The organism is Panacagrimonas perspica (assembly GCF_004364935.1).
Taxonomy (GTDB): domain Bacteria; phylum Pseudomonadota; class Gammaproteobacteria; order Nevskiales; family Nevskiaceae; genus Panacagrimonas; species Panacagrimonas perspica.
In genome coordinates, this window is record NZ_SOBT01000011.1 from 230687 (window position 1) to 346029 (window position 115343).

Annotated in this window: 105 protein-coding genes (2 of these 105 running past the window's edge); 77 read left to right on the forward strand and 28 right to left on the reverse strand. The window is 66.5% G+C overall.

Annotated elements, in window-relative coordinates; genetic code table 11:
- From DFR24_RS20560 to DFR24_RS20570, 3 genes are all read left to right on the forward strand, one after another.
- On the forward strand, positions 1-385 hold the end of the coding sequence (locus tag DFR24_RS20560; RefSeq protein WP_211346638.1) for an NADH:flavin oxidoreductase/NADH oxidase family protein. Its footprint begins 848 nt before the window's first position; only the last 385 of its 1233 coding nucleotides appear in the window; its start codon lies beyond the left edge, outside the window; the stop codon is at positions 383-385.
- A gap of 241 nt (positions 386-626) precedes the next feature.
- On the forward strand, positions 627-2261 hold the full coding sequence (locus tag DFR24_RS20565; protein WP_133883323.1) for a flavin-containing monooxygenase: 1635 nt from the start codon (positions 627-629) through the stop codon (positions 2259-2261).
- A gap of 165 nt (positions 2262-2426) precedes the next feature.
- The gene (locus DFR24_RS20570) at positions 2427-4052 is read left to right on the forward strand and encodes a flavin-containing monooxygenase (RefSeq protein WP_133883324.1); all 1626 of its coding nucleotides are present in this window, start codon (positions 2427-2429) and stop codon (positions 4050-4052) included.
- 150 nt (positions 4053-4202) lie between these two features.
- On the opposite strand, the gene DFR24_RS20575 is transcribed toward DFR24_RS20570, so the two are convergent.
- On the reverse strand, positions 4203-4499 hold the full coding sequence (locus tag DFR24_RS20575) for a hypothetical protein (protein ID WP_210772484.1): 297 nt from the start codon (positions 4497-4499) through the stop codon (positions 4203-4205).
- A 340-nt stretch (positions 4500-4839) separates the two neighbouring features.
- Between DFR24_RS20575 and DFR24_RS20580 the strand changes: the two genes are divergently transcribed.
- The gene (locus tag DFR24_RS20580; RefSeq protein WP_133883326.1) at positions 4840-6297 is read left to right on the forward strand and encodes a flavin-containing monooxygenase; all 1458 of its coding nucleotides are present in this window, start codon (positions 4840-4842) and stop codon (positions 6295-6297) included.
- Between the two features lie 81 nt (positions 6298-6378).
- On the opposite strand, the gene DFR24_RS20585 is transcribed toward DFR24_RS20580, so the two are convergent.
- The 3 genes from DFR24_RS20585 to DFR24_RS20595 all read right to left on the reverse strand — a co-directional run bounded on the left by DFR24_RS20585 (position 6379) and on the right by DFR24_RS20595 (position 11138).
- Positions 6379-6621, reverse strand: coding sequence for a hypothetical protein (locus DFR24_RS20585; RefSeq protein ID WP_133883327.1), 243 nt, complete (start codon positions 6619-6621; stop codon positions 6379-6381).
- Between the two features lie 67 nt (positions 6622-6688).
- Positions 6689-9436 carry a LuxR C-terminal-related transcriptional regulator gene (locus DFR24_RS20590; protein WP_133883328.1) on the reverse strand — a complete coding sequence of 916 codons (2748 nt, stop codon included), beginning with the start codon at positions 9434-9436 and terminating at the stop codon, positions 6689-6691.
- An 82-nt stretch (positions 9437-9518) separates the two neighbouring features.
- Positions 9519-11138, reverse strand: coding sequence for a phytoene desaturase family protein (locus DFR24_RS20595; RefSeq protein WP_133883329.1), 1620 nt, complete (start codon positions 11136-11138; stop codon positions 9519-9521).
- Between the two features lie 46 nt (positions 11139-11184).
- Between DFR24_RS20595 and DFR24_RS20600 the strand changes: the two genes are divergently transcribed.
- Positions 11185-11625, forward strand: a complete 441-nt coding sequence (locus DFR24_RS20600) for a DUF3293 domain-containing protein (protein ID WP_133883330.1) — start codon at positions 11185-11187, stop codon at positions 11623-11625.
- A gap of 86 nt (positions 11626-11711) precedes the next feature.
- Here the strand turns inward: DFR24_RS20600 and ppa are convergent, their stop codons facing one another.
- Complete coding sequence (gene ppa, locus DFR24_RS20605) at positions 11712-12260, reverse strand: inorganic diphosphatase (RefSeq protein ID WP_133883331.1); 549 nt, start codon at positions 12258-12260, stop codon at positions 11712-11714.
- Between the two features lie 263 nt (positions 12261-12523).
- On the reverse strand, positions 12524-14569 hold the full coding sequence (locus DFR24_RS20610; RefSeq protein WP_133883332.1) for a sodium-translocating pyrophosphatase: 2046 nt from the start codon (positions 14567-14569) through the stop codon (positions 12524-12526).
- 287 nt (positions 14570-14856) lie between these two features.
- Between DFR24_RS20610 and DFR24_RS20615 the strand changes: the two genes are divergently transcribed.
- The 5 genes from DFR24_RS20615 to DFR24_RS20635 all read left to right on the forward strand — a co-directional run bounded on the left by DFR24_RS20615 (position 14857) and on the right by DFR24_RS20635 (position 19442).
- Entirely contained in the window at positions 14857-15420 is a 564-nt protein-coding gene (locus DFR24_RS20615) for an adenylate kinase (RefSeq protein WP_133883333.1), read from the forward strand.
- 133 nt (positions 15421-15553) lie between these two features.
- Positions 15554-16042: an SRPBCC family protein gene (locus DFR24_RS20620; protein ID WP_133883334.1), complete on the forward strand. Its 489-nt coding sequence runs from the start codon at positions 15554-15556 to the stop codon at positions 16040-16042.
- Between the two features lie 46 nt (positions 16043-16088).
- A complete protein-coding gene (locus DFR24_RS20625) occupies positions 16089-17384 on the forward strand; it encodes an acyl-CoA dehydrogenase family protein (RefSeq protein ID WP_133883524.1) in 1296 nt (431 codons plus the stop codon).
- A gap of 3 nt (positions 17385-17387) precedes the next feature.
- The gene (locus DFR24_RS20630; RefSeq protein WP_133883335.1) at positions 17388-18179 is read left to right on the forward strand and encodes an SDR family NAD(P)-dependent oxidoreductase; all 792 of its coding nucleotides are present in this window, start codon (positions 17388-17390) and stop codon (positions 18177-18179) included.
- A gap of 42 nt (positions 18180-18221) precedes the next feature.
- Positions 18222-19442, forward strand: a complete 1221-nt coding sequence (locus tag DFR24_RS20635; RefSeq protein WP_133883336.1) for an acyl-CoA dehydrogenase family protein — start codon at positions 18222-18224, stop codon at positions 19440-19442.
- On the opposite strand, the gene DFR24_RS20640 is transcribed toward DFR24_RS20635, so the two are convergent.
- Genes DFR24_RS20640 through DFR24_RS20650 form a run of 3 tightly spaced genes read right to left on the reverse strand, consistent with a single transcriptional unit; the run spans position 19435 to position 23167 of the window.
- Complete coding sequence (locus DFR24_RS20640; protein WP_133883337.1) at positions 19435-20613, reverse strand: DUF1513 domain-containing protein; 1179 nt, start codon at positions 20611-20613, stop codon at positions 19435-19437. The genes DFR24_RS20635 and DFR24_RS20640 overlap by 8 nt on opposite strands.
- 48 nt (positions 20614-20661) lie before the next feature.
- Positions 20662-22482 carry a hypothetical protein gene (locus DFR24_RS20645; protein ID WP_162851349.1) on the reverse strand — a complete coding sequence of 607 codons (1821 nt, stop codon included), beginning with the start codon at positions 22480-22482 and terminating at the stop codon, positions 20662-20664.
- Positions 22472-23167, reverse strand: coding sequence for a ComF family protein (locus tag DFR24_RS20650; RefSeq protein ID WP_162851350.1), 696 nt, complete (start codon positions 23165-23167; stop codon positions 22472-22474). Before DFR24_RS20650 ends, DFR24_RS20645 begins: the two co-directional genes overlap by 11 nt.
- Positions 23168-23268: 101 nt before the next feature.
- Between DFR24_RS20650 and bioB the strand changes: the two genes are divergently transcribed.
- From bioB to DFR24_RS20705, 12 genes are all read left to right on the forward strand, one after another.
- A complete protein-coding gene (bioB, locus tag DFR24_RS20655; protein ID WP_133883340.1) occupies positions 23269-24318 on the forward strand; it encodes a biotin synthase BioB in 1050 nt (349 codons plus the stop codon).
- Positions 24305-26158 carry an adenylate/guanylate cyclase domain-containing protein gene (locus tag DFR24_RS20660; protein WP_211346639.1) on the forward strand — a complete coding sequence of 618 codons (1854 nt, stop codon included), beginning with the start codon at positions 24305-24307 and terminating at the stop codon, positions 26156-26158. The genes bioB and DFR24_RS20660 overlap by 14 nt, the downstream gene beginning before the upstream one ends.
- Entirely contained in the window at positions 26155-26682 is a 528-nt protein-coding gene (locus tag DFR24_RS20665) for an SH3 domain-containing protein (RefSeq protein ID WP_133883341.1), read from the forward strand. Before DFR24_RS20660 ends, DFR24_RS20665 begins: the two co-directional genes overlap by 4 nt.
- The gene (locus tag DFR24_RS20670) at positions 26679-27518 is read left to right on the forward strand and encodes a M48 family metalloprotease (protein ID WP_133883342.1); all 840 of its coding nucleotides are present in this window, start codon (positions 26679-26681) and stop codon (positions 27516-27518) included. Before DFR24_RS20665 ends, DFR24_RS20670 begins: the two co-directional genes overlap by 4 nt.
- Positions 27515-28756 (forward strand): aminotransferase class I/II-fold pyridoxal phosphate-dependent enzyme, encoded by a 1242-nt coding sequence (locus tag DFR24_RS20675; protein WP_246051735.1) that lies wholly within the window; start codon positions 27515-27517, stop codon positions 28754-28756. Before DFR24_RS20670 ends, DFR24_RS20675 begins: the two co-directional genes overlap by 4 nt.
- Positions 28757-28794: 38 nt before the next feature.
- On the forward strand, positions 28795-29472 hold the full coding sequence (gene bioD, locus DFR24_RS20680; protein WP_133883527.1) for a dethiobiotin synthase: 678 nt from the start codon (positions 28795-28797) through the stop codon (positions 29470-29472).
- Between the two features lie 76 nt (positions 29473-29548).
- Positions 29549-30097, forward strand: coding sequence for a DUF2244 domain-containing protein (locus DFR24_RS20685; protein ID WP_133883343.1), 549 nt, complete (start codon positions 29549-29551; stop codon positions 30095-30097).
- Between the two features lie 6 nt (positions 30098-30103).
- Entirely contained in the window at positions 30104-31363 is a 1260-nt protein-coding gene (gene coxB / locus DFR24_RS20690; RefSeq protein ID WP_133883344.1) for a cytochrome c oxidase subunit II, read from the forward strand.
- Between the two features lie 137 nt (positions 31364-31500).
- Positions 31501-33159, forward strand: a complete 1659-nt coding sequence (ctaD, locus tag DFR24_RS20695) for a cytochrome c oxidase subunit I (RefSeq protein ID WP_133883345.1) — start codon at positions 31501-31503, stop codon at positions 33157-33159.
- Between the two features lie 22 nt (positions 33160-33181).
- The gene (locus DFR24_RS24545) at positions 33182-33322 is read left to right on the forward strand and encodes a hypothetical protein (RefSeq protein ID WP_162851351.1); all 141 of its coding nucleotides are present in this window, start codon (positions 33182-33184) and stop codon (positions 33320-33322) included.
- Positions 33323-33327: 5 nt separating this feature from the next.
- Positions 33328-33915 carry a cytochrome c oxidase assembly protein gene (locus tag DFR24_RS20700; RefSeq protein WP_133883346.1) on the forward strand — a complete coding sequence of 196 codons (588 nt, stop codon included), beginning with the start codon at positions 33328-33330 and terminating at the stop codon, positions 33913-33915.
- A 25-nt stretch (positions 33916-33940) separates the two neighbouring features.
- Positions 33941-34837 carry a cytochrome c oxidase subunit 3 gene (locus DFR24_RS20705; RefSeq protein WP_133883347.1) on the forward strand — a complete coding sequence of 299 codons (897 nt, stop codon included), beginning with the start codon at positions 33941-33943 and terminating at the stop codon, positions 34835-34837.
- Between the two features lie 87 nt (positions 34838-34924).
- Here the strand turns inward: DFR24_RS20705 and DFR24_RS20710 are convergent, their stop codons facing one another.
- Positions 34925-35137, reverse strand: a complete 213-nt coding sequence (locus DFR24_RS20710) for a twin transmembrane helix small protein (RefSeq protein ID WP_133883348.1) — start codon at positions 35135-35137, stop codon at positions 34925-34927.
- An 81-nt stretch (positions 35138-35218) separates the two neighbouring features.
- Here DFR24_RS20710 and DFR24_RS20715 point away from each other — a divergent pair, with 81 nt between their 5' ends.
- The 6 genes from DFR24_RS20715 to DFR24_RS20735 all read left to right on the forward strand — a co-directional run bounded on the left by DFR24_RS20715 (position 35219) and on the right by DFR24_RS20735 (position 40573).
- Positions 35219-35932: an SURF1 family protein gene (locus DFR24_RS20715; protein ID WP_162851352.1), complete on the forward strand. Its 714-nt coding sequence runs from the start codon at positions 35219-35221 to the stop codon at positions 35930-35932.
- Positions 35929-36549 (forward strand): hypothetical protein, encoded by a 621-nt coding sequence (locus tag DFR24_RS24755; protein WP_210772482.1) that lies wholly within the window; start codon positions 35929-35931, stop codon positions 36547-36549. Before DFR24_RS20715 ends, DFR24_RS24755 begins: the two co-directional genes overlap by 4 nt.
- A 31-nt stretch (positions 36550-36580) precedes the next feature.
- The gene (locus tag DFR24_RS20720; RefSeq protein ID WP_210772481.1) at positions 36581-37678 is read left to right on the forward strand and encodes a COX15/CtaA family protein; all 1098 of its coding nucleotides are present in this window, start codon (positions 36581-36583) and stop codon (positions 37676-37678) included.
- Entirely contained in the window at positions 37675-38598 is a 924-nt protein-coding gene (cyoE, locus tag DFR24_RS20725; protein WP_133883351.1) for a heme o synthase, read from the forward strand. Before DFR24_RS20720 ends, cyoE begins: the two co-directional genes overlap by 4 nt.
- A gap of 44 nt (positions 38599-38642) precedes the next feature.
- On the forward strand, positions 38643-39773 hold the full coding sequence (locus DFR24_RS20730) for a DUF1615 domain-containing protein (protein WP_210772488.1): 1131 nt from the start codon (positions 38643-38645) through the stop codon (positions 39771-39773).
- Positions 39774-39841: 68 nt separating this feature from the next.
- Positions 39842-40573 carry an oxygen-binding di-iron domain-containing protein gene (locus tag DFR24_RS20735; RefSeq protein ID WP_133883352.1) on the forward strand — a complete coding sequence of 244 codons (732 nt, stop codon included), beginning with the start codon at positions 39842-39844 and terminating at the stop codon, positions 40571-40573.
- 59 nt (positions 40574-40632) lie between these two features.
- On the opposite strand, the gene DFR24_RS20740 is transcribed toward DFR24_RS20735, so the two are convergent.
- The 6 genes from DFR24_RS20740 to DFR24_RS20765 all read right to left on the reverse strand — a co-directional run bounded on the left by DFR24_RS20740 (position 40633) and on the right by DFR24_RS20765 (position 45440).
- Positions 40633-41277, reverse strand: coding sequence for a glutathione S-transferase family protein (locus DFR24_RS20740; RefSeq protein WP_133883353.1), 645 nt, complete (start codon positions 41275-41277; stop codon positions 40633-40635).
- A complete protein-coding gene (locus DFR24_RS20745) occupies positions 41274-41927 on the reverse strand; it encodes a glutathione S-transferase family protein (RefSeq protein WP_133883354.1) in 654 nt (217 codons plus the stop codon). The genes DFR24_RS20740 and DFR24_RS20745 overlap by 4 nt, the downstream gene beginning before the upstream one ends.
- 42 nt (positions 41928-41969) lie before the next feature.
- Positions 41970-42431, reverse strand: a complete 462-nt coding sequence (locus DFR24_RS20750; RefSeq protein ID WP_133883355.1) for an SRPBCC family protein — start codon at positions 42429-42431, stop codon at positions 41970-41972.
- Positions 42428-42826: an ArsR/SmtB family transcription factor gene (locus DFR24_RS20755; protein ID WP_210772480.1), complete on the reverse strand. Its 399-nt coding sequence runs from the start codon at positions 42824-42826 to the stop codon at positions 42428-42430. The genes DFR24_RS20750 and DFR24_RS20755 overlap by 4 nt, the downstream gene beginning before the upstream one ends.
- Positions 42827-42979: 153 nt before the next feature.
- The gene (locus DFR24_RS20760; RefSeq protein ID WP_133883356.1) at positions 42980-44626 is read right to left on the reverse strand and encodes an isovaleryl-CoA dehydrogenase; all 1647 of its coding nucleotides are present in this window, start codon (positions 44624-44626) and stop codon (positions 42980-42982) included.
- 25 nt (positions 44627-44651) lie between these two features.
- Positions 44652-45440: a crotonase/enoyl-CoA hydratase family protein gene (locus tag DFR24_RS20765; RefSeq protein WP_133883357.1), complete on the reverse strand. Its 789-nt coding sequence runs from the start codon at positions 45438-45440 to the stop codon at positions 44652-44654.
- Positions 45441-45564: 124 nt separating this feature from the next.
- Here DFR24_RS20765 and DFR24_RS20770 point away from each other — a divergent pair, with 124 nt between their 5' ends.
- The 5 genes from DFR24_RS20770 to DFR24_RS20790 all read left to right on the forward strand — a co-directional run bounded on the left by DFR24_RS20770 (position 45565) and on the right by DFR24_RS20790 (position 51053).
- Positions 45565-46719, forward strand: coding sequence for an acyl-CoA dehydrogenase family protein (locus DFR24_RS20770; RefSeq protein ID WP_133883358.1), 1155 nt, complete (start codon positions 45565-45567; stop codon positions 46717-46719).
- Positions 46720-46732: 13 nt separating this feature from the next.
- Entirely contained in the window at positions 46733-47842 is a 1110-nt protein-coding gene (locus tag DFR24_RS20775; protein ID WP_133883359.1) for an acyl-CoA dehydrogenase family protein, read from the forward strand.
- Positions 47839-48981 carry an aromatic ring-hydroxylating oxygenase subunit alpha gene (locus DFR24_RS20780; protein WP_133883360.1) on the forward strand — a complete coding sequence of 381 codons (1143 nt, stop codon included), beginning with the start codon at positions 47839-47841 and terminating at the stop codon, positions 48979-48981. The genes DFR24_RS20775 and DFR24_RS20780 overlap by 4 nt, the downstream gene beginning before the upstream one ends.
- Positions 48978-49817, forward strand: a complete 840-nt coding sequence (locus tag DFR24_RS20785) for a PaaX family transcriptional regulator C-terminal domain-containing protein (protein ID WP_133883361.1) — start codon at positions 48978-48980, stop codon at positions 49815-49817. The genes DFR24_RS20780 and DFR24_RS20785 overlap by 4 nt, the downstream gene beginning before the upstream one ends.
- Before the next feature lie 78 nt (positions 49818-49895).
- A complete protein-coding gene (locus DFR24_RS20790) occupies positions 49896-51053 on the forward strand; it encodes a DUF3047 domain-containing protein (protein WP_133883362.1) in 1158 nt (385 codons plus the stop codon).
- 132 nt (positions 51054-51185) lie between these two features.
- Here DFR24_RS20790 and DFR24_RS20795 read toward each other — a convergent pair whose 3' ends face one another.
- Positions 51186-52265 (reverse strand): PA0069 family radical SAM protein, encoded by a 1080-nt coding sequence (locus DFR24_RS20795; RefSeq protein ID WP_133883363.1) that lies wholly within the window; start codon positions 52263-52265, stop codon positions 51186-51188.
- Between the two features lie 166 nt (positions 52266-52431).
- The gene (locus DFR24_RS20800; protein WP_133883364.1) at positions 52432-54591 is read right to left on the reverse strand and encodes a glycoside hydrolase family 3 N-terminal domain-containing protein; all 2160 of its coding nucleotides are present in this window, start codon (positions 54589-54591) and stop codon (positions 52432-52434) included.
- A 147-nt stretch (positions 54592-54738) separates the two neighbouring features.
- Here DFR24_RS20800 and DFR24_RS20805 point away from each other — a divergent pair, with 147 nt between their 5' ends.
- From DFR24_RS20805 to DFR24_RS20835, 7 genes are all read left to right on the forward strand, one after another.
- The gene (locus tag DFR24_RS20805) at positions 54739-56016 is read left to right on the forward strand and encodes a glucoamylase family protein (RefSeq protein WP_246051736.1); all 1278 of its coding nucleotides are present in this window, start codon (positions 54739-54741) and stop codon (positions 56014-56016) included.
- Positions 56013-57344, forward strand: coding sequence for a glycoside hydrolase family 15 protein (locus tag DFR24_RS20810; protein ID WP_246051737.1), 1332 nt, complete (start codon positions 56013-56015; stop codon positions 57342-57344). Before DFR24_RS20805 ends, DFR24_RS20810 begins: the two co-directional genes overlap by 4 nt.
- A 4-nt stretch (positions 57345-57348) precedes the next feature.
- On the forward strand, positions 57349-59148 hold the full coding sequence (locus DFR24_RS20815; protein ID WP_133883365.1) for an ABC transporter ATP-binding protein/permease: 1800 nt from the start codon (positions 57349-57351) through the stop codon (positions 59146-59148).
- On the forward strand, positions 59145-61406 hold the full coding sequence (locus tag DFR24_RS20820) for a CocE/NonD family hydrolase (protein ID WP_133883366.1): 2262 nt from the start codon (positions 59145-59147) through the stop codon (positions 61404-61406). The genes DFR24_RS20815 and DFR24_RS20820 overlap by 4 nt, the downstream gene beginning before the upstream one ends.
- Positions 61407-61429: 23 nt before the next feature.
- Positions 61430-62125, forward strand: a complete 696-nt coding sequence (locus DFR24_RS20825; RefSeq protein WP_133883367.1) for a 6-phosphogluconolactonase — start codon at positions 61430-61432, stop codon at positions 62123-62125.
- Positions 62126-62396: 271 nt separating this feature from the next.
- The gene (locus DFR24_RS20830) at positions 62397-64076 is read left to right on the forward strand and encodes a PAS domain S-box protein (RefSeq protein WP_162851353.1); all 1680 of its coding nucleotides are present in this window, start codon (positions 62397-62399) and stop codon (positions 64074-64076) included.
- Positions 64063-64704: a response regulator transcription factor gene (locus DFR24_RS20835; protein WP_133883369.1), complete on the forward strand. Its 642-nt coding sequence runs from the start codon at positions 64063-64065 to the stop codon at positions 64702-64704. The genes DFR24_RS20830 and DFR24_RS20835 overlap by 14 nt, the downstream gene beginning before the upstream one ends.
- A gap of 69 nt (positions 64705-64773) precedes the next feature.
- Here DFR24_RS20835 and rpoH read toward each other — a convergent pair whose 3' ends face one another.
- Positions 64774-65649: an RNA polymerase sigma factor RpoH gene (gene rpoH / locus DFR24_RS20840; protein WP_133883370.1), complete on the reverse strand. Its 876-nt coding sequence runs from the start codon at positions 65647-65649 to the stop codon at positions 64774-64776.
- A 630-nt stretch (positions 65650-66279) separates the two neighbouring features.
- On the opposite strand from rpoH, the gene DFR24_RS20845 reads away from it, so the two are divergent.
- The gene (locus DFR24_RS20845) at positions 66280-66933 is read left to right on the forward strand and encodes an esterase/lipase family protein (RefSeq protein ID WP_246051738.1); all 654 of its coding nucleotides are present in this window, start codon (positions 66280-66282) and stop codon (positions 66931-66933) included.
- A gap of 305 nt (positions 66934-67238) precedes the next feature.
- On the opposite strand, the gene dusB is transcribed toward DFR24_RS20845, so the two are convergent.
- The gene (gene dusB, locus DFR24_RS20850) at positions 67239-68225 is read right to left on the reverse strand and encodes a tRNA dihydrouridine synthase DusB (RefSeq protein ID WP_133883372.1); all 987 of its coding nucleotides are present in this window, start codon (positions 68223-68225) and stop codon (positions 67239-67241) included.
- A gap of 117 nt (positions 68226-68342) precedes the next feature.
- Here dusB and DFR24_RS20855 point away from each other — a divergent pair, with 117 nt between their 5' ends.
- The gene (locus DFR24_RS20855; protein ID WP_133883373.1) at positions 68343-69332 is read left to right on the forward strand and encodes a response regulator; all 990 of its coding nucleotides are present in this window, start codon (positions 68343-68345) and stop codon (positions 69330-69332) included.
- Positions 69333-69345: 13 nt separating this feature from the next.
- On the opposite strand, the gene DFR24_RS20860 is transcribed toward DFR24_RS20855, so the two are convergent.
- From DFR24_RS20860 to DFR24_RS20870, 3 genes are all read right to left on the reverse strand, one after another.
- Positions 69346-69723 carry a DUF423 domain-containing protein gene (locus tag DFR24_RS20860; protein ID WP_133883374.1) on the reverse strand — a complete coding sequence of 126 codons (378 nt, stop codon included), beginning with the start codon at positions 69721-69723 and terminating at the stop codon, positions 69346-69348.
- Positions 69720-70901, reverse strand: a complete 1182-nt coding sequence (locus DFR24_RS20865) for a saccharopine dehydrogenase family protein (protein ID WP_133883375.1) — start codon at positions 70899-70901, stop codon at positions 69720-69722. Before DFR24_RS20865 ends, DFR24_RS20860 begins: the two co-directional genes overlap by 4 nt.
- 134 nt (positions 70902-71035) lie before the next feature.
- Complete coding sequence (locus DFR24_RS20870) at positions 71036-71698, reverse strand: TetR/AcrR family transcriptional regulator (RefSeq protein ID WP_133883376.1); 663 nt, start codon at positions 71696-71698, stop codon at positions 71036-71038.
- A gap of 115 nt (positions 71699-71813) precedes the next feature.
- On the opposite strand from DFR24_RS20870, the gene DFR24_RS20875 reads away from it, so the two are divergent.
- From DFR24_RS20875 to DFR24_RS20885, 3 genes are read left to right on the forward strand one after another with little or no spacing between them, the layout of a single operon-like run.
- The gene (locus DFR24_RS20875; protein WP_133883377.1) at positions 71814-72974 is read left to right on the forward strand and encodes an isovaleryl-CoA dehydrogenase; all 1161 of its coding nucleotides are present in this window, start codon (positions 71814-71816) and stop codon (positions 72972-72974) included.
- Positions 72974-74581 (forward strand): carboxyl transferase domain-containing protein, encoded by a 1608-nt coding sequence (locus tag DFR24_RS20880; RefSeq protein WP_133883378.1) that lies wholly within the window; start codon positions 72974-72976, stop codon positions 74579-74581. Before DFR24_RS20875 ends, DFR24_RS20880 begins: the two co-directional genes overlap by 1 nt.
- 20 nt (positions 74582-74601) lie before the next feature.
- The gene (locus DFR24_RS20885) at positions 74602-76587 is read left to right on the forward strand and encodes an acetyl/propionyl/methylcrotonyl-CoA carboxylase subunit alpha (RefSeq protein ID WP_133883379.1); all 1986 of its coding nucleotides are present in this window, start codon (positions 74602-74604) and stop codon (positions 76585-76587) included.
- An 83-nt stretch (positions 76588-76670) separates the two neighbouring features.
- On the opposite strand, the gene DFR24_RS20890 is transcribed toward DFR24_RS20885, so the two are convergent.
- Positions 76671-77312, reverse strand: a complete 642-nt coding sequence (locus tag DFR24_RS20890; RefSeq protein WP_133883380.1) for a 3-oxoacid CoA-transferase subunit B — start codon at positions 77310-77312, stop codon at positions 76671-76673.
- A complete protein-coding gene (locus DFR24_RS20895; RefSeq protein ID WP_133883381.1) occupies positions 77312-78022 on the reverse strand; it encodes a CoA transferase subunit A in 711 nt (236 codons plus the stop codon). Before DFR24_RS20895 ends, DFR24_RS20890 begins: the two co-directional genes overlap by 1 nt.
- Positions 78023-78169: 147 nt before the next feature.
- On the opposite strand from DFR24_RS20895, the gene DFR24_RS20900 reads away from it, so the two are divergent.
- The 32 genes from DFR24_RS20900 (at position 78170) to DFR24_RS21045 (ending at position 110636) form a co-directional block, all read left to right on the forward strand.
- Positions 78170-78367 carry a hypothetical protein gene (locus DFR24_RS20900; protein WP_133883382.1) on the forward strand — a complete coding sequence of 66 codons (198 nt, stop codon included), beginning with the start codon at positions 78170-78172 and terminating at the stop codon, positions 78365-78367.
- 43 nt (positions 78368-78410) lie between these two features.
- Positions 78411-79064 (forward strand): energy transducer TonB, encoded by a 654-nt coding sequence (locus DFR24_RS25205; protein ID WP_133883383.1) that lies wholly within the window; start codon positions 78411-78413, stop codon positions 79062-79064.
- Positions 79065-79147: 83 nt separating this feature from the next.
- The gene (locus DFR24_RS20910; RefSeq protein ID WP_246051740.1) at positions 79148-80020 is read left to right on the forward strand and encodes a MotA/TolQ/ExbB proton channel family protein; all 873 of its coding nucleotides are present in this window, start codon (positions 79148-79150) and stop codon (positions 80018-80020) included.
- Between the two features lie 24 nt (positions 80021-80044).
- Positions 80045-80473: an ExbD/TolR family protein gene (locus tag DFR24_RS20915; protein ID WP_133883384.1), complete on the forward strand. Its 429-nt coding sequence runs from the start codon at positions 80045-80047 to the stop codon at positions 80471-80473.
- 18 nt (positions 80474-80491) lie between these two features.
- Positions 80492-80920, forward strand: coding sequence for an ExbD/TolR family protein (locus DFR24_RS20920; protein ID WP_210772477.1), 429 nt, complete (start codon positions 80492-80494; stop codon positions 80918-80920).
- Positions 80921-80946: 26 nt separating this feature from the next.
- Positions 80947-82176 (forward strand): tetratricopeptide repeat protein, encoded by a 1230-nt coding sequence (locus tag DFR24_RS20925; protein WP_133883385.1) that lies wholly within the window; start codon positions 80947-80949, stop codon positions 82174-82176.
- A gap of 72 nt (positions 82177-82248) precedes the next feature.
- Positions 82249-84123: a signal peptide peptidase SppA gene (gene sppA / locus DFR24_RS20930; RefSeq protein WP_133883386.1), complete on the forward strand. Its 1875-nt coding sequence runs from the start codon at positions 82249-82251 to the stop codon at positions 84121-84123.
- Positions 84124-84126: 3 nt separating this feature from the next.
- Positions 84127-84891 carry a glutamate racemase gene (gene murI, locus DFR24_RS20935; protein WP_133883387.1) on the forward strand — a complete coding sequence of 255 codons (765 nt, stop codon included), beginning with the start codon at positions 84127-84129 and terminating at the stop codon, positions 84889-84891.
- Positions 84892-85182: 291 nt separating this feature from the next.
- Positions 85183-85701 (forward strand): flagellar basal body-associated FliL family protein, encoded by a 519-nt coding sequence (locus tag DFR24_RS20940; RefSeq protein WP_210772476.1) that lies wholly within the window; start codon positions 85183-85185, stop codon positions 85699-85701.
- A gap of 37 nt (positions 85702-85738) precedes the next feature.
- Entirely contained in the window at positions 85739-86752 is a 1014-nt protein-coding gene (gene fliM, locus DFR24_RS20945) for a flagellar motor switch protein FliM (RefSeq protein WP_133883388.1), read from the forward strand.
- Entirely contained in the window at positions 86749-87090 is a 342-nt protein-coding gene (fliN, locus tag DFR24_RS20950; RefSeq protein ID WP_133883389.1) for a flagellar motor switch protein FliN, read from the forward strand. The genes fliM and fliN overlap by 4 nt, the downstream gene beginning before the upstream one ends.
- Before the next feature lie 15 nt (positions 87091-87105).
- Complete coding sequence (gene fliO, locus DFR24_RS20955) at positions 87106-87507, forward strand: flagellar biosynthetic protein FliO (protein WP_133883390.1); 402 nt, start codon at positions 87106-87108, stop codon at positions 87505-87507.
- Positions 87504-88259 (forward strand): flagellar type III secretion system pore protein FliP, encoded by a 756-nt coding sequence (fliP, locus tag DFR24_RS20960; RefSeq protein ID WP_168710432.1) that lies wholly within the window; start codon positions 87504-87506, stop codon positions 88257-88259. Before fliO ends, fliP begins: the two co-directional genes overlap by 4 nt.
- Positions 88256-88525 carry a flagellar biosynthesis protein FliQ gene (gene fliQ, locus DFR24_RS20965; protein WP_133883391.1) on the forward strand — a complete coding sequence of 90 codons (270 nt, stop codon included), beginning with the start codon at positions 88256-88258 and terminating at the stop codon, positions 88523-88525. The genes fliP and fliQ overlap by 4 nt, the downstream gene beginning before the upstream one ends.
- A gap of 110 nt (positions 88526-88635) precedes the next feature.
- Positions 88636-89415, forward strand: coding sequence for a flagellar biosynthetic protein FliR (gene fliR / locus DFR24_RS20970; protein ID WP_133883392.1), 780 nt, complete (start codon positions 88636-88638; stop codon positions 89413-89415).
- Positions 89416-89418: 3 nt separating this feature from the next.
- Positions 89419-90552, forward strand: coding sequence for a flagellar biosynthesis protein FlhB (gene flhB / locus DFR24_RS20975; RefSeq protein WP_133883393.1), 1134 nt, complete (start codon positions 89419-89421; stop codon positions 90550-90552).
- A gap of 78 nt (positions 90553-90630) precedes the next feature.
- Positions 90631-93555: a PAS domain S-box protein gene (locus DFR24_RS20980; RefSeq protein ID WP_133883394.1), complete on the forward strand. Its 2925-nt coding sequence runs from the start codon at positions 90631-90633 to the stop codon at positions 93553-93555.
- A 131-nt stretch (positions 93556-93686) separates the two neighbouring features.
- Entirely contained in the window at positions 93687-95753 is a 2067-nt protein-coding gene (flhA, locus tag DFR24_RS20985; protein ID WP_133883395.1) for a flagellar biosynthesis protein FlhA, read from the forward strand.
- Positions 95754-95762: 9 nt separating this feature from the next.
- Positions 95763-97031: a flagellar biosynthesis protein FlhF gene (flhF, locus tag DFR24_RS20990; RefSeq protein WP_133883396.1), complete on the forward strand. Its 1269-nt coding sequence runs from the start codon at positions 95763-95765 to the stop codon at positions 97029-97031.
- On the forward strand, positions 97024-97902 hold the full coding sequence (locus DFR24_RS20995; protein WP_210772475.1) for a MinD/ParA family protein: 879 nt from the start codon (positions 97024-97026) through the stop codon (positions 97900-97902). The genes flhF and DFR24_RS20995 overlap by 8 nt, the downstream gene beginning before the upstream one ends.
- 46 nt (positions 97903-97948) lie before the next feature.
- Positions 97949-98692: an RNA polymerase sigma factor FliA gene (locus DFR24_RS21000; RefSeq protein ID WP_407075128.1), complete on the forward strand. Its 744-nt coding sequence runs from the start codon at positions 97949-97951 to the stop codon at positions 98690-98692.
- 147 nt (positions 98693-98839) lie between these two features.
- Entirely contained in the window at positions 98840-99232 is a 393-nt protein-coding gene (locus tag DFR24_RS21005; RefSeq protein WP_133883399.1) for a chemotaxis response regulator CheY, read from the forward strand.
- Positions 99233-99255: 23 nt separating this feature from the next.
- The gene (locus tag DFR24_RS21010; protein WP_133883400.1) at positions 99256-99993 is read left to right on the forward strand and encodes a protein phosphatase CheZ; all 738 of its coding nucleotides are present in this window, start codon (positions 99256-99258) and stop codon (positions 99991-99993) included.
- A gap of 13 nt (positions 99994-100006) precedes the next feature.
- Complete coding sequence (locus tag DFR24_RS21015; protein WP_133883401.1) at positions 100007-101902, forward strand: chemotaxis protein CheA; 1896 nt, start codon at positions 100007-100009, stop codon at positions 101900-101902.
- 172 nt (positions 101903-102074) lie between these two features.
- The gene (locus DFR24_RS21020) at positions 102075-102815 is read left to right on the forward strand and encodes a flagellar motor protein (RefSeq protein ID WP_133883402.1); all 741 of its coding nucleotides are present in this window, start codon (positions 102075-102077) and stop codon (positions 102813-102815) included.
- A 124-nt stretch (positions 102816-102939) separates the two neighbouring features.
- On the forward strand, positions 102940-103899 hold the full coding sequence (motD, locus tag DFR24_RS21025) for a flagellar motor protein MotD (RefSeq protein ID WP_133883403.1): 960 nt from the start codon (positions 102940-102942) through the stop codon (positions 103897-103899).
- Positions 103896-104378 carry a chemotaxis protein CheW gene (locus tag DFR24_RS21030; RefSeq protein WP_133883404.1) on the forward strand — a complete coding sequence of 161 codons (483 nt, stop codon included), beginning with the start codon at positions 103896-103898 and terminating at the stop codon, positions 104376-104378. Before motD ends, DFR24_RS21030 begins: the two co-directional genes overlap by 4 nt.
- Before the next feature lie 339 nt (positions 104379-104717).
- Complete coding sequence (locus DFR24_RS24550; protein WP_211346640.1) at positions 104718-105428, forward strand: hypothetical protein; 711 nt, start codon at positions 104718-104720, stop codon at positions 105426-105428.
- An 11-nt stretch (positions 105429-105439) separates the two neighbouring features.
- Entirely contained in the window at positions 105440-106132 is a 693-nt protein-coding gene (locus tag DFR24_RS24555) for a MalM family protein (protein ID WP_162851356.1), read from the forward strand.
- 443 nt (positions 106133-106575) lie between these two features.
- The gene (locus tag DFR24_RS21040; RefSeq protein ID WP_133883405.1) at positions 106576-107079 is read left to right on the forward strand and encodes a nuclear transport factor 2 family protein; all 504 of its coding nucleotides are present in this window, start codon (positions 106576-106578) and stop codon (positions 107077-107079) included.
- Between the two features lie 48 nt (positions 107080-107127).
- Positions 107128-109641 (forward strand): hypothetical protein, encoded by a 2514-nt coding sequence (locus DFR24_RS24560; RefSeq protein ID WP_162851357.1) that lies wholly within the window; start codon positions 107128-107130, stop codon positions 109639-109641.
- Positions 109608-110636, forward strand: coding sequence for an NAD(P)/FAD-dependent oxidoreductase (locus tag DFR24_RS21045; protein WP_162851358.1), 1029 nt, complete (start codon positions 109608-109610; stop codon positions 110634-110636). Before DFR24_RS24560 ends, DFR24_RS21045 begins: the two co-directional genes overlap by 34 nt.
- A gap of 224 nt (positions 110637-110860) precedes the next feature.
- Here DFR24_RS21045 and DFR24_RS21050 read toward each other — a convergent pair whose 3' ends face one another.
- The 3 genes in view from DFR24_RS21050 to DFR24_RS21060 are tightly spaced (at most 5 nt apart) and all read right to left on the reverse strand, a layout consistent with a single transcriptional unit that may run on beyond the window.
- Positions 110861-113737, reverse strand: a complete 2877-nt coding sequence (locus tag DFR24_RS21050; RefSeq protein WP_133883406.1) for a TonB-dependent receptor domain-containing protein — start codon at positions 113735-113737, stop codon at positions 110861-110863.
- A complete protein-coding gene (locus tag DFR24_RS21055; protein WP_133883538.1) occupies positions 113734-114471 on the reverse strand; it encodes a sensor histidine kinase in 738 nt (245 codons plus the stop codon). The genes DFR24_RS21050 and DFR24_RS21055 overlap by 4 nt, the downstream gene beginning before the upstream one ends.
- Positions 114472-114476: 5 nt before the next feature.
- A protein-coding gene (locus DFR24_RS21060) for a serine/threonine-protein kinase (RefSeq protein WP_133883407.1) crosses the window boundary here: on the reverse strand, positions 114477-115343 show its end. The gene runs 1566 nt beyond the window's last position; 867 of the gene's 2433 nt are visible here — the last part of the coding sequence; the start codon falls outside the window, past its right edge — the gene reads right to left on this strand; it ends in the stop codon at positions 114477-114479.

A 115343-nucleotide genomic window follows, 5' to 3' on the forward strand; every position in this document is an offset into this window, starting at 1 on the left:
CGAATTCGCCGAGAAGGTGCGCGCACAGGTGAAGGTGCCGCTGATGGTGACCGGAGGGTTTCGCAGCCTGGCCGGCATGGAAGCGCCGCTGCGTGCCGACGCGCTGGATCTGGTCGGACTGGGCCGCATCCTCGCGATCGAGCCGGATGCGCCGGCGCGGCTGCTGCGCGGCCAGGAGACCCGCCATCGCGTGCAGCCGCTGAGCACCGGGTTCAAGTTGCTGGATGGCTTCGGATCGCTCGAGGTGACCTGGTACACGCGCCAGTTGCATCGCATGGGCCGCGGTCGCGAGCCGGTGCCGGATGAGAGCGCGCTGAAGTCCTTCGTGCTGGATCTGCGCAGCAAGGGCGTCGGCATCCTCAAGGCGCGCCGGCTGCGCGCCTGAGTCGACGGCACCAGCGAGGGGCCGTTCGCGGCTCGTCGCCATGCTGCAGTGCGATGCCCGGCAGCAGGCCGGCATACCGCACGATGGCCCCCCCGATGTTGCGGCCCGCCCCCCCCATCGCGAGGGAAGCGGCGGGAGCGTGCACCCGATAACTTCTCCCTACGGTCGCAGGCGTGGACTTCGCACCGGCCGGCCCCGCGCAAAGCGGTGGACCCACTACAGAATCAGAGGAGAATTTCAGATGTCCGCTAACCCTACCGCCGCCAAGGCGACCCAGACGTGTGACGCCGTCGTCGTCGGCGCCGGCGTTGCCGGCCTCGCCGAGACCTACCAGCTGCGAAAGAAAGGCCTGAAGGTGCAGGGCATCGAAGCCGGATCGGATGTGGGCGGCACGTGGTACTGGAACCGGTATCCCGGATGCCGCTTCGACTCGCAGACCGAGATCTACCAGTTCTGGTTCTCGCAGGAACTGCACGATGCGTGGGAAGGACCGCGCGAGCGCTTCGGCGCCCAGCCCGACAACGAGCGCTGGTTGCAGTTCGCCGCCAACTTTCTCGACCTGAAGCCCAACTACAAGTTCGACACGCGCGTCGAATCCGCGCACTACGACGAGTCGACCGGCCGCTGGCTGGTGACGACCGACAAGGGCGACAAGATCGACACGCAGTTCTTCGTGAGCTGCACCGGCATGCTGTCCGCGCCGATGACGGACCTCTTCAAGGGCCAGAAGACCTTCAAGGGCCAGTTGCTCACCACGGCGCGCTGGCCGCGTGAAAAGGTGGACCTCGCCGGCAAGAAAGTCGGTGTCGTCGGCGTGGGCGCCACCGGCATCCAGGTGATCCAGACCATCGCGCCGGTGGTCGGCAGCATGGAAGTGTTCGTGCTCAATCCGAACTACATCACGCCGATGCGCAACCCGAAGTACAACGACGCGGATCGCGCGGAATTCAAGAAGCGCTTCGCGGAGACCCAGAAGCAGGTCAACAGCACGTACGCCGGCTTCGACTACGACTTCACCAACGGCAAGTGGCACGACCAGACGCCCGAGGAGCGCCACAAGGTGTACGAGCGCCTGTGGGCCGACGGATCGCTGTCGCTTTGGCTGGCGGCGTACACGGAGATCTTCTTCTTCAAGGAAGCCAGCGAAGAAATCTCCGCGTTCGTGCGCGGCAAGATGCAGGAGCGTCTCAAGTCCCGTCCGGACCTGTGGGAGACGCTGATTCCGTCCAACCACGGCTTCGGCATCCACCGCGTACCGCTCGAGAGCGGCTACCTCGAAGCGTTCCTGCAGCCCAACGTCACGGCGGTGAACTGCCACAAGACGGGAATCACGGAGATCGTGCCCGAGGGCGTGAAGACCTCCGATGGCAAGGTGCACGAGTTCGACGTGCTGATCCTGGCCACGGGCTTCGATGCCGGCAGCGGCGCGCTCACGCGCATGGACATCCGCGGTCGTGACGGGCGCTCGCTGAAGGAAGAGTGGGGCAAGGACATCCGCACCACGCTGGGCCTGCAGGTGCATGGCTATCCGAACCTGTTCACCACCGGCGCGCCGCTCGCACCCGCGGCCGCGCTGTGCAACATGACCACCTGCCTGCAGCAGCAGGCGGGCTGGATCGCGGACACGATCGGCTATATGCGCGACAAGGGTCTCAAGGTCATCGAACCGACCAAGGAGACCGAAGACGCTTGGGTGGAGCACCACGACGGCATCTCCAATTCCTCGCTGTTCGCCAAGTCCAACTCCTGGTACATGGGCTCGAACGTGCCGGGCAAGCCGCGTCGCTTGCTGTCGTACCCGGGCGGCGTTCACACGTACAAGAAGGCCTGCGAAGACATCAAGGAAAGCGGGTACAAGGGTTTTGCGCTGAGCTGATGCGGTAAGTCCGCAGCCGCGAGGGCGGGCCACGTCGTGGCCCTGTTCTCTCGGCGGCCGAGGTGTCGCCGGAAGGAGGCGACCCTTGGTGGAAATCGGAGCGGTGGTGCACGGGCGGCGGCAGACCGCGCGGCCCACCGCAGGGTCCGCTCGAGGAGATACTCAATGGCCTTCACCGCACAGGTCCCGCAGCCAGCCAAGACTTACGACGCGATCGTCGTCGGCGCCGGCATTTCGGGCATGTACATGCTGTACCGCCTGCGGGAGCAGGGGCTCCGGGTGAAGGTGCTCGAAGCCGGCACCAGCGTCGGCGGTACCTGGTACTGGAACCGCTATCCGGGCGCCCGCGTCGACTCGCAGGCCTACGTCTACCAGTACTGGTTCTCCGACGAACTGCTCGACGAGTGGAGCTGGCCCGAACGTTTTCCGGACCAGACCGTGATGGAGAAATATCTCAATCACGTGGCGGATCGTTTCGATCTGCGCGAAAACATCCAGTTCAACACGCGCGTCAAGGCCGCCCGATACGACGAGAAGAGCGGCCGCTGGACCATCACGACGATGATGGGCGAAGTGTTCGACACGCAGTACGCCGCATTCTGCACCGGTGGTATCTCGGCACCGCTGGTGCCGTCGTTTCCGGGCCATGAGAAGTTCAGGGGGCAGATCATCCACACCGCCCGCTGGCCCAAGGAGGAGGTCGATTTCTCCGGCCTGCGCGTGGGCATCGTGGGCACCGGCGCCACCGGCATCCAGGTGATCCAGACCGTCGGGCCGCAGTGCGCGCACCTGACGGTGTTCCAGCGCACGCCGAACTACGCGGTGCCGATGCGCAATCCGAAGTACGGGCCCGGTGACATGCAGGCCTTCCGCGAGCGCTACGGCGATCTCAAGAAGCGCGTACATCGCACGTTCGCGGGCTTCGATTACGACTTCCAGGACAAGACGTTCCGCCAGACCGATCCCGAGGAGCGCGAGGCGATCCTCGAACGCCTGTGGGCCGACGGCTCGCTGGCGATGTGGATCGGTGGCTTCAGCGATCTGTTCACGGACGCGGAGGTCAACGAGGAAATCTCGAAGTTCGTACGCGGCAAGATCCGCGAACGCATTCGCGATCCGAAAGTCGCCGACAAGCTGGTGCCGACGACGTACGGATTCGGAACGCGACGGGTTCCGCTGGAGACGCAGTATTACGAGACCTTCAACCGCGACAACGTGGAGCTGGTCGACATCAGCGACGAGAAGATCGAGGCGATCACCGCGAACGGGGTGCGCACGTCGAAGCAGGAATATCCGCTCGACCTGCTGATCTTCGCGACCGGGTTCGACGCGGGAACCGGTGCGCTGTCGGCCATCGATGTCCGCGGCCGCGATAACATCTCGCTCAAGGAGAGCTGGAAACAGGGCATCCGCACGACGATGGGCCTGTCGGTGCACGGGTATCCCAACTTGTTCACGACGATGGCGCCGTTCGCGCCCGCGGCGGCGTTCTGCAACGTGCCGACCTGCCTGCAGCAGCAGGTCGACTGGATCAGCGACTGCATCCAGCACTCGCGCTCGAAGGGCGCGATGCGCGTCGAGCCGACGCGCGACATGGAAGACCGCTGGATCGCGCACCACGACGAAGTCGCCAACATGACGCTGATCACCAAGACCCGGTCCTGGTACATGGGCAGCAACGTGGAGGGCAAGCCGCCGCGCCTGCTGTCGTACATGGGCGGTGTCGGTGCGTACCGGCAGCAGTGCGAGGATGTGAAGGCGAGTGGCTACGAAGGATTCTCGATGTCCTGAAGCCAACGTGATGCATGAAAAAAGGGCCGCATCAGCGGCCCTTTCTGTTTTCCATGATCGTCCTGTGACGCAATGATCTCGACGATCGGTCCAAGCTACGCGGACGCCGCTGGCAATGACGCGCGCCGAGCGGACCCTGCGATCGTCATGCTATCGCCCGGCCTGTTTGTCGCCCTGCTTCTGATCCGGTTCGATCTGGTGGCGGCCCTGCTGGTCGCGCTTCGGATCCTGGTTGTTGCCCTGCTGCTGATCGCGATTGGACTCGTTGCCCTGCTGTCCCTGCTGGCGCGACTGGCCGCCGTCAGACGGGTTGTCGCCCTGCTGACGGCTGCGGTTCGGGTCGTCCTGCTGACCCTGCTGCCGCGCTTGATCCGCCTGCTGCTGGGCGTCGGTCTTCTGGCCTTGCTGGCCCTGCTGATTGCGACTCTGGTCGTTCTTCTGATTCATCAGATTCTCCAGTGGTGGCCGGCAGAAATGCCGGACCCTGGAGAGGTCGCAGGGAGCATACCCAGGTGGCCGATCCGCGCAGAAATCGGCGACTTATTCGGATAAATACTAGCGCGCGCCCGTGTGCACTCGAACGCGTGATCAAGGCTCGGGCGCTCTGCCTTGCTCCGGTCGATTCCATTCGTTTTGCCGTGAAGCCGGATGCGCTGCGGTGTGCAGGCTGCGAGGCCTGGAACGGGCCTTCATGCGGCGCAGGGTTGTAAGCTGCGATCAGCGATGGGTGAATCGCACAGATCGATCGACGACCCGCAACGAGGTCATCAACGGGAGGAGCTTTGCCATGCGCAACACGCATTTCGATGTCCTGATCCTCGGTGCGGGTCTCTCCGGCATCGGCGCTGCCTGCCACCTGACGCGCAAGCTCAAGAACAAGACCTACGCGATCCTCGAGCGGCGCAGCGCCATCGGCGGAACCTGGGACCTGTTTCGTTATCCGGGCATCCGGTCGGACTCGGACATGTCGACCTTCGGATACAACTTCCGTCCCTGGCGCGAACCCAAGGTGCTGGCCGACGGCGCGTCGATCAAGCGCTACGTCAACGACGCGGCCGGGCAGTACGGGGTCACGCCGCACATCCACTTCGGCCGCAAGGTATTGCGCGCGGACTGGTCGTCCGCGAAGACGCTGTGGTCGGTGACGGTGCTCAACGAGCAGACCGGCGTCGAAGAGATCTACACCGCGCCGTTCGTCATCGCGGCCACCGGCTACTACAGCTATGACGGTGGCTTCACGCCGGAATTCCCGGGCAGCAAGGAGTTCAAGGGGCAGATCGTCCACCCGCAGCACTGGCCCGAGCAGCTCGACTACGCGGGCAAGAAGGTCGTCGTCATCGGTAGCGGTGCCACCGCCATCACGCTGGTGCCCTCGATGGCCGCAGGCGGCGCGAAGGTGACGATGCTGCAGCGCTCGCCGACCTACGTGCTGTCAGTGCCCGCGGTCGATCCGCTGTGGTCCAAGCTGTCGCGCTTCATGCCGTCCAAGGCCGTGTACCTGGCCACGCGCATCCGCAACATCGGCTTGCAGCGTGCGCTGTTCGTCGCGTCGCGTGAACGGCCCAAGGTCGTCAAGCGGCTGCTGCACAAGCTCACCGCGCACCAGCTCGGCGGCGAAGTCGACATCAAGCACTTCTCGCCGCGCTACAACCCCTGGGACGAGCGCCTGTGCGTCGTGCCCGATGGCGATCTGTTCCGCGCGCTGCGCAAGGGCGCGGCGCATATCGTCACCGACAAGATCAAGGCCTTCGATGCGACCGGCATCCAGCTGGAATCCGGCGGACATCTCGACGCCGACATCATCGTCACCGCGACCGGACTGAACCTTCAGCTCTTCGGCGGCGCGAAGATGAACATCGACGGTGAGCCCGTCGTCATCAAGGAGCGGCTGGTCTACAAGGGGATGATGATCGACCGAGTGCCGAACCTGCTCGCGATCTTCGGCTACACCAATGCGTCTTGGACGCTGAAGGCCGACATCGTCACCGAGCACTTCATCCGCATGATCGCGCACATGGACAAGAAGAAGTTCAAGACCGTCACGCCGCGTGCGAAGGGCATCAAGCTCACGCAGGACACGGTGATGGGAAGCCTGGCGTCGGGTTATGTGCGACGTGGCGCCGACAACCTGCCGCGGCAGGGCGACAAGGCGCCGTGGACGGTGCTCAACGATTACCTGCGCGATGCGGCGGCGCTGAAGCTGGGGTCGGTGACGAACAAGGCGCTGGAGTACGAGGCGCGCTGAGCGTTGATGCAGCCGGGACGAGATCGCGGTATCGGCACGTTGGGGATTCCCGGACTTCGTCCGGGCTACGGGGGCCTTTCTTCAGGTCTTGAACAGCAAGGCTGGTCCGTTGCGCAGGCGGGCTTCATCGGCGTCGAGGTCCTCGCGCACGTCGGCAGCCTGATCGACCGTTGGGGCCGACACGGCTCGGGAAGCCGCACGCTCGTCGCGTTCTTCCGAATGCTGGGAAGACTCGTCGATCAGTGCATGCAGCTGCACGGAACCGAGCAGGAAGATCGAGACCAGAACGATCTTGAGTCCGTCGCCGAAATCGAATTCGTCCATGACACGCTCCATCTGGATTCGCTGAGGACAAGCCAGCAATCGGCGGACCCGGGTGCCTCCGGCGCGATCAGGCGGGTGCGGAGAACAGGTTCTGCCGGCGCGATTCGGTCACGGCCTGGGCGCGCGTGGAGACGCCGAGCTTCACGAAGATGTTCTTCAGGTACCACTTCACCGTCTCGACGCCGATGGCGAGCGCGCGCGCGATCTCCTTGTTCGAGCGCCCCTGCTCGAGCAGGCGCAGCACCTCGGTTTCGCGCGCGGTGAGTTCCGCGACGCGTGTGCGCGAACCCGACTGGCCGCGCACACCGTGTGCCGGATGCCGGCTGATCATCAGCAGGCGTTGGGCCGTGGCGCTGAAGCGCACGCCCTCGCCGGCGTCGGCACCGTGCTTGCGGCAATGGTCGCGCGCGCGTTCCAGGATCGTGATCAGCGGCGGCCCCTCGTCGAGCAGCGAGCGGATCAGACCCAGCGGAACGGCCTCGTCGACGGTATCGAGCAGCGCGCGTTCGGCTTCCGCGGCCTCACCATCGAGGTCCAGCGCCACCGACAGCAGGATGCGCATGACCAGTTCCTGCAGCTTCTGTCCGCGGCGCGTGGCGGCGGCGATCTGTGCACGCAGGATGCCCACCGCCAGCCCCGCGGTGCCGCGCGCGCACAGCAGGCGCGCCTTGGCGGTCGCGATATAGACGCGCACCTCGTCGCTGTCGGTGGGCTGCTGGCGGGTGTCGACCTCGGCCAGGATCTGCTCGGCGCCGCGCACGTCCCCCCCGGTCAGCTTCACGCGCACGCGTTCGCAGGCCACCGCGACGCGCAGCCGGTCGAGCGACAGCGCGCGTCCCGTGTCCTCGCCTTCCTGGAGGATCGCCAGCGCTTCCTCGGCGTCGCCCTTGAGCAGCATCAGGCGGCTGCTCGACAGGTAGGTCGCGGTGTAGAAATCCACGACGCCGCCTTCGAAGCCGAGCACGCGGCTGTCGCTGAGCAGGCGCTCGGCCCGGGCCAGATCATTCTCTTCGTACAAGAGCTGGCCGAGCAGCGCGCCGGCGAGCCGCGCTGCGTGGGACTGGCGTCCGGCCGTACGGATCGCCACGTCCATCGCGCCCGAGAACATCTCGCGCGCCGCACCCAGGCGCCCTGCGCTCTGCGCGGCGATGCCGTCGAAACAGCGGCCGTAGACCGCCGCGAAGACACCCTCGACCCGATCCTGATAGGCGCGCGCCGACAGCATCAGCGGCGCGACCTTGCCGTAGTCCGAGGCCCGGATGTAGCAGTACGCCCGGATGTTGGCGGCCACCGCGACGGCCCAGGGCGAGAACTTGTCGACCTGCGAGAGGACCGGCTTCACGAGTTGCTCGACGCCGGTGATCTGGTCCGCGTAGACGCTGTTGCACGCGCGCACGCACTTGGCCTCGTCGAGCAGCAGCGCCTTCTGCTGCGGCGGCGCGGCCTCGGCGAGGCGCTCGACGTGCCACAGCGCTTCCATCGATTCCTGGCGGCGATGCGTCAGGCAGGTGGCCCAGGCGATGGCCATCTGCAGGCGTGGGCGGTCGAACAGCGCGGTGCGCGGCAACTGGCTGACCAGGTTCAGCAAGGTCGACATGTGACTGTGTTCGACCAGGTTCATCGCATCGCGCTCGACCAGCGCGACGGCCTCGGAGGTCTCTTCGGCGAGCAGAGCGTGCTTCACCGCATCGGCGGTGTGGCCGCGCGACGAAAACCACTCGGCGGCCGCCAGATGCAGATCCTTGATCTTGTCCGGCATCTGCTTCTGCAGGCGCCGGTGCAGGAAGCGCGCGAACAGGTGGTGGTAGCGGAACCACTGCCGCTCCTCGTCCATCGGCAGCAGGAACATCTCCTGCTTTTCCAGCGCCTCGAGCCGTGCCGTGCTGTCCTTCTTGCCGGTCACCGCGGCACAGAGATCGCCGCAGAGGCGGTCCAGCACCGAGGTCTTGAGCATGAAGCTGACCTGGTCCGCCGGCAGGTTGTCGACGACGTTCTCGGCCAGGTATTCGCCGATGTCGTTGGATGCGCCCGAGGTCCATTGCAGGATGCGCTCGTGATCGCCGGACTCGCGCAGCGACAGCGAGGCAAGCTGCAGCGCGGCCGCCCAGCCTTCGGTACTGCGCCACAGCGCGACCAGGTCTTCGGGCCGAAGATCCAGCGATTTCACCGAGGTCAGGTAGGTGCGCGATTCCTCGAAATCGAAGCGCAGCCGCGCGGCGTCAATTTCGACCAGCTCGTTCTGCACGCGCAGGCGGGCCAGCGGAATGCCGGTTCGCGTGCGGCTGGCGACGACGACGTGCAGGTTGGGCGGGCTGCGCGACAGCAGCATCTGCAGCGTCTCGTGCACGCGCGACTCGGTGACCAGGTGCCAGTCGTCGAGGAACAGCACAAAGTCGGCGTCGTGCAGCGAAAGATCATTGACCAGCGTGTCGATGACGAAGTCGACGGCGCTGCCCGGGCTGGCCTCGATCACGTCGCGCAAGCCTTCGCCCATGTCGGGCTCGGCGCTGCGCACGGCCTCGACCAGGTATCCGAGGAAGCGGTTGAGATCGTTGTCGGATGAATCGACGGCGAGCCAGGCCACCGAGGTGCCGGCCTCGCGAAGCTGGGCATGCCACTGCGTCGCCAGCGTCGTCTTGCCGAAGCCCGCAGGCCCGTAGACCAGCGCCAGCTTGCGCGACAAGGTCTCGCGCAAGGTTTCGATGAGCTGCGGCCGCTCGATCAGCGTCCCGCGGTTGGACGGAGGCCGCAGCTTGGTACTGACCAGGGGCTTGGGCCGCGTGCCGGTATTGTTCTTGTTCGCTGCGCGCTTCATTTCCGTTCGAGCATCACCGATACAGGGTTTTATCGGAGTGCCGGGCGCAAGTCCACGCGCGCAGGGAAGAACGGCAGCCGTGTCAGCCGCGCAGCATCGCCTGCGCAGCGTTGCGCCCACAGGCGCCCATCACGCCGCCGCCCGGGTGGGCCGCGGCGCCGCACAGGAACAGGCCCGGCACGGGTGTCGCGTAGTCACCCCAGCCCGGTACCGGACGGAAGCTGAAGAGCTGATGCAGCGGCATGGCGCCCTGGAAGATGTTGCCGCCGGTGAGATTGAAACGGCGCTCCAGGTCGGGCGGCGCCAGCACTTCGCGATGCAGCACACTGGCCGCGAAGTTGGGCGCATGCTCGTTGATCTGCGAGATGCAGCGGTCGGCGAACACGTCGCGCAGGCTGTCCCAGCCCGCTTCGGTCGGGGTATACGGCGCGTACTGCACGAACAGGTTCACGATGTGGTGACCGGCCGGCGCGAGCGTCGTGTCCACGCTGCTCGGGATCACCATCTCGATCACCGGCCGTTGGCTTGGCATGCCGCGCCGCGCATCCTCGTAGGCGCGCTCGAGGTCTTCTGGCATCGAGTTGATGTGGATCGTGCCGCGATGCTCCGGGCCGACCGCGCCGCCGCGATCCGGCATGCAGCGGAAGCGCGGCAATTCGGAGACGGCGAGATTGATCTTCACCGCGGCGCTCGAGTAGTCGATCCGGCGCACGGCGCGCCGGAAGTCTGCGGGCAGCGCATCGGCGCGGACCAGATGCTCGAACGTGACCTGGGCGGTGGCGTTGGAAGCCACTTGCCGGGCGCGGATCATCTCGCCGTTGCCTAGCCGCACGCCGCAGGCGCGGCCGTTCTCGACCAGGATCTCGGCCACCGGCGCATCACAACGGATCTCGACGCCCGACGCCTGTGCCGAGCGTGCCATCGCCTGCGTCAGCGCTCCCATGCCGCCTTCCACATAGCCCCAGACACCACGCGCACCGCCGGCCATGCCCATGACGTGGTGCAGCAGCACATAGCCGGAACCGGCAGCGGAGGGCGGGGCGAAGCTGCCGATGATCGCGTCGGTGGCGAGCGTGCCCTTCAGCTCCGGCGATTCGAACCAGCGATCGAGCACCGGCGTCGCGGCGCCCGTCAGGATCTCGATGGCCTCCGGCAGATCGGGGCCCAGCTTCTTCATCGCCCGATACAGCGCGCTGCCGCGGCGCAGGTTGCGCAGGCGGTCCATGAAGCCGCGACGGCGCCACTCGGCGGGCAGCGGCAGCAGGTCGGGCGGCGTGTCCATCAGCGCCGGCTCGAGGTGCTCGGCGATACGCGTCAGCAGCGCTTCGTACTTCGGGTAGGCCTCGGCATCGCGCGCCGAGAATTTCGCGATCTCGCTGCGATTGAGTTCCGCGTCCGGCCCCATCAGCAGCGAACGGCCGTCCGCGAACGGCGTGAACGACGAAGGGCTGCGCGGCAGAACCTTGTAGCCGAATTGCGTGAGCCGCAGATCGCGTTCGATCTCCGGCAGCAGCAGGCTGACCACGTACGAGGCGGTGGACGTGCGATAGCCCGGCGCGATCTCCTCGGTGACGCAGGCGCCGCCGACGAGGCCGCGCCGTTCGAGAACCAGCACCTTGCGGCCGGCTTTTGCGAGATAGGCGGCGCAGACCAGGCCGTTGTGGCCGGCGCCGATGATCAGGGTGTCGTAGGTCGCGTTCACGGAGTCGGGCCTGTTGCGCGGTTGCGCGCGCGGCTACTGTGCGTCAATGGACGTTCCGGAGCATCTGTCGGCCCTCGACCCCGGCCTGGTCGCTGCCTATCGCGCGACGCATTACCGCGTCGATCTCGCGCCGCCGTTCACGATGAAGGTAGACGTGCACGGCCCCGGCCTCGGGCGTCTGATGCAGGCCGGGGGCCACACTGGCGCGATGTTCATCACGGCCTGGAATCCGCTCGGCGAGTCGCTGTCGCGCGATCGGAACGAGCAGCGGCAGCAGCGGTTGATCGATGAACTGCGCGCCGCCGGCCTGGCCTGGGTGCCCGGCGTCGGGTCGGATCCCAGCGGTGCCTGGCCGGACGAGGAGGTCAGCGTCCTGGTACCGGACGTGGATCGAGCGGCGGCCTGCGATTGGGGGCGCCGGCATGGTCAGAACGCGGTGCTGTGGGCGGATACCGATGCGGTGCCGAAGTTGCTGCTGCTGCGTTGAGCGCGGTAGCCCGGGTGAAACCCGGGGCTTTGCGCTCCGATCGCGCCGAAAATTCCGGGTTTCACCCGGGCTACGGTGCGGAGAAATCAGAAGTTCGGGGCAACCGGCTCGGCCTTGTAGCGCTGGACGCTGTCGAGGATCGCCTTCTTGGCGTCCTGGGGGCCGTGCCAGCCCCTGATCTTCACCCACTTCCCTTTTTCGAGATCCTTGTAGTGCTCGAAGAAATGGGAGATCTGGTCGCGGATCAGGTCGGGCAGCTCGCGGACCGAGGTGATGTCGCTGTACAAGCGGCTGATCTTGTCGCTGGGGACCACCACCAGCTTCTCGTCGATGCCGCTCTCGTCTTCCATCTCGAGCATGCCGATCGGACGGCAGTTGATGATGCAGCCCGGCGTCAGCTGCATCGGCATCATCACCAGGGCGTCGATCGGATCGCCGTCGCCGCTCAGCGTGTGCGGCACATACCCGTAGTTGCAGGGGTAGCGCATCGGCGTCGTCAGCAGGCGATCCACGAAGATCTGCCCGGATGCCTTGTCCACCTCGTACTTCACGGGCTCGCTGTTCATCGCGATTTCGATGACGACGTTGATGTCGTCGGGAACGTTCTTGCCAGTGGGGACGAGTTCGAGGGACATCAGGAGGGACCTTGCCGGAGCGGGGAATCGGGGGGCGGGAATTATATCGGCGGTGCCGTCCGGAATGATGCGTCGCACCAAATCAGGACGCAAAAAAAGCCCCGGACGAGCCGGGGCTTTTTCTTGATGCAGACCGATCAGAGCAGGGGCACCAGCAGCAGGGCCACGATGTTGATGAGTCCCGCGCCGCGTTTACGAACTGCCAGTGACAGTTCGTGCGGCGCGGGACGGGCGACGGGTCCCCCGTCGCCCCATCTCTCAAATCAGAGCAAGGGCACCAGCAACAACGCCACGATGTTGATGATCTTGATCAGCGGATTGATGGCCGGGCCGGCGGTGTCCTTGTACGGATCGCCCACGGTGTCGCCGGTGACGGCTGCCTTGTGCGCTTCCGAACCCTTGCCGCCGTGATGGCCTTCTTCGATGTACTTCTTGGCGTTATCCCAGGCGCCGCCACCCGTGCACATCGAGATCGCCACGAACAGGCCGGTCACGATGGTGCCCATCAGCAGGCCGCCCAGCGCATCCGCACCCAGCGTCATGCCGACGATGATCGGGATGAACAGCGGGAGCATCGAGGGGATGATCATCTCGCGGATGGCGGCCTTGGTCAGCAGGTCGACGCTCTTGGCGTAGTCCGGCTTGCCCGTGCCTTCCATGATGCCGGCGATCTCGCGGAACTGGCGGCGAACTTCCACCACCACCGCACCGGCCGCGCGACCCACCGCCTGCATGGCGAACGCGCCGAACAGGTAGGGAATCATGCCGCCGATGAGCAGGCCGATGACGACGTCGACGTTGTTGATCGAGAAGTCGACCGCCGTGCCCTTCTCGCTGAGCTTGTGCGCGTAGTCCGCGAACAGCACCAGCGCCGCCAGGCCCGCCGAACCGATGGCATAGCCCTTGGTCACGGCCTTGGTCGTGTTGCCGACCGCATCGAGCGCGTCCGTGGTCTTGCGGATGGACTTGTCCATGCCGCTCATCTCCGCGATGCCGCCCGCGTTGTCGGTGATCGGACCGTAGGCGTCGAGCGCCACGACCATGCCGGCCATCGACAGCATGGCCGTCGCCGCGATCGCGATGCCGTACAGGCCCGCGATCTCGTAGGTGCCCCACATCGCGGCCGCCACCACCAGCACCGGTGCAGCGGTCGACTTCATCGACACGGCGAGGCCGGCGATGACATTGGTGCCGTGACCCGTCTCCGAAGCCAGCGCGACCTGTTGAACCGGGCCGTACTCGGTTGCGGTGTAGTACTCGGTGATGACCACCAGCAGCGCGGTCAGGGCCAGGCCGATCAGCGTGCAGTAGAACAGCGGCATGCCGCCGTGGGGTAGGGCGTCGCTGACGGGGAACAGCGTCGTCGTCACGAAGTAGAACGCCACCGCCGCCAGGCCGCCGGAAACCGCGAGGCCGCGATACAGCGCGTTCATGATCTTGCCGCCTTCACGCGCCTTCACGAAGAACGTGCCGACGATCGAGGCGGGGATGCTGACCGCGCCGAGCAGCAGCGGGTACATCGCACCGGCCCAGCCGTAGGTCGCGTAGGAGATGCCCGCAACGAGCATCGCCGCGATCACGGTGACCGCGTAGGTCTCGAACAGATCCGCGGCCATGCCGGCGCAGTCGCCGACGTTGTCGCCCACGTTGTCGGCGATGACGGCCGGGTTGCGTGGGTCATCCTCGGGGATGCCCGCTTCGACCTTGCCCACCAGGTCGGCGCCGACGTCGGCACCCTTGGTGAAGATGCCGCCGCCGAGGCGCGCGAAGATCGAGATCAGCGACGAGCCGAAGGCCAGGCCGATCATGGGCTGCAGCGTCGCGTTGAGCGCTTCGGCGCTCGGCTCACCCTTCATGACCACCATGAAGTAGCCGGCCACGCCGAGCAGGCCCAGACCGACGACCAGCATGCCGGTGATGGCGCCGCCCTTGAAGCTGACGTTGAGCGCGTTGTTGAGGCTGACGGTGGCGGCCTGCGCGGTACGCACGTTGGCGCGAACCGACACGAACATGCCGATGAATCCGGCGAGGCCCGAGAGCACGGCACCGATGGCGAAGCCGATGGCGGTAGGCCAGCCGAGCTGCGGCACGAAGCCGATCACCAGGAACAGGATCACGCCGACGACGGCGATGCTCGTGTACTGGCGCCGCAGGTAGGCGCCGGCGCCTTCCTGAATCGCCGCGGCGATCGACTGCATCTTCTCGTTGCCCGCCGGCATGCCGACGATCCATTTGGCGACGACGCCGCCGTACACGATTGCCGCGGCCGCACAGGCCAGCGCAATCAACAACCCGTTTTCCAACAACATCGTATTGGCTCCCCTCTAATAGGTTTTGGGACGTCCGGTGCTGCGACGCGCTAGCCCGACCGTACATCCGGCCGATGGCCTTATAAGGCGACAAAAAACGCGCGCGAGTCTACCACGGGGTTTTTGGGCTCCGACCATGCCGAGGGTGCTCCCGTAACTCGCCCAAGAGGGGGCCCTTCGGGCACAATCCGTGCAGTTAGAAAGGGGCCAGAGCACGCGCGCCGCACGGCGGGCGTTGAACCATCACAAGCCCGGTACAGGGCTGACACTCAAGCGATAGACACACCATGAGACTAGTGCTGCTAGGTGCGCCCGGCTCGGGCAAGGGAACCCAGGGCGAGAAGTTGGTCGCCCACTTCGGTATTCCCAAGATTTCGACTGGCGACGCGCTGCGTGCCGCGGTCAAGGCCAAGACGCCGCTGGGCATGACCGCCAAGGCGGCCATGGACGCGGGCGACCTGGTCGCCAACGAGGTCGTGTACGGCATCGTCGAGGACCGGCTGGCCGAGGACGACGCCAAGAAGGGCTTCATCCTCGACGGCTTCCCGCGCAATCTCGCGCAGGCGCAGGTGCTCGACGACATGCTCAAGCGCCAGGGCGCCGCGGGCATCGGCAAGGCCCTGCACCTGCACGTGACCGACGAGGAGATCGTCAAGCGTCTGCTCGACCGCGCGCAGAAGGAAGGCCGCGCGGACGACACCGAGCCGGTCATCCGTCATCGCATCGAGGTCTACAACGCCGAGACCAGCCCGCTGCTCGACTTCTACGGCAAGCAGGGCAAGCTGGTGAAGGTCGAAGGCGTTGGCACGCTCGACGAGATCTTCCAGCGCATCGTCGCGGTGCTGAAGTAACCATTCGGGTCCGCACGTCGCGGACCCGTTTCGAAAGCTTGGCTGGATCGACCGCTGATCTGACGCGCCGGCCAAGGTTCGGTTCCGACGCCGCGTGCGACGCTCCTCGAACGATGACGAGGAGAGTCCCGAAGTGAACATCAAGATCGACCTGGAGCGGCACAAGACCGTGCCGCTGTCGCAAGTCCAGCTCGCAAGCCTGCTGACGGATGTCGAAGGCACGCTGAAGAAATTTCCCAAGCTGAAGAAGCTGAACGTGCTCGGCGCGCAGGACTTCCGCCTGGACATGCACACCATCGGGTCTTCGATCGCCAAGATCGCGCATGACGTCAGCTTCGGCGCGCGCTGCACGCTCGACCTGCCCAAGTCCGAGCTGAGCTGGAAGCCGATTCCCAAGGTCGGCAACGCGCAGCTCGAAGGGCAGCTCCGGCTGGCCGGCGAGGGTAAGTCCACGCGCATCACGCTGCGCGTGCGCGGCGAACTCAACGATGTGCCGGTGCCGCTGATGTATCGCCTCGTGGCGCCGGCCTTCATCCAGGGCAAGTTCACGGCCCTGATCGACAGCTTCCTCGACAAGCTCACCGCCGCCTCCGGCAGTCACAAGGCCCAGGTTTCGGCCTGAGCCTTCACCTTCAGGGGTTCGACGAATGAATGTCGCCAAGGACGCGATGGGCCTGGGCCTGCGTGTGCTCAATCGTTTCGCAGGACTCAAGGCGGTGGACAAGCTCGGCCTGCGCAAGCCCGCCGAGAAGGCGATCTTCGGCGCTTCGCGCGCGGGCTTCGCCACGGTCGGCGCCGCCAGCCGCGTCTTCAAGTCGACGCAGAAACTCGTGCAGCCTGCACGGTTGACGCAGCGTTCCGGCGACGGCCTCTTCGATCTGACTCCCAGCGAAGAGCAGGAGATGCTGCGTGACTCGTGCCGCAGCTTCGCGGACGAGCAGCTGCGTCCTGCGGCCCTTGCCGCCGACACGGCCTGTGCAGCGACGCCCGAACTGCTCGCCTCGGCAAGTGAGCTCGGCATCCACCTGCTGGGCCTGCCGGAGTCGCTCGGCGGAGCAGGGCAGGAACGTTCGGCGATGACCAGCGTGCTGGTGGCCGAGGCGCTCGCGCATGGCGATCTGTCGCTTGCCGTGGCCTGCCTCGCACCCTCGGCGGTCAGCAATGCGCTGGTGCTGTGGGGGGACAGCGAGCAGCAGTCGGCCTATCTGCCCGCTTTCGCCGGAGAGAAATCGCCGGCGGCGGCGCTTGCGATCCAGGAACCTTCGGCGCTGTTCGATCCGTTCAAGTTGTCGGTCAAGGCGCGCCGCACGCCGGACGGTTATGTGCTCGACGGCGTGAAGTCGCTGGTCCCGCGCGCGGCGCAGGCCGAGCTGTTCATCGTCGCGGCTCATCTCGAAGGTCGTGGTCCGGCCTTGTTCATCGTCGAATCGTCGACGGCCGGTCTGAGCATCCAGGCAGAGCCGGCCATGGGCCTGCGCGCCGCGGCCACCGGCCGTGTCGTGCTCGACAACGTCGTGCTCGCGAATCGCGCGCTGCTCGGCAACGGGTCGGCCGACATCTACGCCACCTGCATCAGTCTTGCGCGCGTGGGCTGGTGCGCGGTGGCGGTCGGCACAGCGCAGGCCGCGCTCGATTACCTCGTGCCCTACGTCAACGAGCGTGTCGCGTTCGGCGAGCCGATCAGTCATCGCCAGGCGGTCGCGTTCACGGTGGCCAATGCGGCGATCGAGATCGAGGGAATGCGCCTGTTGACGTATCGCGCCGCGAGCCGCGCGGAGCAGTCGAAATCCTTCTTCGAGGAGACGGCGCTCGCGCGCCGGCTGTGCGCCGACAAGGGCATGCAGATCGGCTCCGACGCCGTGCAGCTGCTCGGCGGACACGGCTTCGTGAAGGAGCATCCGGCGGAACGCTGGTATCGCGATCTTCGCGCCGTCGGTTTCATCGAAGGCGTGCTGCTGGTCTGAACCATGAAGCCGACGAATCGCTGCGCATTGGTCACCGGCGCCTCCGCCGGCATCGGAACCTCGTTCGCGCGGCTGCTCGCCGCCGAAGGCTATGACCTGTTGCTGGTCGCGCGGCGCGAAGACCGCCTGCGAGAGCTGGCAAACGAACTGTCGAGCGCCCACGGCGTGCGTTGCGAGATCGCGCCGGCCGACCTGACCGATCGTTCCGCGCCGCTCGACGTCATGGCGCGAGCCGACGCGCTGCGCATGCCGATCGACGTGCTGATCAACAACGCGGGGCTCTCCGGCAAGGGCAAGTTCGCGGAGACGCCATGGAAGGATCTGGCCGGCGAACTGCAGATCATGGTCACCGCGGTGACCGAACTGGCGCATCGTGCGGCGCCCGGCATGAAGGAACGAGGCTGGGGCCGCATCGTGAACCTGTCCTCGATCGCCGCGTTCGCCCCGCCGGGTGCGAGCCTGCTGTACACCGGCATCAAGAGCTACGTGCTCAACATGTCGCAGGCGCTGGACATGGAGCTCAAGCCGCACGGGGTTTTCGTCACGGCGCTCTGTCCCGGGTTCACGCGCAGCGAGTTCCACGACGTGATGGGCACGCGCGACACGATGAACAAGTTTCCCGACTTCGTCTGGCAGACGGCGGACGAAGTCGCGAAGGCCGGTTACGAGGCCGTCATGAAGGGCCGGCCGGTATGCGTGCCGGGCCTCGTGAACAAGCTGACCGTGGGTGCCCTGCGTCCGCTGCCCGAAACGCTGCGCTATCACCTCGGCCGGCTCGCCAATCCGTTCAAGTAAATTCATGAGCGCCCGCCGCGGCGGACGCTCGAGGATCGCTCGATGATGAATCTCGAAACGCCCCGCAAGTTCGCCGGCCTCGTGCAGCAGGCGCAGCAGGTAGCGACGGAAATCTTCCGGCCCAATTCGCGCAAGTACGATCGCGCCGAGCACCGCTATCCGAAGGAACTCGACGTGCTCGCCGCGCTGCTCGACGGCATGACCGCGGCGGGCGGCAACTCCGGCGCGGGTGCGGCAGGTGTGCGCCGCGACGCGGTGATGGAAGCCGGCAATCGCAACGGCTCCAACCTGTCGACCGTGCTCGGTGCGATGGAACTGTGCTGGGGCGATGTCGGCTTGCTGCTGTCGATGCCGCGCCAGGGCCTTGGCAACTCGGCGATCGCCAGCGTGGCCAACGAGGAACAACTCGCGCGCTTCAAGGGACGCTGGGCGGCGATGGCCATCACCGAGCCGGGTTGCGGTTCCGATTCCGCGGCGATCCGCGCGACCGCCGTGCTCGATGGCGACGACTACGTCCTCAACGGCGAGAAGATCTACGTCACCGCGGGCGAGCGCGCGGAACTCGTCGTGGTCTGGGCCACGCTCGACAAGAGCAAGGGCCGCGCAGCGATCAAGAGCTTCGTCGTCGAGAAAGGCACGCCCGGGTTCGAACTCGTGCGCCTGGAACACAAGCTCGGCATTCGCGCTTCCGATACCGCGGCGTTCCTGTTGAAGGACTGCCGCGTGCCGAAAGCGAATCTGCTCGGCGATCCGGAGATCAACGTCGAGAAGGGTTTCGCTGGCGTCATGCAGACCTTCGACAACACGCGTCCGCTGGTGGCCGCGATGGCCGTCGGCCTGACGCGCGCCTGTCTCGAAGAGACGCGCAAGCTGCTGACCAAGGCTGGCGTGACCGTCGACTACCTGAAGTCGACGCACACGCAGACGGCCGCCGCCTCCGAGTTCCTGCGCATGCAGGCTGATTACGAGGCCGCGCGCCTGCTGACCTTGCAGGCCGCGTGGATGGCCGACAACCGCAAGCCCAACTCGCTGCAGGCGAGCATGGCCAAGGCGAAAGCCGGACGCGTCGCCACCGAGGTGGCGCTCAAGTGCGTGGAGCTCGCGGGCAGTCTCGGTTACGTCGAAGGCGAGAGCGGCTTTGGCCTGCTCGAGAAGTGGGCGCGCGACGCCAAGATCCTCGACATCTTCGAGGGCACGCAGCAGATCCAGCTCCTGATCGTGGCGCGTCGTCTGCTCGGCAAGACCTCGGCCGAACTCAAGTAACGGCGGATGCATCGTCCCTGCGCCGAGGGACAGCCGCCATCGGGCCAGGCGACAAAATCTCGCTCATCCCGCTCGACCAGTTGTAGATGTGCGACCCGGTCATGTACGACAGCGCGATCATCGGCTGCGCATCCGGGACGAGCGTGGCGACCGGCACCTTGATCAGGCTGGCCTGCTCGCCGCCACTGATCACGAAGGCATTGCGATCGTGCGTGAGCGTGACGCCGCGCGGCTTGTGCACGGACAGCGTCTTGATCAGCACGCGTTCGCGCAGCGACCAGAACGTGACGAGATTGCTGTCCGGATGCGTCACGGCCGCGACGCCCGTTTCGTCGTGGATCGCCACGCTCAGGGCTTCTCCGCGCAGATCGCGCGGAAGCTGCGCGGGCTCGGTCAGCGTTTCCATCTCGCCGCCGGGATTGCGGATGCTCACGCCGCCGCGTTCCACGGTGCCCAGGCCCGCGCGCGGAGCCGATACCACGACCAGGCTTCGATCCCGCGCGATGCCCAGGTGGCCGGTGTTGAGGCGCGCGTCGGTGAGCAGCACGCGGTCGAGCAGCTTCTGCGACGCCACGTCGATGTAGGTCACGCTCGGTGGATCGCCGCCAAGTTCGCCACCGCCGTTGGTGACGACCAGCGTGCGGCCGTCGTCGATCAGGCGGCACTCGTGCGGCGCCTTGCCGTAGGACGGGAACGCGCCCAGGTAGTCGAGGCTGGTACTGTCGCGGATGCCGATGGCGCCGTCGAGGCTGTCCACATCGGCCTCGGTCGACATCAGCACCTTGCCGTCCGCGCTGTAGGCGCCATGCCCGTAGAAATAGCGGTTCTTCGTGGTAGGAATCGGGCGGATGATTTGTTGCGTGCCCAGGTCGTATTCGCAGGCGCCCGGTCCCTTCTTCTCGAACAGGGCCAGGCGATGAAGCTGTTGCGGATGCGCGTGGATTCCGTGAGGCAGGAAGCGCGACGGCGTGATCGATCGTCGCGCGCCGGCGGCGTCCACATCGACCACCGACATGACGAACCGGGTCTGAGCTTCAGCGTCTTCCCGGTACTGCCCGCCGCCGAGGAAGACGTCGGTGCCTTCGACCCGCTTCTGCGCCGGCTCGGATCGCTTGCAGCCGGCGAGCAGGACGATCGACGCGATCAGGAAATCTCGGCGGTTGATCGGCATCGGGCATCGGCTGCGGTTGCGACGCGAAGCAGCTTAGCAGCCTCGAAATCAGCGTAACGGCAGCGGCGCAGGCTTGCGCACGAACCCACCGTCGTCCTGCACGGGAAGAAACGCGGAAGGACGATCGAGCGGCAACGCGTCGCGCAATGCATCGGCCGAGCACAGTGCCACCGTGAAGTAATCGGTCTGGTGCAGGGGATGCTGCAGGCAGGCCTCGAGCACCGCGCGATCGGACTCGCGGTACGCCGAAATGCGCCAGAAGACGTGGTTGACGACGAGCACGAACGAGGGCTCGGCAATCCAGCGAAAGCGGAACGGTGTCGTGCCTTGCGCGTCGGTGCGAAGGTGATGATCCAGGGCATCCCGATACTGCCCTCGTTCGATCTGTTCACGTGCCGCGGGATGCTGGTCGAGGTAGTACGCGTCGTCGAAAGCCAGCGCCTCGCGGATCAGCCGCCGGCAATCGCGGAAGTGGCCGACGCCGGGCAGCGCGTATTCGGTTTCCCATGGCGCGAAGACCCATCCGCATCCGGCCAGCGGGACGTTCATGGGAGTCCGCTGCAGATAGTCGCGCGTGCTGGCCAGGTCGCGCGTGTACGCGCTCTGCGTGGTTTCGAAACGCAGCAGGCTCGCCTGATAGCGGGCCGCAGCCGAAGGCTGCAGCATGACCACCACCGCTCCCAGCGCGAGCAGGTATCGCAGGCGTCCACGCTGTGCCGACGCAAGGCACAGGACGACGATCGCCAGCAGCGTCGGTGCCAGCGCGTACTTCGCACTCCAGCTCTGGCTCAACAACAGGAACCAGGCGGCCTGCACGCTGCCGATCAGTCCGAGCATCAGCAGCAAGCGTCGCAGCGGATCCGGACGCTGCCGCATCAGGAGCAGCGTGAACAGCAGCAGGCCCGCCATCGCGACGATCCCCGTCCAGCCCGGCAGGCCATAGCGCTGTTCGAAGTCGCGAGCGAGCACACTGGCGTTGCGTTTCAGGTTGCTCCCGAGCAGTGCGATGCGGGAAGGAGCCGTCTCCCACTCTGCGATTCCGGAGCCCTGGGTACGCAGGAATTCGCTGGCGTAGTCCGCGCGCTCCGCGCGTTGCTCGGCGGGCAGGGTGCGCAGCGAAGCCGCTTCATACAGCTTCCACGGAAGGACGGCCGCCATCAGGCCCAGCACCAGGACGCCGGCACGCAAGCCGTCCGAGCCAGAGCGGGCGCCTCGCACGAAAGCCACGAGGCCGTACAGCGCAAGGCCGACCACGCCGAACCACGCCAGGGCCTTGGCGAGCAGGGCGAGTCCCACGCAGACGCCGGCCACGAAACTTCGGCGCAGCCGTGAACGCGGACTCGCCTCGGGGTCGGGCTCCGCGAGCAGCACGCAGGCGAGGACCAGCAGCAGCACGACGACGAAATCGGCCGTCAGCGACAACCACCATGTGTGCGCGTAGAGCGTGAACGCCACGCAAAGGGCGGCCGCGGCCGTTCCCTTCAGGCCGAATCCGCGCAGCCGCAGCAGGATCAGCAGGAAGATCGCGAGGTGCACGCAGGCCGCGGTGACCGCGGGTACCCACAGCGCGTTGCCGAAGACCGCGATCATCGCGGCGGCGGGCAACAACAGCGTCGGGCCGGTGGTGACGTCCGGGTTGAACGGGAAGCTGCGTTCGTAATGCGTGGCCCAGCCCTGACCCAGCACGAAGCTCTTGGCTACGTTGGCGTGGTAGGCCGGGTCGAAGCCCAGTTCCGTGCGAAAGGCCGCACACAGCGTCGCCGCGAAGAACCAGGCGCACACGAGCAGGCACAGGCCTGCGGCGAGCCGCCTCGGTGACGTCGCGAAGATCATGCTGCCCTGGTCATGCGCGAACGCATCAAGGCGCACGCGCCAGCGCCCAGGCCTCGACTTTCGCGGCCCCGGAACGGCGCGCGGCGCGGGCGAGTGCATCCAGCGTGGCGCCCGTGGTCATCACGTCGTCGATCAGGGCGACGTGCCTGCCCTGGAGATTCCGCTCGATCCGGAATGCCCCCCGCAGGTTGCGTCGTCTCTGCGCTGCGGTCTGTCCGATCTGATCACCAGGCGACCGGACCAGGACGGCGGCACCAGCGTCGATCGGCGTGCCGCAGGCACGGGAAACCGCGCGCGCCAGTTCCTGCGCCTGGTTGTAGCCGCGCTGGAACATGCGACGCCGCGGCAGCGGAACCGGGATCAGCAGGTCGGGCAGCGGCGCACCGCGGCTGGCGGCCTGTCGTCCCATCAGGGTTCCGAGCACGCGCGACTGCTCGAACTGGGCGCCGTACTTGAGCCGATGCACGCCGCGCCGGACCGGCTCGATATGGATGAACGCCGTCCATGCCGAATCGAAGGCCGGCGGCCGCCGCAGGCATTTCGCGCAGGTCGCGATCACCGGCATCGGTTGCGCGCACGACGGGCAGGCCACGCGATTCCACGGCAACTCCGCCTTGCAGCCCTCGCAGACGCCTTCCGCGGCGTCGGCCGAGCCACACCAGACACAGCGTTCCGGCGCCAGCAGGCGGATGGCGTCGTCAACCCAATGGGCGACTCTCAAGTTGACAGTGCCTCCGTACGCCTTGGAAACTCGGCGCAGCGTGAGCGAGGAAGCGTCGGCCCGCAATCGGGACAATCCACCAGACATAACGGAATTATTCGATGAATCAGCACATCGGTGGCTTGGAAATCTCCCGCCACGACTGGACCCGCGAGGAAGTGCACGCGCTGTTCGCGCTGCCCTTCAACGATCTGCTGTTCCGCGCGCAGACCGTGCATCGCCAGTTCCACGACCCGAACACGGTGCAGCTCTCGACGCTGCTCTCGATCAAGACCGGCGCCTGCCCCGAGGACTGTGGCTATTGCCCGCAGTCGGTGCGCTTTGAAACCGGCCTGAAGAAGGAACCGCTGATGGACGTGAAGGCCGTCGTCGACGCTGCACGCGAAGCCAAGGCCGGTGGCGCGACACGCTTCTGCATGGGTGCCGCATGGCGCTCGCCCAAGGATCGCGATCTCGACAAGGTCGAGGCCATGGTGCGCGGCGTGAAGGACCTCGGCCTCGAGACCTGCATGACCTTGGGCATGCTCAAGGACACGCAGGCGCAGCGCCTCGCCGACGCCGGCCTGGATTACTACAACCACAACCTCGACACCTCGCCCGAGTACTACGGGAAGATCATCAGCACGCGCACCTACCAGGATCGTCTCGACACGCTCGAGCACGTGCGCAATGCCGGCATGAAGACCTGCTGCGGCGGCATCGTCGGCATGGGCGAGCAGCCGGAAGATCGCGCTGAACTGCTGCGCCAGCTCGCGAACCTGCCGGCGCATCCGGACAGCGTGCCGATCAACAACCTCGTGCAGGTGAAGGGCACGCCGCTCAAGGGTGTGGATGCGCTCGATCCGCTGGACTTCGTCCGCCAGATCGCCGTGGCCCGGATCATGATGCCGCGCGCGGCCGTGCGCCTGTCCGCCGGTCGCACCGAGATGAGCGACGAGCTGCAGGCGCTGTGCTTCTTCGCCGGCGCCAATTCGATCTTCTACGGCGACAAGCTGCTGACCACCGAGAACCCGCAGAACGCCAAGGACCGTGCACTGCTCGCGCGCCTGGGCATGCAGGTGCAGGGCAGTGCCGCCTGCGAGACGGTGATCGACGAGCACGTGCTGGTCCCCGCCGGCGCGAGCTGCAGCGCCGGTGGTGGCTGTTGCTGATGCGACGATGCGCGGCGTTCGGGGAACCGCCGCACTCGCCGTCGCTTTCGCCGCCGTCGCGGCGGTGGAGATCCTGTGGCTGCACCTGCTGCAGCCGCTGGGAAACCGCCTGACCGATAGCCTGCAGCGCGTGCAGGCCGCGCGCGTTGCACCTGATCCGCAGATCGTGATCCTCGACATCGACGAGGCCAGCCTCGGACGCATGCAGGAAGAAGCCGGCCGCTGGCCCTGGCCGCGCGCGGTGTATGCCGAACTGCTGCCGGCCGTGCTGGCGCAGCAGCCCAAGGCTGTCGTGTTCGACATCCTGTTCACCGAGAAGGACAGCCTGCGCCCGGACAGCGACGAGGCCTTCGCCGAAGTCCTGCGCACCAGCGAGATCGTGTATCTGCCGATGGTGCGCCTGGATCCGAAGGACGATCCGTCCGGCGTGCCGCTGCGCGAAGTGGCGGACGCGCTGGGCCTGAAGAAGACGGCTGCTGCCGACCCCACCGCGCACGCCTCGCTGCTGCCGCCGCTGGCGTTGCCGCCGGAGACCTGGCGCACCGGCACGATCAACTACCTCGAGGATGCCGACGGCGTCGGCCGGCGCTACTACGTCCATCACGACCTGTACGGCTGGCAGCTGTTCTCGTTGCCGGCGCGGCTGGCACACGATTTCGGCTGGGGCGTGCCGGCGCAGGATTCCATCCGGCTGTCGTTCCGCAGCGGTTCGGGAGGCTTTCGTCACGTGAGCTTCGCGGACGTCTTCGATGATCTGAAGGCGCAACCGCGGCGACGTCCCGTGAACGAGTTCCGCGACGCGATCGTGGTGATCGGCACGGCCGCCTCGGGTCTGCGCGACCAGCGCGTCACGCCGCTTTCGAGCCTCTACCCCGGAGTCGAGATTCTCGCCACGGCCATCGACAACCTGAAGAACGCCCGCTCGATGTACGAGACGTCGACGGCGTGGCCGGCGGTGCTGGCCCTGTTGCTGATCGCTGCGACGGCCGCGGCCTTCGCGGCCGGTGCCGGCCCGTTCCTCGTGGGCGGCGCCTTGCTCGCCGGATGCCTGTTGCTGCTGGGCGCGTCGTGGTTCGCGTTGCAGCAACTCGTCGTGCTGTCGGTGTTCGAGCCCATCGTCTTCGCGGCCGCCTTCTATGGACTGACGGCGCTGCTGTCCTGGCGACGCGAGCGCGCGGCACGGCTGCACGCCGTGGCGATGTTCGGGCGCTTCCTGAATCCCGAGGTCGTGCGGCGTCTGGTCGATCGCGGCGAGACCGTCGAATCGCTGTCGGGTCGAAGCTGCGAGGTGAGCGTGCTGTTCTCCGACATCCGCGGTTTCACGTCTTTGTCGGAGACGCGGCCGCCGCAGGAGATCGTCGATCTGCTCAACCGTTATTTCTCGCGCCAGGTGGCCGTGGTGTTCCGTCACGGCGGCACGCTCGACAAGTTCATCGGCGATTGCATCATGGCGTTCTGGGGCGCACCGCTGAACGAGCCCCGGCATGCCCGCCGCGCCGTGGAATGTGCGCTCGACATGGAACGCGAGCTGCTCGCGTTCCGCCGCGAACTGGGCGAGGCGGGGCGCGACTTCGACGTCGGCATCGGCATCCACAGCGGCACCGCCGTGGTGGGCTTCATCGGCGCCGAGCAGAAGCTCGACTACACCGCCATCGGCGACACCGTGAATCTCGCCAGTCGCATCGAGGGCCTGACCAAGGGTGTCGCGCGCGTGCTGGTGAGCGCTGACACTGCACAGGCCTGCGCCGATGCCGATCTCCATTTCATTTCCCGCGGTGCGTTCCCTGTGAAGGGACGCGCGCGCGCCGTTGAACTGTTCGAACCGAGTGTGCCCCGATGAAACGAACTCCCCGCAACTTGATAGGCGCAGCCTTGCTGCTGCTGGCCCTGCCGGTGATGGCGCAGAGGCCCGGCTACGTCGCCAACTTCACCGAGCTCAAGCGCGAACCCTCGCGCAGTGCCGAGACCCTGCAGTCGCTCGATGCCAACACGCCGCTGACCTCGCTCAAGCGCCAGGGCTCGTGGGTGCAGGTGCAGCTCGGTGAGCAGGTCGGCTGGGTGCCGATGCTGGCGGTGCGCTCGGGCGTGCCGGGCACGGCCAAGAAAGGAGAGAGCGGGCTGTCGCGCCTGTTCAACATCGCGCGCAGCGGCAACAGCGGCGCGGTGACCACCACCGGCGTGCGCGGCCTGGACAAGGAACAGATCAAGAACGCCACGCCCAACCCGGCGGAGCTGGCCAAGCTCGACGGTTATGCCGCCAGCGACGACCAGGCGCGCAAGCTCGCCGCGTCCAAGCCGGCACTCAAGGCCACGCGCATCGCCTACGTGAAATCCGACGGTGCGCCCGAGGAGGCCCAGCCATGAACCTTCGTCATCGATTCCTCGCCGCGCTGTGTGGCGCCTGCTTCTGCGGTGCCGCAGCCGCACAACAGGTCGATCTGAACGCGATTGGCGACATGCTCGGCAAGGCCGGCGAAACCGTCACCGCGAAGAACGAGGTCGACGAACAGGCCATCGGCCACGAGTGGGCCGCGATGCTCACGGGTGCCGCGCCGCTGGTGGCCAACGAAAAGCTGCAGCGCTACGTGAACCGCGTGGGACGCTGGGTCGCGCTGCAGTCGGAACGTCCGAACCTGCCCTGGCGCTTCGGCGTGCTGGATTCGCCCAACGTCAATGCCTTCGCCACGCCGGGTGGCTACGTGTTCGTCACGCAGGGCCTGGTGGCGCGGCTCAACAGCGAGGCCGAGCTGGCCGGCGTGCTCGGTCACGAGATCGCCCACGTCGTGCGCAAGCACCATCTGGCCGCGATCCGGAAGACCTCGGGAATTGGCCTGGGTGCGGACCTGCTGGTGAAGTTCGGCCTGTCCAAGACCGAGCACGCGGATGCCTCGGCCAAGCTGCTCAGCGGCGCCAAGGAAGTGATGCTGCGCGGACTCGACAAGAGCGACGAGTACGAGGCCGATCGCATGGGGGTGGTGCTGGCCACGCGCGCGGGCTACGACCCCTATGGCCTGCCGGCGGTGCTGCAGGCGATCGAGGCGATCAGCGCGGACGATTCCAGCGTGGCGCTGCTGTTCGACACGCATCCGGCTCCCGGCGCCCGTCTGGATGCGCTGAGCGAAGCGATGGGCGAGACCTTCGAGACCTACGTGGAACAGCCGCAGGCCGCCGAGCGCTTCGCCGCGGAGACCGGACGTTGAGCATCGATTCTCCATTGGATCAGCGACTCCGCGCCGAGCTGGAGCGGCTGCGCGCCGCGGACCTGTACCGCATGCGGCGCGTCGTCGACGGCGTGCACGGCGTGCGTCTGCGCGTCGAAGGACGCGACTGCCTGAATTTCTGCAGCAACGATTACCTCGGCCTCGCGGGCGACGAGCGCGTCGCCGAGGCCGCGCGTCGCGCGCTCACCGGCAGCGGAACCGGCAGCGGCGCTTCGGCGCTGATCACCGGCTACAACGTCGAGCATCGTCGCCTGGAAGAGGCGCTCGCCGAATTCACCGGCTATCCGCGCGTGCTGCTGTTCACGTCGGGCTGGGCCGCGAACTGCGGCGTGCTGCGCGGGCTGCTGTCGCGCCAGGACACGCTGATCGCGGACGAACTCAATCACGCCTCGCTGATCGACGGCGGTCGCTTGAGTGGGGCGACGTATCGTCGCGTGGCGCACGCCGACGGCGCGGGTTTTCGCACTGCGCTGTCGGCGGCGAAGAACCCGGACGGTCAAACGCTGACCTTGGCCGTCACCGATTCGGTGTTCAGCATGGATGGCGATCTGGCGCCGCTGCCGCAGATCGCCGCCCTGTGCCGGGAGCACGGCGCGGCGCTGATGACGGACGACGCGCACGGCTTCGGTGTGCTCGGTGATCGCGGGCGCGGCGGCAACGAGTTGCTCGGCACGCGGCCAGATATCTACGTGGCGACGATGGGCAAGTCGCTCGGCACCGCTGGCGCCTTCGTGGCCGGCAGCGAGACGCTGATCGAATACCTGATCCAGCGCGCCCGCAGTTTCGTGTTCTCCACGGCCCCGCCGCCCGCCATCGCGGCCGCGGCGCGCGAGGCGCTGCGCATCATCCAGGCGGAACCCGAGCGCCGTGCGCGGCTGCAATTGAACATCGCGCGGTTCGTGCGTGGCGCCACGCAGTTGGGAATCCGGCTCGGGCCGCCCGAGGGATCACCGGCCAGTCCCGTCACATCGGGTCACGAATTCAGCCTGGTTCCGATCCAGCCGCTGGTGATCGGCGACGCGGCCCGGACGATGGCGGTGTCGCGCGCGCTGTTCGAACGCGGCTTCTGGGTCGCCGGCATCCGTCCGCCGACGGTTCCGGCCGGCACCTCGCGGCTGCGCATCACGCTGTCCGCGACCCACGAGGCCGCGCACGTCGATGCGCTGCTCGACGCGATGCGCGCGTGCGGCCTGGGTAGCCGGCCGCTGGCCGCATGAAAAAAAACGGGCCGCGGTCGGCGCGCGGCACCCATGCGATGACCTTGTTCGTGACCGGCACCGACACCGGAGTGGGCAAAACGCATGTTTCGGCCGGTCTGCTCGCGGCCGCGCGCGAGCTCGGCATCGCGGCCTGCGGCTACAAGCCGGTGGCCTCCGGGTGCAGGCGCGGACCGCGGGGTCTGCGCAATGCGGACGCGCTGGCCCTGATCCGGGCCTCCGGGACTGAGGAGCCGTACGACCGGATCAATCCCTACGCATTCGCCCCTGCCATCGCCCCGCACCTGGCCGCGCGCGAGGCCGGGCAGCGGATCGAGCGACGCGTCCTCGATGCGCGATATCGCGAACTGGCGCGCACCCACGATCTGGTCATCGTCGAGGGCGCGGGCGGCTGGCAGATTCCGTTCGGCCGCGACTGGACGCAGGCGGACTGGGTCGCCAGGCACGGCTGGCCGGTGCTGCTCGTCGTCGGGATGCGGCTGGGCTGCATGAATCACGCGCTGCTCTCGGCGGAATCCATTCGGCCGCGTACGCGCCTGCTCGGCTGGGTCGCCAACGAGCTGCCGCCGCGCCAGCCACGCCTCGACGACAACATCGCGGAACTCCAGATGCGCATGCCGGCGCCCCTGCTCGGTCGAGTAGGTTCGCGCGCGGGCTCGCTGTGCGCGCAACTTTGCGCGGTCCTCGAGCGCATGCAGGTACGCGAAGGCCGCTGATTTCTTTGCGCCCGCTTTGGGCCTTCCACTACAATCCGCGACCGCCAGCAACGCATTCGCGCAGCCCGGAGCCACCTTGAGCGACCCTCTCGATCTAGCCATCGGAGCAAGCCTCGAGACCCGCTTCGTCCTGAGCCCGAACGCGTCGCTGAGCGTTCGCGGGGCCTGGGCCTTCATGATTCTGGTCAGTCTCGCAACGCTGGGCACGGCGTCGTGGTGTGCCGCTCATGGCTTCTGGCCGGTGTTGCCGTTCGCAGGACTGGAACTGGCAGCCGTCGGTTGGGCTTTGGCGGTATCCCTGCGGCGCAATCGCTATCGCGAAGTGGTGAGCTTCGAACGCGAACGGGTACGGATCGAGTTCGGCGTGGTCGGGCAGGGCGCCGCGGCGCGTGTGGAACTGCCGCGCGGCTGGACTCGGACCTGGATCGAGCGTGATGCCGAACGGCGTCATGCACCGACCCGTCTGCTGCTGGGCTGTTCGGGCCAGCAGGTGCAGATCGGTCGATGCCTGACCGACGAAGAGCGCGAAGTGCTGGTGCGTCGGTTCGGACAGCTGTTGAAGGTGCGGTTTGGTCGCGATGACGACCGGGCGGCGCACTCGGAAATGACTCTGGGAGAAGGATAGATGGCGATGAACAGGCTCGGCGGGCGCCTTGCGACGATGGTGGCGACCTGGCTGGCGACGGCTGGCGTGGCTATGGCCTACACCGGCGAGCGTTACAACCTCCCGATGGGCGTCACCGAGATCAGCCGCGAAGTGCACCACCTGCACATGCTGATCTTCTGGGTCTGCGTGGCCATCGCGGTGGTCGTGTTCGGCGCGATGTTCTATTCGGTCTTCGCGCACCGCCGCTCGGTTCATCCCAAGCCGGCCGATTTCCACGAGTCCACCACGGTGGAAATCATCTGGACGGCGATCCCGTTCGTGATCCTGATCAGCATGGCCATTCCGGCCGCCGGCACGCTGATCAAGATGGAAAACACCCGCAACGCCGAGCTGACCGTCAAGGTCACCGGCTACCAGTGGAAGTGGCAGTACGAGTACATCGGCCAGGACGTGAAGTTCTTCTCCTCGCTGGCCGCCGATTCCAACCGTGCACGCCAGCGCGGTTCGGGCGTCGACCCGAACACCGTCCCCAACTACCTGGTGGACGTGGACAACCCCCTGGTGCTGCCGGTCAACACCAAGGTGCGCTTCCTGGTCACGGCCAACGACGTCATCCACGCCTGGTGGGTGCCCGCCTTCGCAGTCAAGAAGGACGCCATCCCGGGTTACGTGAATGAAATCTGGACCAAGGTCGACGAGCCCGGTACCTACCGTGGCGTCTGTGCCGAACTCTGTGGTCGTGACCACGGCTTCATGCCGATCGTCGTCAAGGTGCTGCCGAAGGACGAGTACGAGGCCTGGCTCGCCAAGGCCAAGGGCGGTGAAGTGGCTGCTGCTGCCCCGGCTGTCGCCAGCGACGCCGCGACCGATGCACCTGCCGCGGCGCCCGCCGCCGAAGCCGCTCCCGCTGCCGCTGCTCCTGCCACGGAAGTTGCCGCCGCTGCGGCTCCTGCTGCCGCTGCCGCCCCGGCTGCCGAGACGTCCAAGGACGACCTCGTGAAGGCCGGCGAGAAGGTCTACAACGGCAACTGCGCCGCCTGCCACCAGGTCACCGGAAAGGGCATGCCGCCCAACTTCCCGTCGCTGGTCGATTCGGCCGTGGTCAAGGGTGACTCGCCGGACGCGCAGATCACGCAGATCCTCAAGGGCAAGAACATGATGCCGCCGTTCGGGCACCTGTCGGATGCCGACATCGCCGCGGTCGTGACGTACACGCACAACGCCTGGGGGCACTCCGGCCCCACGGTGCAGGCGTCGCAGGTCACCGCGCTGCGCGGCAAGTAAGTCTCAGCGGTACACGAACCTCCAAGGCAAGGCTCCCGAGCACCGCGACGGATCTCTTGCCGAACGGAGCGTCACCGAAGAGAAATTTCTTCGCTGCGCTCAGAATGACAGTTGAAGCACTGAGTTAAGGAACGAACATGGCCAGCCACGACCACGCTCACGACGATCACGCCCACGGTCATGACGACCATCACCATGGCCCCGAGAAGGGGATCATGCGGTGGATCAAGACGACGAATCACAAGGATCTGGGCACGCTGTACCTGATCTTCTCGTTCACGATGTTCTTCATCGGCGGCCTGATGTCGCTGGTGATCCGCGCTGAGCTCTGGCACCCCGGCCTGCAGTTCGTCGATCCGGAATTCTTCAACCAGATGACCACGCTGCACGCGCTGGTCATGATCTTCGGTGGCGTCATGCCTGGATTCACGGGCCTGGCCAACTGGATGGTCCCGATGATGGTGGGCGCCTCGGACATGGCGCTGCCCCGCGTGAACAACTGGGGCTTCTGGATCCTGCCGTTCGCCTTCACGCTGCTGCTCTCGACGCTGTTCATGCCGGGCGGCGGCCCTGCCGGTGGCTGGACGATGTATCCGCCGCTGGTACTGCAGACCGGTGAAGGCTTCCCGTTCCTGATCTTCGCGATCCACTTGATGGGCATCAGCTCGATCACGGGCGCCATCAACGTCGTCGTCACGGTGCTGAACCTGCGCGCACCGGGCATGACCCTGCTCAAGATGCCGCTGTTCTGCTGGACCTGGCTGATCACCGCCTACCTGCTGATCGCGACGATGCCGGTGCTCGCCGGAGCCGTGACGATGCTGCTCACGGACAAATACTTCGCCACCAGCTTCTTCACCGCTTCGGGCGGCGGCGACCCGGTGATGTTCCAGCACATCTTCTGGTTCTTCGGTCACCCCGAGGTCTACATCCTGATTCTGCCGGCGTTCGGCGTGGTCTCCACGATCATCCCGACGTTCGCTCGCAAGACGTTGTTCGGCTACGACTCGATGGTCTACGCCACCGCGTCGATCGCGTTCCTGTCGTTCATCGTCTGGGCGCACCACATGTTCACGGTGGGCATGCCGCTCGCCGGCGAGCTGTTCTTCATGTTCAGCACGATGCTCATCGCCGTGCCGACGGGCGTGAAGGTGTTCAACTGGATCGCCACGATGTGGCGCGGCTCGATGACCTTCGAGACGCCGATGCTGTTCGCGATCGCCTTCGTGTTCCTGTTCTCGATCGGTGGGTTCTCGGGCCTGATGCTCGCCATCGCGCCGGTGGACTTCCAGTACCACGATACCTACTTCGTGGTCGCGCACTTCCATTACGTGCTGGTGCCGGGCGCCGTGTTCTCGATCATCGCCGCCGTGTACTACTGGATCCCGAAGTGGACGGGCGTGATGTACAACGAGTTCTGGGGCAAGGTGCACTTCTGGCTCTCGGCCATCTTCATCAACGTGACCTTCTTCCCGCAGCACTTCTCGGGACTGGCGGGCATGCAGCGCCGCGTGCCGGACTACGCGGTGCAGTTCGTGGACTTCAACATGATCTCCACGATCGGCGCGTTCGTGTTCTTCATCGCGCAGTTCATCTTCATCTTCAACATGATCGCCTGCATGGCGCGCAAGGGTCAGAAGGCAAGCGACCGCGTCTGGGAAGGCGCGCACGGTCTCGAGTGGACGGTGCCTTCACCGGCTCCGTATCACACCTTCGAGGATCCGCCGCGCATCGGTGACGCCGAGCTGGCCGCCGTCCATGATTCGGGCGCCGGCTACAGCGATCACAAGCACTGAGCCACGAGCGAGGAATACGACCGTGACGGCGCAGGTGAACAGTCCGGGACCGGATGAGGCGAGCCGCAAGGCGCGCCGCTCGGTGATGCTGGCGCTGGTGCATGTGGCGCTGGCGGTGGGCATCCTCGCGCTGTTCGTGTTCATGCAGTCGCACAAGGGCTGACCGGAATGAACGAGCCGAACGCGCCGTCGGACCAGGACAGCAAGCGCCATGGCTGGCGTCTGCTGGTCGTGGTCGTCGCGATGTTCGGTTTCGGTTTCGCGCTGGGTCCGATCTACGACGCGTTGTGCAAGGTCACCGGCATCAATGGCAAGACCTCCGGCATGGTGGCGGACGCCAACGCACTGCCGGTGGTCGACGAATCGCGCCTGGTGACGGTGCTGTTCGTCACCACGGTGAACGGCGGCAAGCCCTGGGAGTTCCGCCCGGAGCAGTCGCAGGTGCAGGTGCATCCGGGCCAGCTCACGACGGTGAACTTCCACGCGAAGAACACCGAGGATCACGATCTGATCGCCCAGGCGGTACCGAACGTGGCGCCGTGGAACGCCGCCAAGCACCTGCACAAGACGGAATGTTTCTGCTTCAGCAACCAGCCCTTCAAGGCTGGCGAGACCAAGGAGATGCCGGTGCGTTTCATGCTCGACCCCGCCCTGCCAGCGGATGTCGACACCGTGACGCTGTCGTACACCTTCTTCGATGTGACCGAGTCGGCGCAACCTGCTGTGCCGCCTCGGAAAGAACCGACGCAGAGTTAAGTCAAGAGAGACTGGGAGACACCTGATGTCCAGCCACGCTGCCCCCGCCGCCGCCGGTAGTCCGCCGAGCCGTTACTTCGTTCCGGATCCCAGTGTCTGGCCGTTCATCCTGACGGCGGGCCTGTTCACCGTGATCGTCGGTGTCTGGGGCTTCCTGGAGCACAAGCAGTTCCCGATCGCGCTTCCGATCTACGCGGGCGCGGCGGTGTCGATCTACATCATCTTCCGCTGGCTGCGCGGCGTGTCGCTCGAATCCGAGCACGGCAAGTACAACTTGCAGGTCGATGGCACGTATCGCATGGCGATGGCGTGGTTCATCTTCTCCGAGGTGATGTTCTTCGGCGCCTTCTTCGGCGCGCTCTGGTACGCCCGCGAGATGTCGATTCCCTGGCTCTCGGGCGAGGGCACGAAGATGGCGACGCATCTGGCGCTGTGGCCGGGCTTCGAGAACATCTGGCCGAACAATGGTCCGATGGAACTCAACGGGCACTTCGAGACCGTGGGCGCCTGGGGCCTGCCCTTCGTCAACACGCTGCTGCTGCTGACCTCGGGCGTGACGATCACGATGGCGCACCACGCGCTGAAGGAAAATCACCGCCTCTCGACGATCCTCTGGATGTGGGCGACGGTCGGGCTCGGCGTGGCGTTCCTGATCTGCCAGGCCTACGAGTATCACCACGCCTACGAAGGCCTGAATCTCAAGCTCGCGTCCGGCATCTACGGCTCGACGTTCTTCATGCTGACCGGCTTCCACGGCATGCACGTGACGCTCGGCACGATCATGCTGATCATCATCACGTGCCGCCTGATGGCCGGCCACTTCAAGCCCGACAGCCACTTCGGATTCGAGGGCGTGGCCTGGTACTGGCACTTCGTCGACGTGGTATGGATCGGCCTGTTCGTCTTCGTGTACGTGCTCTGACGCACGGCTACATAGGCTGGGAAAGAAGAAGGCCCGGAAACGGGCCTTCTTCGTCTGCAGCGCCTTTTCGGAAATCCGCCCAGGCCGCTAGTGACCGCCGACTTCGTGCGGCTTCAACCAGCCCATGAAGAACGCGAGAATCAGGAACAGGATGAGCGCCACCTGGAGGCCGACGCGCCAGGACAGGGCCTTCACGGTACGTCTGCTCGTGCTGGGATCCTTGACCAGAAACACGCCGCCGAACACCAGCGCGACGACGATGCCGATGAGCAGGGCGAGAATCAGCAGTTTGACGAGCATGGACGCTGTCGACGGGATGGCGGGACGTGAATGGTAGCGCCGCCGCACTCCCTGCTGTTCCTGCGGTCTAGGCTTGCGCCCATGCCCATCACGTTCAAGCCGCCGCTGTGGTCCCTCCTGCCGACCGTGCTGGTGACGGCCCTGTTCGTGACGCTCGGCACCTGGCAACTCGGCCGCGCGCATCAGAAGGAAGCGCTGCAATCCGCGTTCGATACGGCCGGCACTGCGCCGGTGACCTCACTGCCCCTGCAGCCGCCGCGAGGCGATGCCCTGACGACGCACCGCGTCCGGGTCGAGGGCGCATTCGATCCGCAGCGCCAGTTGCTGCTCGACAACCAGAGTCGTGCGCAGATCCCGGGCTATCGCGTCTGGACACCGCTGAAGCGCGAGGACGGGAGCTGGCTGATCGTGGATCGTGGCTGGGTGGCGGCGGATCCGGATCGCGGCCGTCTGCCGGCAATCGACGTGGCGGGTGATGCGCGCGAGGTCCAGGGGTTCTGGCGACCGCTGCCCGAACCCGGCCTGCGCCTAGCGTCTGATCCGTGCGCGGCCATCGGCTTTCCCCGCGTGGCCAGCTATCCCACGCGCGAGCAACTGGCGTGCGTCCTCGGGGCGCCCGTCGCCGACGGCGTGCTGCTGCTGGATGCCGGACTTCCGGACGGTTACGTTCGCGAATGGACGCTGCCCAACCCCGTGCCTCCGGCGCGGCACTACGCGTACGCCGCGCAGTGGTTCGCCTTTGCTGCCACCCTGCTGTTCCTGTTCATCAAGTACAGCCTCAAGCGCCTGCCGTGAATACCACTGCCGCCACTCCCAGCACCCCACGAGGCCGCACGCAGTTCCTGCTGCTGGCCACACTCTTCTTCTTCCCGCTGCTGATCTCGTACGTGCTGTATTTCTGGTTTCCGGGCGTTCGTCCGAGCAACACCACGAACTACGGCCAGTTGATCAACCCGGCGCTGCCGGCGCCGCCGCTGACGTTCGTCGACGACAAGGGTGCGCCGCTCGACCAGTCGGTGTTCACGATCCGCTGGAGCTATGCCGTGCTGGCGGGTTCGGACTGCGACGACCACTGTCTGCGCAGCCTCGTGATGACGCGCCAGGTGCGTCTGGCCATGAACGAGAAGCGCAGCCGCGTGCAACGCGTGCTCGTGCTGTCGGATCCTGCGGCCGTCGCGCCGGTGCTGGCCAGGCTCAAGCCGGAACATCCGGACCTGCGCGTGATCGCGGATGTCGGCGAACCCGGCAAACAGCTGTCCGATTTCCTGCAGCCGGCCGGCGCGGCCTCCTACCTGCTCGATCCGCACGGAAACTGGCTGCTCGTGTATCCCTCGGGCGGCGAGATACAGACCGACTTCAAGGGCATGCAGAAGGACATCAAGAAGCTGCTGCGCCTGTCGCAGATCGGCTGAAGCCGCCCCCCGATTTCTCCGGATCTTCATCGTGACCGCTTTTCGTTCGATCAATCTCGTCGCACTGCTGCTGTGCTTCTGCGTGGTGGTGTTCGGTGCCTACGTGCGGCTGGCCGATGCCGGCCTGGGCTGCCCCGACTGGCCCGGCTGCTACGGGCACCTGGGCGTGCCCGAAGCACACCATGAAGTGACTGCGGCCGAAGAGAAATTCCCGCAACGGCCAGTGGAAGCACACAAGGCCTGGAAGGAGATGATCCACCGTTATCTCGCCTCGACCTTGGGCCTGCTGATCGTGGCGATGGCCTTGATCAGCGTGTTCAACAAGCGCGAGACGCGCCTGCCGCGCCGGCTGCCGTGGTTCCTCGTGGCGCTGGTGATCTTCCAGGGCATGCTCGGCATGTGGACGGTGACCTGGCAGCTCAAGCCGCTGGTGGTCACCGGCCATCTGTTCGGCGGCCTGTCGACGTTGTCGCTGCTGCTGTGGATGTGGCTGTCGGTTCGCAAGACGCGCACGGCCGCGGCCGTCGACGACAGGCCGCAGCGCGAGTTCCGCTCGGAACGTGAGGCGGCGTTCTCTTTCGCCACTACCGCACCTCCGGCACAGGTCACCAGCAGCATCCTCGGCGGACTGCGCATCGCCGCCGCCGGCGCTCTGCTGGTGCTGGCCTGCCAGATCTTCCTCGGCGGCTGGACCAGCACGAACTACGCGGCGCTGGCCTGCCCGGACTTCCCGACGTGTCACGGACAGTGGCTGCCCGAAACCGACGTGCAGGAAGCCTTCGTGCTGTGGCGCGGACTGGGCATCAACTACGAACACGGCGTGCTCGACAACCGCGCGCGCGTCACGATCCACTTCTTCCATCGCATCGGAGCGATCGTCACCACGCTGGTGCTCGGCCTGCTCGCGATCGTCATGCTGCGCAGCCGCTCGCTGGTGGTACGGCGTTTCGGCATCGTCGTGATCTGCGCGCTGGCGCTGCAGGTCGTCATCGGCATCAGCACCGTGAAGCTGCAACTGCCGCTGCTGCTGGCGGCCGCGCATAATGGCGGCGCTGCGTTGCTGGTGATCGTGTTGGTGAGCCTGAACCACTTCCTGTGGACGCAAGACAAGAAGGAGATCGTGTCGTGAGCGCTACGCCCGCCGCCGTCGCCGGGCTCGAGCATCGCAGCCGCGCGCACGAGTATTACGAGCTGTGCAAGCCGCGTGTGGTGATGCTGATCGTGTTCACCGCGGTCGTCGGCATGTTCCTCGCCGTTCCGGGCATGCCGCCGCTGGGCGCGCTGATCTGGGGAACCATCGGCATCGGGCTGCAGGCCGCCAGCGCCGCCGCGGTCAACCAGATCATCGACCGCAACATCGACCGCAACATGGCGCGCACCTGCGGCCGTCCGCTGGTCACCGGTGCACTGGGCATGACGGAGTCCATCGCGTTCGCAACGGTGCTGGGTCTGGCCGGTTTCGCCGTGCTGTGGTTCTTCGTCAACCCGCTCACGGCCTGGCTGACGCAGTTCACGCTGATCGGCTACGCCGGCATCTACACGCTGTACCTGAAGCGCGCGACGCCGCAGAACATCGTCATCGGCGGGGCGGCCGGTGCGGCGCCGCCGCTGCTCGGTTGGGTGGCCGTCACCGGCGAAGTGCACGCGCACGCGCTGATCCTGTTCCTGATCATCTTCATCTGGACGCCGCCGCACTTCTGGGCGCTCGCCATCGAGCGACGCGACGAGTACGCGAAGGCCGACATCCCGATGCTGCCGGTCACGCACGGCATCGAATTCACGAAGACGCAGGTGCTGCTGTACACGGTGCTGCTGATCGTCGTCACCGTGCTGCCGTTCGCCACCGGCATGAGCGGGCTGCTGTACCTGATCGGTGCGTTGCTACTCGGCGGGCAGTTCCTGATCTACGCGATCCGCCTGAAGTGGAAGCCGGTGCCCGGGCTGCCGATGAAGACCTTCGGCTATTCGATCGTCTACCTGATGGGCATCTTCACGGTGCTGCTGGTCGATCACTACCTGGGCGCGATCGTGGAGCTGGTGCGGTCGTGAACGCGGCGTGGGCTCCCGCCGCAAGGACCGGGAGACGTCGCGCGCTGGAACGGGCGGCCCTGTTCGCCGCATCGCTGTTGCTGGCCGCCTGCGCCAGCACGCCATCACCCGAATCGAATGCACTGAGTCCGTCGTCCGCGCGCGAACTGATGGCGCGCGCACTGCCGCCACACGTACAGGACCGCAACGGCTGGGCCGCGGACATGTACGCCGCGTTCGCGTCGATGGAGATCACCGTCGATCCCGGCAACGTCTGTGCCGTGGTCGCGGTGACGGATCAGGAATCCAACTTCCAGGTCGATCCGGTCGTGCCGGGCCTCTCGAAGCTGGCGTGGCGCGAGATCGACAGCCGTGCGCAGCGCATGGGACTGTCGCCCCGCGTCGTGCGCACCTTGCTGCGCATGCCTTCCTCCGAAGGACGCAGCTATGCGCAACGCCTCGATGCCGCGCGCACCGAAGGTGAGCTGAGCCAGATATTCGAAGACCTGATCGGCGTGTTGCCGGGCGGCCAGAAGATGCTCGCGGACCGCAATCCGGTGCGCACCGGCGGACCGATGCAGGTGAGCATCGCGTTCGCCGAGAGCTATGCCGACGAGAACCCCTATCCGTATCCGCTCGACGGGAAGAGCTTTCGCCGCGAGGTGTTCACGCGTCGCGGAGGCCTGTATTTCGGCATCGCGCACCTGCTCGATTATCCGGCCGACTACGATCGCCCGCTGTTCCGCTTCGCCGACTTCAACGCCGGGCACTACGCGAGCCGCAACGCCGCGTTCCAGAATGCGCTGACCGCGGCCTCGGGGATTCCGCTGGACCTCGACGGCGATCTCGTGCGCCTCGGCGCCGGCGCGAACGACGCCGCCGGCAGCACGGAACTCGCGGCGCGCACGCTCGGCAAGCGGCTCAAGATGAGCGATCGTCAGATCCGCAACGATCTCGAGCGTGGCCAGACCGAGAAATTCGCGCGTACCGATCTGTACGAAAAAGTGTTCGAACTCGCCGACGGCCTCGAAGGCCGCAGCCTGCCGCGCGCCGTGATGCCCAAGATCCTGCTCAAGAGCCCCAAGATCACGCGCCAGCTCACCACCGAATGGTTTTCGCTGCGCGTGCAGCAGCGCCACGAGCGCTGCCTGGAGCGGACCGCCGTGCCGGTATCGAAATCCAGGGCCAGCACCTGATTTTCGCGCCCCGCTTGGGCTAGGCTTGGACGCGCATCGACGAGCGGCCAGCAGCCCAGGAGGTTTCCATGACGGTCACCAACCGCCAGTCCGGCACCAACGTCCACGAGATCGCGGACGGTATCTACCGCATCAATACGCCCGTGGAGTTTCCCAACGGCGGCGGCGGATTCTCGTTCAACCAGTACCTGATCCTCGACGACGAGCCGCTGCTGTTCCACACCGGTCCGCGCAAGATATTCGCGCTCGTGCGCGAGGCCGTGGCCAGCATCATGCCGGTGGAGCGCCTGCGTCACGTCGGGTTCTCGCACGTCGAGGCGGACGAGTGCGGATCGCTCAACGAATGGCTTGCCGTAGCCCCGCAGGCGACGCCGCTGTGCGGCAACATCGCGGCGATGACGTCGGTCGGCGACCTGGCGGATCGCGCGCCGCGCGCGCTGGCGGACGGCGAATCGCTCGTCATCGGGCGCAAGACGCTGCGATGGTTCGATGCGCCGCATCTGCCGCATGGCTGGGAGTGCGGCTATCTGATGGAAGAGAAGACGCGGACCCTCCTGTGCGGAGACCTGTTCACGCAGCCCGGTTCCGATCGCCCGCCGATCACGGAGTCGGACGTGCTCGGACCGAGCGAAGGGTTTCGCAAGGCGATCGACTATTACGCCCACGCGAGCAACACGCGTGCGCTGATCGAGAAGCTGGCCGCCGCCCGGCCCGAAACGATGGCCTGCATGCATGGCAGCGCCTGGCGCGGCGACGGCGCAAAACTGCTGCGCGATCTGGCGGACGCGGTCAGCCCGTAGGGTGCGCTCCGCGCACGTGTTCTTTGCGTTGGGAACGGGATCGGTGCGCGGGGCGCACCCTACCGATGTCGTGCTCGCGTCTGGTCGGCGGCCTTGAAATGCGCGATCTGGTCGGCTCGAGCCTTCTTGAATGCGCTGCGGTCGGTTACGCGCGCGACATAGGCTTCGGTCGCCGGGCGGTCGCCGAACGCACGGACATCCGGGACCCGTAGCACGTCCGCCATCAACAGGTCGGCGACGGTGAAGCGTCCGGCGCAGAGCCATTCGCGCTCGCTCAGCACGCGCTCCATCTGGTCGAGGCGCGTGCCCATCCATCCGGCGAGCTTGTTGTCCTTGTCGCCGGAGATCTTCAGGAACCACCACGGCACGCTGACCATCTCGATCGAATTGAGCGCGGCGATTACCCATTGCGACGTTTGCGCCTCTCCCGATGGATCGCGCGGCATCAGCTGGTCGCTCTTGCGCGCCAGGTGCAGCAGTCCGGCGCCGCTCTCGAACATCTCCAGGCCATCGTCCTCCAGGAACGGGACCTGGCCGAAGGGCTGCTGCGCAAGATGGTGGGTTGCACGCTCGTCGAACGCGACGGTCCGTACCCTGTAGTCGAGTCCTGCTTCCTCACAGGCCCATCGCAGCCGCAGATCACGAACGAAGCCGCGTGGGGGTTCTGGAACCCAGTCGTAGGTCCAGATGGTCAGTTCGCTCATGGCGGAGCGTTCCTCGCGAACGGCGCCATCTGCGCAGCCAGCGCTTTCTTGAATGCGGGGCGCGCTTCGCAGCGCAGGCGATGTGCTTCGAGCAGCGGATGCTGCTTCGAAAGGATGTCCGTATGCCGCAGCAGGCGCAGCACGGTGACCATCATCAGGTCGCCCGCACTGAAGCTCTCTTCGAGGTACTCGCGTCCCTCCATCCACGTCGAGAGCGACTTCAGGCGATTGTTCATGAAGTCCACCACGCCGGGCCGGCGCAGCTTGGCCCATTCCTCATTGGCGCAGAACAGATCGATCACGACGAGGTTCTGCACCGGTGGCTCGACGCTGTTGAGCGCGGCGAACACCCAGGCGCGTGCACGCGCGCGTCCGTTCGCGTCGCCGGGCATCAGCGCTTCGCTGCGTTCGGCGATGTGCAGCAGGATCGCGCCGGTTTCGAACAGGACCAGCCCATCCTCCTCGTACACAGGGACTTGGCCGAAGGGCTGCTTCTCGCGATATTCCTTCGAACTCTGCTCTTCCTGCCCGATCAGATGCTCCGTGTAGGAGAGTCCCGCCTCTTCGAGCGCCCAGCGCACGCGCAGGTCGCGAACAAGGCCCTGAGCGAAAGGCGGCACCCACTTGAATGCGGTCAGCTTGATGCTCACGTCGTTCTCCCTCGGGTTGGGCGTTCGTCCTGGGACGGCGTGTCAGCGCGACCGAGCCGCTGTGCAGCGTCCGTGCAGGCGCTCGAACGCCATCGTCCAGCCCTGCGTGTGCGAGGCGAGGGTCTCTTCGGTCTGCGGCAGTTGCTCGTGGGTCAGGCGCACCTCGGTGCGTTCGTCTCCACGGGCCAGGAACTCCACCGTGACCAGGGTTTCGCGCTGCTCCGTGGCCGGCGAGATCCACGTGAACTGCAGGCGTCGCGGTCGATCGATGACGCGGTAAGTGCCGGTGTGGAGCAGCGAATCGTCCTGGCGATGCATCAGCACTTCGTAGCGGCCGCCGACGCGGGCGTCGACCTTGGCGCTGGTGCGCAGGATCTGCCCAGGCCGCATCCAGTCGGCAAGGCTCTCGGGATCGAGCCAGGCATCGAAGACCTCGTCGGCACTAGCGGCGATCTCGCGGCGCACATGCACGACGGCGGGCTGCTCATGGTCAGGCATGTTCATCGGTTTTTCTTTCCCTGATTGGCAGCGACGCGCTTGCGCGTCACGAAGGCGTCGAGCGACGCGAGGCGGTCTTCCCAGAAGGGCTGGTAGCGCTGGATCCACCGCGCGGCGCTTTGCATCTGCGTGGCGTCGAGCGAGAGCACGTGGTCGCGGCCGCGCACCGAACGGCGCACGAGGCCCGCGCGCTCGAGCATGCGGATGTGCTTCGACGTGGAGTTCAGCGAGATCGTGAAACCGCCTGCGATCTCGGTGACGCGCGCGTCCGACTCGGCGAGCCGGGCCAGGATCGCGCGACGCGTGGCGTCGGCCATGGCGCTGAAGACGGCGTCGAGTTGCTGCGCATTTTCATATTCACCCATAAGGGTGAATATAGGAGTCGAGAACCGCTGCGTCAACTTTGGAAAGTTCGGGTGAGACAGGCAGACATTTACCGCAAAGGCGCAAAGGAAAAAGAAAGGTCGCAAAGATTTGTTTCTATCTTTTCTCTGCGTTCTTTCTTTTTCCTTTGCGCCTTTGCGGTGAAAACCCCTACGAAGCGAATGCCCCTCCTACGTGCATATGGACGCACGCTCGATCAGCGCCTGCATCGGGACGTCCGCCGACAGCGTGCCGAACGCTAGCCCGTGCTCTCCGCCGATGCGTGAGCGGCAGAAGCTGCGTGCCACGTCCTCGTCGTCCGCACGCAGCAGGATCGCCGCCTGCAGTGCGAGCGCGGTGCGCTCCACGACCATCCGGCTTCGGATCTCGAGCGCCGTGCGATCCGACAGCGCCTCGTTGAGCCAGTGCACCTCGTTGTCGAGCGCGGTGTCCCGTCCGCGCACGGCGAGCAGTTCGGCGAACAGCGCCTCGCGCGTGTCGGGCTCCTTCGAGAGCGCGCGCAGCACGTCGAGGCACTGGATGTTGCCGCTGCCTTCCCAGATGGAGTTCAGCGGCGCCTGCCGGTACAGACGCGGCAGATTGCTCTCTTCGACGTAGCCCAATCCGCCGAGACATTCCTGGGCTTCGTTGACGAGCACGGGCGCGCGCTTGCAGATCCAGTATTTGCCGATGGCGGTCGCGATGCGCGCGAAGGCGGCTTCGCCCTTGTCTCGCCCGCTGGCATCGACGGCACGTGCGACGCGCATCGTCAGCGCCGTCGCCGCTTCGCTCTCGAGCGCAAGGTCGGCGAGCACGTTCTGCATCAGCGGTTGATCGACCAGCCGCTTTCCGAAAGCGTTGCGGTGCTGCGCGTGGTGCAGCGCCTGAACGGTGGCCTGACGCATCAGTGCACTGCTGCCGATCATGCAATCGAGGCGCGTCAGCGACACCATCTCGAGAATCGTCGGCACGCCGCGACCCTCGTCGCCGACGCGCACCGCATAGGCGTCGAGAAACTCGACTTCGGACGAGGCATTCGACTTGTCGCCCAGTTTGTCCTTGAGGCGCTGGATGTGGATGGCGTTGCGCGACCCGTCGGGACGCAGCTTCGGCATCAGGAAACACGTGAGGCCGGCGTCGACGTGCGCCAGTACCAGCCAGGCGTCGCACATCGGCGCGGAGAAGAACCACTTGTGACCGACGATCCGGTAGCTGCCGTCGGACTGGCGCGCGGCGCGTGTCGTGTTCGCGCGCACGTCGGAACCGCCCTGCTTCTCGGTCATGCCCATGCCGATCGTCAGCGCCGTCTTCTGATCGAACGGCAGCACGCGGGGGTCGTACTCGAGCGAGGTGATGCGAGGCAGCCAGTCGCGCGCAAGTTCGGGTGCATGGCGCAGCGCCGGAATCGACGAGTGCGTCATCGTCAGCGGACAGCCCGTCCCGGCCTCGGCCTGTGAATGCAACAAGCTGATGGCGGCGCGCGCGACGTGCGCGCCCGGCGTGTCCGCATGCCGCCACGCGAAGGCGTGGACGCCGTGCTGCATGCCGAGCTGCATCACGCGGTGATAGGCGGGATGGAATTCGATCTCGTCGAGACGATGACCGTAGCGATCGAAGCTGCGCAACTTCGGCGGATTCTCGTTGGCGGTATAGCCCAGGTCCATCAGTTCGCCGCCGGCCACCGTGCCGAACGCGACGAGCTGCGTCTCTGCCCAGCCACCGCCTTCGCGATGCACGGCATCGCGCAGCGCACGGTCGCTGGTGTAGCTGTTGTAGTGACCAATCGGCGGGACCTGATTGGTGACGTCGTGCGTGACGAACGAGGCGACGTTGGACATGGTGTTCTCCGGTACGCGTTTCCGATCAGAACTTGCCGTGACGGCCGACGCCGTCCTTGAAACGCGTGGCGCCGGCAGCGCTCTCGCCGGACCTGAGCGTCGCGATGCCGTGTACGAATTCGTTGGCGATGGCCTCGGGCTCGTCGTAGCCCCATTGTTCGTAGACGCTGCGCCGGTCCCCGCGCATGCAGACCTGCGGGAAGGCCGCGATCTCGAGCGCGAGTTTCTCTGCGACCGCCAACGCCTGCCCGCGCGGTGCGAGGCGATTCGCCAGGCCCATGCCGTAGGCCTCGCGTGCGTCGACTGCGCGGCCGGTGAGGACCATGTCGAGTGCGCGCGACATGCCGATCAGGCGCGGCAACCGCACCGTGCCGCCATCGACCAGCGGTACGCCGAAACGTCTGCAGAACACGCCGAAGATGGCGGTCTCATCGGCCACGCGCAGATCGCACCACGCGGCCAGCTCGATGCCGCCCGCCACGCAGTAGCCGGACACGGCCGCGATCACCGGCTTGGACAGCTGCAGGCGCGTGGGGCCCATCGGTCCGTCGCCCTCGGGTTCGAGACGGATGGAGCGTCCGGGCTCGCCGCTGAAGACGGCTTTCAAATCGGCGCCGGCGCAGAAGTGTCCATCGGTTCCGGTGAGGATCGCGACACGCAGTTCCGGGTCCGTATCGAAGGCGCGGAACGCGGAGGCGAGCGCTTCGGCGGTGGGTCCGTCGACGCAGTTGCGAACTTCCGGACGGTTGATGCGGACCACCAGCAGCGGTGCACGACGTTCGACGACGACGGTGGGAGAGAGGGAGTCGGCCATGTCGGTTTCCTTGGAAAGACGTCGATCGATATTACACGTGGTGACAAATGCCGGTGACGCAAGTAATGTCCCGAACCGCGACATTTCCCCTGATCCGCAGGACCCGTAGCCCTGGAGGCTGTCCGTGAATTTCGACTACTCGCCCGAAGAAGAGACATTCCGCCAGGAGGTTCGCACCTGGATGGAAGCGAACGCCCCACGCGACCCGAGCGGCATCGCCACCGGCATGCGTATCGGCAAGGAGACCCAGTTCGCCTGGGAGAAGAAGCTCGCGTCGAAGGGGTGGCTGGCCTACACATGGCCGGCGGAATTCGGCGGACCGGGATTCACGCCGGTGCAGCGCGATATCTTCGACGCCGAGCGCGCCCGCGCCGGTGCGCCGTCGGTGATTCCGTTCGCCCTGATGATGCTCGGCCCGGTGCTGATGAAGTTCGGTACGCCCGAGCAGCAGAAGCGTTTCCTGCCCAGGATCGCGAGCGCCGAACAGGTCTGGTGCCAGGGCTACTCGGAGCCGGGCTCGGGTTCGGACCTCGCCAGTCTCAAGACGCAGGCGGTTCGTCAGGGCGACAAGTACATCGTCAACGGCCAGAAGATCTGGACCACGCAGGCGCATTGGGCGCACTGGATCTTCTGCCTGGTGCGCACCAGCGGTGATGGCTCCAAGCAGCAGGGCATCTCCTTCCTGCTGATGGACATGAACACCAAGGGCATCGAGGTACGGCCGATCGTCACGATCGACGGACATCACCATCTCAATGAAGTGTTCTTCACCGACGTCGAGGTGCCGGTCGAGAATCTCGTCGGGGTCGAGGGGCAGGGCTGGACGATCGCCAAATACCTGCTGACGCACGAGCGCACCGCCATTGCCGGCGTCGGCGACAGCAAGCGCCAGCTTCGCTGGCTGAGCGAGACGGTCGCGCGCGATCCTGCACTCAAGGACAGCCCGCACGCCCGCCGTCGCATCGCCGAACTCGAGGTCGATCTGCTCGCGCTCGAATACACCAACCTGCGCACGCTCGATCGCATGGCCAAGGGCCACTCGCCTGGACCCGAATCCTCCGGTCTGAAGATCAAGGGCACCGAACTGCAGCAGGGCATCTCCGAGGCGCAGCTCGAATTCGGAGGCCTGCAGGCGATGCCGTGGGGCCAGGATGTCGAGGGCGAGCCGGTCTATCGAGCGGCATCGACGCGTTACAACTTCCTGCGCGCCTGCACCATCTACGGCGGCAGCAACGAAATCCAGAAGAACGTGCTGGCCAAAGTGCTGATCGGACTCTGAGGAACTCGAAAAAATGGATCTCTCATTCACTTCCGAGCAGGAAATCCTGCAGGACAGCGCGGTCAAGTTCGCCCAGAAGGGCTACAGCTTCGACCAGTACAAGAAGTCGCTGAAGGCGCCGGGCCAGTGCGATCCGGCGATCTGGAAACAGGTCGCCGAATTCGGATGGCTGGCACTCGCCGTTCCCGAATCCGCCGGTGGCATCGGCGGCTCCACGCTCGACATCGCGCTGGTCGCCGAGGCGCTCGGCGCAGGCCTGGTCATCGAGCCTTTCATCGCAGGCGCCATTTTCCCGGCCGCGATCATCGCGGCCAGCGAAAGCGCGGGCCGGCAGGACGCGCTGCTCGGCAACCTGGCCAGCGGCGACGCACAGCTCGCGGTCGCCTACTCCGAGCGCGCAGGTCGATTCGATCCCGCGCAGTGCACGACCATCGCCGACAAGAACGCGAAGGGCTTCGTGCTCAGCGGCGAGAAGATCTGCGCATTCAACGCGCCGAACGCCTCGCACCTGATCGTGTCCGCGCGCAACGGATCCGCGGTGGACCTGTTCCTGGTGCCGCGCGAGACCGCGGGCCTGAGCCTGACGGCTTATCCGGTGCTCGGCGGCGGTGTCGCGGCCGACGTGAAGCTCGACGGCGTGCAGGTGGACAGCGACGCGCGGCTGGGCGACATCACGGCGCTCGAAGCGGGCCTGGACAAGGCCATCGCCGTCGACTGCGCGCTCGCACTGGGCGGCATGAAGGCGCTGTTCGAGCGCACTTCGGCCTACCTGCGCACGCGCAAGCAGTTCGGCGTGGCGATCGGCACGTTTCAGGTGCTGCAGCATCGTGTCGTCGACATGTTCATCGAGCTCGAGCAGTCGCGTTCGCTGGTGCTGCTGGCCACGGCCAAGGCCGACAGTGGTGATGCCGTCGAACGACGACGCGCCGTGTCCGCAGCCAAGGCCTACGTGGCCAAGGCTTCCAAGATGGTCGCGCAGCAGGCCGTGCAGCTCCACGGCGGAATCGGCATGACCGAGGAACTCGATGTCGGTCATTACTTCCGTCAGCTCACGGCGTTCGGCACGCGATTCGGCGATCGCGACTACCACCTCGACCGCTTTCAGGCCGTAGCCGCTGCATGAAGCCAGCGGTCGCCGCGGACCTGATCGCGCGAGCCCGCGCGGTGCTGTCCAGCGGGCTGCCGGAGATGGGCGAGCACGTCGTGTGCTCGCCTGTTTCCCGATACCTGGACGGTGCGCGCCACCAGCGCGAACTCGCCATGATGCGGCGCCACCCGCAGGCGGTTGCTCCGGCATCGACGCTCGCGCGCAACGGAAGCTGGTGGTCGGGCGACGTGCTCGGTGTTCCGTTGCTGGTGACGCGCGATGGAGCAGGCGCGCTCCACGCGTTCCTCAACGTCTGCCGCCACCGCGGCGCGCGGGTCGTAGCGACCGGCGAGGGCTGCGGTCGCGAGAAATTCGCCTGCCCGTATCACGCGTGGACCTATGCGGCGGACGGTGCCTTGCTGAACGTGCCGCGACGCGAAGGATTCCCGGAGCTTCGGACGGAAACTTCGGGCTTGCGCCGGCTCGCGGTTGCGCAGCGTGCCGGCATCGTCTGGGTGATTCCGGATGCCGCGCACGCCGACGATGACGTGAGCGCTCGCCTGGGCGCGTTCGTGGATGAGCTCGAAGGATTCGGCTTTGCGGATCACGTCGCGTACGCGCCTCGCGAACTCGACGTGGGATGCAACTGGAAGCTGATGGTCGAAGGCTCGTCGGAGGCCTATCACTTCAAGATTGCGCACCGCGACAGCATCGCGCCGCTGTTCGCCGACAACGTGCAGATCGTCGACGAGAACGGGCTGCACCGGCGCATGTTCCTGGTCAAGGAAGCGTTGCGCAGCGAACCCCTGGCATCCGATGTGCAGCTGCGCGATGCCGGCAATCTTCTCTACTACGTCTTTCCCAGCACGATGATCCTGGTGCAGCCGGACCATGCGCAGGTCACCCGCATCGAGCCGACGGCGGTGGGCGCGACGCGGATCATCGACTTCGCGCTGATTCCGCAGGCGCCGGACTCGGAGCGTGCACGCACGCACTGGGAGCGCAACGTGCATCTGTATCGCGAGGCGCTGGGCGAGGACTACGCGCAGATGGCGTCGATGCAGTCCGGTCTGGCCTGCGGGGCCAACATCGCGTTGCAGTTCGGACGCTACGAATTCGCACTGGCGCGCTTCAACGAACAGCTCGACGACGAGCTCGCGAAGGTCGCGGCATGAAGCCCAAGCCGCGCGGGCTGATCCTGGACCTGCTGCTCGCCGCCGTGCCGGAGCCGCTGTCCGCACGCGATGCCGTCACTGCCTGCGCACTGTTCGGCATCAGCGACAACAACGCGCGCGTCGCGCTCGCAAGGCTGGTCTCCGAAGGCCTGCTCGAGGCCGCCGAGCGCGGCAGTTACCAGCTCAGCGCGCGGGCGCACGAGCTGTCCGACGACGTCGCGACCTGGCGGACAGCCGAACAGCGGGTGCGCGAATGGAACGGCGGCTACATCGGCGTCCACTGCGGCGCGCTCGGCCGCAGCGATCGCGCCGCACTGCGTGCGCGACGACGCGCGCTGGACATGCTCGGCTTTCGCGAACTCGAACGCGGGCTCTACCTGCGTCCGGACAACATCGAGCGCGATCTCGACACGGTGCGTCGTCGGCTCTATCAGATCGGATTGGAGCGCGGCGCTAGCGTCTTCTCTGCCGACGGTTTCGATGCGGCGCGCGAAGCGCAGATCCGCAAGCTGTGGGACGGCAAGACGCTCAACACGAACTACCGCAAGCTGCGCCTGCAGCTCGAGGACTGGATGAGCACATCGGCGAAACTCGATCCGCAGGCCGGTGCGCGCGAGGTCTTCACGATCGGCGGTCATGCGATCCGTCACGTCGTCTACGATCCGCTGCTGCCCAGCCCACTCGTCGACGTGCAGGCCCGGCAGGATTTCGTCGCGACGGTGCACAAGGTCGACCGGCTCGGCCGTCGCCTGTGGCAGCGCATGTACGAGGCGTCGACCGGTTCTCCCGGTCCGTTCCCGACGCCGCCCACCGCACAGGTGGAACTCAGCGCCTGAGCGAGCGTCAGACTTGCAGCACGCGCATCGAGATGTTGCGCTTGCACTTCCCGATTCACCTTGACGACTGGAGTCGTGATGCCGATTCGCAATGCCCCGTCTGCCCTGCCCACGACCCTGCGCTTCATGGGCTCGCGCCTCGCGCGGCGCCTGAAAGGCGAGGCCGATGTTCCGCCGACGGACTTTCGCGCCCGCATCGAACAGGCGCTGGCGAAACTGGGCGATGCCGTGCTGCGCTGCGACTGGGTCAAGGTGCCTGCGACGACCGCGCCGTGGATCGACAGCGGTGTCGTGCTGCCGAGCGGCCAGACGATCAGTCTGCTGGCCAACGGCATGGTGTACGCCTCCAGCGCGCTGGACGTGGGCTTCCAGCCCAAGGTCGGGCTCTGGCATCGCGTGGGCGACGGTGAGCTCGCGAAGATCGTCGGCAATGCGAGCAGCTTCGACTCGGGCGCCGGCGGCACGCTCTGGCTCACCAGCAAACCCTCGGGCGAGTTCGCGGATCGCAAGGGCGCGTTCGAGCCCAAGTACCCGCGCGTGAAATTTCCGGGCGAGTTCGAAGTGGCGGTCGTGCAGTGGCGCGGCGATGCGACGCAAGGCGTGCAAGCGGCGGCGACGATCGAGCCGCAGTGGTTCGGGACGGCGCTGAAGCGGCTGCAGTCGCCGGTCGCACCGCCCGCGGGCTGGCACTACCTCTGGCGTCTGGGGCAGGGCGAAATCTTCCAGCCCTGCGACACGAAGAAGGACGAACTCTGCTGCCACACGAGCGCAGACGTCGGCATCCTGCAGTACCCGGTCGATGTTCCATTGACGGCGGACAGCGAGGTGCAGTGGTCGTGGCTCGTCGAGCAGTTGCCGTCGAAGCTGCCCGAGCACATCGAGCCCACGCACGATTATCTGTCGCTCGCCGTGGAGTTCGACAACGGCCTGGACCTCACGTGGATGTGGAGCGCGGCGCTGCCGGTCGACACCATTTTCCAGTGCCCGCTGGCATGGTGGAACGAGCGCGAGACGCACTGGGTCGTGCGCAGCGGCACCGAGCAGCTCGGTCGCTGGCTGGACGAACGCCGCAACATCGCAGACGACTATCGCAAGGCGATCGGTGGCGAGTTGCCGAAGAAGATCGTCGGCGTCTGGCTGATCGCCAACACGGTGTTCCAGCGAGGCGAGGGCAAGTGCCGGTACCGGGACATCGTGCTCGAGGATGGACAGGGTCGCTTGAAGATCGCGAGCTGAGGGCGTATCAACAGTAGCCCGGACGAAGTCCGGGGTTCCGTCCCTCGATGCGTGATCCTGCCCGCTTTACGTGCCGGCATCCCGGACTGCGTCCGGGCTACGTCCTTACGTTTTTCCCGTCGTTCTTGAAGATCAGATCAGCGAGAGCTGATCCCCCGACGTCGGCGGCACCCGGAACTGGCTCGTATCCAGAACACCACGTGGATCCTGGTTCAACCCGAAGCGCTTGCACGCGACGCGGAATCGCTGCGCGATGAGCATCGCGTAGTTGCCGGTGCCTTTCTGTCGCGTTCCGAATTCCGGGTTGTAGTCGCGGCCGCCGTGCATCTGTTGCACCAGGCTCATCACGTGCGCGGCGCGATCCGGCATGTGTGCGTCGAGCCAGGCGCGGAAGATGCCCTTGAGTTCATGCGGCAGTCGCAGCATCACGTAGCCGGCGTGCCGTGCGCCCGCTTCCGCGGCCGCTTCGAGAATGGATTCCAGCTCGGCGTCGTTGACGAATGGAATCATCGGTGCCGCCATCACCGTTACCGGCACGCCGATCTCCGTGAGCTGCCGGATCAACCGCAGCCGCATGCTGGCAGACGACGTGCGGGGTTCGAGCGTGCGCTTGAGCGCATCGTCGAGTGAGGTCACCGACACAGCGACGCGGACCAGGCCCAGTTCCGAGAATCGTTCGTACAGATCGAGATCCCGCATCATCAGCGCGGCGCCCTTGGTGATGACGTTGACCGGGTGCCGGAAGCGCAGCAGGACTTCGAGCACGTCGCGCGTGATGCGCAGGTCCTTCTCGATCGGCTGGTAGGGATCGGTGTTGGCGCCGATTTGAATCACCCGGCACGAATAGGACTTGTGGCGCAGCTCCTGATCGAGCAATTCGCCGGCGTTGGGCTTGTAGAAGAGCTTGGTCTCGAAGTCGAGGCCCGGCGACAGGTTCACGTACGAATGAGCCGGCCTGGCGAAGCAGTAAACGCAGCCGTGCGCGCAGCCTCGATACGGATTGATCGACTGGTCGAAGCCGATGTCGGGCGAATCGTTGCGGCTGATGATGCTCTTCGATTTCTCGGCGAAGAGCTGCGTCTTCAGCGTCTCGACGACCGAGTCTTCGAGGCTGCCCCAGCCATCGTCGATGGCCTCGACCGACCGGCTCTCGAAGCGACCTTTGGGCAACGAAACAGCGCCGCGGCCCTTCAGCGGTTTGGGAACGAACATGGACGGCGACCCGGTGGGCGGGCCTCGTTGGGATACTGTATGAATATACAGTTATCGGGTTTCGCGAGCGACGCCGCTCGTCGATCTCGCGGCCCGTGGCCCGGGTGAAACCCGGGGCTGCGGTCCGTATGCGAAGGAACCCCCGGGTTGCACCCGGGCTACGTCGTCAGTCGTCGACGTTGGCGAGCAGGTGCACGCTCGCGGTCAGCAGATCCGCACGATCCGCGCGCGGACCGACAAGGATCTCGATGTCGCCCGCTTCGAAAACGGATTCGAGATCCGGACCGAGGAAGGCAAGCTCCGACGCCGGCAACTTGATGACGACCGTACCCGACTCTCCCGGCTCGAGCCGGATCTTCGCGAAGCGCCGCAGCTCCAGCAGCGGCCGCGTCACGCTCGCAATCTTGTCGCGCGTGAACAGGAACACCGTCTCCTCGGCGGCATACGCACCCTCGTTGCCGACCCCGATCGTGACCTCGATCTCCTGCCGCTCGGCGACGCTCTCCGGCGTCACGCGCAGGTTCGACAGCACGAAGCGTCCGTACGTCAGGCCATGCCCGAACGGATACAGCGGATCGTTCGGAACATCCTGGTACTTGCTCGTGAAGTAGTCCTTCGGATCCATCGGCCGTCCGCTGGGGCGCTGGCCGAAGAAGATCGGGACCTGGCCGACGGCGCGCGGCCACGTGATCGGCGTGCGACCGCTCGGCGAGACGCGGCCGCCGAGCACGTCGGCGATCGCGTTGCCGGACTCGCAGCCGAGAAACCACGCGGCGAGGATCGCGTCCGCGTTTTCCGCGAGCCAGGGAATCACCAGCGGCCGCCCGGAAAACAGGATCGTGATGACCGGAATCTGCAGCGCCCGGGCGCGTGCGATCGCCGCTTTCGCCAGTGCCATCTGCGGCTCCGGGATTTCCGGATAGGCACGGCTCGCCGCCTCGCCACTCATCGTCGCGCGCTCGCCCAGGCACAGCACCAGCGCGTTGGCACCGTTGCACAGCGCAACCGCGGGATCGATGCCCGAGACGTCGCCGTCGTCGAAGCCCACGCCGGCCGCATGGCGAAGCTCGACATCGGGCAGCCCGGCCTTCAGGCCCGCCATCACGGTGATCTGGCCCTCCGGCGCACCAGCTGCCCACCACGGTCCGCGCATTTCGGCGGCGGCGTCGGCGAGCGGACCCAGCACGCAGAGGCGCTTCACACCGGGTTTCAGCGGCAGCGTGTCACCCTGGTTCTTCAGCATCGTGATGCAGCGTGAGCCCAGATCGCGCGCGAACTGCCGGCGCGCCGTGATCGCCGATGCCGCCTCCGGCTTCGCACCGCGTCGATACGGATCATCGAACAGGCCGAGCTTCTCCTTGAGCTGCAGGACGCGGCGCACGCAGGTGTCGATCTCGTCCATCGTCACCAGGCCGCGCTCCAGTGCGATCGGCAGGCCGTTGCGGTAGGCGTTGGCCATCATGTCGATGTCCACGCCGGCCTTCAGCGACAGCGTCGCGGCCTCGACGAGATCCGCGGCGACACCGTGCTTGATCAGTTCACCGATCGCGTTGTAGTCGCTGACCAGTACGCCCTCGAAGCCCAGTTCACCACGCAGGTAATCGCGCAGCAGCGGGATGTGGGCCGTCATCGGCACGCCGTTGAGATCGGTGAACGCCGGCATGATCGTCTCGACGCCGGCTTTCACCGAGGCGGCGAAGGCGGGCAGGTGGACCTCCCGCAACGTCCGCTCGGAGATGTCCACCGCGGCGTATTCGCGGCCTGCCGTGACCGGCGAATACGCGCAGAAATGCTTGGCGCATGCCGCGAGGCTTTCGGCGTCGGACAGATCGGCGCCCTGGAAGCCGCGCACCTTGGCGCGAGCCATCAGCACCGCCAGCCCCGGATCCTCGCCGGAGCCTTCCGCGGTGCGGCCCCAGCGCAGGTCGCGCGAGACGTCGAGCATCGGGGCGAACGTCATCGCCAGACCGTCGGCGGCGCCCTCGCGGGCGGCCTCGCGTGCGCTGCGCTCCCAGGCTTCGGGATCGAAACATGCGGTCTCGGCGAGCGGAATCGGGAACAGCGTGCGATGTCCGTGGATGATGTCGAGGCCGATCAGCAGTGGAATGCCGAGGCGCGACTGCTCCACGGCGATGCGCTGCATCTCGTTGACGTGGTCGGCGCCGACCATGTTGAGCAGATTTCCGATCGTCCCGTCCCGGATGGATTCGGTGGAATCACCAGCGATCACCGGCCCCGTGACCGCATAGCTCGACGCCGTCATCGTGAGCTGGCCCAGCTTTTCCGCCAGCGTCATCCTGGCCAGCAGTTCTTCGGTACGACTCATCAATCGCCATCCATCTCAAGGTATGTCCGCATGATAGGTCGGCAACTCCAGATCGCCAGAGCCTTCAAACAAAGTCAGAATCCGGGCTTCAGGACATTTGCACGCCCGGTGAAGAGACAGATGCCAAGCCAACAGAGGGCGCCCCGCGTGACGACGGACGATCCCGCGATGTTGCTCGGGCTCTCCGATGAGGCCCTGATGGACCGGGTGCAGCGCCAGACGTTCCGTTTCTTCTGGGAAGGTGCGCAGGCCAGCAGTGGGCTGGCGCGCGATCGCATTCCGGCCTTCAGCCATTCGCCCGAAGATCAGGTCGCCATCGGTGGCGCTGGTTTCGGCGTGATGGCGCTGATCGTCGCCGCGGAACGCGGATGGGTGTCGCGCGATGTCGCGGTGAATCGCGTGGGTGAGATGCTCGAGGTGCTGCTGCGTGCCGAGCGCTACCACGGTGCGTATCCGCACTTCATGGATGGGCGCACGGGCGCGAGCATCCCCTTCTGGGGAAAGGACGACGCGGCCGATATCGTCGAGACCTCGCTGCTGTTGCAGGGTCTGCTCTGTGCGCGCGAGTACTTCGATCGCGACGAGCCGCGCGAGGTGGCGATCCGCAGCCGCATCAGCGGCATCTGGGAGACCGTCGAGTGGGACTGGTTCACGCGCGGGACGGACGTGCTGTTCTGGCACTGGAGCCCGCGTCACGGCTGGGGTATGAATCACCCGATCCACGGCTGGAACGAGTGCCTGATCACCTACCTGCTCGCGGCCTCGTCGCCGACTCACCCCATTGCGCCTGAGGTGTATCACCACGGCTATGCGAGCGGGCCCGACTTTCTCAATGGCAAGGCCTACCACGGCATCGAACTGCCGCTGGGCCAGCCTTACGGCGGGCCGCTGTTCTTCTCGCACTATTCGTTCTGCGGGCTGGATCCGCGCGGCCTGAAGGATCGCTACGCCGATTACTGGGATTTGTGCGTGCGTCACGTGCAGATCAATCGCGAGCATTGCGTGCACAATCCCAACGGTCACGCCGGTTACGGCGCGGAGTGCTGGGGGATCACCGCCAGCGATGATCCGGACGGTTACGACGCGCACGCGCCGGCCAACGACAACGGCACGATATCGCCGACCGCCGCGATCTCGAGCATGCCGTACGCGCCGCACGAGGCGATGCAGGCCATGCGCGGATTCCTGTCACGTCACGGGACCAAGGTCTGGCGCGAGTTCGGCTTCGTCGATGCGTTCAGCGAGAAGCGCGGCTGGTTCGCCGACACGTTCCTGGCGATCGATCAGGGGCCGATCGTCGTGATGATCGAGAACCATCGCAGCGGACTGTTGTGGAACCTGTTCATGCGGGTGCCCGAAGTGCGCGAGGGCCTGCGCCGACTGGGATTCTCGAGTCCGCATCTGGATGGGAGCCCTGTCGCTTGAGCGAGACTCTGGACGCCTGGATCGACCGGCAATATCGGCTGTCGGCCGTGTTGATGCTGCGCGGTGTATCGCCGGTGCACCTGGTCAAGGAGCGCCCGGGTTTCGGCCAGTCGATGCGTGCGCTCAAGGGTGCGATCGTCGCCTCCCCAGTGCTGGCCGACTGGGATCCGGACCCGGATTATTTCTTCCACTGGTATCGCGATTCGGCGATCGTCGTCGACGCGCTGCGGCTGCTGCATGTCTCGGGCGATCTGGGCGCGGAAGCCAAGACGCATCTCGCCGATTTCGTGCAGTTCAGCCTGGAGCTGAACCAGCTCGATGGCCGGACCCTGGTGCCGGGCACCACGCGGCGCGAACGAGCGGCGCCGGGCTTCCGGAAATTCCTGCGTGACGACGACGAACTGGCCGGGATTCACGGCGATGCGGTCGTCGCCGATACGCGCGTGAATCCGGACGGCACGCTCGATATCTCGATATGGACGCGCCCGCAGTTCGACGGCGCGCCGCTGCGTGCGCTCGCCCTGCTGCGCTGGCTGCGTATGAGCGCGCTGGACGAGGCCCTGCGCGCGGACATCGCGCGCCTGCTGCGGGCCGACCTCGAGTTCACGCGCCGCCACTGGCACGAGCCTTCCCACGACATCTGGGAAGAAGAATTCGGACACCACTACTACACGCTGCGTGTGTCGGCCTCGGCACTCGTGCAGGGCGCGGCGTGGCTCGATGCGATTGGCGACGGTGCTGCCGCGGGCGCCTGTCGCAAGCAGGGTCAGCTCGCGCTGGATCGGCTCGACGACTACTGGTTGCAGGATGACGGTTACTTCCGTTCACGCATCCTGCCGTCGGGGGTGCGCTCGGCCAAGGACCTCGACATCGCCGTCGTGTTCGCCGGGATCCACGCCGAGCCGGATGCCGGCCCGCATTCGGTGCTCGATCCGCGGCTGCAATCGTCGCTGGCGCGGCTCGAAACCTTGTTTGGCCGGCTCTACGCCATCAACCGCGGCCGTGGCGAAGGTCCGGCGATGGGGCGCTACGAGGGCGACGTGTACCACTCCGGCGGCGCGTACTTCTTCTCCACGTTCGCGGCGGCTGAATTCTGTTTCCGCGCCGCCGCGGCCGGCGCCAATGGCGCGCGTGCGTGGTTCCAGCGCGCAGACGCCTACCTCGCCACGATGCGCGACTACATTCCCTCCGACGGCGCGCTGTCGGAGCAGTTCGACCAGACCACGGGGGCACAGACGTCGGCGAAGCATCTGACCTGGAGCTACGCCGCCTGCATTTCCTGCATCGTGGCCCGCCGCGACGCGGCCCGCGCGCTCAAGGCATCCTGAGCGGATGGCTGAATCTTCCGAGGCGGCGGCAGTGACCACTCCGGTGGAGGCGGCGATCGCGCGCACGGGGCTCACGCGCCAGCTCGTGACCATCGTTCGGGCGCTGTACGCCTCGCCGGCGGGCAAGGCACTGCTGCTTGTGGCCCTGGGCATCGTCGTGGTCGTCGGCGCCACGTCCTACGGACAGATCCGGCTCAACAGCTGGAACAAGGATTTCTTCGACGCGCTGTCGCGACGCGACATGCGCGACTTCATGTTCCAGCTCGGCGTGTTCTTCATCATCGCCGGCGTGCTGCTGGTGCTGAATGTCGCGCAGCGCTGGCTGGTGGAGATGCTCAAGCTGAAGCTGCGCGAAGGCATGGTTCGCGACCTGGTGGGCCAGTGGATGCTGCCGCGCCGGGCGTTCTGGCTGGCGCAGGCCGGCGCGATGGGGACCAATCCCGATCAGCGCATGCACGACGATGCTCGGCACCTGTCGGACATGTCGGCCGACCTGAGCGTGGGCCTGCTGCAGGCCTCGATCCTGTTCATGTCGTTCGCCGGCGTACTGTGGGTGATCTCGGCGGACTTCAGCATCCGCATCAGCGAGAAGGATTACGCGGTGCCCGGCTTCATGGTCTGGGCGGCCGTCCTGTATGCAGGCCTGGGCTCGCTGCTGAGCTACTGGGTCGGCCGCAGCCTGGTGGGTCGCAACGCCGAGCGCTACGAGCGCGAAGCGGAACTGCGCCTGTCGCTGGTGCGCGTCAACGAACATCTCGACGGCATTTCGCTCGCCAACGGCGAGGCCGGCGAGAAGCGTCGCGTCGAGCGCCATCTCGACGAATTGCTCGCCGCGTCGCGCCGTCTCGTCCTGGGCCTGACGAACCTGACCTGGGTCACGGCCGGATTCGGATGGATGACGACGGTGGCCCCGATTCTCGTCGCGGCGCCGCTGTATTTCTCCGGCAAGGTTTCATTCGGCGGCTTGATGATGGCGGCCGCTGCGTTCACGCAGGCGCAGTCTTCGCTGCGCTGGTTCGTCGACAACTTCAGCATCCTGGCCGATTGGCGCGCGACCTTGCTGCGCGTCGCGAACTTCCGCCAGGCCCTGGTCATGGATCACTCGCTGACCGGGACGGCCAGCCGCATCGAGTACGCGCAGGGCGAAGCCGGACGCTTGAAGGTCGACAACCTGCAGGTCGATTCGCAGACCGGGCGCGATCGACTCGACGAGACGTCGCTGGTGGTGACGGCCGGCGAACGCGTGCAGATCGTCGGTGCGCCCGGCACGGCCAAGACGCAGCTCTTCCGGGCGCTCGCCGGCTTGTCGCCCTGGGGCGAGGGTCGCGTGGAGCGACCGGCCGAGGAGCCGGTCTACTACATGCCGCGCGGCACGCCTTATCTGCCGCGCGGCAGCCTGCGCGAAGTCCTGGCCTATCCGTCCCGGGTCGCGGATTTCGGCGAAGGCGCTTTCGCGGTGGCGCTGTCGCGACTGGGCCTGGGGCGACTGGCGCCCTCGCTCGATGTCACCAAGCGCTGGGACCAGGAGCTGAGCCAGGACGAGCAGCTGAGCCTCGCGTTCGCCCGCATCGTGCTGCAGGCGCCGCCGTGGCTGATCATCGACGACGCGCTGGGCTCGCTCGACGACGAGGGTCTGCGTCGCGTCGTGGACATCTTCCAGAAGGAATTGATCCGTACCGGTGTCGTGCACATCGGCCGGGCAGTGCAGGGCGGCGATCCGCTGTTCTCGCGCGTCGTGAACCTGGTCAAGGCAGATGGCGCAGTCGCCAGCGGCAACGAGGCCGCGGAAGGAGGAGCCTCATGAGCCGGGGCACGATCTGGGGTCGCGTCGTCGCGGTGCTGGTGTTGCTGCTGACGTCGAGTGTCGTGCGGTCGCAGGGATTCGAGTTCGTGCCGCCAGCGTCGGTGGAAGATCCAGCTGTGCCGGGGCTGATGCGGGATCTGGCGGAACGCATCCTGCCGGTCTACCAGGAGAAGGACCCGGAGCGTTACCTGGTCAATCTCGCCGCGTTGCAGATGGTGGCGGGAAATCCCGGCGCTGCGGCGGAGAGTCGCAATTCGCTGCGCGAACGCCGCGAGACCGACGGCAAGCGGCCGCAGCATCCGTATGTGCTGTTCCACGATCTGGTCGTGCGCGCCCGCGCGGTGGAGCAGACGGAGAAGATCGCGTTCGCGGACGCGTTCGCGCGCCTGTTTCGCGAGAACGTGTCCAAGCTCGGTGACCGCGAGTCCAATGCGGTGACGCGCCTGATGGGCTCTTCACCGGAAGCCACGCGCGATGCGCTGCAGGCCGCGTTCGACCGCATCCGCCCGGCAGGCAGCGTCGGCGATCGCGAGGCGATGGACCTGGTGTGGACCTACATCTGGTTCGATGCCTATCGACGCACCGGTGGAACCCTGCCGTCGCTGGCCAGGGAAGAGGGCAGCCGGCGTTACGTCTCGGAAGAAGACGTGCGCATCAAGGGACGCGGCGGCGTGGAAATCGTGGCGCGCGTCGTGCGCCCCAGGGTGGCGGACAAGCCGCTGCCGGCGCTGCTCGAATTCACGATCGACCCGGCACAGGACGATGCCGCTGCCAGCGCTGCGCACGGTTATGTCGGCGTCATCGCCTATACGCGCGGGAAGCTGCGCACGAAAGGCCGCATCACGCCGTTCGAGAACGATGGCGAGGACGCGCGCCTGGTCATCGAGTGGATCGCGAAGCAGCCCTGGAGCGACGGACGCGTCGCGATGATCGGCGAGGGTTACAGCGGGTTCGCGGCCTGGGCCGCGACACGCAAGCTGCCGGCCGCGCTCAAGGCGATTGCCACGGCTGATGCGACGGCGCCCGGCATCGACTTTCCGATGGAAGGCCGCATCGTTCGCAACCAGGCTTATCGCTGGGCCAGCGAGCATACGCAGGGGCTGGCGGATCCAGCCGCCGTGCGCCGGGACGACGCAGGCTGGCAGGCGCTCGACCTCCTGTGGTTCCAGAGCGGTCGGCCGTATCGCGATTTCGATCGCATCGCAAAGGAACCCAACCGCGTGTTCCGCCGCTGGATCGGCCATCCGAGTTACGACCGCTACTGGCAGAAGATGATCCCGTTCCGCGAGCAGTTCGCGAAGGTGCAGATCCCGGTGCTGTCGATCACCGGTTACTACGCGCAGGGCGAGGTCGGCGCGCTGCATTACTTCCAGGAACACGTGCGCCACGCGCCGGATGCCTCGCATGCCTTGTTGATCGGGCCCTGGGACGAGCGCGCCATCGAGGACCGCCCCGCGCGCGTGCTGCGCGGATACGCCGTGGATCCGGCGTCGCGTATCGATCTGGAGGAGCTGCGGTTCGAATGGCTCGACCATGTGCTCAATGGCCGGCCAAAGCCCGAGGTGCTGAAGGATCGTGTGAATTACTGGGCGATGGGAGCAGGCCAGTGGCGTCATGCGTCCAGCGTCGAGGCGATGGGCAGCGCCGCCGTGCGCCTGTATCTCGAGACCAGCGAGGCGTCGGATGCGCGCCGCCTGTTCCGCGATCCGACGATGAACGATGTATCGTTCGAGCAGGTGGTCGACCGCAGGAATCGTGACGCGCGGGGCGACGACGCGCCGCCGCCGATCCTGTCGCGACAGCTGCCGGTGCGGGACGGGGTGAAGTACATCAGCGATCCGCTACCGCAATCGATGGAAGTCAGCGGCCTGCTCTCCGGCCAGCTCGATTTCCGGCCGAGCCGGATGGATGTGGATCTGAACGTCGCGATGTACGAGCTGCTGGCCGACGGTGGGTATCTGCTGCTGTTCGACCCTTACGAATTCCGCGCGAGCTACGCGCGCGACCGCAGCCAGCGGCGCCTGTTGCAGGCCGGGGTTCGCCAGCAGCTCAAGTTCCGTACCGAGCAATTGATGGCGCGCCGGCTGCACGCCGGCAGTCGTCTGGTGCTGGTCATGAGCGTCAATCAGCGCGCCGATCGCCAGATCAACTACGGCATCGGCGACGATGTGAGCGCGGAGTCGTTGAAGCGCGCCAAGGCGCCGCTGAAGATCCGCTGGTATCCGGGCAGCTACATCGAGCTTCCGGTGCGTCCTTGAACCGAATCCCTGGGAGTTGCTGATTGGCCATCGAAGAACGTCGTTTCGAGACGCAGGAGCAGGTCGCGCTCGCGCTGGCCGAGGCGGTGGCGAAGGACCTGCGTACGGGTCTCACGCGGCAGGCGGCGGCGTCGCTGGCGGTATGCGCGCGGCCGGATCTGTTCGCGTTCTTCGCCGCGCTGCGCACGCAGCCGCTGGACTGGTCGCGTGTCGAGATCGCGCTCACCGACGAATGCTGGGTGCCGCCGTCTTCCGAGCAGAGCTGTGAGCGCGTGCTCCGGCGGCATCTGATCCGGGACGAGGTGCTCGACGCACGGCTCGTCGGTTTGTGGACGAATGACCCCAAGCCGATCCAGGCCTCGCCCGAGATTGCAGAACGGCTGACGCGCATGACGCGGCCGTACGACGCCGTCGTGCTGGACGTGGGCGAGGACGGGCGTGTCGCCGGCCTGTTCCCGGGGATGCCCGGGCTGGCCGCGATGCTGAATCCGAACTGGGCGGTGCCGGCGGCACCTGCGCGCGATCCGGACGAGGACGTCGATCGCATCACGATGACGCTGCGCGCGCTGCTCGACTCCCGGCGGATCTATCTGTTCCCGACCGGTGAGGGGCCGAGAGCCGCGTACGCGCGGGCGATCGAGGCGAAGAATGCATCGCCGGTGCGCGCGCTGCTCGCGCAGAACCGGACGCCCGTCACCGTGATGCTCTGCGACGCGTGAGCGCCCGTCACCAGGCCGGTCGACTCGCCCCTGACCAGCAGCGGAGTCGACATGCAGAGTGCCGAACACGCACTTGCGCGGAATGCCGTGGCGCGAAAATCGCGAATCGCCCGCGCATGCGGGCCCGCCGTGCGCCAAAGAGCGCATGAATCGGCGACAATCCACGTTCATTAGAGAGCGGGGCGCTACCCGCCGACCATGACCCCGGTTCAGGAGAGGGTGTGAGCGCTCAGCGCATTGCGTGGAACAGGAAGGCTGCAGGAGAAGTCGCGTGACATCGTCGCGCGACCTGGGGCCGTCGACTGCGCGCGCCTTGCGCGGGGCGCTGGCGGAACTCCAGGTCATCTTCGACAACGCCTTCGTCGGCGTCTGCTACACGCGGGAGCGCGTGATCGTCCGCTGCAACAAGCGTTTCGAAGAGATGTTCGGCTATGAGCCCGGCGCCCTGACGGGGCGTGACATCGTGATGCTCTATCCCTCGCGCGAGGAATACGACCGTATCGGCAGAGCCGGCTACGGCTATCTGGAGACCCACGACACCTACTCCGACGAACGCATGATGCGTTCGCGGGACGGCGACGTGTTCTGGTGTCAGGTCTCGGGTCGCCCGCTCGATCACGACCATCCGACGCGCGACGGCATCTGGATCTTCCAGGACATCTCGGAGCGCAAGCGCGCCGAGGAGGCGTTGCAGCGCGCCAACGAGCGTCTGGAAAGCCGCGTGCAGGAGCGCACCGCGGATCTGCGCCGCGCGTACGATGCGTTGCGCGAGGAAATGGGGATTCGCCGGCAGACCGAAGAAGAACTGCGCGCGAGCCAGGAAAAATATCGCGCGCTGTTCGAGAGCTTTCCGATCGGCATCTCGATCACCGACGAGCAGGGCAAGGTCATCGAGATCAACCGCAAGCTTTCGCGGATCAGCTCGCTGTCCACCGTGGCGCGCTTCACCAGCGAGCTCGAGCTGAGCTCGATGAACGCCGCGCTGGTGCATCCGGACGGCACGCCGATGCGTCATGACGCCTTGCCGAGCACGCGTGCCATCCGCGAGCAGCGCGTGATCTCGGACGTGGAGCTGGGTGTGCGCTACGGCAACGGCCGTCTGCGATGGTTCCAGGTCACGGCCGCTCCGATCCCGGTGAAGGGGTACGGCGCGATGGTGGCGTACACCGAGATCACCGAGCGCAAGCGCTTCGAAGAGCGCGACCGCACGCAGCAGGCCGAACTGGCCCGTGTGTCGCGTCTGAACACGATGGGCGAGATGGCGGCTGCGCTGGCGCACGAGCTCGGGCAGCCGCTGGCGGCGACGCTCAACTATCTGCACGGCTGCCAGCTACGGCTGGTCGGCGGCGACTACGATCGGGAGCTGTTCGACTCGGCGATCTCGCAGGCCATCTATCACGCCGAACAGGCCGGCAGCATCGTGCGCCACGTGCGCCAGTTCGTCCGCAAGCACGAGCCGGAATCCATCCTGGTGCCGATCAACTCGCTGATCGAGCAGATGCTGTCCTTCCTCGATTTCGAGCGCCGCCAGTCGCGTACCGCGATCAACCTGGATCTGGCGCCGGACGTGCCCTCGGTGTGGGTCGATCCGCTCGAGATCAAGCAGGTGATGGTCAACCTGATCAAGAATGCCTTCGAGGCCATGTCGGATCTGCCGCCGGAGTCCCGCGTCATCGACATCTCCACCAGCCGCCAGGGCGACATGGTGGAGGTGGAAGCCTCGGATCGTGGCCCCGGTGTCAGCAAGACCAAGCTGACGCAGATCTTCAATCCTTTTTTCACCACCAAGCGCAATGGCATGGGCCTGGGCTTGGCGGTGTGCCGCTCCATCGTGGAATCGCACGGTGGACGGTTGACGGTGTCGCGCAACGTGCACGGCGGCGCCGCCTTCTCCTTCACGCTGCCGATTCGCGAAAAATCACCCCCGAGAACATTGAATGATCCAGGATAGGGTCGCGCCGAGGCGCGAAGAAGAACCCACCGTTTTCGTGGTTGATGACGAGAGTTCGGTGCGCAGTTCGCTGCAATGGCTGCTCGAATCGATCCGCCTCAAGGTGGAGACCTTCGATTCGGCCGAGTCTTTCCTGGCCAAGATCGTCACCGATCGTCCGGGCTGCCTGGTGCTCGACGTGCGCATGCCGGGTTTGTCGGGCCCGGAGCTGATGGACCGTCTGCACGAAAAGCATTTCGGCATGCCGATCATCTTCCTGTCCGGCCACGGCGATGTGCCGCTGGCCGTTCACACGATGAAGGGCGGTGCCTTCGACTTCCTGCAGAAGCCGTACAACAACCAGCAGTTTCTCGAGCGCGTGCGCAATGCGCTGGAACTGGATACGAAGAACCGCAGCATGCGCCGCCAGCAGGGCGACACGGCCACGCGCATCGACGGGCTCAGCGGGCGCGAGCGCGAGATCCTGGACCTGGTGATCGAAGGGCAGAGCAACAAGGTGATCGGCCGGGCGCTGGGAATCAGCTACAAGACGGTCGAAGCGCATCGTGCGCGGCTGATGCGCAAGATGGGTGTCGCCAGCTTCGCCGAACTGATGCAGGTGGTGCTGGCGTTCCGCGGTCATCCCTGAGGATCGAGCGCTGACCACAAAAAAGCCCGGCCGAAGCCGGGCTTTTTTTGTTGACGAAGGCGCGCCGGTTTACACGGCGGCTTCGATCGCCTTGCGGATCTTCTTCATCGCAGCCGCCTCGATCTGGCGGATACGTTCGGCCGACACCCCATACTCGTCGCCGAGTTCCTGCAGGCCGGCCTTCTCGCCCTCGGCCAGCCAGCGGCGCATCAGGATGTCGCGCGAACGCGCATCGAGCTGGGTGATGACGTCGCGCATCGTGTTCTCGCGCTGCTCGTGCCAGTCCGCGTCCTCGATCCGCTTGATCGACGGATCTTCGACGGCGAGGTAGTCCTCGGGAACGTAGGTGCTCTCGTCGTCGTCGGACTGCGTCGCGCTGAACGACACGTCGCTTCCGCCGAGTCGGCCCTCCATCTGGAGCACCTCCTCCGGCTTGACCTTCAGGTCACGCGCCACGGCCTCGACTTCGGCCGACGTCATCCAGCCGAGCCGGCGCTTGGCCGAGCGCAGGTTGAAGAACAGCTTGCGCTGGGCCTTGGTCGTGGCGATCTTCACGATGCGCCAGTTCTTGAGCACGAACTCGTGGATCTCGGCCTTGATCCAATGCACGGCAAAGCTGATCAGCCGCACGCCGACGGTGGGGTCGAAGCGCTTCACGGCCTTCATCAGGCCGACGTTGCCTTCCTGGATCAGGTCGGCGAGCTGAAGGCCGTAGCCCATGTAGCCGCGTGCAATATGCACGACGAATCTCAGGTTCGAGACGACCAGGTTCTGGGCGGCCGCCAGATCGCCTTCGTCACGCAGGCGATGGGCAAGGTCACGCTCTTCCTGCGCCTCGAGGACGGGAATGCGGCTGACCGAATGGATGTACGAATCGAGGCTGCCCGCCATAGGAACCGGCAGAGCCGCGGGGCGCAGCGCAAGGGCCGTGGTGGACGAACTCATTGAAATCTCCCAAATCAAGCGACGAAAAGGATGTTAGCACTCGGGGATTTGAGTGCTAATGCGCCCCAGAGTTCCGTCTAACTACAGAGCAAATTCGATGCCGCGAACAGGCCCCGAACTCCCCGGCGCCGGGCCTTTCCCAGGGCCCGCAAGAGATGAATGAAGGCGTCCCCAGCCGGTTCAAGGGTGGCGCCCTTTCTTCATTTTCTGAGCCTTAGGAGGGCCCCCAGCCTCGCTCAGGCGCGGTATCCGGTCGGATGGCCGCCGACGTCTGTTCTTGCGGCGGCACCGGCCAGCTTGGGAGAAGGCGGACCTGGGGAGGAGATCGCGGGGCGAAGGCCCGGCCTGGACCCCCGATTGGAGAATGCCCTTACGCCCCCGCTTCGTCCGGTAGCGAGCGACCCGCATCCAGGGCGTTCGGCGGCCGCGCATGCAGGATGAGGCTGCTCCTATGACGGCTTGCCCGCCGTCTCGGTGATCATCGACGGCGAACGCAGTTTCCACCGTCCGGATTCTTTCGCCGCTCCTTATCTTTCGAGGTGACGCATGAGTGACACCCCACCGCTTGAAGACGACACCCGTGCCCCTTCGTTGAGCCTGCTCGCACGCGAGGCGCGCGTCCCGTTCGAGGTGCTGCGCTTCCTGATCGGGACGCGGCGTCTGCGTGGCCTGCCCGAAGGGGACGGGCATCCGGTGTTGTTGATTCCGGGTTTCGGCGCCGATGAATTCCTGATGCGTCCTTTGCGTCGCGCGCTGGTGAAGCTCGGCTATGCGGCGGAGGACTGGGGACAGGGCCGCAATCTCGGCATGCGGCCCGCGATCAGGCAAGAGCTCGCCCGCAAGCTCGACTCGATGGCCAAGCGCAGCGATCGCAAAGTGACGCTGATCGGCTGGAGCCTCGGCGGTGTTTTCGCGCGCGAGCTTGCGCGTGCGAAACCCGAGCAGGTGCGACGAGTGATCACCTTGGGTAGTCCGATCAATCGTCGGCCGGATGCCAACAACATGATGCCGCTGTTCCGATTGGTGAATGGCGGACGTGCACCGAAGCAGGATCGGGAAGGATTCAACCGCAGAAAAATTGCGCCGCCTGTGCCGTGCGCAGCGATCTACTCGCGCACCGACGGCATCGTCGCGTGGCAGGCGTGCATGGAAGAGGTCGCGGCGAACACGCAGAACATCGAGGTCGCCGGAAGCCACTTCGGATTGGTCGTGAACCTCGAAGTCCTGGCAGCGATTGCACGACTGATGGAGGCTGACTCAAAAAAACTTTCCGACAGACGGTAAAAAAAAGCCGAGAGCTATTGACACAACATCTTGTGTTTTAAAAACGTCCGGTACACCATAGGCCGTGGTTGGAGGCCGTCGACGGTGGGCGTTGTCGGATCTGACCGCTTTGACTTACTGCTAGGAGATAGTCATGCCCGTAGCCAAGAAGAAGCCGGCGGCCAAGAAGGCCCCTGCGAAGAAAGCTGCAAAGAAGACGGCCAAGAAGGCGGCCAAGAAGAAGTAATCGGTTTATTCCGATTGCTCGCGCGGCGGGGTTTCCGCCGCGCTTTTTTTTGCCTGAAATTTGGCTGAAAAGCCTCGAATCAGGCTGCTTCGGCGAGTTCTTCGGGCTCGCGTTCGAAGAAAGCGGTCACACGGTCGAGTTGTTCGCTAGCGTCGTCGACACGATTCACCGAAGCCCAGAACGCATCGACGCCAGGATGGCTCTGGCAATACCACTGGATGTGTTTGCGAGCGACGCGTACGCCGCGTGACTCGCCGTAGAGCGTGTACAACTCCCGCATGTGCTGGAGCAGCGTCGACGCGACTTCCACGCGATCCGGTTGTGGAAGCACTTCACCGGTCTTCAGGAAGTGGGCAAGCTCGCGAAAGATCCACGGGTGGCCCAGCGCCGCGCGCCCGATCATCAACCCGTCGGCGCCGGTCTGTCGCAGGATCTCGAGCGCCTTGGGGCCGCTGTCGACATCGCCGTTGGCGATGACCGGAATTCGCACCGCCGCTTTGACTTCCGCAACCGTCGTGTACTCCGCCGCACCTTCGTAATGGTCTTCGCGGGTGCGGCCGTGAACGGTCAGCGCCGCGATGCCACAGTCTTGGGCGATGCGCGCGATCTTCACCGCGTTTCGATGGGAGCGAGCCCATCCCGTGCGGATCTTCAGCGTCACCGGAACCGGAGACGCCGCCACGACGGCCGACAGGATACGTTCGACGAGCGCCTCATCCTTCATCAGCGCAGAGCCCGCGTCGACCCGACACACTTTCTTTGCCGGGCAGCCCATGTTGATGTCGATGATCTGGGCGCCCTGCTCGACGTTGAAGGCCGCGGCGCGCGCCATCGTCGCCGGATCGGTGCCGGCGATCTGCACCGAGATCGGCGCGGATTCGGCATCGTGCTCGCGGCGCAGCCGCGACTTCTCGGTGAACCACAGCGTCGGGTCGGCCGTCGTCATCTCCGAGACGACCAGCCCGGCGCCCAGCCGGCGGCACAATCCGCGGAAGACGCGATCGGTCACGCCGGCCATCGGCGCCAGCACCAGCGGGGGGTCGATTCTGTGGGGACCGATATCCATCCGAGCATTGTCGCCGAGTGTCGCCGGACGGCGCGATTTTCCCTCTTCAGCGCGATGTTCAAGCTCCGAGGCCGATGCTAGATTGCCGCTCGTCCAACTGCCTCCAAACAGCTCTCCATGATTGGCCGAAGCGCGTTGGTGATCGACGACTCGAAATCAGCGCGGTTCGCGCTGCGTCGGTACCTCGAAGGCTATCGGTATCAGGTCGAGGCGGTCGAAAGCGCAGATGACGCGATGCGCTTCCTGGAGGGCAGCAAACCCGGCGTGATCTTTCTGGACCACGTGATGCCCGGCGTCGACGGCTTCACCGTCCTCAGGAATCTTCGTGCGAACGTGGACACTGCCCGCATTCCGGTGGTGATCTGCTCCTCGAACGAAGGCCCGGAATTCAACGAGATGGCGCGCGCCGCGGGCGCCAATTGCGTACTGCAGAAGCCGCCCAATCCCGAACAGTTGTACCGGATCCTCGACGATCTGGAGCGCGGTGAGATCCCTTCGGCCGCACAGGCGTCGGCGCCGGCCCCGTTGCTGACGGCGCCGCCGAACGTTCCGCGGTTCCCGGTTGCTGCACGACCGGCGTCCGTGCCGACCCCGAATGGAGCCGTGGCTGCGAGTCCCCCCGGCACGGGGATGGCGGGCACGAGTGAAGATGCGATCCGCGAGCAACTCGAGTCGCGGATGAAGAGGGTCTCGCAGGGCCTGTTCGTCCAGTTCGCCGAGATCAAGGCGACCGTGGCGCATCTGGCGAGCCAGCAAACGAAGCTGGCCGAGCAGACCCGGCTCGCGGAGCAGACGCAATCGGCGCGAACCGAACTGCGCACCGAGTTTCGAAACGGAATCGACGAGACGAATCAGGCGCTGCGTCTGATGACGTCCCGCATCGAAGGCATCGAGCGGGAGCTTTTTTCGCAGTTGACCGCGATGCGCACGCATGTCGACGCCACACTCCAGCTCCATGCGGATCGCGTGACGGAGATTGTCCAGTCGGCACGGCAGGCTGCGGCCGAAGAGGCGCAGGTCGTGGCCGAGCGCACGGTGATGGCGGCGGCGTTGCGTATCTCCGACCAGCTCGCTGACGCCATCCTCGGCGCCGTCGGGCGCCGCTGAATCGCGCGCCTTCTCAGGCGCGCATCGCGGCCCAGGCGAACCAGGCCCAACCGGCCAGGAACAGCAATCCGCCGATCGGCGTGATCGCACCGAGCCAGCGCGTTTCCGTCAGCGCGAGCACGTAGAGACTTCCGCTGAAGACGATCACGCCCGCGAGGAAGCAGCCGGCGGCAATGTCGAGGCCGGGCATCTTCGCGTGGCGGGCGCAGACGCCGACGAGGACCAGGGCGAGCGCGTGGTAGAAGTGGTACTCGTTGGCCGTCTTCCAGATCGCCAACATCTCCGGTGACAGGCGGCTGCGCAACGCATGCGCGCCGAACGCGCCGAACGTGACGGCGACGAATCCCAGAATCGCACCGATGCCGATGGAAGCGGAAGCCAAGGCGTTCATCGAGATGTCTCCACGACATTGAAGCCGATGCCTGCCTTGCGCAGACGCTCGATCAGTTTGTTGCCCATCGCATTGGCGGGCGTCAGAACGCCGGCGCGCTTGGGCAGGCGATCCTTGGCCAGGCACAGCGCGGACTCGGCGAGCATCTTCGAGGTCTCGCCGTAGCCGGGATCACCGCCGGTGACTTCGGTGACGACGTGCTGCCCGCCACCGCGACCGATGAAGCGCACGCGGAACCAGGCCTTGGCGCGCTTCTCGGCGCTCGGACCTTGGCCCGGATCACGGAATTTCAGCAGGCGATCGCGGGTCGGCTTGAACTGCGCGCCGAGCACGGCCACGCCTGCGCCACCCACTAGGCCCGCGACGGTCGAGAGTTTCTTCACCTGGATGTAATGCCCGTACCGGAAAGACGGTCCATAGCGGTCGTCCGCAGCTGCCGACCGTCGCACCATCTGCGGGTCGATGCTCGGGAAGGGCACGACCCAGGCGTTCAGGGATTTCTCGAAGCGGATGGTCTGCCGGGTCGAACCGATCTTGCGATCCACCGGCCATCCTTCACGCGAACGACGTTCCCTGGCCACCTTTGAGTATTCGCGCAGCCGCGAGAACGCGGAGATCGCCGAGTGCCAGGTGCCGCCCGATATCTCGCCGCCGGCCTTCACGAATCCCTCGACGGTCAGCGGCACGTCGTCGGGCAACTGCTGCACCGTGAAATAGGCGCCCAGGTCGTGCGGGATCGAATCGAAGCCGCAGGCATTGACGATGCGCGCACCGCTGGCCTTGGCCTTGTCGTGATACGCCAGCCACATGCGATCGACGAATTCCGGTTCGCCGGTGAGGTCGACGTAATCGGTGCCGGCCTCGGCGCAGGCCGCCACCAGCGGCTCTCCGTAGCGGATATAGGGGCCGACGGTGGTGATGACGACCTTCGCGGCGCTCGCCACCGCTTCCAGCGAGGGGGGATCCGCGACGTCCGCCTGCAACAGCGCGAGATCCGCGCAGGCCGGGTTCAGTTCGGCAAGGCCCGCGCGAACCTCCTCGAGTTTCGCCAGATTGCGCCCCGCCAGTGCCCAGCGCAGCTTGTCGCCGCCGTGCGACGCAAGGTATTGCGCCGTCAGCTGGCCGGTGAAGCCGGTCGCGCCGAACACCACGATGTCGTATTTGCGCTTCGTCCCCATGTGTCCCCTGGAATCTTGCCGGACGCGCGGCCGGCGCCGCGCGAATGCGGGTCAGTGTCTCACAGGCTTCCGGGGGCTCCAGCGCTGCCGCGACAGGCCGTCCGGTGCGGGAGGCGACCCGCAGGTACGCAAATTCAGGCGGTATTGCGGCGTCGGGGACTGCGAGCGCCGGCACGCGGCGCCAACACGGCGGGTCCCACCACTGCGCGCAGGCAGAACAGGCTGATCGTCGCGATGACCTGTTCGCGATGCCGCTCGCCGCGATGGGTCGGCCCGATCGGCCCGATCAGCGCCTCGGTGAAGGCGCCGACGATGCATGCCGATGCCACGTCGCCGTCCTGTGCCGGGAATTCGCCCGAGGCGATGCCGTCCTTGAGGATCGACTTGAACACGTTGCCGAACTCGCGGCGCGCGCGGATGCGGGCGATGTCGACCTCGGCCTCGGCGGGTTCGGCGATGAAGGCGTAGGCGAGGAAGGGGCCTTCGAAGGCACGGCGTGCGAACGACTCGACCGCGCGACGCAGGCGGTCGGCGGCGGTCCCTTCCGACTTCGCGATGGTGCGCAGGATCTCGATCTCGTGCTTGACCGCCTCGCCGAGCACCTCGACGAACAGGTCCGCCTTCGACGGGAAGTAGCGATAGATCGAGCCGGTGGAGAGGCCGGCGTCGGCCGCCACGGCCGCGATCTGCGCCGCCCGGAACCCGCCTTCCGCGACGAGCTTGCGGGCGGACACGAGGATGCGCTGGCGGTTGTCCGCCAAGCGTTCTTCCATCAGGGGGGAGCGCTTGTATCGCATGGTGTGAATGATACATCACGAAATGAATGTAGATTCACTTTTATTGCGGACAGGTCTAGACTGACCATCCGCCATCCCATCCCATCCCATCCCGATTCGCGAGGACCCGGCCACCATGAATTCCAGCCTGAATTTCGACCTCGGAAGCGACATCGACTCGTTGCGCGAGGCGGTCATGCAGTTCTCGCTCAAGGAGATCGCACCGATCGCCGCCGAGGTCGATCACAGCAACAAGTTCCCGATGCCGATCTGGAAGAAGCTCGGCGATCTGGGTGTACTCGGTCTGACGGTCGAGGAGGAATACGGCGGCACCAACATGGGTTACCTCGCACACGTCGTGGCGATGGAAGAAATCTCCCGCGCTTCCGGCTCGATCGGGCTTTCCTACGGCGCCCACTCGAATCTGTGCGTGAACCAGCTGCGCAAGAACGGCACCGAGGCGCAGAAGAAGAAGTACTTGCCCAAGCTGGTCTCGGGAGATCACGTGGGCGCGCTCGCCATGTCGGAGCCGGGCGCCGGGTCGGACGTGGTCAGCATGAAACTGCGTGCCGACCGCCATGGCGATCGCTACGTGCTCAACGGCAACAAGATGTGGATCACCAACGGTCCCGATGCCGACACGCTGATCGTCTACGCCAAGAGCGATACCGGCGCCGGGCCGCGAGGCATCACCGCCTTCATCATCGAGAAGGGCTTCAAGGGATTCTCAACCGCACAGAAGCTGGACAAGCTCGGCATGCGCGGCTCCAACACCTGCGAGCTGGTGTTCCAGGATTGCGAAGTCCCCGTAGAGAACGTGCTCGGATCCGAGGGCAAGGGCGTCAACGTGCTGATGTCGGGTCTCGACTTCGAGCGCGTCGTGCTCTCCGGCGGGCCGCTCGGTCTGATGCAGGCCTGCCTCGATGTCGTCGTCCCTTATGTGCACGAGCGCAAGCAGTTCGGCCAGAGTATCGGGCAGTTCCAGCTGATGCAGGGAAAGCTCGCCGACATGTACGTGGGCCTGTCGGTCTGCCGCGCCTACGTCTATGCCGTCGCCAAGTCCTGCGATCGTGGCGAGACCACGCGCAAGGATTCCGCCGGCGCGATCCTGTACTCCGCAGAGAAAGCGACGTGGATGGCGGGTCAGGCGATCCAGGCGCTGGGTGGCAACGGCTATATCAACGAATACGCGACCGGGCGCTTGTGGCGCGACGCCAAGCTGTACGAGATCGGTGCAGGAACCTCCGAAATCCGGCGCATGCTGATCGGCCGCGAACTGTTCAGCGAGACCATCTGATGACCGCGATAAAATCCAAGCTCAATACGCGCTCGCCCGAGTACGCGGCCAACCACGCCTTGATGGCGGGGCTGGTCGAAGATCTGCGTGCGCGTACCGCGAAGGTCGCCCAGGGCGGCTCCGAGGCTGCGCGGCAGAAGCACATCGGGCGCGGCAAGCTGCTGGCGCGAGATCGCGTCAACACGTTGCTAGATCCGGGCTCGCCGTTCCTGGAGCTCTCGCCGCTGGCGGCGAACGGCATGTACGGCGACGAAGTGCCGGCGGCCAGCATGGTGACCGGCATCGGCCGCATCCGCGGTCGCGAATGCCTGGTGATCGCGAACGACGCGACGGTCAAGGGCGGCACCTACTACCCGATGACGGTCAAGAAGCATCTTCGTGCGCAGGAGATCGCGCGCGAGAACAATCTGCCCTGCGTCTACCTCGTGGACTCGGGCGGTGCGTTCCTGCCGCTGCAGGACGACGTGTTTCCGGATCGTGAGCATTTCGGTCGCATCTTCTACAACCAGGCCAACCTGTCGTCGCAGGGGATTCCGCAGATCGCCTGCGTGATGGGTTCGTGCACGGCCGGCGGCGCGTACATGCCGGCGATGTCGGACGAGACCGTCATCGTCAAGGAGCAGGGCACGATCTTCCTCGGGGGCCCGCCGCTGGTGAAGGCCGCCATCGGCGAAGTCGTGACCGCCGAGGAACTCGGTGGCGCCGACGTGCACACGCGCATCTCGGGCGTGGCCGACTATTTCGCCGAGAACGATCATCACGCGCTGTCGATGGTCCGCCGCATCGTCGGCAATCTGAATTCGGTGAAGTCACCGAATGTCGCGATGCTGCCGCCCGAAGATCCGCTCTACGATCCCGAGGAGCTCTACGGCGTCATTCCGGCCGACACGCGCAAGCCCTACGACGTGCGCGAGGTCATCGCCCGCATGGTCGACGGCTCGCGGCTCGACGAGTTCAAGACGCGCTACGGCTCGACGCTGATCACCGGTTTCGCGCACGTCCACGGTTACCCGATCGGCATCGTCGCCAACAACGGCATCCTGTATTCGGAGTCGTCGCTGAAGGGCGCGCATTTCATAGAGCTCTGCGGCCAGCGCAAGATTCCGCTGCTGTTCCTGCAGAACATCAGCGGCTTCATGGTCGGCAAGAAATACGAGAACAGCGGCATCGCGCGCGATGGCGCCAAGCTGGTGACGGCGGTCGCAACCGTCGGTGTTCCGAAGTTCACGATGCTGATCGGCGGCTCGTTCGGTGCCGGCAACTACGGCATGTGCGGACGGGCGTACTCGCCGCGCTTCCTGTGGACGTGGCCGAACGCGCGCATCTCCGTGATGGGCGGCGAGCAGGCCGCGAGCGTGCTCGCCACCGTCAAGCGCGATGGCATCGAGGCCTCGGGGAAGAGCTGGAGCAAGGACGAGGAAGCGGCGTTCAAGGCCCCGACCTTGAAACAGTTCGAGCACCAGTCGAGTCCGTACTTCGCCACCGCGCGCATCTGGGATGACGGCATCCTGGATCCGGCGCAGGCACGTCGCACGCTCGCCCTCGGCCTTGCCGCCGCGCTCAACGCGCCCGTGAAGGAAACGCGCTTCGGCGTGTTCCGCATGTGATGCGGCCGGAGAACCAGACCATGTTCACGAAAATCCTGATAGCGAACCGCGGCGAGATTGCCTGCCGCGTCATCAACACCTGCCGCAAGCTCGGCATCCGCACCGTCGCGGTTTATTCGGAAGCCGACGCCGGTGCACGCCATGTGCGGATGGCCGACGAGGCCTGGTGTGTGGGACCCGCACCCTCGCGTGAAAGCTATCTGCGTAGCGACAAGATCCTCGAGGTCGCGATGGCGAGCGGTGCGCAGGCGGTGCATCCGGGCTACGGCTTCCTGTCGGAGAACGAAGGCTTCGCCAACGCCTGCGCGGAAGCGGGCATCGTGTTCATCGGGCCGCCGGTCGAGGCGATCCGTGCGATGGGTTCGAAGTCGGCGGCCAAGGCGCTGATGGAGCAAGCCAAGGTTCCGCTGGTGCCGGGTTATCACGGCGACAACCAGGATCCGGCGTTCCTGAACCAGCAGGCGGATCGCATCGGCTACCCGGTGCTGATCAAGGCCTCGGCGGGTGGTGGCGGCAAGGGCATGCGCGTGGTCGAGAAGTCGGCCGACTTCGCCGCCGGCCTCGCCTCGTGCCAGCGCGAGGCGCGCTCGAGCTTCGGCGACGACAAGGTGCTGGTCGAGAAGTACCTGCAGCGGCCGCGACATATCGAGATCCAGGTGTTCGGCGACAGCCAGGGCAACGTCATCAGCCTGCACGAGCGCGACTGCTCGGCGCAGCGACGTCACCAGAAAGTCGTCGAGGAAGCGCCGGCGCCCGGCATGACGCCGGAGCGTCGCGCGGCGATGGGCAAGGCGGCCTGCGATGCGGCGCGCGCGGTCGGCTATGTCGGCGCGGGCACCGTGGAATTCATCGCCGACCAGGACGGCACGTTCTTCTTCATGGAGATGAACACGCGCCTGCAGGTCGAGCATCCGGTCACCGAGATGATCACGGGGCTGGATCTCGTCGAGTGGCAGTTGCGCGTGGCCGGCGGTGCGCCGTTGCCGCTGCAGCAGGATCAGGTTCCGCTGCGCGGGCACTCGATCGAAGTGCGTGTCTACGCCGAGGAGCCGGAGAAGGGCTTCCTGCCGTCGATCGGCACGCTCGCGCATTTCGCGCCGCCGGCGGCGTCGGCGAACGTGCGCATCGACACCGGTGTGGAGCAGGGCGACGTCGTCAGCCCGCACTACGATCCGATGCTGGCCAAGCTGATCGTCTGGGACGAGACGCGTGAGCGCGCCTGCGATCGCATGCTCAAGGCGCTGTCCGAGTTTCGCGTGGTCGGCGTCGGCAACAACGTGGAATTCCTCGGTCGGCTGGTCGGATGCGATTCGTTCCGCAGCGGACAGGTCGACACGGGGCTGATCGAACGCGAACGCGCCACGCTGATTCCGGAAGCACAGCCGGTGGCGGCGGAAGTCTTCGCGCTCGCCGCGTTCGCCTCGGTGGAAGCGGAGCGCGCGACGCGGTCCGCCTTCACGGTCGAACCGCACTCGCCGTGGAGCGTCGCCGATGGCTGGCGCCTCAACGGTGCGTTGACGCGCACGCTCGCATTCAAGAGTGGCGAGCAACAGGTGGAAACGGTGATCGAGCAGGGATCGCGTGGCAGCCTGCGCATCGATTCACGTCCCGCCGTCGGCAGCACGCGTCCCGACGGGACCGTGCGACTCGCCTGGGGCGATGCGAAGCTCGACGCGCACGTCGTGGCGCAGGGCGAGACGCTCTACGTGTTCTCGGGCGGACGTCGCCACGCGATCCAGAAGATCGATCCGCTGCTGCACGCGGGCGAGGACCAGGAAGAAGGCGGCGGACTGGTGGCGCCGATGTCCGGCAAGATCATCGCGCTGATCGCCAACCCTGGCGCCGACATCGAGAAGGGCGCGCCGCTGCTGGTGATGGAAGCGATGAAGATGGAGCACACGATCGTGGCTCCGGCGAACGGAACGCTGAAGGCGTTCCGCTTCGCGATCGGTGACCAGGTGCCCGAGGGCGCGGAACTCGTCGAGTTCGAGAAGGCCCCCGCGTAATACGTAGCCCGGACGAAGTCCGGGGCTGCGCTTTGAATTGCGAACGCAACCCCGGACTTCGTCCGGGCTACGGGTTGAGGCCGTCAGAGCGCGACGGTGAAGTTCGCTTCCGTTTTGGCCTTGATCTCGTCGAGCGTCACGCCCTCGGCGAGTTCGATCAGCTTGGCGCCCGATCCCTTGCGATCGATCTCGAACACGCCCAGCTCGGTGATCAGCAGGTCGACCACGCCCTTGCCGGTGAGCGGCAGCGAGCAGTCCTTCTTGAACTTCGAGTCGCCGCCCTTCTCGCAGTGGTCCATGACCACGACGACCTTGGGCACGCCGGCGACCAGATCCATCGCGCCGCCCATGCCCTTGATCATCTTGCCGGGCACCATCCAGTTCGCCAGGTCACCTTTCTCGGAGACCTGCATGCCGCCCAGGATCGACAGGTTGATGTGCCCGCCGCGGATCATTCCGAACGAATCCGCGCTCGAGAAGTAGACGGACTTGGGCAGCTCGGTGATGGTCTGCTTGCCGGCGTTGATCAGGTCCGCATCTTCCTCGCCCTCGTACGGAAAGGCGCCCATGCCGAGCATGCCGTTCTCGGACTGCAGCGTGACCTCCATGCCCTCCGGGATCATGTTTGCCACCAGGGTCGGAATGCCGATGCCCAGGTTCACGTAGAAGCCGTCGCGCAGCTCCTTGGCCGCACGGGCCGCCATCTGGTCACGGTTCCAGGCCATTACTTGCTCCCCCGCGGACGCGTCGTCCGTCGCTCGATGTGTTTCACGTAGTCCTTACCCTGGATGATCCGTTTCACGAAGATGCCCGGCGTGTGGATCTGGTCGGGCGGCAGCGCGCCCACCGGAACCAGCTCCTCGACCTCGGCGATCGTCACCTTGCCGGCCGTGGCGATCATCGGGTTGAAGTTGCGCGCGGTCTTTCTGTAGATGAGGTTGCCGGCGGCGTCGCCCTTCCAGGCCTTCACCAGCGCGACATCGGCGGTCAGGCCCGTCTCCATCACGTACCACTCGCCGTTGAACTGGCGGGTCTCCTTTCCTTCCGCGACCTTGGTGCCGTAACCGGTGCGTGTGTAGAACGCGGGGATGCCGGCGCCGCCGGCGCGGATGCGCTCGGCGAGCGTGCCCTGCGGATTGAACTCCACCTCGATCTCGCCCTTCATGTAGCGCGATTCGAGGATCTTGTTCTCGCCCACGTACGACGCGAGCACTTTCTTGATCTGGTTGTTGGCCAGCACCAGCCACATGCCGTGCTCGTCGCAACCCACATTGTTGCCGATGACGGTGAGGTCCTTGGCGCCCGAGTCGCGCAGCGCGACGATCAGGTTCTCCGGGATGCCACACAGGCCGAAACCACCGGCCATGACGGTCATTCCGTCGCGGGTCAGACCCTTGAGCGCGCTTGCGGCGTCGGGGTAGATCTTGGATGTCACGAAAGCCTCCAGGGGCTGCAGAACGAACATTCCCGCGTCGACGAATCCGCCGTCTTCGCGAAATTAGTATGGTACACAACTACCGTGTCGCTTCGCCGCATCGCGTCTTCTGTTGTTCACGCGAGCGCAAGGCAGCGGAGCGTAATCATGAAAGAGGATGACGGTGCGCGCGAATGCTCGCCCGTATGGGCCGCGGCATCAATCGGTGAGTGCCCGCGGGTCTCGCGGGTGGTGACGGATGGCCTCTTTCGTGCGTCGTTCCGGGAAGTGAATAAGACCAGAGGATTGCTGATCGCGGATTGCGGCGTTTCGTTCCGCGATGGACAATTGCCCTTCAAGCTTTAAGGAGCGCCCCTCCGGCCCCGCTCCCACGCAGACGATTTACCGCATGAATTTCACTGCAGACGGCCGAGCGGACAACCAGAACCGGCTGATCGGGCTGGTCTTCGTCGTAGGGTTTCACGTCCTGCTCGTCTGGGGTTTGATGAACGGCCTGGCGCGCAAGGCCATCGCGCTGCTGCCCGAACCGATCGAAACCAAGATCATCGAGGACGTGAAGCCGAAGATGGAGGAGCCGCCGCCGCCGGTGCCCGAATTCGAGCCGCCGCCGCTGCCGTACATTCCGCCGCCGGACATCGTCATCGCGCCGCCCCCCGAGCCGCCCAAGACGATCACGCAGGTCACCGTGGTCAAGCCCGAAGCACCGCCGCCACCCCCGGCGCCGCCGATGCCTGCGCGAGAGGCGGTGCGGGTCGCGCCGAAGATCGACTACGACGGCAGTCCGCGTGGTTGCCGCAAGCCGAACTATCCGGCCGCGTCGCAGCGCCTCGAAGAGCAGGGCACGAGCCGCATCCGCCTGCTGATCGGGGTCAACGGCAAGGTCGCCGAGTCGGGTGTCGAGAAGTCCAGCGGTTATCCGCGACTCGACGAGGCCGCGATCCGCGCATTCAGCACCTGCAAGTTCACCGTGGGCACCGTCGACGGAAAGCCCGAGCCCACCTGGTTCCGCATCAACTACAAGTGGAGTCTGGAGGACGAGTGATCGGAGCTCGCAGCGCCGCCCGCCCGAATCGTCCCTGTCTTCGATCCAGCCGTCCGCGTCACGTCGTTCAGGAGAAGTACGCCATGCCGTTCGCTTTCCCGATGCAATTCCCGGTTGCCCTCACTCGCTGGACGGGCACGGCCGTGCTCCTCGCGCTGCTCATGTTCTCCGCGATCGGGCAGGCGCAGGACACGGCTCCCCCCGAGCCGCCCGCGATCCCGGCCATCCCCGAGGCGCCGGCAACACCGGCGCCAGGCGCAGCAGCTGCGGCAGAGACGGTTGCAGTGGCCAACCCCTACGGGCTGGACGCGCTGTGGCAGCAGGGAGACTTCGTCTCGAAGGGCACGCTGCTGATCCTGGTGATCATGTCGGCCGCCACCTGGTACATCCTCGTGGTCAAGCTGATCGAACAGCAGAAGCTGTTCTCGGAAGCGCGCGAAGTGAGCCGCACCTTCTGGTCGTCGCCGTCGGTCGCCACCGGCATGGCAAAGCTCAAGACGGGCGGGCCGTTCTGGTACATCTCGGAGCGCGGTGTGAGCGCTGACGCTCATCACGAGGGCACGATGGTCGAGCAGATCGACCGCTCGACGTGGATCACGATGTCGGTCAACCGCGCTGTCGACACGGTGCAGAGCAGCCTCACCGGCGGACTCGCCGTGCTGGCCACCGTGGGTTCGACGGCGCCGTTCGTGGGCCTGTTCGGCACGGTCTGGGGCATCTACCACGCGCTGACGCAGATCGGCATCTCCGGCCAGGCCTCGATCGACAAGGTCGCCGGCCCGGTCGGTGAGGCGCTGATCATGACGGCCATTGGTCTGGCGGTCGCAGTGCCTGCGGTGCTCGGCTACAACTGGCTCGTGCGCCGTAACAAGAACGCGATGGACGGCGTTCGCGCCTTCGCTTCCGACCTGCACAGCGTGCTGCTCTCCGGCGCGCGCGTCGGCGACAAGAAGTAAGGCTGCGCGTTCGCGGAGCACGCCATGGCCATGCAGATCGGTTCCAGCGACGACGGCGAGGAAGAACTCAACGCGTCCATCAACACCACGCCGCTGGTCGACGTGATGCTGGTGCTGCTGATCATCTTCCTGATCACGATCCCGGTCGTGACCAAGAACATCCCGGTGAAGCTGCCGGCCGAGGAGAACCAGCCGCTGCAGACCAAGCCCGAGAACATCACGATCGCCGTGGACGTCGAGGGCAACCTGTTCTGGAACAACCAGCCGGTGGCCGACGAGGACGCGCTGCGCAACAAGCTCTACGAAGTCGCGCGCCAGGTTCCGCAGCCCGAGGTGCACATTCGCGGCGACCAGGAAACGCGCTACGAGAACGTGAACAAGGTCGTCGAGGCCTGCCAGCGCGCTGCGATCCAGAAAGTCGGCTTCATCACCGAACCCGCGCCGCGCGGATAAGTCCCGGAGAACCTCATCATGGGAATGAACGTAGGTGGCAGCGGCAGCGGTGACGGCGATCCGCAGGAGATGGTGGACATCAACACCACGCCGCTGATCGACGTGATGCTGGTGCTGCTGATCATGCTGATCATCACGATCCCGGTGCAGACGCACGCCGTGAAGCTCGACCTGCCGGTGAACCAGCAGAACCAGCTGCCGCCCGATCCGCCGCCGGTGGTGAACATCGAAGTCGACTTCGACGGCACCGTGTACTGGGACACCGACATCGTGCCGGACCGCGCCGGCCTTGCGGCGCGCTTCGAAATCGCCGCGCACGAAGTGCCGCAGCCCGAATTCCACATCCGCCCCAACCGGCTGGTCGCCTACAAGCACGTCGCCGGCGTGATGGCCACGGCGCAGAAGCTGGGCATCACCAACATCGGCCTGGTCGGCGGCGGCGGCTGACCCCGAACACCGGAAATCCGATCCTCATGCTGCTGCGTTCGATCCGCTTCCTTCTTCTCGCGCTCGGTCTGGGCGCGATCCTCGCTTCCGTTCCCGCGATGGCGGCCGACAGCCTGCGGCCCGAAGTCGCCACGCCGCTGCAACAGGCGCAGAAGCTGGTGCAGGCGAAGAAATTCAAGGAGGCCATCAAGCCGATCGAGCAGGCCGAGGCGGTCGGCGGGCTGACGCCCTACGAGAGCTTCATCGTCGCGCAGATGCGCGGCACCGCGCTGGCGGGCGCCGGCGACGCGGCGGGCTCTGCGGCAGCCTTCGAGAAGGTGCTGGCGGCCAAGCGCCTGCCGCCGGAAGACCAGTTGCGGATCACCGAGGCGGTGGCCGGGACCTACCTGCGCGCGCGCAACTATCCCAAGGCCATCGAGTGGACCGAGGCTTATCGCGACGCGGGCGGCAAGCGCCCGGAGACGCTGGGTTACCTGGCGCAGGCCTATTACTTCGCCGGCAACTACAAGAAGGCCACCGAAGAAGCGTCCAGGCTGATCGCCGCCACCGAGAAGGCGGGCGGCAAGCCGACCGAGGACGACCTGAAGCTGCTGATCAGCGCACAGGCCAAGAACGAAGACGCGGCCGGCTATGCGCAGACGATGGAAAAGATGGTGCGCTATCACCCGTCGCGGGAGTACTGGAACGACGCCATCCGTCGTGCCGCGGCCAAGCCGGGCTTCTCGCGCAATCTCGAACTCGACATGTACCGATTGCTGCGTGCCACCGGCAACATGACCAAGGCCGACGACTACATGCAGGCCGCGCAGCTCGCCAGCCTGGCGAAGCTGCACGGCGAGGCGAAGTCGCTGCTCGATGAAGGCTACGAGAAGAAGCTTCTGGGCACCGGCACGGCGGCGGAGACCGAGCGCCAGAACCGCCTGCGCACGCTGGTCGAGCAGAAGGCCAAGGAGGATCGCGCGACGATCGCCTCCGCCGATGCCGACATCAACGCGGCCGCCACCGGCGACCCGCTGGTGAAGACCGGCATGGCCTACGTCACCTACGGCGACAGCGCCAAGGGCCTGCCGATGATCGAGCAGGGCCTCAAGAAGGGGCAGCTCAAGTTTCCGGACCAGTCCAGGCTGCAGCTCGGCTACGCCTATTACCTGGCGGGCCAGAAATCCAAGGCGCGCGATGCGCTCAAGGACGTCAAGGGTACGGACGGGGCAGCCGACCTGGCGCAGCTGTGGAGCATCCTCGCCGGTCAGGGATGAGCGCACCGGAAGGCAGTCGGGTCCGGGTGGCGTGACATACTCGGCGCGTAGCGGTTTTTCACGTCCTCCAACATGTCCGAACCGAAAAAATCCCTGATCCGCCGGGCTTTTGATTTCCTCTGGGGTACGGTCATCACGATCTATCGTGCGCTGATCATCCTCAGCGTCGTGATGTTCGCCGTCCTGCTCTGGACCGTGTTCAAGGGTGGGCCGACGCCCACCGTCGAAGACAATGTCGCGCTGGTGATCTGGCCGGAAGGCCAGGTCGTGGACCAGCTCGACAACGAACGCGCCTTCGTCGAGCGCGTCATGCGCGAGCCGCCGTCGCAGACGCGACTGCGCGATCTGGTCGATGCACTCGAGGCCGCGGCCGACGACAAGCGCATCACCACCGCCGTTCTCAAGCTCGACACGCTGACCAGCGCCGGCATGGCGCAGATCGACGAGCTGGTCGCGGCGATGCACAAGTTCCAGGCCGCCGGGAAGACCATCCACGCCTACGGACCGTCGTACGACCAGATCGGTTATCTGGCGGCCGCGGCAGCCGATGACGTCTCGGTGGATCCGAACGGTTCGGTGCTGATCGAGGGTTTCAGCGTCTACCAGAACTACTTCAAGGACGCGCTCGACAAGCTCGGCATCAAGATCAATGTTTTTCGCGTCGGCGAGTTCAAGGCCGCCGTGGAGCCCTTCATCCGCAACGACATGTCGCCCGAAGCCGAGCGCGCCAACCAGGAATGGCTGGGCGATCTGTGGTCGAACTACGGCAAGCACGTCGCCCAGGGCCGCAAGATCAAGGACGACGCCGCGCAGAACTACGTGTCGGGCTTCCGCGCCGGCATCGAGAAATTCCGCGGCGACGGCGCGGCCTATGCGAAGGACGCCGGGCTGATCACGCACATCGAGACGTTGCAGCAGTTTCGCCAGCGGGTAGGGGCCATCGTGGGTATCGATGAGGATCACGGCAGCTTCCGCCAGATCCACTACAGCGAATATCTGCGCGCGGTGAAGCACGCCGGCAACCGGGCCAAGCCCAAACCCGACACCACCGGCAACCAGATCGCGCTGATCGTCGTGCAGGGCGAGATCGTCGACGGCGTCGGCGAAGCCGGGCAGGCCGGTGGCGACACCATCGCCGAACTGCTCGAAGAAGCGCGCCGCGACGACGACGTAGCCGCCGTGGTGCTGCGCATTGATTCGCCCGGCGGCAGCGCCTGGGCGTCAGAGATCATTCGTCGCGAGATCCAGCAGCTCAAGACCGCCGGCAAGCCGGTGGTCGCCTCGATGGGAACCGTCGCCGCAAGCGGCGGCTACTGGATCGCGATGGACACGGACCAGATCTGGGCCAGTGAATCCACGATCACCGGCTCGATCGGCATCTTCGGCCTGATCCCCACGATCGATCAGCCGCTCGAGAAGCTGGGCGTGCACACCGACGGCATCGGCACGACGCCGCTGGCCGGAGCGTTCCGCATCGACCGGCCGCTGTCGGACGACGTCGCCGCGATCTTCCAGTCGGAGGTCGACAAGGGCTATCGCGATTTCGTTGGTGGCGTCGCGGCCGGGCGCAAGCTCGAGGTCGCGAAGGTCGAATCCTTCGCGCAGGGCCGTGTCTGGAGCGGACTGGACGCCAAGGGCCTGGGCCTCGTCGATTCGTTCGGCGGTCTGGAGCAGGCCACCGAGGCCGCGGCGACGCTGGCCGGCCTCGAAGCGGGCGACTGGACGCTGGAAGAAATCACGCCGGCGCCGGAATTCCCGAGCACGCTGCTGAGCCAGTTCTTCGGCTCGATCAGCTCGCGCTTCGGCTTCGGCGGCGTCTCGATGCAGCACCCGGTGCTGCAGGCGCTGCAGCGCACCGACGCGGCGGGCTGGCTGGCGCGCTTCAACGATCCGCGTGGCCTGTACGCGCACTGCATGTGCACGCCCTCGGCGCCGCGGACGCGTTGACGCATGGCGTCGCTGGCACCTGTCGGTGTGTTCGACTCGGGTGTCGGCGGGCTTTCGGTCCTGCGTGACCTTCGCCGGCTGATGCCGGCGGAGGACCTGATCTATTACGCCGACAGCGCGCACTGCCCCTACGGCGGGCAGCCCAACGCGGCGATCCAGGCGCGTGCCGTCGCCATCACCGAAGAACTGCTGGCGGCCGGCTGCAAGATGATCGTCGTGGCCTGCAACACCGCCACCATCGCCGCGGTCGAGCACCTTCGCGCGAACTACCCGGTGCCCTTCGTCGGCATGGAGCCGGCGGTCAAACCGGCCTGTGCGATGACCAGGACCGGCGTCGTCGGCGTGCTCGCCACCGGCGCGGCGCTCGGCGGCGAGAAATTCCATCGGCTGCTGGCGCAGCACGCCGCCGGCGTGCGCGTCATCACGCAGCCTTGTCCCGGGCTGGTCGAATGCGTCGAGGCGGGTGACCTGAAAGGCGCGTTCGTCGACGAACTGGTGAAACGCTACGTCCAGCCGCTGGCCCGCGCGCGCGCCGATGTCATCGTGCTCGGCTGCACGCACTATCCCTTCCTGCGCGATGCGATCCAGGCCGTGGCGGGCGCGCAGGTGCAGCTGATCGACACCGGCGAGGCGGTGGCGCGCCAGGCGCGCCGGGTGCTCGAGCGCGAAGAACTGCTCAATCCTTCGGCCGCCGACGGCGGTCTCGAATGGCGGACCAGCGGCGACAAGGCCGCGTTGGCGCCGATCGTCCGGAGCCTGCTGGCTTAAAGATCAGCGGCACGCCGCAGCCCGGGTGAAACCCGGGATTCCCCTCGAATACGAAGCGCAATCCCGGGTTTCACCCGGGCTACGGTGCCGTCGCCGTTCGTGGCGCGAGGCCCCAGGCGATCCCGACGCCACAGCGTCGGGAAACCGGCGCACCGGGCGTCAGATTCGCGCGTCAAGCCTTCGACAGGCGCACGAATTCCCGGGGAAAAGCGGCCCTCGTCGAGCGCGGGCGCCGTGGCACATGGGTTGCACTCCTTCGTGCGAGACCCGTCCCGCCCCGGAACCCGCCGCATGTCGAGCGCAGCAGACACCGCATCCTCCCCCGCCGCCGCCAGCAAGGGCGGCCGTTTCGGAATCGGCATGCTGCTGGGCGTCGCCCTGTTCTCGATCGCCGGCGCCGGTGGCGCCGCCTACTTCGTGCTCGGCAAGTCCAAGGCGGACGCGGCGAATGCCGAATCGCACGGGAATGATGCGCACGGCGCGCCGACCGCTCCGGCCACGTACCTGGCACTGGACCCGGCCTTCGTCGTCAATCTCGAATCGGCCGACGAGGCGCACTACCTGCAGGTGGACGTGCAATTGATGGCGCGCGATGCCCACGCGCTCGACACCGCCAAGATCCATGTCCCGGTGATCCGCAACAGCCTGTTGATGCTGTTCGGTCAACAGAAGCCGGCGGACATCGCCACGCGCGCCGGCAAGGAGAAATTGCAGCAGGTCGCGCTGGCCGAAGTGCAGAAGGTGCTGCAGGCGGAGACCGGAAAGCCGGTCGTCGAGGGTTTGTACTTCACCAGCTTCGTCATGCAATGAGCGTTCTCGCCCTCCCTTTCTCACGGACTCGCCCGTCATGAGCGCCACAGAGCTTCTTTCGCAAGACGAAATCGACGCGCTGCTGCATGGCGTGGATTCCGGAAAAGTCGACGTCGAGCCGCCGCCTTCGGCGCCGGGCGAAGCCCGGACGTTCGACTTCGCCACGCAGGACCGCATCGTGCGCGGCCGCATGCCGACGCTCGAGATGGTCAACGAGCGCTTCGCGCGCCTGTTCCGCATCGGCCTCTTCAACATGCTGCGCCGCCAGCCCGAGCTGACCGTGGTCGGCATCGAGATGATCAAGTTCGGCGAGTACACGCACTCTCTGTTCGTGCCCACCAGCCTGAACCTGGTGCGCGTGAAACCGCTGCGCGGCACCGCGCTGTTCATCTTCGAGCCGCGCCTGGTGTTCTCCGTCGTCGAGAACTTCTTCGGCGGCGACGGCAAGAACAAGACCAAGATCGAGGGCCGCGAATTCACGCCCACCGAGATGCGTGTCGTGCAGCTCATGGTGCGCCAGGTGTTCCAGGATCTGGTCGAAGCCTGGGGCCCGGTGATGCCGCTGGATTTCGAGTTCCTGAACTCGGAAGTGAACCCGCACTTCGCGAACATCGTGTCCCCGAGCGAGATCGTCTGCGTCTCCAAGTTCATGATCGAGCTCGAAGGCGGCGGTGGGCACCTGCACATCACCTTTCCGTACTCGATGCTCGAGCCGATCCGCGACCTGCTCGACGCCGGCCTGCAGTCGGATCGCACCGACAAGGACGAGCGCTGGCCGATCAGCCTGCGCGAGCAGATCCAGCACGCCGAAGTGGAGCTCGAAACCGAACTCGCCAACGCGACCATCTCGCTGCGCGACCTGATGCGTCTGAAGGCCGGCGACATCATCCCCGTCACCTTGCCCAAGGCGCTGGATCTCTGCGTCGAAGGCGTGCCCGTCTACCGCGGCCAGTTCGGCGTCGCCAACGGCCACAACGCGATTCGCATCGACGAAATCATCCGGCGTCCGCCGCTGAGCAAGACCCGAACCCTTTCCGGAGTGCCCGCATGAACGCACAAGCCAAACCCAACGTCGCACCTGCACAGTTCGAGCAGTTCGCCAGCGGCACCTCGGCGCCGAGCGCCAACGACGTCAACCTCGACGTCATCCTCGACGTGGCGGTCACGCTGTCGATGGAAGTCGGCCGCGCACGCATTCCCATCCGCAACCTGCTGCAGCTCAACCAGGGCTCGGTGGTGGAACTCGAGCGCGCCGCCGGCGAGCCGCTGGATGTCTACGCCAACGGCACGCTGATCGCGCACGGCGAAGTGGTGGTCGTCAACGAGCGCTTCGGTGTGCGGCTCACGGACGTCGTGAGCCCGGCCGAACGCATCAAGAAGCTGCGCTGATCCCGGAGACCTGACGTGGAAGGCGCTGGTTCCGTGGTGCAGATGGTGCTGAGCCTCGTGGCGGTCGTCGCCGTGATCCTGGGTCTGGCGTGGATGACGCGCCGCATGCAGGGACTGCGGGGTGCGTCGAACGGTGCGCTGCGCGTGAAGGCCACGATCGCGGTGGGCATGAAGGAGCGCGTCGTGCTGATCGAGGCCTCGGGCCGGCAGTTCGTGATCGGGGTGGCGCCGGGATGCGTCAATCTGATCGGCGCGGTCGAAGCGCAGATCGACGATGCGTCGCGTAGCCCGGGTGAAACCCGGGAAGGTGTGTCGTCCGACGAACCGGCGATCCCGGGTTTCACCCGGGCTACGGAGGCCAGCCCCAGCTTCAGGGACGCCTTCGCGCGCCAGCTGGGCCAGTTGCTCGGCCGATGATCCGTCCGCTTCGCGTTCTGCTGGTGTTCGGCCTGTTCCTGATCGCCGAACCGGGATTCGCACAACAGGCGATCGGCGGCCTGCCCGCCGTGACGGTCACGCCGGGCGCGGGTGGCACGTCCAGCTATAGCCTCAGCATCCAGGTGCTGGTGCTGATGACGCTGATCACGCTGCTGCCGTCGATCGTGCTGATGATGACGGCGTTCACCCGCATCATCGTCGTGCTCGGCCTCTTGCGGCAGGCGCTCGGCACCGGCCAGACGCCATCCAATCCGGTGCTGATCGGGCTGGCGCTGTTCATGACCTTGTTCGTGATGCAGCCCGTGATCGACCGCGTCTACAACGAGGCCGTAACGCCGTATCTCGACGGCCAGCTCGAACCCAAGCTCGCGCTGGAGAAGGCCTCGCAGCCCATCCGTGACTTCATGCTCAAGCAGACGCGCGAGACCGAGCTGATGACGTTCGCGAAGATCGCGAAGACCGGACCGTTCGAGTCGCCGGAGCAGATTCCGTTCGCCGTGCTGGCCGCGGCATTCGTCACCAGCGAGCTGACCACGGCGTTCCAGATCGGCTTCCTGCTGTTCATTCCGTTCATCGTCATCGACCTGGTGGTCTCCAGCGTGCTGATGTCGATGGGCATGATGATGCTCTCGCCGATGCTGATTTCCGCCCCGTTCAAACTGATGCTGTTCGTGCTGGTGGACGGCTGGGCGATCCTGATGGCATCGCTGGCCGGGAGCTTCGCCACGTGACGCCGGAAACGGTTCTGACGCAGTCCAACGAAGCGCTGAAACTGGCGCTGATGCTGGGCGCGCCGCTGCTGCTGACTGCGCTGGTCGTTGGACTGGTGGTGGGCCTGTTCCAGGCCGCGACGCAGATCAACGAGATGACGCTCAGCTTCATCCCCAAGGTCGTCGCGATGGCCGCCGTCGTGGTCGCCACCGGTCCGTGGATGCTCGGGATGCTGGTGGATTACACGCGGCGCCTGATCGAGAGCATTCCGGCACTGGTCGGATGACGATGCGTAGCCCGGACGAAGTCCGGAGCTTTTCCTCGAATTGCGACTGAAGCCCCGGACTTCGTCCGGGCTACGTCGGGAGAGGAACAGGCCTTGCACCTGACGCCGCGATGATCGAACTCCCCGTCGACGAGCTCCTCGCCAGCCTGCAGACCGGCTTGCTGGTGCTCGCGCGCATCGCGTCGATGCTGATGCTCGCGCCGGTGTTCGGCGAGCGCGGCGTGCCGCAGACGGTGCGGCTGATGCTGGTGCTGCCGCTGACGGTGCTGGTGCTGCCGCTGGTGCCGGTCGCCGACGCGCTGACGATGTTCAGCGCGGCCTGGGTCTGGGCGATGGCGCAGCAGGTGCTGATCGGCATCTCGATGGGCCTGACTTTGCGCCTGGTGTTCGAGGCGTTCGCGCTGGCAGGCGAACTGATCGCCAACAGCATGGGCCTGGGCTTCGCGCAGCTCGCCGATCCGGTGCGTGGCGTCAACACGCCGATCGTCGGCCAGTTCCTGATCATCGTGGCGAGCCTGCTGTTCGTCGCCACGGGTGCGCACCTGACGCTGATCGAAGGCCTCGTCGGCAGCTTTCGCGACCGGCCGGTGGCGCAGACCGCGCTCGACTGGGCGAGCGTGCGCCTGATGCTCGACTGGGCCGGCAGCCTGTTCGCCGGCGGTGTGCAACTCGCGCTGCCGGTGCTCGCGGCGATGCTTGCGGTGAACTTGGCGATCGGCGTGCTCGGCCGCTCCGCACCGACGATCAACCTGATGGCGGTGGGCTTCCCGCTGACGCTGGTGCTGGGACTGCTGATGCTGCGCTGGCTGCTGCCGGGCCTGGCCGAGCTGCTGACGCAATGGCTCGATGCGGCCTGGCCGATGCTCGAGCAACTGCCGGGAGGGGTCTGATCGATGTCGCAGGACCAGGACCGCACCGAACGCGCCACACCCAAACGGGAACGCGACGCCCGCGAGAAAGGCCAGGTCGCGCGTTCGCGCGAACTGACCACCGCGGTGCTGGTCGCCGGTGGCGCCGCCGTGCTGATCGCCAGGGGCGACGACATGACGATGCAGGCCGCGCAGCTGTTGCGCGAAGCCCTGATCATCACGCCGGCGGATCTGGCATCGACGGCGGACCTGGCGCGGGTGCCGGGCCGGATCCTGCGGGCCGGGCTGATGATCGTCGCGCCGATCCTCGCGCTGGGATTCGCCGCAGCGCTGGTCGGCCCCCTGATGCTCGGCGGCTGGAATTTCAGTTCGAAGGCCCTGATGCCGCAATTCTCGCGGCTCGATCCGATGGCGGGCCTGGGCCGCATCTTCTCCGGCCGCGCGCTGATGGACCTGCTGCTCGGCCTGCTCAAGGTGAGCGTGCTCGGAGGAATCGGTGCGGCGGTGCTGTGGTCGCAGCGCGCGCAGCTCGCCGGGCTTGCCCGAATGGATCCCCTGACGGCGATGGGCACGGCCGGCAGCATCATCATGGGCCTGCTCGGCTGGCTAGCGCTGGGGCTGGGCGTGATTGCGGCGCTCGACGTGCCCTGGCAGTGGTTCCGTCACGGCAAGGAACTGCGCATGACGCGCCAGGAAGTGCGCGACGAGTACAAGCAGTCGGAAGGGCGGCCCGAGGTCAAGGCGAAGATCCGTCAGGTGCAGCAGTCGCTGGCGCGGAGCCGGATGATGGACGCGGTGCCCACGGCCGACGTCATCGTCACCAACCCGACGCATTACGCGGTCGCGCTGCGCTACTCGTCCGATCGCATGCGCGCGCCCAAGGTCGTCGCCAAGGGCGCGGACGTCGTCGCCGCCGCGATCCGCGACCTCGCGCGCGAGCACCGCGTGCCGATCGTCTCGGCGCCGCCGCTGGCACGCGCGCTATACCGGTCCGTTGCGCTCGATCAGGAAATCCCGGCCGCGCTGTTCCAGGCCGTGGCGCAGGTCCTGAGCTACGTCTACCAGCTGCGCCGGTGGCGGGCGGGGACGCCTGCGCCGGTCGTGCCGGAGGTCGGCGATCTTCCGGGTGGAGAAATCGACCCGGCGCCACCGTCCTGACAGGCGATTCACCATGAAGGAACAGGAACTGCACGTCGGCATCCGATCCTCTCTGGGCGCGTGTGGAACTTGACGGGCATGAAGAGCCGAGGCGACGAAATCGCAGTGGTCCACGCGCGGGCGGCGGTCGATGCCGCTACCGCCGCGGGACATGCGCGCTTGCTCTCTCTGGTGCTTCCGCTGGTCGGTGCGCTGATGCTGGCCTTGGGCTGGGTACTCTCCGACGGCCCTGGCCCGCATACGTTCGATCTTTCCTTCGTCGTCGGTTGCGGCCTGCTGTTGCTGCTCGTCGCAGGTTTGTTCCGCGCGCGCCTGGTGACTTACGGATTCGCCTCCGTATCGGGGGTCGCGCTGACCAGTGCACTGATGGTCGAGCGCATCCTGGTGATGTTCATGCAGGGCCACTTCGACCCGCAACAGCAGACGCTGTTCGTGCCCGTATTCGCCGGTTTGCCGTTGCTGTATGTGATGACGTTCGTGCTGCTGCCACCGCAGTGGGCGGAGCGGGTGGCGGTGAGCCTGTGGCTGCTGATCTCGATGCTGATCACCACGCTGACGATGCCGCACTGGCACCAGCCGGAGCAGCACGCTCCGATCGTGATGCTGCTGTCCTTCGTCTGGCTCGGTCACAGCACCTACCTGGTCCTGTTCTCGGCCGCGTGGCGCCGCCAGCAGATGCTGGTCGATCGTCACGCCAGGCTCGCCTCCGCCGAGCGTGGACTGCTCGAGCACGTGCGCCAGAGCGAAGCGCGCTTTCGCAGCCTGTTCGACCTGGCCGCCGTCGGCATCAACGTCACCGATGCCGCGGGCCGCTACCTGATGGTCAACGAGCGGATGGCCGACATGGTCGGCTACTCGCGCGACGAACTGGTTGGCATGAATTTTCGCGACCTGAGTCCGCCCGAAGACGGCGCGATCACGGCGCGCCTGATGGACAGCCTCGCCGACGGCACCGCCGAACGTTTCCGGCAGGAGAAGGCCTACCTGCGCAAGGACGGCAGCCGCGTCGACGTCGAGGTCTTCACGCGCGAGCTGGACGGCGGCGAGGGGCAGGAGCGGCGGTTCATCTGCGTGGCGCTCGATGTCAGCGAGCGCAAGCGCGCCGATGCGCTGGCGGCCGAACACCGGCAGATCCGCGACTTCCATTTCGAGAACACGCCACTGGCGGTGGTCGAGTGGGACATGGAGATGCGCGTGCGGCGCTGGTCGAAGCGTGCCGAGCAGGTGTTCGGATGGACCGAGGCCGAAGCCCTGGGTCGGACCGGCGAAGAGTTGCGCATGTTCCCGGTCGAGGAGCGCGAGCCGCGCCGGCTGCGAATCTCGCGCCTGTTCAACGGCGAGGTGGATCGCTCGACGATCAAGATAGCGATGCTGCGTCGTGGAGGTCGAAGCCTCTGGGCGGAGGTGCACAACGCCGTCGTGCGCAGGCCGGACGGCAGCGTCCAGGCGCTGGTTTCGATGGCGCTGGACATCACCGAAAGCGAAGAAATGCTGCGCATGCTCAACGAGAGCGAGGCGCGGTTTCGCAGCATCTTCAACCAGGCCGCGGTCGGCATCGCGCTGCTGGACGCGGACGGCCGCTGGCTCAACGTCAACCAGAAGCTGTGTGAGATCACCGGCTATTCGCTGGACGAGCTGATGCAGGTCAACTTCCAGTCGATCACGCATCCCGATGATATCGAGCGCGATCTGCACATGTCCGCGGCCGTGATGGATCGTACGATCGATCACTACTCGATGGAGAAGCGTTACATCCGCAAGGACGGCAGCCTGGTCTGGGTGCTGCTGTTCGTGCGCCGGCTCGATGCGACCGACGACCTGCCGGCGCGCTTCGTCTCGGTGGTCGAGGACATCGACGAGCGCAAGGCGGCCGAGTCGCGCGTGCGTGCGCTCACGGCCAGCCTGGAATCGCGCGTTGCCGAACGCACCGCGCAGCTGCGCGACATCATCCGTGCCGGCCAGCGTCGCAACGAGGAACTCACGCTGATCACCGACATGGGGCGCCTGCTGGCGGCCGCCACCGACATGTCCGAAGCCACGACGGTGGTGACGCGCTACCTGCCCCGCATCTTTCCGCTCGCAGACGGCGCGCTGTACCTGGCCGACCCGGCGCATGAGCGCTTCGATCGGAAGGCGAACTGGGGCGAGGCCAAGCCGGGCGCTCTGACGTTCGAGCGCGGGGAATGCTGGGCGATCCGGCGCGGCGAGACCCATCACGTCGAAGGCGAGCCCGACGCCTTGCACTGCGCCCACGTTCATTGCGACAGCCGCACGCATCCGCACCTGTGCGTGCCGATCCAGTCGCTGGGCGCGCCGCTGGGCCTGATCGAGCTGGCCTGGGGCCGGACCTCGGAAGGCTGGGCGCCGGAGATTCCACTGATCAAGACCGTCGCCGAGAAGATTGGTCTGGCTTTCGGCAACCTGCGCCTGCGCGAGGAGCTCAGCCGGCAGGCGCTGCTCGATCCGCTGACCGGCCTGAACAATCGGCGCTGGCTGGAGGCCGCGCTGCGCATGCGCGTGGCGCGCCATTCGCGCAGCGGCGAAGGCTTCGCGGTGCTGATGATCGACGTCGACCACTTCAAGTCGGTCAACGACGTCTACGGTCACGAGGCCGGCGATCGTGCCTTGCAGGAGATCGGAGCGGCCCTGCTGCGCTGCGTGCGCGAAGGCGAAGCGGCGGCGCGTTTCGGCGGCGAAGAGTTCACCGTCGTGCTGGACACCTCGGGAAAAATCGACGCGCAGGGCGCCGCCGAACGGATGCGGCTCGCGGTCACGGCGATCCGCGTGAGGCTCAAGGATCGCGATCTGCCGCCGTTGACGGTGTCGATCGGGGTGGCGATGTATCCCGGCGACGGCGACGACGCCCAGTTGGTGGTGGAGCGTGCGGATGAAGCCTTGTACGAGGCCAAGCGCAACGGCCGTAACCAGGTACGGATGGCCGGCGGCGACGCCGCGGCGGTATCGGGGCACGGCGCCGGCCCGACGGCGCCGGTGACGCATTGAGCCAACGTAGCCCGGGTGAAACCCGGGATTGCGCTCGGTGTGCGAGGGAACCCCCGGGTTTCACCCGGGCTACGGTGACAACGCTTCCCTAGAACAGAACTTGCTCGTACCGCTCAAACACAAGGCGGAACATGAGCAGCCAGACCAGCGGCCTCCTCGCGAAACTCGGAATGCTCCGCGGCCTCGGCCTCGGGGCGCCGCTGCTGTTGCTGAGCATCCTGGCGATGATGGTGGTGCCGCTGTCGCCGGTGGTGCTGGACCTGGCGTTCACATTCAACATCGCGCTGTCGATCGTCATCCTGCTGTCGGTCGTCAACGTGATGCGGCCGCTGGATTTCAGCGCCTTTCCCACGGTGCTGCTGATGGCCACGCTGCTGCGCCTGGCGCTGAACGTGGGCTCCAGCCGCGTGGTGCTGCTGCACGGACACCAGGGCCCGCATGCCGCCGGACAGGTCATCGAGAGCTTCGGCGAGTTCGTCGTCGGCGGCAGTTTCGCGGTCGGTATCGTGGTGTTCGTGATCCTGACGATCGTGAACTTCATGGTCGTCACCAAGGGCGCCGAGCGCGTCTCGGAAGTGTCGGCCCGCTTCATCCTGGACGCGCTGCCCGGACGCCAGATGGCGATCGACGCGGATATGAACGCCGGATTGTTGACGCGCGAAGAGGCCAAGGCGCGGCGTGACGAGGTGCGCGAGGAAGCGGACTTCTACGGCTCGATGGACGGCGCCTCGAAGTTCATCCGCGGCGACGCCATCGCCGGCATCCTGATCCTGTTCATCAACATCGTCGGCGGCCTGTTCATCGGCACGATGGAACACGGGCTGGATCTGGCGACGGCCGGTCGCAACTACACCCTGCTGACGATCGGCGACGGACTGGTGGCGCAGGTGCCGTCGCTGCTGATGTCGGTGGCGGTCGCGGTGCTGGTCACGCGCATGTCGCGCGCGCAGGACATCGCCGGCACCGTGATGAAGCAGGTCTTCGCGCAGCCCAAGGTGCTGGGCGTGGCGTCCGGCGTGCTGGGTCTGGTCGGCCTGATTCCGGGCATGCCCAATCTCGTCTTCCTGCTGCTGTCCGGAGCCTGCGGTGGCGGCGCGTGGCTGCTGGCCAGGCGCGCTGCGCGTCCGCCAGCGGAGCCGGTCGAGACGCCGAAGTCCGACAAGCCCGCGGAACTGAGCTGGGACGACGTGCAGCCCGAAGATCCGTTGGGCCTGGAAGTGGGCTACCGCCTGATCCCGCTCGTCGATCCGCGCCAGGGTGGCGAGCTGATGCCGCGCATCAAGGGCATCCGCCGCAAGCTGACGCAGGAACTCGGCTTCCTGGTGCCGCCGGTTCACATCCGCGACAACCTGGAGCTGCCGCCCAACGGCTATCGCATCACCTTGCTCGGCGTGCCGCTGGCCAGCGGGCAGATCCACGCGGACCGCGAACTCGCGCTCAATCCGGGCCGCGTGTTCGGAACCCTCGAAGGCATCGCCACCAAGGATCCGACGTTCGGCATGGAAGCAGTGTGGGTCGAACGCGGCCGGCGCGAGCATGCGCAGTCGCTCGGCTACACCGTCGTCGACGCGGCGACCGTGATCGCCACGCACCTGTCACACCTGGTGGGCGAGCACATCGCAGAACTCTTCGGCTTCGACGAGGCGCAGCAACTGCTGAACGGCCTGGCCAAGTCGTCTCCGAAACTCGTCGAGGACCTCGTCCCCAAGGCGATGCCGCTCGCGATTTTCGTGAAGGTGCTGCAGGGCCTGCTCGCCGAACGGGTGTCGATCCGCAACCTGCGCGTGATCGCCGAAGCCTTGGCGGAGGCCGCGCCGCGCAGCCAGGATCCCGTCGTGTTGACGGGCGCGGCACGTGTCGCGCTGAGCCGACAGATCGTGCAGGAAATCAACGGTCTCGATGAGGAGCTGCAGGTCCTCACGCTGGCCGCGCCTTTGGAACAGGTGTTGCAGAACAGCGTCGCAACGGGCAACGCCGCTCTCGAACCTGGACTCGCCGAACGCATGCACACCTCGCTGGTCACTCACGCACAGAAACAGGAGTCGAGCGGCCGCGTGCCGGTGCTGCTGGTGCCGCAGGCGCTGCGGCCGATCCTGTCGCGCTTCACGCGCCAGACGATCCCCGCGTTGCGAGTGCTCGCCTACAACGAAATTCCCGAATCACGCCGCGTCCGCATCGCCGGCGCGGTGGGCGCGTAAGGACCGCACATGAAGATCAAGCGTTTCATCGCTCCGACGATGCGCGATGCCATGCGCCTGGTGCGCGAGGAGCAGGGGCCGGATGCGGTGATCCTGTCGAACCGGCGCCTGGAGAACGGCATCGAAGTCGTTGCCGCCACCGATTACGACGCGGCGCTCGTGCAGCAGGCCGCGCAGCGTGTGGAGCCGATCTTCGAAGAGCGCGTTCCGGTGCGCGCCGTCGAAGCGCAGATCGTGATACCGGCTCCCGTTGCTGCGCCTGCGCCGCCCCCTGTGCCCACAGTTGCAGTGGCTGCGCCTGCCCCTCGTGTGCCGGCGCAGGACCCTGCCATCGCCGGGCTCAAGGACGACATGCAGGCGCTGCGCCGCCTGATGGAACAGCAGGTCGCCGGCATGGCCTGGAACGACATGAAGACGCGCAACCCGGTTCGGGCCGACGTCGTGCGACGTCTGCTCGGCCTGGGCCTGGAGCTCAAGCTCGCTCGCGAGATCGCCTCCGAGATTCCCGAAGGCACCGACGCCGATCGCGCGCGCTTCCTGCCGATGGCATTGCTCGCGCGGCGCATGCCGACGTTCAAGCACGAGTGGCTCGATGCGACGACCGCGCCCGGCAACGATGGCCGCCACGAAGTCATCGCGCTCGTCGGCGCCACCGGCGTGGGCAAGACCACGACGATCGCCAAGCTCGCCGCGCGTTACGTGCAGCACTGGGGTCTGCGCGACGTCGCGCTGATCACCACCGACCATTTCCGCATCGGAGCCCAGGAGCAGCTCTTCACGTACGGACGCCTGCTGGGCGTGCCGGTGCTCACCGCCGACAACCAGCGCGAGCTGTGCCTGGCGCTCGATAAACTCAAGGACCGCAAGCTGGTGCTGATCGACACTGCCGGCATGTCGCCGCGCGATCAGAACCTGCAGAAGCAGTTCGCGATGCTGTCCGGCCTGCCGGTGCCCAATCGCACCGCGCTCGTCCTGTCGGCCGCCAGCCAGATCGCCGATCTCGACGATCAGTACCGCCGCTTCGCCGCCGCCGCTCCGAGCGCCGTGATCCTGACCAAGCTCGACGAGGCCACGCGCGTCGGCGCGGCGATCTCCGCGATCACGCGCCACGCCATTCCGCTGGCATACGTCACCGATGGCCAGCGCGTGCCGGAGGATCTGTCGGCCGCACGTCCCGACCAGCTCGTCCTGCGCGCCGTGGCTGCGACACGCGCCGGTGCGGCACCGCCGGACGACGATGAACTTTCATATCAGTTTGCAGGAGCGGCCCATGGGTAAACACGATCAGGCAGCGGGATTGCGCGTATTGCGGCCCGCCAAGCCGGTACAGGTGATCGCGGTCGCCAGCGGCAAGGGCGGGGTTGGAAAGACCAGCGTCTCGGTGAATCTTTCCACCGCGATGGCGCAGAGCGGAAAGCAGGTGATGCTGCTCGACGGCGATCTGGGTCTGGCCAATGTGGACGTGATGCTGGGACTGCAGCCGACCTGCAATCTGGCCAACGTGCTCGAAGGCAAGTGCACGCTCGACGAGACGATCCTGATGGGTCCTTCGGGACTGATGGTGATCCCGGCTTCGAGCGGCAAGAAGAACATGGCCGAGCTCAATCGCGCCGAGAACGCCGGACTGATTCGCGCGTTCAGCGAATTGTCCCGGCCGATCGACGTGCTGGTGATCGATACCGCGGCCGGCATCGCCGACTCGGTGATCAGCTTCACGCAGGCGGCGCAGGAAGTGATCGTCGTGATCTGTAACGACCCGGCTTCGCTGACCGACGCGTACGCGCTGATCAAGGTTCTCAACCGCGACCACGGCGTGGAGCGCGTGCAGGTGCTGGCCAACATGGTCCAGAACCTCACCGAAGCCAAGGAAGTGCACGAAAACCTGCGCCGCGTCGCCGAACGCTTCCTCGACGTGACGCTCAACTTCATGGGCTTCGTGCCGCAGGACGAATGGCTCAAGCGCGCCATCCGCCGCCAGCAGCCGGTGGTGCAGGCGTATCCGAATTCCGCGGCGGCGCTGGCATTCGCTGGCCTCGCGAAGAAGGCCGAGAGCTGGGGTCTGCCCAAGGGTGCGCGCGGGAATCTCGAATTCTTCGTCGAGCGCCTCGTGGAACGCGGAACCGGTCAGCTCGCGGGCGTGGCTGTATGAGATTTCAGGTGCGGGATGCACGGATGAGCCAGGCGTGGAGGAGCGGATCATGAGCGCACTGCCCAGAGAGGCCGTTGCCCGCTACGAGCGATCGCGGTCTCCCGACGCCAACCTGATGAACCAGCATGCGGGCCTGGTGAAGCGCATCGCTTATCACCTGGCGGCGCGTCTTCCGACGAGCGTCGAGATCGACGATCTCATCCAGGCCGGCAGCATCGGCTTGCTCGAGGCGGCGCGGAACTATCAGGGCGATCGCGGCGCGAGCTTCGAGACGTACGCCGGCATCCGCATTCGCGGCGCGATGCTCGACGAACTGCGTCGCGGAGACTGGGCGCCGCGCTCGCTGCATCGCCGCGCACGCGACGTGGCCACTGCGATGCGCGCGATCGAACAGGAAACCGGACGCGAGGCCAAGGACGTGGAAGTCGCCGAGCGTCTGGGCATTTCGCTCGCCGAATATTTCGACGCCGTCGCCGACTCGGCCCGCTGCCAGGTGATGTCGGCAGATGGCTTCGCCGACGGTGAAGGCTTCGACGCACCTGCCGAAGACGGCGATCCGGACCAACAGTTCAGCCGCGCCGAATTCCAGGTCGAGCTGATCAAGGCCATCGGTGGCCTGCCGGAGCGCGAGAAGCTGGTGATGTCGCTGTATTACGAGCGCGAACTCAATCTCAAGGAGATCGGGAAAGTGCTGGACGTCAGCGAAAGCCGCGTCTGCCAGATCCATGGACAGGCGCTGGTGAGATTGCGCGCGCGGCTCGGTGACTGGGCGAACGTGGCGTTGGGTTGAGTTGCGTAAACAGGAATATTCACCGCAAAGGCGCAAAGGAAAAAGAAAGGTCGCAAAGGCTTTTCAATTGTTGTTCTTTGCGTTCTCTCTTTTTCCTTTGCGACCTTTGCGACAAAAGCTTTTCTCTTCAATGCCGAGAACCGAAGCATGGACAAGAACGCAAGAATCCTGATCGTGGACGACTTCTCGACGATGCGGCGCATCGTCAAGAACCTGCTCGCCGACCTGGGCTACACCAACACGCAGGAAGCCGACGACGGCAAGACCGCGTGGCCGATGCTGCTGGCTGGCGGGTTCGAGTTCGTCGTCACCGACTGGAACATGCCCGGGATGACCGGCATCGACCTGCTCAAGGCGATCCGCGGCGAGCCCAAGCTGGCGAGCCTGCCGGTGCTGATGGTGACCGCCGAGGCGCAGCGCGACCAGATCATCGAGGCTGCCAAGGCTGGCGTGAACGGCTACATCATCAAGCCCTTCACCGCCGTGACCTTGAAGGAAAAGCTGGACAAGATCTTCGCGCGACTCGCCGAAGCCGCGTAATCCACGCGCTCCGGAGTGCTTCGGTGAACGCACCTTTCCAAACGCTGCCGGCCCGCGCCGATCAGCTTGCGCGCATGCGCGAACTCGTATCTCTGCTGGAAGCCGGCGACGACGCCGGTTTCGAAGCGCGCTTCTCCAGCCTGCTGCAGTCGCGCGACCAGGGCCTGTTCGTCAGCGTCGCGCGCCTGACGCGCGACCTGCACGACGCGGTCCGCGGACTGAGCTTCGACGAACAGCTGTCGACGCTCGCCGGCCGCGAAATTCCGGACGCCTGTTCGCGTCTCGACTACGTGACCCGCGTGACCGAAGAGGCCGCGCACAAGACGCTGGACCTGGTCGAGCAGTGCCAGCAGCTCACGCAGGACATCGTGTTGGCCACGCACGACATCTCGGCGGCCTGCCATCGCGCGCACATCTACGCGGGCTCGCCGTACAGCTTGTCGGGCCTGGTCGTGAGCGTCGACGAGACGCGCGATCACATCGTCAACAGCGCGGCGAGTCTGCGCGACCGGCTGTCGAAGCTGGCGCAGGCGCAGGAGTACCAGGATCTCGCCGGCCAGGTGATCAAGAAGGTCACGACGCTGGTGCGCAGCGTGGAGCGGGCCTTGATCGACCTGCTGCGCGCATCCGGCGGAGCGGTGGCTTCGCGGCCGTCCGATGCGCCTGCCAATCATCTGCACGGCCCTGCGGTCGCGGGTGTCACGCCGCTGGCGGTCAGCCAGGACGACGCCGACTCGCTGCTCGCCGATCTCGGATTCTGAGAGAGACACGACCATGCCCGCCGTCGACGACGAGATTCGCGCCGACTTCCTGATGGAAGCCGGCGACCTGATCGAGAACCTGGGCGGACAGCTCGTCGAGCTGGAATCGCGGCCGGACGATTCCGACCTGCTCAACGCGATCTTCCGCGCTTTCCACACGGTCAAGGGCGGCGCCGGCTTTCTGGCCATCACGCCGCTGGTGGAGTTGTGCCACGCCACCGAGGACGTGTTCAACGCACTGCGCAACGGCAAGAGAAGTGTCGACGCCGCGTTGATGGACGCCGTCCTGCAGGCCGTCGACCAGGTGCAGGCCATGATGGCCAGCGTCGCCGGCAACCAGGTGCCGCAGCCTGCGCCACCTGCGCTCATCCAGACGCTGCACGGTCTGCTCGCAGCGCATGCGCCCGTGGCGCCGCCTGTGGCGGCGCCGGTCGAGAAGAAGAAAAAGAAGGCGAAGCCGGCTCCGCCGGTGGATCCGGATGCGATCAGCGAAGACGAATTCGAAGCGCTGCTCGATCAGATGGCCGCGGACAAGAAATCCGGGAACGTCGCGCCGGATGCGGCGAAGAGTTCCGACGACGCGATCAGCGAGGACGAGTTCGAAGCGCTGCTCGATCAGATGGCGGCCGAGAAGAAGTCCGCGAGCCCCGCGCCGGCAACCGCAGTGGCGCATCCGTCGGCGAAACCTTCTCACCCGGAACCCGCAAGGAAGGCGCCGGCGACGAATGTCGCGCCGCCGCCCGCGTCTGCGCCTGCCGAAACCTCGGTGCGCGTCGACACCGTCAAGCTCGACCGCATGATGAATCTGGTCGGCGAACTGGTGCTGGTGCGCAACCGTCTCAAGGCACTGGCCACCGAGGCGGGAGGCGAAGTGGGTCGCGCAGTGCGCGAACTCGACTTCATCACGCGCGGCCTGCAGGGCGCCGTGATGCAGGTGCGCATGCAGCCGATCGGCAAGGTCTTCTCGCGCTTCCCGAAGCTGGCGCGCGATGTCGCGCGCGGCCTGGGCAAGCAGGTCGAGGTCACGCTGATCGGGCAGGACACCGATCTCGACAAGAATCTGGTCGAGGCGCTGGCCGATCCGCTGGTGCACATGGTGCGCAACAGCGTCGACCACGGCATCGAGATGCCCGAACTCCGGATCGCCCGTGGCAAGCCCGCTGCCGGACAGCTCAAGCTCGAGGCGCGCCAGGAAGGCGATCACATCCGCATCACGGTGCGCGACGACGGCGGCGGCATCGACCCCGAGCGCGTGCGCACCAAGGTCGTCGAGAAGAAGCTGATGGATGCGGCGTCGGCGGCGCGGCTTTCACACGAAGAATGCCTGCAGCTGATCTTCCTGCCCGGTTTCTCGACCAAGGATCAGGTCTCGGACCTGTCGGGTCGTGGCGTGGGCATGGACGTGGTCAAGCAGCGCATCCTGTCGCTCAACGGCTCGGCGACGATCGAATCGCAGGCCGGGCAGGGCAGCGCGGTGCACCTGCGCGTGCCGCTCACGCTGGCGATCCTGCCGGCGCTGATGATCGATGCTGGTGAGCGCCAGTTCGCGCTGCCGCTGGCGATGGTGGCCGACGTGTTCGCGCTGGATCCGTCCGCCGTGCGCAAGGTCGGGCACTGGAACGTGGCGCCGCTCAAGCGCGAAAACCTGCGCCTGATCGATCTCGAACTCTGGGCCGGCGCGACCGACATTTCCGGGACACGGCACGTCGTGGTGGTCATGCTCGGCGAAGAACGGTTCGGCCTGATCGTGCGCCAAGTGCGCGGCCGTGAAGAGGTGGTCATCAAGCCGCTCGGCGCGACCTTGCGCGGGCTGGCCGGTGTCGCGGGCGCCACGGTGACACCGCAGGGGCGCGTCGCACTGATCGTCGATGTGCCGGGTCTGGTCCAGACGCACGCGAAGTCGGTCTAGACGGATGAACCGGTCGTCGGCGAGGGCTTCCGTGTTTCGTTCGCGGCGGGGGGAAACCCGTTCGCCGCGACAGCGACACGGCATGTCCGGCTTCTGCACCGCATATCCGCCTGGCGGAACCCGTCGGGAAAAAGGACTTCAGCTTTCGACGATTCCGCCGAAAACCTAGGTCATGGACATCCTCAGCATCATCGGTTTCATCCTCGCCATGGTCGCGCTGATCGGCGGGTCCATTCTGAAAGGCTCCGGTGTCGCGGCGCTGTGGGGCCCTGCGGCGTTCGTCATCGTCATCGTCGGCACGTTCGGTTCCATCACCGTGCAGACGCCGATGCCGGCGTTCAAGCACGGCATGAAGATGGCCAAGTGGATCTTCATGCCGCCGTCGCTGGACGGCAGGGGCCTGATCGCGAAGATCGTCGAGTGGAGCAATGCCGCGCGCAAGCAGGGCCTGCTCGCGCTCGAAGGCAGCATCGCCACCGAGGGCGACGGCTTCATCAAGAAGGGCCTGCAGATGCTCGTCGATGGCGCCGAGCCGGAGACGATCCGCAACACGCTCGAGACCGAGATGCAGGCCAAGGAGCACTTCGACCTGATGGGCGCCAAGGTCTGGGAGGGCATGGGCATCTACGCACCCACGCTGGGCATCATCGGCGCGGTGATGGGTCTGATGGCGGTCATGCAGAACCTCGCCGACCCTTCGAAGCTCGGTCACGGCATCTCGGCCGCGTTCATCGCCACGATCTACGGCATCGCCTCGGCCAACCTGTTCTTCCTGCCGATGTCGTCGAAGCTCAAGAGCGTGATCGGCGACCAGACGCGCGTGCGCGAGATGATCATCGAGGGCCTGATCGCGATCTCGCAGGGCGAGAATCCGCGCGTCATCGAGACCAAGCTGCATGGGTTCCTGCATTGAACGCCATGAACAAGGAATCGGGAATCGGGAATCGTGACGGCGCCATCGCCGCAACGGACCTGCTTTCATCTTTTCCGGCTTCGACGATTCCCGTTTCCCGTTTCCCGATTCCCGGCTTCTAGTCATGGCCAAGAAAGCCAAGCACGAGGACCACATCAACCACGAGGCCTGGGCCATTCCCTATGGCGACCTCGTCACCCTGCTGCTTGCGTTCTTCGTGGTGCTGTACTCGATGTCCTCGGTCAACGAGGGCAAGTACCGTGTGCTGTCGGATTCGCTCAACGCCGCATTCGGCGGCGCGCCGCGCTCGCCGACGCCGATCCAGGTCGGCCCCAAAACGCAGAGCCCGAGCAGCAGTCCGCGGCCGCGCATGCTCCAGGCCGCGCCACCGCAGCAGGGTGTCCGCGGTTCGGAGAAGGCTTTTCAGAAGCCCGATCTGCCGGGGCTCGCGCTGGGCTTCCACGTGGGCGGCGGCGGTGGACGCAGCGGCGCGCGTGCACGCGAGCAGCTCGAGAAAATGTCCGAGCAGGTGCAGGCGGCGCTCGGCGACATGATCGCGCGCAAGCAGGTGCTGGTGCGCCGTCACGAGGAATGGCTGGAGATCGAGATCCAGACCGACATTCTCTTCACCAGCGGCTCTGCACGGCTGGGCAACGAGGCCGGCGGGGTGCTCGATCGGCTTGCCGACGTGCTGCGCACCTTCGACAACCGCCTGCGCATCGAAGGCCACACGGACGACGTGCCGATCGCGACGCGTGAGTTCCCGTCGAACTGGGAACTCTCAGCCGCCCGCGCGGCCAGCGTCGTCCATCGGTTCATGGCGCGCGGCGTGGAGCCACGCCGCATGACCGTGCTCGGCCTCGCCGAATTCAACCCGGTCGCCGAGAACACGGATGCGGCCAGCCGCAACCGCAACCGTCGTGTCGTCATCGTCGTGCTGGCCAATTCGGGTTCGAAGCTGCCTTCGCTGACGACGACGACTTCTGCTGAAGACAAGGCCGCGCCCGCGGTTCCGGAGCGCGTCGCCACGAGTGTGTCCACGGCCTCGTCCATCGTCGCCACACGGGAGCATTCCCAACCATGAGCGCTGTCGTCTTTCCGAAAGCCACGCCCGAAGTCGGGCGCGATGGGGATGGGGGTCGCGACGGCGACGTCGTGCGTCGCTGGATCGGCTTTGAGCTCGCGGGCCAGCTCTACGGTGTGCCGATCCTGGCGGTGCAGGAAGTCCTGGCGACGGCCGAGATCGAGCCGGTGCCCGGTACCGCGCACGAGGTGCTGGGCGTCATCAACCTGCGCGGACAGATCGTCACGGTGATCGACCTTCGGCTACGCCTGGGCCTGAGCGCATCGGCGTCCGCGGCCGGGCCGCTGGTGGTCTTCGATGGTCCCTCCGAAACCCTGGCCGCACGCGTCGACAGGGTCACGCACGTTCGGCGCATTCCGGATCCGGCGATCAAGCCGGCCCCGCGTTCGGGTGGCGCCCCCTGCGCCGCGGTCCTGGGCATCGTGACCCGGGATGCGGAACTGATGACCTTGCTCGACGTTCCGGCGCTGATGCGCTGAGACCGTAGCCCGGGTGAAACCCGGGGCTGCGCTTCGTGTGCGAACGAAACCCCGGGTTTCACCCGGGCTACGGTAGCCGCGACCTCCTCGCGCGACCCGCGGCTCGTGACTGGTTCCCGTCGCATAAAAGTCGGGGCCAGCACGACCCCACGTAGGGGATTCCCCCACCTGCTTCCCGTTCCGACGCCCCGGGCGTCCGAATGTCGGCGCGCCGCAATGTGAATCGAGCGTCAAGTGCAATGTGGGTACCACGACATCGCGAACACGCGCACACCGAAAGGCGCAACGGCGAGTCCATGCAATTCACTTCAGCGTTTCAGCATTTGGGGGGTCGGAATCGTGCCGCTGGTTCGCTTGCTCGCCCTCCTTGCGCTGGCATCGCTCCTCGGAGCCTGCGCTGCTCCGAAGTACCGCCCCTACGATCCGGCCGCGCGCACCAAGGTCATGAGCATCGGCCTGCTCACGCCCGCGGTTTCGGACACGGTCGCTGTTCGCATGGAAGTGCATCCCGGCCAGAGCTTCGGCGTGGTCGGCATGCTGATCGCCGAGGGCGACATGGAGGGCAAGACCGGCCAGTTCACGCGCGCCGCCAAGGGCAAGGGCTTCGTCTGCAGCAAGACGTTCCTGACGCAGCTCGACGCCGGCCTGCGCGGCGGCGGATACGACGTGAAGACGATCGAAGTGACGCGTCCGTACCACGAGTACGCGTTCCTGGAGCAGTACCCGAAAGCCGACGGCAGCGTCGACGCCTATCTCGATCTCTACACCGACGTGGTCGGCTATATCGCGGCCGGCGGCGGCACGCCGTACCGCCCGACCGTGTACCTCAATGTCCGCCTGGTGCGCGCCACCGATCACAAGGTGCTCTACCAGGACCGCATCACCTACAACGCCTTCGGCGACGGCGGCGGCGCGATCACGCTGACCGCCGCCAAGGACTACGAATACTGGAATTTCGATGCCCTCGTGGCCGATCCGGCCCGGGCGCTGGAAGGTCTGCAGATCGCGATGCGCGCGACCGGCGACGAACTGGCCCGCCAACTCCGCTGAGCACTGACGACATGAAGAACGCCTTTCGCATCCTGATGCTGTCGCTGCTCGCCGTGGCCGCCACCGGCTGCGCCAGCCGCGGTCCCGCCGCCGTGACGCGGATGCAGGCCCCGGGCTGCGACGCGAGGTGGGACATGTCGAATGCGCAGGCGATCCAGGTGGATTCGCTGCGCACGGTCCAGCACAGCTTCGAGGCGGGCACCGGCTGCGTCGCCGAGTCCGATGGCAGCGCGGTGTCCTATGCGGTGTTCCGTCTGCCCCGCTATCGCGAGGACTACACGCTGCAGATCGACAGCCAGATCAACGGGCGCAGCCTGTTCGCCCCCGAGGTGCTGACGCTCGACGCATCCGGCAAGGTGCTGCGCGAGGTCCCCTTCGAACGTTTCGCGCTGCGCGGAGATCGCCTGCAGACCACGATGTTCTTCAGCCAGGACAACGCCGATGAGCAATACCTGCTGATGCGCTCGGCGCGCCAGGTGGTCGGCCACGGCGAGCGTCGCGTGGTGTCCGGATCGTTCGTGATCCCGCTGGTCGCCGGCGTGCTGCCCTTCCTCTACATGCAGGGCACCGAGTCGGAAGGCGAATACACGTACGCCCACAACGGTGTGGTTCGGCTTCAGGCGCGTTCGAATTCCCCGGCCCTGCGCCGCAATCTGCAAGCGCGCGACGCAGCGCGTTCGGAGATCGGGTTCTTGATGCGCTGAACCTAGCCCGGGTAAAGCCCGCGGTTGCGCTCCGTATTCGAGGGGAACCCCGGGCGGCGCGGCTGGAATCTCCGTTCGCGGCAAATCGTCCGGGGGCAACAACACGCTTACCTCTCCCGCCGGGAGAGGTCGCGCGCAGCGCGGGTGAGGGCGCGAGGCGAAGCCGAGCGTGGGCCCACGCAGAACGGGGCCGACCGCGCTTCGCGCGGCCCTCTCCCCGGCCCTCTCTCCCAAAGCGAGAGGAGTCAGATTTCGCCAACCGCTTGGGCAGCTCTCGACAGAGGGCATGGCAAGGCCCTCGAGACCGGCGTGAACGAGCCGTCGGAACCCCGAGACGCAAGTCTCGTCTCCATCGCCGAACATCACCGACGCGATCCGCGATATGGGATAGATTCGGCCGACTGCGGGCCTCGTCGGAGCGACCGCTAGCCGGGGAGAGAGTCATGGGCAACGGACGGCGCGGGGATACGCCGAAGTGGCTTGCCGCGATGCTGCTGTCGGCATCGCTGATCGGGATCGCGGGCTGCGCGGAGCGCGCCCAGGACGCGGCGCCTGCGAAGGCTGCAGACGTCGCGCCGCAACTGATCCAGAACGAACGCGACTCGTGGCGAAAATACGCCGCGCGCGACCTCGAAGGCAGCCGCCCGCTGCTCGCCGCGGACTACGCCGACGTGCAGACCGATGGAACCTTGCTGGATCGCGAGGGACATCTGGCCTTCGTTCCCAAGGCGAACGTCGAATGGCACGAACTCGACCGCTTCAACGTCTTCCTGCTGTCGCCCGATGCGGCCGTCGTGACGTATCGCGCCCGTTCGCGCGACCGCGGCGTGCAGGAGACCTACCAGGCCGACGTCACTGCCGGCTGGTCGCTGCGCAACGGGCAGTGGGTCGCCACGTTCTATCGGGAGACGCCGACACCGCCGGAGACACCGGCAGCGGCGGAATAGCAAGGCGGCCGATCGGCTGAAACATCGACGGACAAGGGGGAGGGGAAGATGGGAACTCGACGTGAATTCCTGACGCAGGCCTTGTGGACCAGCGGTGCGGCGATGAGCTTCTCGCCGACCGCCTTTGCGCTGTTCGGCTCGTCCTCGGGCGAGCTGATCGATCCGGTGCAGGCCGCCTGCAAGCGACTGGCCGCGGCCGGATGGCGTGACCTTCTGCTGACCGTCACCGGCGGCGCGTTCGACCTGGGCAGCACCGATCTCGCCGCCGAGCTGGGCAAGCGGCTCAACGTCAATCGCGAGGTCGTCGGCTTCGCCGACTTCGCTGCCGCCGGCGAGCGCGGCGTCGAGCCTGGCCAGCCGGCGCGCAGCCTGCTGTACCACGCGTTCGCATCCCCGGACGTGGTGCACGAATCGCTGACCGAGTATCCGACGCTGGCCGAGATCGACGCGCTCGAGAACTACGTCTACGGCGCGCGGCCGCCGGCGCTCGCCGACCTGCAGAAGGCGGCCGGCGACAACCCGCTGGGCGTGGTCATGATGGCGCTGCAGTACCGGCCGGCGCGCGACACCGTGGATCAGCGTCACGCGGACCTGGTGTTCTCGCGCACTGGCATCTCGCGCATGGGCACGGTGGAGCCGATCTACAACGCCCGTGCGCGCAACTTCGAAGCGACCGTTCCCGGAAAGCCATTCGAGTTCCCGGCGATTCCGCAGCGCTTCGCGCCGTTCCTCGCGGTGCGCGTGCCTGGAAGCGACCCGCGGCTGGCGCTGCTCGATCGCCAGAAGGGTGACGAGGACCACGCGTTCTGGCTGCCCGTGCAAAAGCTGTTCACCGGCAGCCAGTGCCTGGCCGGCGAGAAGCTCAAGGTGGAACTCGGCTGCGCGTTCCGCAACGAGAAGCTGCGCAAGTTCCACCGCTTCCTGCAGCTCAACGGCTACCCAACCGAGTGGGCCGGAGACGATCTCGACCAGTATCCGTTCGTGATGAAGGACGCCGACATCGCCGCGTTCTCCAAGACCGGCGCGTTCGGCCCGGGCGTGGTCGAGCCGCGCGCGGCGCCCTTCGTGAACCGCGCCAAGTACAAGGGCGAGTGGCTCGGCTTCCAGGTTCCGCGGGAATGGGTGGCCACCAACGGCGTGGTGTATTTCTCCAGCGGCCAGATTCTCGGAGGCGAGGCCGACACCGAGGAAGACTTCAAGCACGGCGAATACCTCTACTTCGAGGGTGCGGGCGCGGACTACGACCGCAACGCGCCCGAATACGTCAGCCTGCGTCATCGCCTGCGCGAGGACGGCACGCTCGAGGACCTCAACGCGAATCCCGAGATGGGACGCATGATCCGCGAGGGCGGCTACAAGGCGCAGCACTTCATCGACTTCGCCGGTGACGGCTGGGTGGAGGCGCGCGTCACCGGCCTGCCGGCCGAGATGCCGCGCATGGCGGCCTATGCACCGATCTCGCCGCCCGATTTCTTCCCGCTGGTGAGCCAGCACGACCTGATGAAGTGGTGGACCACGGAGGTTCCGGCGGCGATCCGCGACGGCCTGTGGGCGATCCCGCCGTATGCGCTGTCGGCGCGACGGATGGCGGCGAACATCGAGCTGCCGATCGGATTCTCGATCTACGACGTCGGCGCAAGCGCCGTGGTGGCGCAGGCGCAGGCCGGCAAGGGGCCGCTGCCCAAGCGCGAGGTCTCGCGCATTTCGCGTTACTCCGGGCTGCCCGATCACTCGCCCGGGCTGTTCGATCCGGGCTGGGACGCGAGCCAGGGTCTGTTCTACAACAATCCCGAGGAGGGCCTGCAGGCGTTCCTGCAAAACCATGGCCTGGGCACGCCCTTCGTCGAGGACGTGAAGCTGTGTGCCGCGCTCGGGTCCTACTGGCCCGCGATCGCGCCCGACTCCACGCGCAGCTTCTCGCCGCTCAAGAATCCGACGGGCTACGTCTACCCCTGGCCGACGATCGTGCCGCTGACCGATGCCGAAACCGGTATCGAGCCCGTCGGCGAGCGCTTCCTGCCCTGGGACGGCGTGCGCGGACCGCAGCTCGTGATGGTCGACGGCAAGCGCGCCGTCGAATACGCGGACATCGACCGCGTCGACTACGCGGCGATGCCGAACACGATGACGATCGCGCAGATCGCGCAGGTGGACCTGGCGGAGACCAAGGCGCGCGTGATGGCGATGGCCTCGGTGTACTGGGCGCTCGGCATCCGCGACGCCGACTTCCGCAAGCGCTGGCCCAAGAGCAAGGCGCGCGCGATCACCGAGATCACGCGTGCCAAGGCGGGCTGGGCCGTGAGTTCGTTCCGCTCCGTGAACGAGGACGAGATCGAACTGCTGGAAGCGCAGAAGACGCTCGGCGTGAAGCTGTCCGCGAACGGGCCGCGCTATCGCTTTCACATCTACCGGCCCGGTGTGCAGACGCCGCACCCGGAGGACATGCGCAAGGTGCGTGTCTCGATCAAGGAAGAGGCCGTCGCGTTCGTCGACGGACGCCAGGTGCTGATCCGTCGCGGCAGGCAGGCGTGGAAACGCGACGTCTCGATGCCGAGGTCCTGATCGTCGGCGGCGGGCCCGCCGGGTCCGCCGCTGCCATCGCCTGCGCGCAGGCGGGTCTGCGCACCTGCCTGCTCGAACGCCACGCCGACGCGAAGGACAAGCCGGGCGAGGGCCTGCATCCGGGTGTCGAGCCGCTGCTGCGCGAACTCGGTGTTGCCCAAGGACTGCAGGCCGCATCCCGCGCTCGCTTCGCGGGTGTCTGGGTGGGATGGGGCGGCCCGCCGCGCTTCGAAGCGTTCGGTGAAGATCAGGATGGCCCGTGGCTCGGCTACCAGGTCAGCCGTGCCCGGCTCGACACCGCGCTGCAGGAGCGCGCGGGAGCGCTCGGTGCCGAACGGCGATATGGGTCGGGTGCGCAGGAGCCGATCGTCGAGCAGGGCCGCGTGATCGGCCTGCGCCTCGAGGACGGAACCGAATGCCGATCGAAAATGTTGATCGATGCCAGCGGGCCAGCGCGCTGGCTGGCTCGCAAGCTCGACCTTCCGCAGCGCGAACGATCGCCCCGTCAGATCGTTCGCTATGGCTACGTGCGCGGACATTGCCCCGTGCGGGACGAGGCTCCCGCATTGTCGGCCGATGACAGCGGCTGGACGTGGACCGCCCGCGTCGACGACGACGTCTACCAGTGGGCGCGAATGGATTTCGAAGGACATTCTTCGCGTGACGAACCACCGTCCGAATTCGCCGGCATGGAACGGATCGGAGCCACACGCGGAGCCGATGCGACGTGGCGCGTCACGCAGTCCGCAGGGCCGGGCTGGCTGCTCGCTGGCGATGCCGCCGCGAATCTCGATCCGACGTCGTCGAAGGGCGTGCTCAAGGCGCTGCTGTCGGGAACGATGGCCGGGCGTACCGCGGTGGCGATCGTGCAGCGGGGTGCGGACGAAGCGCAGGGTGGGGCGGCGTACCGTCGATGGATCGAGGGGTGGTTCGATACCGACGTGACGGCGCTGGCGGCGATGTACGCGAAGCTCGGAGCAGACGCTTTCGGCTGAGCAGGGTATTCGCGAAGCTCGAAATGAGGCCGTAGCCCGAGTGAAACCCGGGACTTTCCCCGTGGCTCCGGAGCGTGTCTCAGGCCAGCTTCTCGTGCCGTGGTATGCGATTCACGCCGGACTCGTCGCCGCTACGAGGCCGACGTCATCCCTGTATTCCCGGTATCGGCGCGCAGTTTCAGAAACGGCAGCCCCGTAGCCCGGACGAAGTCCGGGACCGGACCTCAGAAGCGGTAATCCATCCCCGCGTAGCAGAAGCGCCCGACGTTGTCGTGGATCGCGCTGTCGCCGTCGCCGAGCAGGCCGGCGGCGAGATCCTCCTTGAATACGTTGTTCACACCGGCGTACAGGCCCAGGCCCGTCGGCCAGTCGTAGCGCGCCTGCGCATAGTGGTAATCCGTGGCGCCCACTTTGGCGGGAGACTGACGTTCGGGGTTGGACTCGTACAGCGCCCGCTCGATCCGCAGCTGCTTTCCCAGATGACGGACGCGCCAGAAAAAACTCGCGCCGCCGCGGCGATAGCCCGCGGACAGGATCGCCTGCCATTCGGGATCGCCGAGTTCTCCGCGCTCTTCGTCGAAGCGGGAGTCCTCGTCGTCGTAGGCGAAGCGGCGCAGCTGGATCAGTCGCGTCGCCATCGCGCCGACGTCGAACTGTCCACCGGCGAGCGCAAAGGCGTAGCGCCCGCCGAAGTCGATGCCCGAAGTCTCCAGCGCGCGCGTGTTCTGGACGTTCTGCAGGATCGAGAGCAGCTCGAAGCTCTGCGGATCGCGCTGCACCAGCCCGCAGTAGCGATTGTCGGCACCGGCGCCGTCAACGCAGTAGTCGAGCGTGTCCTGCGCACCGGTGAGCACGATCGCGTCCTCGACGCGGATGTGCCAGTAGTCCGCGCTGAGCTGGAACCCGTGCAGCGACGCGGGGGCGAGCACGACGCCGGCGGTGTAGGTGGTGGCGGTCTCTTCCTGCAGATCCGGATTGCCGCCGAGCGTGCCGGCCACCAGGCCGTCATCTGCCGTCGCCTCGAAGCCTGCCGGGCGGCCCAGGGTCTCGCAGTTGGCCTGTCGTCGCGCGGGATCGGCCGAATTGGCCAGCGCCGATTGCGAGCAGGGGTCTTCGACGCGGAACTGGCTCTGGAACTGCGGGCTGTAGAGCTCGGTGACGTTCGGCGCGCGCAGGGCCCGCGCGTAGCTGCCGCGCAGCGCGAGTGCCTGCACGGGGTGGTATTCGAGGCCGGCGTTCCAGCTCACGGTATCGCCCACGGTGCTGTAGTCCGAGATGCGACCGGCCACGGTGAGCTGCAGGCGCTCGAAGCCGGGCCGCGACGCAAGCAGCGGGATCCGCAATTCGGCGAAGGCTTCCGACACGTCGTAGTCGCCGTGCTCGGCGGGCACCGCCGGCAGGAAACTGGTGTTCAGCGCTAGCAGCGGATCGGGGTCGTACGCACTGCTTTCGCGCCGATGCTCGACGCCGGCGGCGAAGGCGAGCGCGCCGCCGGGTAGCTGTAACAGCGCTGCGTTGTCGATTTGTGCGGTGGCCACGGTCTGGCGCAGGCGTGCGTGGCTGACGATGCGCGTGTCGTAGAAACCCTGCGACGCCGGATCGATCGCACCGACGCCGAAGATATTCGCCGGAACGCAGCGTGACGAGTCGGCGGCGATGTCGGCGGGCATCGGCCGGCCGTCGGGCAGCGTCGCGGCAGGATCGATGCTCACGCGGCAGGCGGGCTGCTGGGTGGCAGGATCGATGACGACATCGGTGGCGGCGTAGAAGCGATCGTTGATGCGGTTGTTGAGCCCTGCCTGGTGCACGCGCGTTTCGCCGTGCACGACGGCCACGCGGTACGACCACGGCGCCTGCAGCCGGCCGTCGAGCGCCAACACGACGCGCGTGGTCTGGCGCGCGTTGTCTTCGCCGCGCTGGCCGGCGTCGGTGTTGAAGCGATTCATCTCGATGCGATCGAGTCCCTGCGCATCCAGATACCCGGCCAGGCCAGCCGGCAGGAACGCGTTGTCGCGTCGCGCGACGAGCCGGCCGCCGAAGAAATCGAAGGCGGGCTGCGTGTAGAACTCGGCGTCGCTGTGCGCGAACTTGGCGTCGAGGCTCAGGTGGGTGTCGTCGTTCAGCGCGAAGCCCACGCGCGTGTTGATCGACCAGCGATCGAAGCGCGGCTCGAGGTCGCGCACGGCGAGCGTGTCGAGGAAATCGCAGTCCGTGCAATTGAGCGAGCCGAAATCGGTGATGCCGTCGAGCCGCACCGGGCGAAAGCTGCCGTCGGGATCGAACGTGAAGATGCCGCCGTCGGGGCCGAAGATCGTGCCCGCCTCGCTGAGTGCGAGCAGGCCGGCGTTGGCCACCAGGATGCGATCCGGAATGCCGTCGCCGGCTCCCGTGTCGGCGGGATTCGGCAGCACGCGGTACTGCGTCGACGTGGCCGCGCGCTCCTTGGCGCGCAGCCGGTCCTGGCGCGAGAACTCCACCGCCGCCGCTGCGTTGCCGCGCCCGCCGGCGAAGTCGCTGCCCAACGTCAGGCTGCCGAGCTGGCGATTGAACCCGCTGTCGCTGGCCTTGCCCGACTGCAGGTGCAGCTCGGCGCCTTCGTAGCGCTTCTTCATGACGAAGTTGACGACGCCGGCGACCGCGTCGGCGCCATAAGCGGCCGAGGCGCCGCCGGTGATGATCTCCACGCGCTCGATCCAGTCGACCGGGATGCTGTTGATGTCCACGGCGGTGGAACCCGCGCTGCCGCCGACATGGCGCAGGCCGTCGACCAGCACCAGCGTGCGTTCGCTGCCCAGGTGGCGCAGGTCGAGCAGGTGCAGGCCTTCGGTTCCGAACGATGAAGGAGAACTGCCCAGCGACACCGAGGCGCCGAGCTGCGGCAGTTCGTCGAGCAGTTCGCCGATGCTCGTCGCTCCGGTGCGACGGAGCGTCTGCGCGTCGATGATCGCCATCAGTCGCGCAGACGCGCCGTCTGCACCCGCGATGCGCGTGCCGGTGACGTCGATGGTCTCGACCGGCGGCAGCGGCTGCGCGGGCAGTGCGAACGGAGCTGCGGCCACGAACAGGAGCAGCGTGGCGTTCCGCTTGAAGCGGTGGATCATGGACGGCGTGTCTTGGCCGGTGGGCTCGCCGCATCCGCGGGCAAGGGGAATTCGAGAACGACCTTGGTGCCGCCCTGCGTGCCGGGCCGCCAGTCGATGGTGCCGCTGAGTTCCTGGGCGCGATTGCGCATGCTCACGGTGCCGCGCCCGCCGGACGCCGGATCGCGCACGAAGCCGGGACCGTTGTCGGTGACGTCGAGCAGCAGGCGGTCGCCCGCCATGCCCACGCGCATGCGGATGTGCGTGGCGTGGCCGTGGCGCAGCGCGTTGGTCAGCGCCTCGCGCGCGATGCGGAACAGGTGCAGCACGTGCGCTTCGTCCAGCGAGGGATCCGGAATGTCGGCGTGCTGCTGCCAGTCCAGCGTGCCGCCCATGGCATCGAGCCGCTGGCCGGTCTCGTCGCGGATCTGCCCGAGCGCCTCGAGCAGTGTGCAGGCCTCGAGCCGGCTGCGGCTCACGACGTCGCGAAAATCCTGGATCACCGCGCGCACGAGATCGGCCTGCTCGGGACGTTCGAGCGTGTGCACCAGGGTCAGCAGCTTGCCGCCGATGTCGTCGTGCAGATCGGACAGCAGCCGCTGGCGTTCCTGCGCGGCGATGTCGGGGCGCTCGACGACGCGCGCGAGCTGCTGGCGCAGCACATCGCTGTGGCCGTGGGCGGCGCGCAGTGCGCTTCGAAGCCGCCAGGCCCAGACCGCCAGCGCGCCGGCGATGCACAGCAGGATCACCAGCATCGGGATCACGGCGCCGCTGCCTCGAGGCGCTGCGCGTCGAGCGTACGGCCGAGTGCGCGATAGGCGCTCGCCAGGCGCTGCGTCGTGAGCCGCGTCAGCGGATGCGCGGCACCCAGGTGCTGCAGTGCCTGCTCGCGGCTGGGCTCGAGCACCGAGACGGCCGCCACGTTCTTCTTCGCGCGCGACAGGCATTCGCCTTCGTTGGCCGCGAACGTGAGGGTCTGCAGGTGCGAGGGCCCCAGCGCCTTGTTCGCACGCGACACCAGCGATTCGAAGCGAGGGCAGGCCTCGTCGAGACGATTCAGCTGCATCAGGATCTGGGCGTAGGTGTTGTACTTGGGCAGCACTTCGGGTCCGTCGGCGAAGCCCTGGCTCTCGGCGGAATCGAGCGCCTGCCTCGACAGATCGGCGGCCTCTTCGAGCTGGTTCTGCTTCTGCAAGAACACTGCCAGCGCGCTCATCGCGCTGAGCGTGTAGTGATGATCGGGACCGAGCTGCTCGCGGTATTGCGCGAGCACCGCGCGCATCAGGTCCACCGCTTCGATGGATTCGGGATGCTGCGATTGCAGCGCCGCGGCCAGCATGAACTGCGTGGTGATCGTCAGCATGTGCCGCGGCCCGAGTTCGCGGTTCAGGTCGGTCATCAGCGCGCGCGTGAGTTTCTCGGATTGCGGCAGGTCGCCCTGCTCGCGCGTGATCGCGGCCTGCGCCAGCCGCGCCTGCAGGGTGTACGGGTGATTCGGCCCCAGGTTCTCGACCAGCCGCGGGATCAGCAGCGCGTAGTCGGCGAGCGCGCCGGCGCCATCACCGAGCTGGTGGCGCAGCTCGATCTGCTGCGCGGTGGCGGCAAGGCTCAGCTTGTCGCCGGCGCC

Coding starts and splice junctions, on each gene's coding strand:
- DFR24_RS20565 (WP_133883323.1), top strand. CDS start 627: ATGTCCGCTAACCCTACCGCCGCCAAGGCGACCCAGACGTGTGACGCC.
- DFR24_RS20570 (WP_133883324.1), top strand. CDS start 2,427: ATGGCCTTCACCGCACAGGTCCCGCAGCCAGCCAAGACTTACGACGCG.
- DFR24_RS20575 (WP_210772484.1), bottom strand. CDS start 4,499: ATGAATCAGAAGAACGACCAGAGTCGCAATCAGCAGGGCCAGCAAGGC.
- DFR24_RS20580 (WP_133883326.1), top strand. CDS start 4,840: ATGCGCAACACGCATTTCGATGTCCTGATCCTCGGTGCGGGTCTCTCC.
- DFR24_RS20585 (WP_133883327.1), bottom strand. CDS start 6,621: ATGGACGAATTCGATTTCGGCGACGGACTCAAGATCGTTCTGGTCTCG.
- DFR24_RS20590 (WP_133883328.1), bottom strand. CDS start 9,436: ATGAAGCGCGCAGCGAACAAGAACAATACCGGCACGCGGCCCAAGCCC.
- DFR24_RS20600 (WP_133883330.1), top strand. CDS start 11,185: ATGGACGTTCCGGAGCATCTGTCGGCCCTCGACCCCGGCCTGGTCGCT.
- ppa (WP_133883331.1), bottom strand. CDS start 12,260: ATGTCCCTCGAACTCGTCCCCACTGGCAAGAACGTTCCCGACGACATC.
- DFR24_RS20610 (WP_133883332.1), bottom strand. CDS start 14,569: ATGTTGTTGGAAAACGGGTTGTTGATTGCGCTGGCCTGTGCGGCCGCG.
- DFR24_RS20615 (WP_133883333.1), top strand. CDS start 14,857: ATGAGACTAGTGCTGCTAGGTGCGCCCGGCTCGGGCAAGGGAACCCAG.
- DFR24_RS20625 (WP_133883524.1), top strand. CDS start 16,089: ATGGGCCTGGGCCTGCGTGTGCTCAATCGTTTCGCAGGACTCAAGGCG.
- DFR24_RS20630 (WP_133883335.1), top strand. CDS start 17,388: ATGAAGCCGACGAATCGCTGCGCATTGGTCACCGGCGCCTCCGCCGGC.
- DFR24_RS20635 (WP_133883336.1), top strand. CDS start 18,222: ATGATGAATCTCGAAACGCCCCGCAAGTTCGCCGGCCTCGTGCAGCAG.
- DFR24_RS20640 (WP_133883337.1), bottom strand. CDS start 20,613: ATGCCGATCAACCGCCGAGATTTCCTGATCGCGTCGATCGTCCTGCTC.
- bioB (WP_133883340.1), top strand. CDS start 23,269: ATGAATCAGCACATCGGTGGCTTGGAAATCTCCCGCCACGACTGGACC.
- DFR24_RS20665 (WP_133883341.1), top strand. CDS start 26,155: ATGAAACGAACTCCCCGCAACTTGATAGGCGCAGCCTTGCTGCTGCTG.
- DFR24_RS20670 (WP_133883342.1), top strand. CDS start 26,679: ATGAACCTTCGTCATCGATTCCTCGCCGCGCTGTGTGGCGCCTGCTTC.
- bioD (WP_133883527.1), top strand. CDS start 28,795: ATGACCTTGTTCGTGACCGGCACCGACACCGGAGTGGGCAAAACGCAT.
- coxB (WP_133883344.1), top strand. CDS start 30,104: ATGAACAGGCTCGGCGGGCGCCTTGCGACGATGGTGGCGACCTGGCTG.
- ctaD (WP_133883345.1), top strand. CDS start 31,501: ATGGCCAGCCACGACCACGCTCACGACGATCACGCCCACGGTCATGAC.
- DFR24_RS20700 (WP_133883346.1), top strand. CDS start 33,328: ATGAACGAGCCGAACGCGCCGTCGGACCAGGACAGCAAGCGCCATGGC.
- DFR24_RS20705 (WP_133883347.1), top strand. CDS start 33,941: ATGTCCAGCCACGCTGCCCCCGCCGCCGCCGGTAGTCCGCCGAGCCGT.
- DFR24_RS20710 (WP_133883348.1), bottom strand. CDS start 35,137: ATGCTCGTCAAACTGCTGATTCTCGCCCTGCTCATCGGCATCGTCGTC.
- DFR24_RS20715 (WP_162851352.1), top strand. CDS start 35,219: ATGCCCATCACGTTCAAGCCGCCGCTGTGGTCCCTCCTGCCGACCGTG.
- DFR24_RS20735 (WP_133883352.1), top strand. CDS start 39,842: ATGACGGTCACCAACCGCCAGTCCGGCACCAACGTCCACGAGATCGCG.
- DFR24_RS20740 (WP_133883353.1), bottom strand. CDS start 41,277: ATGAGCGAACTGACCATCTGGACCTACGACTGGGTTCCAGAACCCCCA.
- DFR24_RS20750 (WP_133883355.1), bottom strand. CDS start 42,431: ATGAACATGCCTGACCATGAGCAGCCCGCCGTCGTGCATGTGCGCCGC.
- DFR24_RS20760 (WP_133883356.1), bottom strand. CDS start 44,626: ATGTCCAACGTCGCCTCGTTCGTCACGCACGACGTCACCAATCAGGTC.
- DFR24_RS20765 (WP_133883357.1), bottom strand. CDS start 45,440: ATGGCCGACTCCCTCTCTCCCACCGTCGTCGTCGAACGTCGTGCACCG.
- DFR24_RS20775 (WP_133883359.1), top strand. CDS start 46,733: ATGGATCTCTCATTCACTTCCGAGCAGGAAATCCTGCAGGACAGCGCG.
- DFR24_RS20780 (WP_133883360.1), top strand. CDS start 47,839: ATGAAGCCAGCGGTCGCCGCGGACCTGATCGCGCGAGCCCGCGCGGTG.
- DFR24_RS20785 (WP_133883361.1), top strand. CDS start 48,978: ATGAAGCCCAAGCCGCGCGGGCTGATCCTGGACCTGCTGCTCGCCGCC.
- DFR24_RS20790 (WP_133883362.1), top strand. CDS start 49,896: ATGCCGATTCGCAATGCCCCGTCTGCCCTGCCCACGACCCTGCGCTTC.
- DFR24_RS20795 (WP_133883363.1), bottom strand. CDS start 52,265: ATGTTCGTTCCCAAACCGCTGAAGGGCCGCGGCGCTGTTTCGTTGCCC.
- DFR24_RS20800 (WP_133883364.1), bottom strand. CDS start 54,591: ATGAGTCGTACCGAAGAACTGCTGGCCAGGATGACGCTGGCGGAAAAG.
- DFR24_RS20815 (WP_133883365.1), top strand. CDS start 57,349: ATGGCTGAATCTTCCGAGGCGGCGGCAGTGACCACTCCGGTGGAGGCG.
- DFR24_RS20820 (WP_133883366.1), top strand. CDS start 59,145: ATGAGCCGGGGCACGATCTGGGGTCGCGTCGTCGCGGTGCTGGTGTTG.
- DFR24_RS20835 (WP_133883369.1), top strand. CDS start 64,063: ATGATCCAGGATAGGGTCGCGCCGAGGCGCGAAGAAGAACCCACCGTT.
- rpoH (WP_133883370.1), bottom strand. CDS start 65,649: ATGAGTTCGTCCACCACGGCCCTTGCGCTGCGCCCCGCGGCTCTGCCG.
- dusB (WP_133883372.1), bottom strand. CDS start 68,225: ATGGATATCGGTCCCCACAGAATCGACCCCCCGCTGGTGCTGGCGCCG.
- DFR24_RS20855 (WP_133883373.1), top strand. CDS start 68,343: ATGATTGGCCGAAGCGCGTTGGTGATCGACGACTCGAAATCAGCGCGG.
- DFR24_RS20860 (WP_133883374.1), bottom strand. CDS start 69,723: ATGAACGCCTTGGCTTCCGCTTCCATCGGCATCGGTGCGATTCTGGGA.
- DFR24_RS20865 (WP_133883375.1), bottom strand. CDS start 70,901: ATGGGGACGAAGCGCAAATACGACATCGTGGTGTTCGGCGCGACCGGC.
- DFR24_RS20870 (WP_133883376.1), bottom strand. CDS start 71,698: ATGCGATACAAGCGCTCCCCCCTGATGGAAGAACGCTTGGCGGACAAC.
- DFR24_RS20875 (WP_133883377.1), top strand. CDS start 71,814: ATGAATTCCAGCCTGAATTTCGACCTCGGAAGCGACATCGACTCGTTG.
- DFR24_RS20880 (WP_133883378.1), top strand. CDS start 72,974: ATGACCGCGATAAAATCCAAGCTCAATACGCGCTCGCCCGAGTACGCG.
- DFR24_RS20885 (WP_133883379.1), top strand. CDS start 74,602: ATGTTCACGAAAATCCTGATAGCGAACCGCGGCGAGATTGCCTGCCGC.
- DFR24_RS20890 (WP_133883380.1), bottom strand. CDS start 77,312: ATGGCCTGGAACCGTGACCAGATGGCGGCCCGTGCGGCCAAGGAGCTG.
- DFR24_RS20900 (WP_133883382.1), top strand. CDS start 78,170: ATGAAAGAGGATGACGGTGCGCGCGAATGCTCGCCCGTATGGGCCGCG.
- DFR24_RS25205 (WP_133883383.1), top strand. CDS start 78,411: ATGAATTTCACTGCAGACGGCCGAGCGGACAACCAGAACCGGCTGATC.
- DFR24_RS20910 (WP_246051740.1), top strand. CDS start 79,148: ATGCCGTTCGCTTTCCCGATGCAATTCCCGGTTGCCCTCACTCGCTGG.
- DFR24_RS20915 (WP_133883384.1), top strand. CDS start 80,045: ATGGCCATGCAGATCGGTTCCAGCGACGACGGCGAGGAAGAACTCAAC.
- DFR24_RS20920 (WP_210772477.1), top strand. CDS start 80,492: ATGGGAATGAACGTAGGTGGCAGCGGCAGCGGTGACGGCGATCCGCAG.
- DFR24_RS20925 (WP_133883385.1), top strand. CDS start 80,947: ATGCTGCTGCGTTCGATCCGCTTCCTTCTTCTCGCGCTCGGTCTGGGC.
- sppA (WP_133883386.1), top strand. CDS start 82,249: ATGTCCGAACCGAAAAAATCCCTGATCCGCCGGGCTTTTGATTTCCTC.
- murI (WP_133883387.1), top strand. CDS start 84,127: ATGGCGTCGCTGGCACCTGTCGGTGTGTTCGACTCGGGTGTCGGCGGG.
- DFR24_RS20940 (WP_210772476.1), top strand. CDS start 85,183: ATGTCGAGCGCAGCAGACACCGCATCCTCCCCCGCCGCCGCCAGCAAG.
- fliM (WP_133883388.1), top strand. CDS start 85,739: ATGAGCGCCACAGAGCTTCTTTCGCAAGACGAAATCGACGCGCTGCTG.
- fliN (WP_133883389.1), top strand. CDS start 86,749: ATGAACGCACAAGCCAAACCCAACGTCGCACCTGCACAGTTCGAGCAG.
- fliP (WP_168710432.1), top strand. CDS start 87,504: ATGATCCGTCCGCTTCGCGTTCTGCTGGTGTTCGGCCTGTTCCTGATC.
- fliR (WP_133883392.1), top strand. CDS start 88,636: ATGATCGAACTCCCCGTCGACGAGCTCCTCGCCAGCCTGCAGACCGGC.
- flhB (WP_133883393.1), top strand. CDS start 89,419: ATGTCGCAGGACCAGGACCGCACCGAACGCGCCACACCCAAACGGGAA.
- DFR24_RS20980 (WP_133883394.1), top strand. CDS start 90,631: ATGAAGAGCCGAGGCGACGAAATCGCAGTGGTCCACGCGCGGGCGGCG.
- flhA (WP_133883395.1), top strand. CDS start 93,687: ATGAGCAGCCAGACCAGCGGCCTCCTCGCGAAACTCGGAATGCTCCGC.
- flhF (WP_133883396.1), top strand. CDS start 95,763: ATGAAGATCAAGCGTTTCATCGCTCCGACGATGCGCGATGCCATGCGC.
- DFR24_RS20995 (WP_210772475.1), top strand. CDS start 97,024: ATGGGTAAACACGATCAGGCAGCGGGATTGCGCGTATTGCGGCCCGCC.
- DFR24_RS21005 (WP_133883399.1), top strand. CDS start 98,840: ATGGACAAGAACGCAAGAATCCTGATCGTGGACGACTTCTCGACGATG.
- DFR24_RS21015 (WP_133883401.1), top strand. CDS start 100,007: ATGCCCGCCGTCGACGACGAGATTCGCGCCGACTTCCTGATGGAAGCC.
- DFR24_RS21020 (WP_133883402.1), top strand. CDS start 102,075: ATGGACATCCTCAGCATCATCGGTTTCATCCTCGCCATGGTCGCGCTG.
- motD (WP_133883403.1), top strand. CDS start 102,940: ATGGCCAAGAAAGCCAAGCACGAGGACCACATCAACCACGAGGCCTGG.
- DFR24_RS21030 (WP_133883404.1), top strand. CDS start 103,896: ATGAGCGCTGTCGTCTTTCCGAAAGCCACGCCCGAAGTCGGGCGCGAT.
- DFR24_RS24555 (WP_162851356.1), top strand. CDS start 105,440: ATGAAGAACGCCTTTCGCATCCTGATGCTGTCGCTGCTCGCCGTGGCC.
- DFR24_RS21040 (WP_133883405.1), top strand. CDS start 106,576: ATGGGCAACGGACGGCGCGGGGATACGCCGAAGTGGCTTGCCGCGATG.
- DFR24_RS24560 (WP_162851357.1), top strand. CDS start 107,128: ATGGGAACTCGACGTGAATTCCTGACGCAGGCCTTGTGGACCAGCGGT.
- DFR24_RS21050 (WP_133883406.1), bottom strand. CDS start 113,737: ATGATCCACCGCTTCAAGCGGAACGCCACGCTGCTCCTGTTCGTGGCC.
- DFR24_RS21055 (WP_133883538.1), bottom strand. CDS start 114,471: ATGCTGGTGATCCTGCTGTGCATCGCCGGCGCGCTGGCGGTCTGGGCC.